Source organism: Lentzea alba (assembly GCF_011067745.1).
GTDB classification, from domain to species: Bacteria; Actinomycetota; Actinomycetes; order Mycobacteriales; family Pseudonocardiaceae; genus Lentzea; species Lentzea alba.
Window position 1 is genome coordinate 115,344 of sequence record NZ_JAAMPJ010000019.1, and the last position, 82,470, is coordinate 197,813.

At 69.0% G+C, this 82,470-nt stretch carries 80 protein-coding genes (1 of these 80 cut by a window edge); 35 read left to right on the forward strand and 45 right to left on the reverse strand.

Translation table 11 applies throughout. The features are described from left to right. Positions 1-645, forward strand: the 3' portion of a protein-coding gene (locus G7043_RS44800; RefSeq protein ID WP_166055359.1) for an exo-beta-d-1,3/1,6-glucosidase. Its footprint begins 1,590 nt before the window's first position; the window shows 645 of its 2,235 coding nt (coding positions 1,591-2,235); its start codon lies off the left edge, out of view; the stop codon is at positions 643-645. On the opposite strand, the gene G7043_RS44805 is transcribed toward G7043_RS44800, so the two are convergent. The 11 genes from G7043_RS44805 to G7043_RS44855 all read right to left on the reverse strand — a co-directional run bounded on the left by G7043_RS44805 (position 623) and on the right by G7043_RS44855 (position 19,074). Next, a complete protein-coding gene (locus G7043_RS44805; protein ID WP_166055361.1) occupies positions 623-1,399 on the reverse strand; it encodes a hypothetical protein in 777 nt (258 codons plus the stop codon). The two genes, G7043_RS44800 and G7043_RS44805, sit on opposite strands and share 23 nt — an antisense overlap. Next, positions 1,396-3,132, reverse strand: a complete 1,737-nt coding sequence (locus G7043_RS50260; RefSeq protein WP_166055363.1) for a class I SAM-dependent methyltransferase — start codon at positions 3,130-3,132, stop codon at positions 1,396-1,398. The genes G7043_RS44805 and G7043_RS50260 overlap by 4 nt, the downstream gene beginning before the upstream one ends. Then, positions 3,129-4,256, reverse strand: coding sequence for a glycosyltransferase (locus tag G7043_RS44815; RefSeq protein ID WP_166055365.1), 1,128 nt, complete (start codon positions 4,254-4,256; stop codon positions 3,129-3,131). The genes G7043_RS50260 and G7043_RS44815 overlap by 4 nt, the downstream gene beginning before the upstream one ends. Beyond that, on the reverse strand, positions 4,253-5,020 hold the full coding sequence (locus tag G7043_RS44820) for an alpha/beta fold hydrolase (protein WP_166055367.1): 768 nt from the start codon (positions 5,018-5,020) through the stop codon (positions 4,253-4,255). Before G7043_RS44820 ends, G7043_RS44815 begins: the two co-directional genes overlap by 4 nt. Then, positions 5,013-5,273, reverse strand: a complete 261-nt coding sequence (locus G7043_RS44825) for an acyl carrier protein (protein ID WP_045315192.1) — start codon at positions 5,271-5,273, stop codon at positions 5,013-5,015. The genes G7043_RS44820 and G7043_RS44825 overlap by 8 nt, the downstream gene beginning before the upstream one ends. Next, positions 5,273-8,938: a beta-ketoacyl synthase N-terminal-like domain-containing protein gene (locus G7043_RS44830; protein WP_166055369.1), complete on the reverse strand. Its 3,666-nt coding sequence runs from the start codon at positions 8,936-8,938 to the stop codon at positions 5,273-5,275. Before G7043_RS44830 ends, G7043_RS44825 begins: the two co-directional genes overlap by 1 nt. After that, positions 8,926-15,396, reverse strand: a complete 6,471-nt coding sequence (locus G7043_RS44835; RefSeq protein ID WP_166055371.1) for a type I polyketide synthase — start codon at positions 15,394-15,396, stop codon at positions 8,926-8,928. Before G7043_RS44835 ends, G7043_RS44830 begins: the two co-directional genes overlap by 13 nt. A gap of 210 nt (positions 15,397-15,606) precedes the next feature. Beyond that, positions 15,607-16,692: an NAD(P)-dependent alcohol dehydrogenase gene (locus G7043_RS44840; protein WP_166055373.1), complete on the reverse strand. Its 1,086-nt coding sequence runs from the start codon at positions 16,690-16,692 to the stop codon at positions 15,607-15,609. Beyond that, entirely contained in the window at positions 16,689-17,471 is a 783-nt protein-coding gene (locus G7043_RS44845) for an NAD-dependent protein deacetylase of SIR2 family (protein ID WP_166055375.1), read from the reverse strand. The genes G7043_RS44840 and G7043_RS44845 overlap by 4 nt, the downstream gene beginning before the upstream one ends. Then, the gene (locus G7043_RS44850; RefSeq protein ID WP_166055377.1) at positions 17,468-18,319 is read right to left on the reverse strand and encodes a protein-ADP-ribose hydrolase; all 852 of its coding nucleotides are present in this window, start codon (positions 18,317-18,319) and stop codon (positions 17,468-17,470) included. The genes G7043_RS44845 and G7043_RS44850 overlap by 4 nt, the downstream gene beginning before the upstream one ends. Positions 18,320-18,321: 2 nt before the next feature. Continuing rightward, positions 18,322-19,074: a nuclear transport factor 2 family protein gene (locus G7043_RS44855; RefSeq protein ID WP_166055379.1), complete on the reverse strand. Its 753-nt coding sequence runs from the start codon at positions 19,072-19,074 to the stop codon at positions 18,322-18,324. Here G7043_RS44855 and G7043_RS44860 point away from each other — a divergent pair. Next, positions 19,073-19,969 carry an AraC family transcriptional regulator gene (locus tag G7043_RS44860; protein WP_166055381.1) on the forward strand — a complete coding sequence of 299 codons (897 nt, stop codon included), beginning with the start codon at positions 19,073-19,075 and terminating at the stop codon, positions 19,967-19,969. The two genes, G7043_RS44855 and G7043_RS44860, sit on opposite strands and share 2 nt — an antisense overlap. On the opposite strand, the gene G7043_RS44865 is transcribed toward G7043_RS44860, so the two are convergent. From G7043_RS44865 to G7043_RS44875, 3 genes are all read right to left on the reverse strand, one after another. Further along, complete coding sequence (locus tag G7043_RS44865) at positions 19,946-20,800, reverse strand: aminoglycoside phosphotransferase family protein (protein ID WP_166055383.1); 855 nt, start codon at positions 20,798-20,800, stop codon at positions 19,946-19,948. The genes G7043_RS44860 and G7043_RS44865 overlap by 24 nt on opposite strands. After that, the gene (locus tag G7043_RS44870; protein WP_166055385.1) at positions 20,800-21,675 is read right to left on the reverse strand and encodes an aminoglycoside phosphotransferase family protein; all 876 of its coding nucleotides are present in this window, start codon (positions 21,673-21,675) and stop codon (positions 20,800-20,802) included. The genes G7043_RS44865 and G7043_RS44870 overlap by 1 nt, the downstream gene beginning before the upstream one ends. Positions 21,676-21,796: 121 nt before the next feature. Further along, positions 21,797-22,249 (reverse strand): winged helix-turn-helix domain-containing protein, encoded by a 453-nt coding sequence (locus G7043_RS44875; RefSeq protein ID WP_166055387.1) that lies wholly within the window; start codon positions 22,247-22,249, stop codon positions 21,797-21,799. Between the two features lie 349 nt (positions 22,250-22,598). Here G7043_RS44875 and G7043_RS44880 point away from each other — a divergent pair, with 349 nt between their 5' ends. The 5 genes from G7043_RS44880 to G7043_RS44900 all read left to right on the forward strand — a co-directional run bounded on the left by G7043_RS44880 (position 22,599) and on the right by G7043_RS44900 (position 26,733). Then, the gene (locus G7043_RS44880; protein WP_166055389.1) at positions 22,599-22,985 is read left to right on the forward strand and encodes a MerR family transcriptional regulator; all 387 of its coding nucleotides are present in this window, start codon (positions 22,599-22,601) and stop codon (positions 22,983-22,985) included. After that, the gene (gene trxA, locus G7043_RS44885; protein WP_166055391.1) at positions 22,976-23,284 is read left to right on the forward strand and encodes a thioredoxin; all 309 of its coding nucleotides are present in this window, start codon (positions 22,976-22,978) and stop codon (positions 23,282-23,284) included. The genes G7043_RS44880 and trxA overlap by 10 nt, the downstream gene beginning before the upstream one ends. 18 nt (positions 23,285-23,302) lie before the next feature. Continuing rightward, positions 23,303-24,886, forward strand: a complete 1,584-nt coding sequence (locus G7043_RS44890; protein ID WP_166055393.1) for a Na+/H+ antiporter — start codon at positions 23,303-23,305, stop codon at positions 24,884-24,886. A 103-nt stretch (positions 24,887-24,989) separates the two neighbouring features. Further along, a complete protein-coding gene (locus G7043_RS44895) occupies positions 24,990-25,997 on the forward strand; it encodes a gamma-glutamylcyclotransferase (protein WP_166055395.1) in 1,008 nt (335 codons plus the stop codon). 7 nt (positions 25,998-26,004) lie between these two features. Next, positions 26,005-26,733, forward strand: coding sequence for a phosphotransferase (locus tag G7043_RS44900; protein ID WP_166055397.1), 729 nt, complete (start codon positions 26,005-26,007; stop codon positions 26,731-26,733). On the opposite strand, the gene G7043_RS44905 is transcribed toward G7043_RS44900, so the two are convergent. Then, positions 26,724-28,661, reverse strand: coding sequence for a VWA domain-containing protein (locus G7043_RS44905; protein ID WP_166055399.1), 1,938 nt, complete (start codon positions 28,659-28,661; stop codon positions 26,724-26,726). The genes G7043_RS44900 and G7043_RS44905 overlap by 10 nt on opposite strands. A gap of 121 nt (positions 28,662-28,782) precedes the next feature. Here G7043_RS44905 and G7043_RS44910 point away from each other — a divergent pair, with 121 nt between their 5' ends. Then, a complete protein-coding gene (locus G7043_RS44910; RefSeq protein ID WP_313888403.1) occupies positions 28,783-29,637 on the forward strand; it encodes a GlxA family transcriptional regulator in 855 nt (284 codons plus the stop codon). Between the two features lie 349 nt (positions 29,638-29,986). Here G7043_RS44910 and G7043_RS44915 read toward each other — a convergent pair whose 3' ends face one another. The 3 genes from G7043_RS44915 to G7043_RS44925 are packed head-to-tail and all read right to left on the reverse strand — an operon-like array spanning position 29,987 to position 32,616. Continuing rightward, positions 29,987-31,561, reverse strand: a complete 1,575-nt coding sequence (locus G7043_RS44915; protein ID WP_166055403.1) for an FHA domain-containing protein — start codon at positions 31,559-31,561, stop codon at positions 29,987-29,989. Between the two features lie 58 nt (positions 31,562-31,619). Beyond that, positions 31,620-31,793 carry a DUF397 domain-containing protein gene (locus G7043_RS44920; RefSeq protein ID WP_166055405.1) on the reverse strand — a complete coding sequence of 58 codons (174 nt, stop codon included), beginning with the start codon at positions 31,791-31,793 and terminating at the stop codon, positions 31,620-31,622. Next, complete coding sequence (locus G7043_RS44925) at positions 31,768-32,616, reverse strand: helix-turn-helix domain-containing protein (RefSeq protein WP_166055407.1); 849 nt, start codon at positions 32,614-32,616, stop codon at positions 31,768-31,770. Before G7043_RS44925 ends, G7043_RS44920 begins: the two co-directional genes overlap by 26 nt. Positions 32,617-32,747: 131 nt before the next feature. On the opposite strand from G7043_RS44925, the gene G7043_RS44930 reads away from it, so the two are divergent. From G7043_RS44930 to G7043_RS44955, 6 genes are read left to right on the forward strand one after another with little or no spacing between them, the layout of a single operon-like run. Beyond that, positions 32,748-33,878 carry an efflux RND transporter periplasmic adaptor subunit gene (locus G7043_RS44930; RefSeq protein ID WP_166055409.1) on the forward strand — a complete coding sequence of 377 codons (1,131 nt, stop codon included), beginning with the start codon at positions 32,748-32,750 and terminating at the stop codon, positions 33,876-33,878. After that, positions 33,875-34,570, forward strand: a complete 696-nt coding sequence (locus G7043_RS44935; protein WP_166055411.1) for an ABC transporter ATP-binding protein — start codon at positions 33,875-33,877, stop codon at positions 34,568-34,570. Before G7043_RS44930 ends, G7043_RS44935 begins: the two co-directional genes overlap by 4 nt. Then, complete coding sequence (locus G7043_RS44940) at positions 34,567-35,757, forward strand: ABC transporter permease (protein ID WP_166055413.1); 1,191 nt, start codon at positions 34,567-34,569, stop codon at positions 35,755-35,757. The genes G7043_RS44935 and G7043_RS44940 overlap by 4 nt, the downstream gene beginning before the upstream one ends. 8 nt (positions 35,758-35,765) lie before the next feature. Then, entirely contained in the window at positions 35,766-36,245 is a 480-nt protein-coding gene (locus tag G7043_RS44945; RefSeq protein WP_313888404.1) for a hypothetical protein, read from the forward strand. Continuing rightward, complete coding sequence (locus G7043_RS44950) at positions 36,245-36,937, forward strand: response regulator transcription factor (RefSeq protein ID WP_166055415.1); 693 nt, start codon at positions 36,245-36,247, stop codon at positions 36,935-36,937. The genes G7043_RS44945 and G7043_RS44950 overlap by 1 nt, the downstream gene beginning before the upstream one ends. Further along, the gene (locus tag G7043_RS44955; RefSeq protein WP_166055418.1) at positions 36,934-38,184 is read left to right on the forward strand and encodes a sensor histidine kinase; all 1,251 of its coding nucleotides are present in this window, start codon (positions 36,934-36,936) and stop codon (positions 38,182-38,184) included. Before G7043_RS44950 ends, G7043_RS44955 begins: the two co-directional genes overlap by 4 nt. A 5-nt stretch (positions 38,185-38,189) precedes the next feature. On the opposite strand, the gene G7043_RS44960 is transcribed toward G7043_RS44955, so the two are convergent. The 3 genes from G7043_RS44960 to G7043_RS50515 all read right to left on the reverse strand — a co-directional run bounded on the left by G7043_RS44960 (position 38,190) and on the right by G7043_RS50515 (position 40,678). After that, positions 38,190-38,906 carry a class I SAM-dependent methyltransferase gene (locus G7043_RS44960; RefSeq protein ID WP_166055420.1) on the reverse strand — a complete coding sequence of 239 codons (717 nt, stop codon included), beginning with the start codon at positions 38,904-38,906 and terminating at the stop codon, positions 38,190-38,192. 292 nt (positions 38,907-39,198) lie between these two features. Beyond that, positions 39,199-40,290, reverse strand: a complete 1,092-nt coding sequence (locus G7043_RS44970; RefSeq protein WP_166055422.1) for an FAD-dependent oxidoreductase — start codon at positions 40,288-40,290, stop codon at positions 39,199-39,201. Between the two features lie 103 nt (positions 40,291-40,393). Continuing rightward, a complete protein-coding gene (locus tag G7043_RS50515; RefSeq protein ID WP_166055424.1) occupies positions 40,394-40,678 on the reverse strand; it encodes a hypothetical protein in 285 nt (94 codons plus the stop codon). 72 nt (positions 40,679-40,750) lie between these two features. Here G7043_RS50515 and G7043_RS44980 point away from each other — a divergent pair, with 72 nt between their 5' ends. From G7043_RS44980 to sph, 3 genes are all read left to right on the forward strand, one after another. Further along, positions 40,751-41,347, forward strand: coding sequence for a bifunctional 4-hydroxy-2-oxoglutarate aldolase/2-dehydro-3-deoxy-phosphogluconate aldolase (locus G7043_RS44980; protein WP_166055426.1), 597 nt, complete (start codon positions 40,751-40,753; stop codon positions 41,345-41,347). A gap of 27 nt (positions 41,348-41,374) precedes the next feature. Further along, the gene (locus tag G7043_RS44985; RefSeq protein WP_166055428.1) at positions 41,375-42,061 is read left to right on the forward strand and encodes a FadR/GntR family transcriptional regulator; all 687 of its coding nucleotides are present in this window, start codon (positions 41,375-41,377) and stop codon (positions 42,059-42,061) included. Between the two features lie 76 nt (positions 42,062-42,137). Then, the gene (gene sph / locus G7043_RS44990) at positions 42,138-43,061 is read left to right on the forward strand and encodes a sphingomyelin phosphodiesterase (protein ID WP_166055430.1); all 924 of its coding nucleotides are present in this window, start codon (positions 42,138-42,140) and stop codon (positions 43,059-43,061) included. Here sph and G7043_RS44995 read toward each other — a convergent pair. The 5 genes from G7043_RS44995 to G7043_RS45015 form a co-directional block, all read right to left on the reverse strand. Next, positions 43,054-43,365 (reverse strand): DUF6968 family protein, encoded by a 312-nt coding sequence (locus G7043_RS44995; RefSeq protein ID WP_166055432.1) that lies wholly within the window; start codon positions 43,363-43,365, stop codon positions 43,054-43,056. The genes sph and G7043_RS44995 overlap by 8 nt on opposite strands. A 4-nt stretch (positions 43,366-43,369) precedes the next feature. Next, on the reverse strand, positions 43,370-45,856 hold the full coding sequence (locus G7043_RS45000) for a DUF7824 domain-containing protein (RefSeq protein WP_166055434.1): 2,487 nt from the start codon (positions 45,854-45,856) through the stop codon (positions 43,370-43,372). Continuing rightward, positions 45,853-47,145 (reverse strand): SWIM zinc finger family protein, encoded by a 1,293-nt coding sequence (locus G7043_RS45005; RefSeq protein WP_166055436.1) that lies wholly within the window; start codon positions 47,143-47,145, stop codon positions 45,853-45,855. The genes G7043_RS45000 and G7043_RS45005 overlap by 4 nt, the downstream gene beginning before the upstream one ends. Positions 47,146-47,188: 43 nt before the next feature. Then, positions 47,189-48,499 carry a diaminopimelate decarboxylase gene (gene lysA, locus G7043_RS45010; protein ID WP_166055438.1) on the reverse strand — a complete coding sequence of 437 codons (1,311 nt, stop codon included), beginning with the start codon at positions 48,497-48,499 and terminating at the stop codon, positions 47,189-47,191. A gap of 105 nt (positions 48,500-48,604) precedes the next feature. Then, on the reverse strand, positions 48,605-49,519 hold the full coding sequence (locus G7043_RS45015; protein WP_313888406.1) for a glycoside hydrolase family 16 protein: 915 nt from the start codon (positions 49,517-49,519) through the stop codon (positions 48,605-48,607). Between the two features lie 103 nt (positions 49,520-49,622). On the opposite strand from G7043_RS45015, the gene G7043_RS45020 reads away from it, so the two are divergent. The 3 genes from G7043_RS45020 (at position 49,623) to G7043_RS45030 (ending at position 52,513) form a co-directional block, all read left to right on the forward strand. Next, the gene (locus tag G7043_RS45020; protein ID WP_207312576.1) at positions 49,623-50,252 is read left to right on the forward strand and encodes a uridine kinase; all 630 of its coding nucleotides are present in this window, start codon (positions 49,623-49,625) and stop codon (positions 50,250-50,252) included. A gap of 67 nt (positions 50,253-50,319) precedes the next feature. Continuing rightward, positions 50,320-51,021 carry a hypothetical protein gene (locus G7043_RS45025; protein WP_166055440.1) on the forward strand — a complete coding sequence of 234 codons (702 nt, stop codon included), beginning with the start codon at positions 50,320-50,322 and terminating at the stop codon, positions 51,019-51,021. A 13-nt stretch (positions 51,022-51,034) separates the two neighbouring features. After that, entirely contained in the window at positions 51,035-52,513 is a 1,479-nt protein-coding gene (locus G7043_RS45030; RefSeq protein ID WP_166055442.1) for a tetratricopeptide repeat protein, read from the forward strand. A gap of 14 nt (positions 52,514-52,527) precedes the next feature. Here the strand turns inward: G7043_RS45030 and G7043_RS45035 are convergent, their stop codons facing one another. The 3 genes from G7043_RS45035 to G7043_RS45045 form a co-directional block, all read right to left on the reverse strand. After that, positions 52,528-53,496, reverse strand: a complete 969-nt coding sequence (locus G7043_RS45035) for a zinc metalloprotease (protein ID WP_166055444.1) — start codon at positions 53,494-53,496, stop codon at positions 52,528-52,530. Positions 53,497-53,566: 70 nt separating this feature from the next. Continuing rightward, the gene (locus G7043_RS45040) at positions 53,567-54,670 is read right to left on the reverse strand and encodes a winged helix DNA-binding domain-containing protein (RefSeq protein ID WP_166055446.1); all 1,104 of its coding nucleotides are present in this window, start codon (positions 54,668-54,670) and stop codon (positions 53,567-53,569) included. A 15-nt stretch (positions 54,671-54,685) separates the two neighbouring features. Beyond that, positions 54,686-56,662 carry an MMPL family transporter gene (locus G7043_RS45045; RefSeq protein ID WP_166055448.1) on the reverse strand — a complete coding sequence of 659 codons (1,977 nt, stop codon included), beginning with the start codon at positions 56,660-56,662 and terminating at the stop codon, positions 54,686-54,688. 74 nt (positions 56,663-56,736) lie between these two features. Between G7043_RS45045 and G7043_RS45050 the strand changes: the two genes are divergently transcribed. Continuing rightward, the gene (locus G7043_RS45050) at positions 56,737-57,204 is read left to right on the forward strand and encodes a MarR family winged helix-turn-helix transcriptional regulator (RefSeq protein WP_313888407.1); all 468 of its coding nucleotides are present in this window, start codon (positions 56,737-56,739) and stop codon (positions 57,202-57,204) included. Here the strand turns inward: G7043_RS45050 and G7043_RS45055 are convergent. After that, entirely contained in the window at positions 57,197-57,790 is a 594-nt protein-coding gene (locus G7043_RS45055) for a maleylpyruvate isomerase family mycothiol-dependent enzyme (RefSeq protein ID WP_166055450.1), read from the reverse strand. The genes G7043_RS45050 and G7043_RS45055 overlap by 8 nt on opposite strands. Before the next feature lie 56 nt (positions 57,791-57,846). Between G7043_RS45055 and G7043_RS45060 the strand changes: the two genes are divergently transcribed. Both G7043_RS45060 and G7043_RS45065 read left to right on the forward strand, forming a co-directional pair. Further along, positions 57,847-58,773 carry a sigma-70 family RNA polymerase sigma factor gene (locus tag G7043_RS45060; RefSeq protein ID WP_166055452.1) on the forward strand — a complete coding sequence of 309 codons (927 nt, stop codon included), beginning with the start codon at positions 57,847-57,849 and terminating at the stop codon, positions 58,771-58,773. Further along, positions 58,774-59,625, forward strand: a complete 852-nt coding sequence (locus G7043_RS45065) for an alpha/beta fold hydrolase (RefSeq protein ID WP_166055454.1) — start codon at positions 58,774-58,776, stop codon at positions 59,623-59,625. It abuts the gene before it with no gap. On the opposite strand, the gene G7043_RS45070 is transcribed toward G7043_RS45065, so the two are convergent. Beyond that, a complete protein-coding gene (locus tag G7043_RS45070) occupies positions 59,575-60,120 on the reverse strand; it encodes a hypothetical protein (RefSeq protein WP_166055456.1) in 546 nt (181 codons plus the stop codon). The genes G7043_RS45065 and G7043_RS45070 overlap by 51 nt on opposite strands. A gap of 212 nt (positions 60,121-60,332) precedes the next feature. On the opposite strand from G7043_RS45070, the gene G7043_RS45075 reads away from it, so the two are divergent. From G7043_RS45075 to G7043_RS45085, 3 genes are read left to right on the forward strand one after another with little or no spacing between them, the layout of a single operon-like run. Beyond that, positions 60,333-61,088: an SDR family oxidoreductase gene (locus G7043_RS45075; protein ID WP_166055458.1), complete on the forward strand. Its 756-nt coding sequence runs from the start codon at positions 60,333-60,335 to the stop codon at positions 61,086-61,088. A gap of 18 nt (positions 61,089-61,106) precedes the next feature. Continuing rightward, positions 61,107-61,832 carry a TetR/AcrR family transcriptional regulator gene (locus G7043_RS45080; RefSeq protein WP_166055460.1) on the forward strand — a complete coding sequence of 242 codons (726 nt, stop codon included), beginning with the start codon at positions 61,107-61,109 and terminating at the stop codon, positions 61,830-61,832. Continuing rightward, complete coding sequence (locus tag G7043_RS45085; RefSeq protein WP_166055462.1) at positions 61,829-62,230, forward strand: nuclear transport factor 2 family protein; 402 nt, start codon at positions 61,829-61,831, stop codon at positions 62,228-62,230. Before G7043_RS45080 ends, G7043_RS45085 begins: the two co-directional genes overlap by 4 nt. Here G7043_RS45085 and G7043_RS50485 read toward each other — a convergent pair. From G7043_RS50485 to G7043_RS45100, 4 genes are all read right to left on the reverse strand, one after another. Continuing rightward, positions 62,202-62,636, reverse strand: coding sequence for a transposase (locus G7043_RS50485; RefSeq protein ID WP_390829689.1), 435 nt, complete (start codon positions 62,634-62,636; stop codon positions 62,202-62,204). The genes G7043_RS45085 and G7043_RS50485 overlap by 29 nt on opposite strands. A 302-nt stretch (positions 62,637-62,938) precedes the next feature. Beyond that, the gene (locus G7043_RS45090; RefSeq protein WP_166055464.1) at positions 62,939-64,099 is read right to left on the reverse strand and encodes an HNH endonuclease signature motif containing protein; all 1,161 of its coding nucleotides are present in this window, start codon (positions 64,097-64,099) and stop codon (positions 62,939-62,941) included. Between the two features lie 248 nt (positions 64,100-64,347). Next, the gene (locus tag G7043_RS45095; RefSeq protein WP_166055466.1) at positions 64,348-64,995 is read right to left on the reverse strand and encodes a response regulator; all 648 of its coding nucleotides are present in this window, start codon (positions 64,993-64,995) and stop codon (positions 64,348-64,350) included. Beyond that, positions 64,992-66,251 carry a sensor histidine kinase gene (locus G7043_RS45100; RefSeq protein ID WP_313888408.1) on the reverse strand — a complete coding sequence of 420 codons (1,260 nt, stop codon included), beginning with the start codon at positions 66,249-66,251 and terminating at the stop codon, positions 64,992-64,994. Before G7043_RS45100 ends, G7043_RS45095 begins: the two co-directional genes overlap by 4 nt. A 150-nt stretch (positions 66,252-66,401) precedes the next feature. Here G7043_RS45100 and G7043_RS45105 point away from each other — a divergent pair, with 150 nt between their 5' ends. Together G7043_RS45105 and G7043_RS45110 are read left to right on the forward strand one after the other, a co-directional pair. Continuing rightward, positions 66,402-67,637, forward strand: coding sequence for an ABC transporter substrate-binding protein (locus tag G7043_RS45105; protein ID WP_166055468.1), 1,236 nt, complete (start codon positions 66,402-66,404; stop codon positions 67,635-67,637). 35 nt (positions 67,638-67,672) lie between these two features. Further along, on the forward strand, positions 67,673-68,422 hold the full coding sequence (locus tag G7043_RS45110; RefSeq protein ID WP_166055470.1) for an MBL fold metallo-hydrolase: 750 nt from the start codon (positions 67,673-67,675) through the stop codon (positions 68,420-68,422). Here the strand turns inward: G7043_RS45110 and G7043_RS45115 are convergent. Together G7043_RS45115 and G7043_RS45120 are read right to left on the reverse strand one after the other, a co-directional pair. Then, positions 68,409-68,831, reverse strand: coding sequence for a VOC family protein (locus tag G7043_RS45115; RefSeq protein ID WP_166055472.1), 423 nt, complete (start codon positions 68,829-68,831; stop codon positions 68,409-68,411). The two genes, G7043_RS45110 and G7043_RS45115, sit on opposite strands and share 14 nt — an antisense overlap. Before the next feature lie 10 nt (positions 68,832-68,841). Beyond that, the gene (locus G7043_RS45120; protein WP_390829694.1) at positions 68,842-69,276 is read right to left on the reverse strand and encodes a helix-turn-helix transcriptional regulator; all 435 of its coding nucleotides are present in this window, start codon (positions 69,274-69,276) and stop codon (positions 68,842-68,844) included. A gap of 300 nt (positions 69,277-69,576) precedes the next feature. On the opposite strand from G7043_RS45120, the gene G7043_RS45125 reads away from it, so the two are divergent. After that, positions 69,577-70,275, forward strand: a complete 699-nt coding sequence (locus tag G7043_RS45125; RefSeq protein ID WP_242643377.1) for an NPP1 family protein — start codon at positions 69,577-69,579, stop codon at positions 70,273-70,275. 64 nt (positions 70,276-70,339) lie between these two features. On the opposite strand, the gene G7043_RS45130 is transcribed toward G7043_RS45125, so the two are convergent. Continuing rightward, positions 70,340-72,595, reverse strand: coding sequence for a glycosyl hydrolase family 18 protein (locus tag G7043_RS45130; RefSeq protein ID WP_313888409.1), 2,256 nt, complete (start codon positions 72,593-72,595; stop codon positions 70,340-70,342). A 181-nt stretch (positions 72,596-72,776) separates the two neighbouring features. Between G7043_RS45130 and G7043_RS45135 the strand changes: the two genes are divergently transcribed. Next, positions 72,777-73,223: a hypothetical protein gene (locus G7043_RS45135; protein ID WP_166055476.1), complete on the forward strand. Its 447-nt coding sequence runs from the start codon at positions 72,777-72,779 to the stop codon at positions 73,221-73,223. 4 nt (positions 73,224-73,227) lie between these two features. On the opposite strand, the gene G7043_RS45140 is transcribed toward G7043_RS45135, so the two are convergent. After that, complete coding sequence (locus G7043_RS45140; protein ID WP_166055478.1) at positions 73,228-73,683, reverse strand: DUF4396 domain-containing protein; 456 nt, start codon at positions 73,681-73,683, stop codon at positions 73,228-73,230. A gap of 78 nt (positions 73,684-73,761) precedes the next feature. Here G7043_RS45140 and G7043_RS45145 point away from each other — a divergent pair, with 78 nt between their 5' ends. From G7043_RS45145 to G7043_RS45155, 3 genes are read left to right on the forward strand one after another with little or no spacing between them, the layout of a single operon-like run. Next, complete coding sequence (locus G7043_RS45145) at positions 73,762-74,088, forward strand: hypothetical protein (RefSeq protein WP_166055480.1); 327 nt, start codon at positions 73,762-73,764, stop codon at positions 74,086-74,088. 52 nt (positions 74,089-74,140) lie between these two features. Beyond that, the gene (locus tag G7043_RS45150; protein ID WP_242643378.1) at positions 74,141-74,671 is read left to right on the forward strand and encodes a DUF305 domain-containing protein; all 531 of its coding nucleotides are present in this window, start codon (positions 74,141-74,143) and stop codon (positions 74,669-74,671) included. A 47-nt stretch (positions 74,672-74,718) separates the two neighbouring features. Then, positions 74,719-75,384, forward strand: coding sequence for a glycosyltransferase family 2 protein (locus tag G7043_RS45155; protein ID WP_166055482.1), 666 nt, complete (start codon positions 74,719-74,721; stop codon positions 75,382-75,384). Here the strand turns inward: G7043_RS45155 and G7043_RS45160 are convergent. The 5 genes from G7043_RS45160 to G7043_RS45180 are packed head-to-tail and all read right to left on the reverse strand — an operon-like array spanning position 75,381 to position 79,924. Next, positions 75,381-76,376: a YdcF family protein gene (locus G7043_RS45160; RefSeq protein ID WP_166055484.1), complete on the reverse strand. Its 996-nt coding sequence runs from the start codon at positions 76,374-76,376 to the stop codon at positions 75,381-75,383. The two genes, G7043_RS45155 and G7043_RS45160, sit on opposite strands and share 4 nt — an antisense overlap. A 22-nt stretch (positions 76,377-76,398) precedes the next feature. Beyond that, positions 76,399-76,590: a hypothetical protein gene (locus tag G7043_RS45165; protein WP_166055485.1), complete on the reverse strand. Its 192-nt coding sequence runs from the start codon at positions 76,588-76,590 to the stop codon at positions 76,399-76,401. Positions 76,591-76,606: 16 nt separating this feature from the next. Continuing rightward, a complete protein-coding gene (locus tag G7043_RS45170; RefSeq protein ID WP_166055488.1) occupies positions 76,607-76,759 on the reverse strand; it encodes a hypothetical protein in 153 nt (50 codons plus the stop codon). A gap of 34 nt (positions 76,760-76,793) precedes the next feature. Then, positions 76,794-77,528: a phosphotransferase gene (locus G7043_RS45175; protein WP_166055490.1), complete on the reverse strand. Its 735-nt coding sequence runs from the start codon at positions 77,526-77,528 to the stop codon at positions 76,794-76,796. Further along, positions 77,525-79,924 (reverse strand): ATP-binding protein, encoded by a 2,400-nt coding sequence (locus tag G7043_RS45180; RefSeq protein WP_166055492.1) that lies wholly within the window; start codon positions 79,922-79,924, stop codon positions 77,525-77,527. The genes G7043_RS45175 and G7043_RS45180 overlap by 4 nt, the downstream gene beginning before the upstream one ends. A 61-nt stretch (positions 79,925-79,985) precedes the next feature. On the opposite strand from G7043_RS45180, the gene G7043_RS45185 reads away from it, so the two are divergent. Both G7043_RS45185 and G7043_RS45190 read left to right on the forward strand, forming a co-directional pair. Then, entirely contained in the window at positions 79,986-80,747 is a 762-nt protein-coding gene (locus G7043_RS45185; protein ID WP_166055494.1) for an IclR family transcriptional regulator, read from the forward strand. Between the two features lie 29 nt (positions 80,748-80,776). Beyond that, positions 80,777-82,222, forward strand: a complete 1,446-nt coding sequence (locus G7043_RS45190; protein WP_313888410.1) for an aldehyde dehydrogenase family protein — start codon at positions 80,777-80,779, stop codon at positions 82,220-82,222. Between the two features lie 81 nt (positions 82,223-82,303). On the opposite strand, the gene G7043_RS45195 is transcribed toward G7043_RS45190, so the two are convergent. Continuing rightward, positions 82,304-82,470: transposase family protein (locus G7043_RS45195; RefSeq protein ID WP_166052433.1), on the reverse strand; the 167-nt coding region annotated here is incomplete at its 5' end.

Here is an 82,470-nt window from a genome sequence, read left to right on the forward strand (position 1 = left end):
TTGATCGTCGTGTTGATGGCCTCGAAGCCGCTGGTGCTGCCGGACTCGGCCCGCGACGCCGCCGCGCTGCTGTGGGTCGCGAACCCCGGCATGCAGGGCGGTCGCGCGATCGCCGAGGTGCTGCACGGGCTGGTCGAGCCGAGCGGTCGTCTGCCGATCTCGTTCGCGGCGCACGCCGGGCAGCAGCCGACCTACTACAACCAGATCCGCGGCCAGCACGGCACGCGGTACGCCGACCTCACGCAGGAGCCGGCGTTCGCGTTCGGCGAGGGCCTGTCGTACACCACGGTCGAGTACGGCGACCTGCACGTGGAGACGACGGTGCTGCGACCCGACGAGGTCGTCAAGGCATCGATCACGCTGACCAACACCGGATCCCGACCGTCGCGCGAGACCGTGCAGGTCTACGTCAGCGACGCCGTCACGTCGGTGAGCTGGGCGGACAAGGAGCTCAAGACGTTCACGCAGGTCGACCTGGAGCCCGGCGAGACCGCGAAGGTCGACCTCGAGCTCCCGGTCGCCGCCTGCACGATCGTCGACCAGCACGGCACGCGCGTGGTCGAGCCCGGCGAGTTCGTCCTCCTGGTGGGTCCGAGCTCGAAGGATCTTCGCCGGGCCGAGTTCACCGTAAAGCCGCAGTTCTGAAGGCCGCGGGGGCGATCGTGAGGTAGCGGGGAGGCAACTCCACCGCCTTCGTGATCGCCCTCTTCACCGCCGGGACCAGGTCCGCGTCGACCAGCACGACCGCGGGCCTGCCCGGTGGATCGACCAGCATGCTGGCGCCCCGCGCGCCGGCAGCCAGAGCGGCGAACACCACCGCGTCCTGTTCCGGGTCCGGATCTTGAGCGCGGTGATACGCCGTCAGAGCCGCCCCGAGATCATCGATGCTTCCCGTGTACGGCAGCTCCTCCTGCGGTTCCTCACGCCGTACCCGCGTGTCGACGACGAGGAGTCGCTGACCAGGCAGGTCCAGCTCAACGGCCGGTGGCTCCTCATAGGTCGTTCCCGCCAGGTCTCGCAGCGCCAACCCAACGGCCGTGCGCAGCACTTCACCCGCGGACAGGCCACTCCCCTGCGGCAGGTCGACGCTGCACATCAACGTCGCGCCACCGACACATCCGGCCACCGGAGCCGCCCACGCCGGGATCTCGTCGGACGGCAGCAGAGCCCGCTCGGTCGGCCGGTTCACCGACACCAGTTCGAGCCTGCCGTCGTCACGCCGATCCCCCGCGACGATCGCACCCCACTTGGCGTGCACCTTCACCTTGCCGCCCAACAGGTTCAGCACACCGGGCGCATACCAAACGCCTTCAGCGGGCCGTCCGAACGTGCGCCGGAACGCGTGCGGCACCAGCCTGAGCTCCGGCGCGATCTCAGGCCGATCCGCGATGTCCATCATCCGGTCTTCTGCGCCAGCAGGCGGTACGCGTTGCCCTGGCCGGTGCGGGCCGCCAGGAACCGGTTCACCGTCTGGTCCAACGCCATCGCGACGAAGAACGCCGGAATGCCCAGCGACCACACCACGAAGCTGCGAATCCGGCGCAGCCTGACCCGTTCCGGACGCCACGGCGCGGGCGTGCGCGGCGCGACGTTGCCGAGGAACAGCAACAGCGCGAGCATGAAGTCGTTGCAGAGGTGGGCTTTCGCGCGTTCGGTGGCCACGGTGGTCAGACCGCGGTCGGCGAGCGCGTGCTCCAGGTTGCCGATCGGCATCATGTGCTGGTGCTGCGGCTGGAACCACGGCATCCAGTACTTGCCGAACAACCGCCCGAGCCGCCACTCCGGGTCCGGCAGCTCGATCAACAGGTAGCCGCCGTCGGGCAGCACGTCCGCGACGATGTCGAGCTCCTCCCACGGATCGCGCACGTGCTCCAGGTAGTGGTGCATGCTGATCACGTCGTAACGGCCCTTGAGCTCGCCCGCGAACTCCTTGAAGCTGCCCCGGTAGGACTGCTCGATCCGGCCGAGCTTCGCCGCCTCCTCGATGGCCGCGCCCTGGTCCAGCCCGTCGAACCTCGTCTGCGGCAGCACTTCCTTGGCGCCCAGGCAGAAGTGCGCGTGCCCGGAACCGACGTCGAGCCACCGTTCGGGCTTCGTGAACGGCTCGACCATGCGCGCCCGGCCGTAGTACGGCTCGGTCTTGCCGGAGAACACCGCCTCGGCGGACGTCGCGCCGAGACCGTCGTAGAAGTCGCGGTAGTAGAAGCCGAGCCCTTCCTCGGACAGCCGCGGGTTCTGCCAGACGTGTCCACATCGGACACAGCGGTCCATCGTGAACGTGCCGGGCTTGCGCTGCACGAGATCCGTGGCGGTGACCCACCGGCGCAGGTCGGTGCTCCCGCACGCCGGGCAGTTGTCGCGCCGGGCCTCGTGGAAGTTCTTGTCGCGGTTCTGCTCGTACCAGGGCGTTGCCTGCTCCAGCCGCTCGGCCTGGCGGAGCTCGGCGGTGGACTTCTTGCCTCCGGCCGTCCTGAACCACAGGTAGGGCGTGCGCACGAAGCGCGGCACCCACAGGTCACGCGGCCGCAGCGGCGTTCCGGCGAACACCAGGACCGGGTGCGCCCAGTAGGCGGCGAGCGCGACGAGTCCCCACTGCCAGTTCGTGATCAGCGCCGCCGCGACCGCCGCATACCCGATGACCGAACCCGCGATCCACAGCGACGGCCGCTTGCCGAGCTGCCGCAACGTCGCCGCGCGATACCCGAGGTCGTACGGCCCTGCCTTGAGCCCTGGCGCGACCGCGATGTCGACCCGCGCCCGCACGTGGTCCTTCACCCGCCGGACGAACGCAACGAACTCGGTCGGGTCGTCGGGATCGACGTCGTCCTTGTACTCGTCGCGCACCAGCACCGCCTGCGACGCGCTGACTCCCCGCGCCCACTGGTCGTCGCGGTACTTGGCCGGGTCAACCGCGCCGAGCAGGTCCAGCGCGGCGACCGTCGGCAGGTCGCGCGGCACCAGGTCGACCAGGTCGGCGTCGCTCTCCCACGAGCCCTCGGGACGGACCCCGGTCGCGGTGAGAAGCGAGTGCTCGCCCGCGCCCTGGGAGAGCACTCGCAGCTTGGACGCGCGGGACCGCAGGCGCAGCACGTCCAACAGGACGACCAGCACCACCAACACGCTGAGAATCACCCGGCCACCACCTTCTCCAGTCGGTCGGCCGCGGCTGCCGCGCCGCCCGCCGCCAAGAACGACTCCCGCACCAGCGACGCTGCGGCCGCGTACTCCGGCTCGTCCAGCACGGACTCCAGCGCGCTGCGAATGTCCGCGGACCGCGCCCGCGAGTAGGTCAGCCGCACCCCGGCCCCGGCCGCCACGACCTGGGCGGCGACGGTCGGCTGGTCGTCCCGGATCGGGGCCACGACCAGCGGCAACCCGTGCGCCAGCGCCTCGCACACCGTGTTGTGCCCGCCGTGCGTGATCACCGCGTCCAGGTGCGGCATCAGCGCGAGCTGGGGCACGGACGGCAGCATCAGCACGTTCGGCGGGGCGGGCCGCGGTTCGGCGACCATGATCACCTGGAGGTCCAGGTCCGCGACGGCGTCCAGGGCCTGGCCGAGGAAACGCTCACCGGCCGGGCCGTTGAGGGTGCCGAGCGAGATGAGGGCCCGCCGTTGTCCGGTCAGCCGCTGCCACGGGAAGTCCACGCGTTCCACGCGATGGCTCAGCGCGGGCCCCACGAACGCCACGTGCTCGCCGAACTCCCCCGCCACCAACGCCTTCGAGCTGTACACCAGCACCAGCCGGTCGGAGAACCTGATGTCGCCGCCCGCGAAGTCGTGCAGCAGGTCGCGCACCCAGGCGTCGACCTTCGGCATCGTCCTCAGTGGATTGATCAGCTCGGCGGAGGTGCTCGCCGAGGTCGCCCACGGCAGGTACGCGTGCTGGGCCACCAACGGCCCGGCGAGCGCCTGCTGGTCCGCGACGATCATGTCCGGCTCGAACGCCGTGACCGCGGCCGAGACACCGGGCACCATCGCGTGCCCGAGCGGGATCAGGAACTCCTCCCAGAAGAACTTGAGCACCGCCATCCCGCGCAACGCGAGCCAGCGCTCCCGCTTGGCCCGGATGTCGGACTCCAGGTCGTCGTCGATCGCCGGGAACACCACCGCGTTGTCCGGCAACAACGGCGCGAGCGTGCCCGGATGCCCGACCCACGCGACCTCGTGCCCGCGCGCCAGCAACTCGCCGCCCACCGAGGCGGTCGGGTTGACGTGGCCGGTCAGCGGCGGCACCACGAACAGGAACCGGCTCATAACGGCAACCAGTCCAGCAGCACGTCGAGCAGTTCGGCCGTGGCTTCGCGCAACACCGTGTGCCCCAGGCCGGAAACGATGTGCAACCGGCAGGACGGGATCCGTTCCTGCAGCTCGGCGGCCGCTCCGATCAGTTCGGACTCGGCGCCGTAGACCCCCAGCACCGGGCACCGCACCTGGGTCAGGTCGAGTTTCGCGCCGGAGCCGAGGTCGTCGATCAGCGTGGTGCCGTTGAGCAACGCGTTGGCGTTGACCGCCAGCTTCGCGATCTTGCGTTGTCCCAGCGCCATCAGCTGGTCCTGCGTGCGGTCGAACTCCAGGCCCAGGGCCGCGACCGTCAGCGTGTTCGTGATGTCCTCGAACCACGCGTCGCCAACCACTCCCCCGCACGCCGACTCGACGAGCACGACCCCGCCGACCCGTTCGGGAGCCTGCACGGCCGCGTGCATCGCGACCACCCCGCCGTAGCTGTTGCCCAGCAGGAAGACCGGCTCGGTCACGCCGATCTCGTCCAGCACGGCGACGAGGTCCTCCGCGCTCTCCTCCGGCGTGTAACCGGACGGCGGCCGCTCGGACAGGCCGTGGCCACGCAGGTCGAACAGCACGGTGCCGAACCCGGCCTGGGCCAGCGGTGCGGCGAGCGTGTAGTAGAAGCTCGACAGGTTGTCCATCACCAGGCCGTGCACGAACACGATCGTGGGAGCATCCGTCGGCCCGAGCCGTTGCACGTGGAAGCGCAACCCTCGGGCGTGAACCTCAGACACGAGCCGTGATGTGGTCGACGAGCCGGCCGACGGACATCGCCATGATCTCGTCGATGTCCATGTCCGCGAGGAACGCCACGAGATCGACGCCGTAGTGGGCGTTGAGCTTGTCCGCGAGCGCGACGAACTCGATCGACTCCAGGCCCAGGTCGTCGCTGAACGTGGTGTCACGGGTGATCTCCACGCCCAGCAGGAAGTCAGGCCCGACCACCTCGGTGATCATCTTGGCGACCTGCTCCAGCACCTCGTCCATCAGTTCTCCGTCCTGACCCGGGCGGCGGCTCGTCCGTGTTCCGCGATGACTTCGATGCCGGGCACGGCGAAGGCTCCGCGCACCCGGCCGTTGGCGCCGACGGTCAGTTCCGCCGGGTAGACCGGCCCGGCCCCGCGGTTCCACAGCCACGCGCGCACGGCGTCCTTCACGGCGATCACGCGCAGCAGCCAGTCCCGTTGGGCGGGCACGTCCAGTCCTCCGTAGTGCTGTCTCTCGGCGGAGTTCAGGTAGCGGCGCATGATCAGGTCCCTGGTCGCGCTGTCCGACCAGTTCTCGGTGACCCGCAGCCATTCGTCGTCCTGAGTGGACAGCATCTCGGTGCCGGGCCGGAGCTTGACCTGCCAGATCCGGTCGTCCGTGGTGAACCTTCTGGTGGTCCAGCCGGTGATCCGGCACCACAGCTCGCCGTTCACCCTCAGCTCGGCGTCGGCGACCATCTCCTGGGCGGTCACCGAACGGATCCAGGCCGTGCACTGGACGTCGCCGGCGGGCACCGGCCCGTGGAACGACACCTGTTCGATCCCGGTCGGCAGCACGGTCTGGTCGACCGTGTGCGTGACCTGCATCCAGTGCCCGATCAGCTGTCCGGCGCTGTCCAGCAACGCTCCGGGCGCGGGCAACGGCGTCAGCACACCGGCGATCCCGTTGTCCGCCAGGCAGCCGATCTTCGTCACGCCCGCGAACGCCGGCCCGTGGAACATCCAGCCGTCCCGATACAGCTCGGCCGCGCTGACCGGCGCCTCGCGGACGCCTTCGAGTTCCTTGCCCACCAGCTGTTTCGCGACCGGCGCCATCAGCACGACGCCCTCGGCGTAGTCGCCGACCTTCACGACGACGCGTTCCCGGCCTTCCGCGCGGGCGGAGATCTTCACCGTGGACGCGGGCAGGGCGGTCAGCCAGCGCTTGGCCTTGACCTGCGCGAACCCGTGCACCGTGCCGCCGGTGAGCCTGCGCGCGGCCTCCGCGAACACCTCCAGCAGACCGGTCGCGGGCACGATCGGGAACCCGTCGGCGAGGTCCGGCCAGCCGGGCGCCTGCGGGAACACCGAGTGGTCCACGAGTTCCGGCATGGTCCTGAGCGAGAACTCGCGGGTGAACCCTGCCTCGTTCGGCCGCAGCGCGCCGACGACCTCGCGCGCCACCGCGTTGGTGTGGGCCAGCAGTTTGTTCACCGCGGCCGACATCGGGCTGTCGTCGGACACCGGCACGGGTTCGGCGCCGAGCGGGTCGACCTTGATCCTGGGCGTGCCGAGCCGGAGCTTGACCTTGTGCGCGGTGCCGCGCTTGAGCCCGAACGCCCAGAGCGCCTCGGGCGCGATGTCGGCGTTCACGGCGAGGTGCGGGCGGTCGTGGAGCGTGTCACTGACGAACCCCTGCACGCTGCCCTGTCCGATTTGGACGAACGCCCGGAAACCGGCCTGGTGCAGGCGTTCCAGCAGCGGCCGGAACTTGACTGGTTCGACCAGGTGCCGCAGGACCAGCTCGCGGACCTCGTCGACGCGCATGGGTTCCAGCGAGTTCGCCGACCACACCGGGATGTCCGAGGCACGGACCGGCAGCTCGTCGAGCGTCTCCCTGGCCTGCCCGAGGTACGGGGCGAGCGCCGGGGTGTGGAAGCCGGTGCGGAACGGCATGAGCTGGGCCATCACGCCATTGGCCTTGAGCGTGGTGAGGACCTGTTCGAGACGGTCGATCGGACCGCAGATCACGGACTGGTGGGGGCAGTTGTCGTGGCTGATCGTCACGCCCTCGATGAGGTGCTGCTCGGCGGTGTCGGCGGAGCAACCCAGTGCGGCGTAAGCGATGTCGACGACCGCCACCGCACCGGGTTTGAGCGCCGAGACGAACTCGTCGATCGTCGGGTAGATGCCGCCGACGACCATCGCGGTCCACTCGCCCATGCTGTGCCCGGCGAGCGCGCCGGGCGTGATGCCGAGCGCCATGAGTTCGCGGGCTTCGCGGCGGCCGTCCTGCAGCAGCCGGACGGCGTGGTCGACGACCTCGCCGCTGAACTCGCGCTCGAAGCCCGGGAACAGGAACGCGACCTGGTCCGTGCTGGTCAGCAACGGTTGCGGGGCGAACCAGATGTCGTGGCGGCCAGGCCACGCCTTGCCCTGGGCGAGCACGCGTTCGGCGAGCTTGAGCTTGCGGTCGTCCGGGTTGCCGACGGCGAGCCGGAACGCCCTGTCAGCACTGGACGTGCGGCGTTCCTTGAGCGCCTTGGCCAGTTCTTCCGCGGTGTCGGCGGCGAACGTCATGACCGGCTTGCGCGGCTTGGCGACGGTGTGACCGTCGAGGACGGCGTGCGCGTTGATCCCGCCGAACCCGAACGCGTTCACGACCGCGCGGTGCGGTCCGCTCCACTCACGGGCGGTGGCGACCGGCGTGAACCTGGTGCCGTGCAGCGCCGAGTGCGGGTTCTCGACGTTCAGGGTCGGTGGCAACGTGTTGTGGTGCAACGCGAGGGCGGCCTTGATCAGGCCGGCCATGCCGGCCGCGGGCATCGCGTGGCCGATCATCGACTTGACCGTGCCGATGCCGATCTCGTCGCCGTCCGCGCCGAACGCGTTGATCATGGTCGACAGCTCGGCGGCGTCACCGGCGGGCGTCGCGGTGCCGTGCGCCTCGATCAGGCCAGGAGCATCGCGGTGAGGATCGAGCTCGGCGTTGGCCCATGCCCGTTGCACGGCGAGGAGCTGGCCCTCGGGGTTGGGCGTCATCATGCTGGTCGCGCGGCCGTCGCTGGCGGAGCCGATGCCGCGGATCACCGCGTAGACGCGTTCGTCGCCAACGTCTTCCAGTCGTTTCAACAAGACCATGCCGACGCCCTCGGACAGCAGCGTGCCGTCCGCGCTCGCGTCGAACGGCCGGATGCGCTCACTCGGGCTCAACGCCCTGAGCTGCGTGAAGACGCTCCACAACGTCGGGTGGTGGCAGACGTGCACCGCGCCGGCGAGCATGGCGTCCGCGCGGCCCTCCTGGAGTTCGCGGACGGCGTGCTCGACGGCGACCAGGCCGGACGCGCAGGCCGCGTCGACCGTGTAGGCGGTGCCCTTGAGGTCGAACCGGTTGGCGATCCGCGACGCCGCGAGGTTCGGCACCAGGCCGATCGACGACTCGGGCTGTTCCGGGCCCAGACGGTCCTTGATGGCCTGGCGGACGTTGTTCAGCTCCGCGCCGGCCAGGTTCGGGAAGAGGTCGCGGACCACCGACACGACCTCGTCGGCGAGCCGGACCCGCTGGTCGAGACGTGCGCAGCCGGGCGTGAGGTAGCCGCCTCGGCCGACGATCACGCCGACCCGGTCACGTGACGGCAGGACCGCTTCGCCGCCCGCGTCCGCGATGGCTTCCGCCGCCGTGGCCAGGGCGAGCAGCTGATCGGGTTCCGCACCGTCCACTGTGGACGGCATGATGCCGAACCGGGTCGGGTCGAACTCCGCCAGGTCGTCGACGAACCCGCCCTTGCGGCAGTAGAACCTGTCGCCGGTGGTGCTGTCCTGGTCGTAGTAGGTGGCCGGGTCCCAGCGGCCGGGCGGGATCTGCCCGATGGCGTCCACGCCGCTGACGATGTTGCGCCAGAACGTCGTGGCATCGGGGGCGCCGGGGAAGACGGCACCGATCCCGACGATCGCTATGCCTCCCATCGGTAGACCACCTGCACGTCCTCACCGTTTCCGATCTCGTTCAGCACCGCGTCGACACCTTGCCGCGGCTCGATCAGCGGGATGCCGCGGCGCGCGTACTCGTCGGCGAGCCCGACCGCCATGCCCGCGCCGGCCCAGGGACCCCAGTCGACGGCGACGACTTTCCGTTGGGTGCCCCAGAACCTCGCCATCCGGTCCAGGGCGTCGTTCGCGGCCGAGTAGTCGGCCTGGCCGCGGTTGCCGAACACCCCGCTGACGCTGCCGAACAACACCAGGAATCCCTCGTTGAACGCCTTCGCGCCGTTGACCTTCGTGGCCCACACGCGGTCGAACGACTCCTGGGTCTTGGCTTCGATCAGCTTGTCGTCCAGCACGCCCGCGCCGTGGATCACGCCGTCGATCCGGCCGAACCTGGCCTTGACGTCGTCGAGCACGGCTTGCACGGCCTGCGCGTCGGTGACGTCGCACTCGTGATAGCGCACGCTCGACGCCTTGGCGCGCAACCGTTCCATGGTCTGGCGGACCTCGCGCTCGGCGAGCACCCTGCGCGCCTTGGCCGGCACGTTCTCCTTCTCGCCCAGTTCGAACAACGCCTTCACGAGTTCCGGCTCGGTCGTGGCGTGGGTGAGCCGGTGGTCTTCCGGCGCGATCGGGGTGCGGCCGATCAGCTCGACGTGGCAGCCGGTGCGTTCGGCGAGTTCGGTCGCGACCAGGGCAGTGATGCCGCGGGCGCCACCGGTCAGCAGCACCACGCTGTCGGCGTTCAGGTCGAGGTTTCCGGCGGCGAGCTCCGTCGGCACCGCCTCGATGACCTGCCGTTTGCCCGCCTGATAACCGACGACCGCGGGTCCGGGGCCGATCTCGGCGAGCAACGCGGTGGCGATGTCGCGGTGGCTCTCCTTGGAGTTCACGTCGACCGCGCGCACCACGAGGTCCGGGTACTCGAGCGCGGCCGTGCGGATCAGGCCGTGCAGGCCGATGTCCGCGGGCAGTTCGTCCGGGGTGTGGTCGAAGCCGAACGTGCCACCGCCCGTGGTGACCACCAGCAGGTTCACGCCGTTCGTCACGCACGCCTTGACGTCGCTGAACGCCTCGGGCAACCGTGCGCCGAGCCTGACCACGACGTCGATGCCGCTCAGGTCGTCCGGGAGCACCTGCTCGATGCGCGGGCGGACGGCGTGCCGTTCGATGAGGTCCGCGAGCTCCAGGCCGATGCCGTTGTCGTCGATGATCAGCACGGTCTTGCCGGTCAGGTCGACCGGTGCCGCCGGCTCGGCGGCGACGACCTGTGGCACGAGCCGGACCAGACGACCGGTCGTGGTGGGCGGCGTGGCAGGTGCTCCGAACCAGCCGACGATCCCGTCGATCGTCTTCAGCTGGGCCAGCTCGTCGATCGCGCCCGTGGCACCGAGCTCCTGAGCCAGTTCACCCACGATCTCGGCGCGCTTGATGGAGTCGATCGACAGGTCCGCTTCCAGGTCCAGACCCGGCTGCAACATCTGCACCGGATAACCCGTGCGCGTGCTGATCGTCTGGAGCACGATCGCCCGCACGTCCTTCTCGACCGGCGCGGCAGCTGGTGTGGCCGTTGGTGCACCGAACCAGCCGACGATGCCCTCGATCGTCTTGAGCTGCGCCAGCTCGTCCACCGATCCGGACGCGCCCAGCTCGGCCACCAGCTCGCCGACGATCTCGGTCCGCTTGATCGAGTCGATCGACAGGTCCGCTTCCAGGTCCAGGCCCGGCTGGAGCATCTCGGTCGGGTAGCCCGTGCGCGTGCTGATCGTCCGCAACACGACCGCGCCCACGTCCTCCTGCGGCTTCACCTCAGCGACCGGGACCGGGACGGCCTGTTCGATCACCGGCATCGGCGCCGGTGCCGCGGGTGCGGTGCCGAGGTAGCTGAGCAGGACGTCGCGCTGGGCGCTGACCGCGTCCCGCATGCCGTCCAGGAACTTCTCGATGATCTCGTCACGCCCCAACCCCGACCCCACGCGGAGCGTCGGGAACTCCGTCGCGGGCCGCAGCCCGCCGGGCAGTGCGTCGCCGTTCGCGTCCCGCACGAGACCTCCATCCACGTACCAGCCCGGCCGCGGCGGCACGACCGTGGCGGGTTCGGCCCTGTCCTCGAACAGCGGCGCGGCGTCGACCTCGACACCGGCGACCGCGAGTTCCGCGAGCGTGCGCAGGAACGTCACGTGGTCGTCGCACCGCAACGCCTGGTGCGGCCGGTCGCCGAGCGTCTTGCCGACCAACGACGTCAGCACCCCTCCCGGTCCGGCCTCGACGAAGATCCGCGCGCCGGCCGCGTACATCGACTCGATCTGGTCCACGAACCGCACCCGGCCCGCGAGCTGAGCGGACAACCCGTCACGCACATCCATGTGCGGGGAGGCGGACACGTTCGACCACACCGGGAAACGCGTCTCACCAAGGGAAACTGCTGCGAGCCGGTCCGCGAACCGGTCACGGGCACCCGCCATCAGCGGGCTGTGGAACGCGGCCGCGACCGGGATGCTCTTCACGCTCAGCCCGGCAGCCCGCAACACCTCGACGGCGTTCGACACCGCGGCCGTCGCACCGGAGATCACGACCTGGTCGGGCGCGTTGTGGTTGGCCACCACGACATCCGCCGGCAGCAACGCCTCGACCTCGGCCAGCGGCGCTGACACCGCCGCCATCGTGCCCGGATCCTCGCCGACGGCCTCCAGCATCGCCTCGGCCCGTGCCGCACTCAGTTCCAGCAGCTCGGCAGGCCCGAACGCACCGGCCGCCGCCAACGCGACCAGCTCGCCGTAGCTGTGGCCACCGGCCAGGTCCGGTCGCACCCCGACGGAGTCCAGCAGCGCGGTGACCATGAGCCCGGCGATGCCGAGCGTCGGCTGGGCGTTGCGGGTGTCGGTGATCTCCGCACGTTGCCGCGACACGTCCTCGGCGGTCAGCGCGGCCGGCGGGTACATGACCCGCTCGTACCGGGCGTCCACGAAGTCCTGCAGCCGCGGGAAGGCCGTGACCAGGTCGAGCAGCATGCCCGGCCGCTGGCTGCCCTGACCGGGGTACAGGAACGCAACCTTCGGCCGTTCTCCCGAACGCAACCTGACAACCTCGGACGACCGCCAAGCCTCGACGTCCGCGAGCGCCGTCCGCAAGCCGTCGTGGTCGCTCACCACGAACGCCGCCTGAACCGTGCCATCACCGCACGCCGCAGCCAGCGAACGCAACGGCGTGCGCGCATCGACGAGTGCGCTCAACCGTGCCGCTTCTCGTTGCGCCGCAGCCTGATCATCGCCGCGGATCAGGAACAGCTCGGCCGGCCACTGAGTCAGCCCGTGGCGCGGTTCGTCGGCGCCGGTGTAGCCCGCGAGCACGGTGTGGAAGTTGGTGCCGCCGAACCCGAACGCGCTCACGCCCGCCACGCGGTTCTTGCTCGTCCACGTGCGGTGGCCGAACGCGAACGGGCTGGTCTGCGCGTCCCAGAAGGCGTTGGGCTGCTTGACGTGCAACGTGCCGGGCCGCAACCCGGTGTGCACGGCCAGCGCGGCCTTGATCACGCCCGCGAGGCCCGCCGCGCACTTGGTGTGCCCGATCTGCGACTTCACCGAGCCGATCGTGCAGGTGCCGGCTTCGACACCGGAGAACATCTCGGTCAACGAAGCAAGCTCGGTCCGGTCGCCCACCACGGTTCCGGTGCCATGCGCCTCAACCAGTCCGACCGACGTCACCGGCAAACCCGCTGAGGCGTACGCGCGACGCAGCGCCCGTTGCTGACCTTCCGGGCGCGGCGCGGTGAGGCCCATCGACCGGCCGTCGCTCGACGCACCGATGCCCTTGATGACCGCGTAAACCCGGTCGCCGTCGCGTTCGGCGTCAGCAAGCCGCTTCAGGACCACCGCCGCGACGCCTTCACCGAGCGCGATGCCGTCCGCCGCCGAGTCGAACGTGGCGCAACGACCCTTGGCGGACAACGCCTTCACCGAGGCGAACATCTGGTAGTCGTGGGCGCTGTTGTGCAGGTCGACCGCGCCGCACAACACCATGTCGCTGGTGCCGCCGACGAGTTCCTTGCAGGCCACGTCGAGCGCGGCGAGGCTGGACGCGCAGGCCGCGTCGACGGTGTAGTTCGCGCCGCCGAGGTCGAGCCGGTTCGCGACCCGGCCGGCGATCACGTTGCCGAGCACACCGGGGAACGAGTCCTCGGTCAGCGCGGGCAGGTGGTCGTCCAGGCCCCGGACGCCCAGGGCGGGCAACGCGGTGCGGACCGTGTAGGCGTTCGCGAGGTCGGCGCCGGCTTCGGCGCCGAAGATCACCGACGTGCGTTCGCGGTCGAACACCCGCGTCGCGTACCCGGCGTCCTTCAACGCCTGCGCCGAGACTTCGAGCGCCAGCAGCTGCGCGGGTTCGATCGAGGTCAGCGACGCGGGCGGGATGCCGTAGGCGAGCGGGTCGAAGGCCGTGCGCGGGAGGAACCCGCCCCACTTGAACGGGCTGCCGTAACGTTCGGGCGACCAGCGGTCCGGTGGGATCTCGGTGATGGAGTCGGTGCCCGCCAGCACGTTCGCCCAGAACTCGGCCACGTCCCGGGCACCCGGCATGATCGCCGCCATGCCGACGATGGCGATGTCCAACGGCTCCCGCTCACCGTCCTCGGAACTGGTCTCGGGCAGCAGCCCGGAGACGATGTCCTCGTGCAACTGAGCGATCGTGGTGCGCTCGGACCGCAGGGTCGCGACCTGGCCGATCATGAACATGCCCTCGCGGCGCTGTTCGTCCTCGCCGACCTCTTTCAGGCCCTCGTCGTCGCGGACGAGACCACGGCTGGCGAGCCGGAGCCGGCCGAGGTTGAGCTGTTCGAGCTGCTCCCAGCTCTCCTGCTTCGGCAGCCCGGCGAGTTCGGCCCGCGCCTGCTCGAACGTGTCCACATAGGACGTCTGCGCGCACCGAACCGCGTGGCCGGGCGAGGTCTCCAGCAGTGCGGTGTCCTCGCACTCGATCGCGACCTGCTGGAACACCGGCTGGATCGCGCCGTGCGTGACGGCTTCCTCGGTGAACAGGTAGGCCGTGCCGACGAGCACGCCGACCGCCGCACCTCGTGCCGCGATCGGCGCGGTCATTGCGGAGATCATCGCGGCCGAGCGGGCGTCGTGGATGCCACCGGCGAACAACGCGACAACGTCCTTCTCACGTCCGCGCAGCACGTCGATCTGCTGCTGCCACAACGTGAAGCTGGACCGGGGACCGGTGTGCCCGCCGCATTCCGAGCCCTCGAAGACGAACTTGCGGGCGCCCTCGTCGAGGAACCGGCGCAGCAGCGCGGGCGACGGCACGTGCAGGAACGCCTCGATCCCGGCGTCCTCCAGCTCACGTGCCTGCGCGGGCGTGCCGCCGGCGACGATCGCGTACCGGGGCCGGACCGCCAGCACGGCCGCCATCTGCCTCGCCCGCAACTCGGGCGGCGCGAACCCCAGGAGCCCGACACCCCACGGCCGGTCGCCGAGCTTCGCGGCGGTGGTCTCGAGGAGTTCGCGGACCGCAGCGCCCTCCATCAACGCGAGCGCGAGGAACGGCAGCGCGCCCCCTTCGGCGACGGCCGCGGCGAACGCGGGCTGGTCGCTGACGCGGGTCATCGGGCCCTGCGCGATCGGGTAGCGCAGGCCCGGCACGCGGCCGCAGAACGGCCCGGCGGCCCGGATCGAGCGGTGCTCACCCGCCAGGGTGAGATTGTCTTGAATCCCTCGCGCAATCGCGCCTACCACGCCTCCAACGGTCCCGAACGAGACGCGGTTGAATTCGGCGAACGCGCCTTCCTGGCCTATTTCCAGCGTGTTCTGACGAACATGTACACGCAACCCGGCGTTCACAACGGTGTCGGCGCCGTCCATCAGGCGGACAGCGTTGACAATTTCTCCGGAAATCTGTTTTCGGGCTTCCGCGAGTAGGGTGAGCTGGCCTTCCAGCACCACTCCGCGCGCACCGCCGGTGATCGCGGCGGCAGCCGTGTCAGGACCGATCGACCCCGCCACCCAGACCGGCAGATCGGTCAGCGCGAGCACTTGCTGGAGCAGGACGAACGCGGGCGAACCGCCCACCCGGCCGCCGGCTTCGGCACCCTTCGCGATCAACCCGCCTGCCCCGAACTCGATCGCCGCAACGGCTTCGGCCACTGACGTGACCACCGCGAGAACGCGCCGTTCGCCCAGCTCAGCCAGGTTCGGGAGATAGCGAACGAGATCCACTACGACCGTGTCGACCGCGTCCGGAAGAGGGACCGTCAACGGCCCGTGGAGCCGCACCCCGAACGCGCGTGGATGACGCGCTGTGACGCGGCCGAGGTCAGCGGCGGCGTTCGGCCCGAGGTCGAGCACGCCGAGGCCGCCCGCTCGTTCGGCCGCGACCACGAGGGCCGGGTTGGGGGTGCTGAACGGGCTGAAACACAGCACCCGTTCTCGATCCGACGGCATGTCACTGCGCTCACTTCCTCACCCTGCAGGGGTGTGGGGAGAAAGGAATTCAGCTAGGTTCCTACTGGCCGGTAAAGTAGTGCGCGCTCACCGTACGCACAACCCGCAGCCGCCGTCGAGAGGGGTGGTGAAACTTTCTCACTTACGTAACCTGACGAATGGCCCCAGATGGCGGGGCGCATTACGCCAGTTCGCGGATGGCCAGGTGTGCTATGGCATCCGCAGCACCGGTTTGATCACCTCACCGCTCTCCGCGGCCTTGATCGCCTCGGCGATCCGGGCGAACGGGAAGTGCGTGACCAGTTCGTCGAACGGAAACCTGCCCTGCCGGTGCAGGTCGAGCAGCGTCGTGATCAACGTGGTGCTGCGACCCTCACCGCCGTGCACTCCGACCACCCGCTTGCCCGACAACGTGCTGGAGTGGTCGAGCTCGATCTGCGCCCCGGCGGGCGCCACGCCGATGAGAACGCAGACGCCGCGCATCCCCACCGAGTCCACGGCTTGCCGGCACACCGCCACGACTCCGGTGCACTCCAGGCTGAAGTCCGCCGGCCCCGCGCAGATCTCGTGCACCGCCGCGACAGGATCGTCCGCGCTCGCGTTGACCACGTCGGTGGCGCCCCACCTTTGAGCGGCCACCAGCCGCGACTCGTGCCGGTCGACCGCGATGATCCGGGTCGCGCCGCTGTTGCGCGCGGCCATGACCGCGGCCAGCCCGACCGCGCCGACGCCGTAGACGACGATCGACGAACCAGCGTCCGGGCGCAGGACGTTCAACACCGCACCCGCACCCGTCGACAGCCCGCACGCCAACGGCCCCAGCAGGTCCAACGGCAACGAGGCTTCCACCCGCACCAGCCCCCGGTACGGCACGACCGCGTGCGTCGCGAACGACGACTGCCCGAAGAAGTGGCTGGCGAGCTGCGATCCGTCGAGCGCGTGCAACGCCCGGCCACCACCGAACAGGAGTTCGCCCAACCGCAGGCAGTAGCGCGGCTGGCCGTCCAGGCAGTTGCCGCATTCGCCGCACCACGGCCAGCCCAGCACCACGTGGTCGCCCTCCCCCAGCCCGGACACGCCAGGCCCGACCGCTTCCACCACCCCGGCACCTTCGTGCCCCAGCACTCCGGGCAACGGGAACGGCAGGTCACCGTGGCTCGTGACGATGTCGGTGTGGCAGATGCCGGTCGCGACGACGCGCACCAGCACCTCGCCTTCACGTGGCTCGTCCAGCAGCACGTCCTGGAGCTCGAACGGTCCGTGCCGTTCACCCACAACAGCGGCAGTGATCTTCATGCCAGCACCTCGGCCACGTCGGCGCGCACCGCCAGAGCGTCCAGATCCGCGGGAACCTCGGCATCGTCCCGGTTGATCCGTACGAGCCGTGCGCCAGGCATGCTACGCACCAACGACTCCACCGGCCAACGGATCACCGACGGCGTGTTGAACCCCGCCCCGATCTCGACGACCAGCAGCCGGCCCGCACCGCCCAGCCACTCCCGCAACCGCCGCCCGTCCGGCGCGTGGTGGTCGGGAACGTACTCAGGACCCTTGTGCACGTTGAGGAACACCGGTCCACCGCACCGCGGGCACGACGGAATCGCCGTCGCCTCACCGGTCGATGGGTCGTAGGTCGCCAGCGCGGCCTCGACGATCAGCCTGCTCTCCCACGTCTCACGGGTGCACGGCGTCTCGCACTGGTAGCGCCCGTAGTCCCCTTGCGGCGACCACACGTCCGCGAAACCGTTGCGTGCGAACAACCCGTCGACATTCGATGTGAGCGCGAAGTTGTCGCGCTGCCCGATCACCGAACGCAACCGTTGGTACAGCGGGTTCGGCGCCGGGTCGAACCGGATGTCGTTGACGTGCACGGACCAGTAGCCCCACAGCAGCCGCGGCGGCAGCGGCAGGCCGATCAGCTGATGACGAGCTCGCAGCCCGTTTCGGTGCAGCGCCGGGAACAGCTCCGCGAACCGTTCGGTGTCCGTGTAGTCGTACCCGGCGGCGGCCGACAGTCCCGCGCCCGCCGCGACGAGCACCCGGTCGGACCCGTCCAGCCATCGTTCGAACGTCACAGCAGCTCCCGGTAGGCGTCGTCGTCCTCGTCGCTGAAGGTCGTGAACACGATCCGGTCGAACCGGCCGGGACGCGCGGCGAGCCAGTCCCCGACGGTGTCGACGGCGATCCGCGCGGCGGGGAGCTTCGGGAACCCGAAGATCCCGGTGCTGATCCCGCAGAACGCGATGGTGCGGATCGAGGAGACCTGGGCGGCGAGGTCGAGGCAGGCCCGGTACGAGTCGGCCAGCGCGGACTCGTGTGCCGGCAACACCTTTCCGCGCACGATCGGCCCGACGGTGTGCAGCACGAACGACGCGGGCAGGTGGTAGCCGCGCGTGATCTTCGCGGTGCCCGTGGGCTCCGGGGTGCCCTGAGCCGCCATGATCCGGTGGCAGTCCTCGCGCAGCCTCGGCCCGGCCGCGGCGTGGATCGCGTTGTCCACACAGGGATGCATCGGCTGGAAGCAGCCCAGCAGCGCGTCGTTCGCGGCGTTCACGATCGCGTCGGCCATCAGCCGGGTGATGTCACCGCGCCACACCGCGATCGGCGCCGGCAGCGACCGCGCGTCGACCAGCGGCGCCTGCTGCCGTTCACCCCCGAGCACCGCGTCGAGCACGGCCAGCAGCTCGGGGTCGAACGGAGCCGGTTCCCGCACGGTCAGCACGTTGCGCAGCAGCCGGCGTTGTTCGGCGAGGCCGCGCGGCAGGGCGAACCGCCCCACCCGCGGGTCCTCACCGAGAAACCGCAACGCCAGCTCCGTCAGCACGCCGAGGCTGCGCGCCGGTGCGGGCGGGCTGAGGGGGTGGAACGGTTCGTCCAGCGCGACCGCGTCCCGGTAGTCGCGCAACGGCAGCGCGGTGATCACGGTTAGAAGATGCCGTTGGTGTGCGGCAGTTCGGCCGGGATCGGCGCGACCACGTCCCAGTGCTCGACGATCTTGCCGTCCGCGACCCGGAACAGGTCCCAGTACGCCACCGGCTCGCCGAACTCGCCCTCGGACTGCAGCAGCACGAGATCTCCTTCGGCCACCACCTTGTGGACCGTCTTGTAAACGAGGTTCTTGCCCTGCCCGGCCCACGTCGCGGCGGCGGCACCGAACCCGTCGAGCCCGTCGGCGGCCTCGGGGTTGTGCTGCAGGTAGGTCTCGGTCGAGATGTAGTCGGTCAGCACCGAGTAGTCGGCGTCCTGGAGCACGCGCTGGGCGAACTCCCGGACGAGCGCGCGGGACTGCTCGGTGTCGGCGTTCGCGGGCTCGGCCTGACCGTCCGTCTGGGACCGTCCGCTGGCGGTCGCGGTGACCACGGGCGTGAGTCCGTCCCAGTGCTCGGCGAGCTTGCCGTCCGCCACCCGGAACAGGTCGAACGCGACCAGCGGCTCCGGCCCGAAGCCGTGGTAGACGCCGTGCAGCGCAACGAGATCACCATCGGCGATCACGCGGGCCGGCTCGTAGCGGAACCCTTCCGGCAGGTTCGCGACGAGGCCGCGCAACGCCTCGGGGCCGTCCGGGGCGAGCGAGCTGTGCTGGCGGTAGTCCGGTGCGACCCAACGGTCCACAGCGGACGGATCCTGGTCGCCGAAGAGTTCGCCGGTGGCCTTGAGCACGAGTTCCTTGTTGTCCATGGCGACAAAGATGTCCCAGCGGTGCGCCGCGGACGAGGTAGGATCACGCCTCACCATGGTCAAAAGTGGACAGCTCGCCAGCTTCGGCTTCAGCAACCCAGACCGCGGCGCGCTCGGTGTAGAGGTGGTCGACCTCGCCGTGCTGCGACGCAGGCAGACCGCCGACACCCTCACGAAGGTGCACCGAACCGACTTCCACCAGCTGTTTCTGGTCACCTCGGGCCGCGCCACCACCATGGTCGACTTCGTGGACCACTCCTGCGAACCCGGCACGCTGCTGCACGCGACCCCAGGCCGCGTACTCCGCCTGCCCGTCGGCGACGCGGAGGCGTTCATGGTGCTTTTCACCCCTGCGTTCCCGCCGCCGCTGGACGGCGTCCGCCCGTTGCTCAGCCCGTTCGCACCGGTGCGGCGAACCGTGCCCAAGGCGGAGCAGGCGGTCGTCACGCGTGCCGTGCAGGACCTCAAGCAGGAGTACCGCCGCAACGTGCTGACGAACGAGCCGGTCGAGCTGCTCCGCCAGTTGCTGGGCGCCTTGCTGCTGCGCGTCGCTCGGCTGCCATCGGACACGGACCCCGCACAGGTGGACAGCCGTTTCGAACGGTTCCAGCAGGAGCTGGAGCACTCGTTCGCCGTGACGCGCAACGCCGCCGAGTACGCGGCCCGCATCGGTTACTCGTTGCGCAGCCTCAACCGCATCTGCCTCGCCGCGGCCGGTCAGTCGGCGAAGGCGTTGATCGACGCCAGGGTCGCGCTCGAAGCCAAACGCCTGCTGGTGCACACCGACCTGTCGTCGGCGGCGATCGGGCACCGACTGGGGTTCAGCGAGGCCACCAACTTCACCAAGTTCTTCACCCGCGAGACCGGCGAGTCACCCGGCTCGTTCCGCCAGTAGCTGGTCGAGCGCGTGGCGGGCGAACTCGGCGACGAACGAGTTGGTGTCCGGACGCGCCAGCGCGAGCACCGAGATCTCCAGCGCCCAGCCCCGAGCATGGGCCCAGGCGGCGTCGTCGAACTCGGTGAGCTCACGGCGGAACAGCTTGCGGCCGCGGGCGTCGAGGAACAGCCACGCGGTCATGAGATCACCCGCCGGATCTCCTGCGGCCGCACAACCCCAGTCGATCACACCGGTCAGCTCGCCACCGGTGAAGAGCAGGTTGCCCCGGTGGAGGTCGGCGTGCACCCAGCGGAGCGGCTGGTCCCAGCGCGGTGCGCTGATCGTCTCCTCCCACAGGGCGGTGAGCCTCGGGTCGCCGCCGAGCCGCGCGATCGACCAGCGGACGCCTTCGTCGCTGATGGAGATGTCGTGGCGGCCGCGGTAGGTGGTCCACGGTTCGCCGGTGGTGTCGATCTTGTGCAGGGCCTGGAGCACCTCGGCGAGGCGAGCTCCCGTGTCCGGGCTGACCGCGTCGATCGTGGAGATGTCGCCTTCGAGCCACCGCACGACCGACCACTGGTACGGGTAGTGCTCGGTCGGTTCACCCAGTTCCAGCGGTTCCGGCACCGCGACGGGCAGGTGCGGCGCGAGCCGGGGCAGCACGGCGAAGTCCAGCGCGGGCTGGTCCTTGGCCCAGTCGATGAGCGGGAGGCGGACCGCGAGCTCGTCGCCGAGCCGGTAGATGGCGTGGTCGGTGCCGCCGTGGTCGAGCTTCGTGAGAGGCAGGCCGTGCCAGCGCGGGAACTGCGTGCGGATCAGTTCGTCCACAACGGACACATCGGTGTGCACTAACGCTCCCATCCGGGACACAGCTGGTCGAGCGTGTGGCGGCAGATGTCGGCGAACTCCGGGTTGGTGTCGCGGTAGTACGGCAGGCCAGCCACCGCGAGGTGCAGCGCCCAGCCGCGGGCCCGCGCCCAGGCGGCGTCGTCGAACTGGCTCAGCTCGCGCCGGTAGAGCCGCCGGCCCGGTTCGTCGAGGAACAGCCAGGCGGCCATCAGGTCTCCCGCCGGATCGCCGACGCCCGCACAACCCCAGTCGATCACGCCGGTCAGCTCGCCGCCGGTGAACAGCAGGTTGCCTCCGTGCAGGTCGGCGTGCAGCCAGCGGCCGGGCCGATCCCAGCGCGGCGCGTCGAGCGCGTCCTGCCACAGTCCGACGAGCCGCGGATCGCCGCCGAGCACGGCGATCCCCTCGCGGACCTGGTCGTCGTACTCCGCCTGGCGGGAGTTCCCACGATGAGGTGTGGGCTGGTCCCCGGTCACCTCGACGGCCTGCAGCGCGTGGACCAGCTCGGCCAGCCGGATCGCGGTGTCCGGCCGCACAGCGTCCACCGTGGCGGTCGCGCCGGTCAGCCAGCGCACGACCGACCAGCGACGCGGAAAGCCGGAGCCGGGTTCGCCGAGGGCGAGCGGTTCCGGCACGGCGACCGGCAGATGGCGGGCGAGCAGCGACAGCACGGCCGCGTCGCGTTCGGCCTGGCCGTCCGACCAGCCGCGGTTCGGCAGCCGGACCGCGAGGTCGTCGCCGAGGCGGTAGATCGCGTGGCTGGTGCCGGAGTGCTCGACGTGGGTGATCGGCAGGCCGTGCCAAGCCGGGAACTGCGTGCGGATCAGGTCGTCCACGAGGGACACGTCCGTCGCGATCAGCTCAGCACCCTGCACTCGATCACTCCCCCATCAGGCCCGATGCGTCGATGCAACACCGGGCCTGCTGGGCGGAGCAACTGCTTTTGGTGATCTGCCCGGTCACAGCGTGGCGAGACGGTCCTGTGGACCTCTTAGGTCATCCGGCCCGTCGTTCGGCGAGCTGAACGATGTTCGGCGTGTTCTCGACCCGCACCCGGCTGGAAGAAGCCACCAGATAGCCGACGCCGCGCACGGTCTGGATCACCTCCGCGGCATCGCCGAGCTTCTGCCGCACACGCCGTACGTGTACGTCGACCGTGCGCGCGCCGCTGTAGTTGTCGTCGACACCCCACACCGCTGCCAGGAGATCGCGGCGACGGTGCACGCGGTCGGGGTTCGAGCACAGGTGCCACAGCAGCTCGAACTCCAGCCTGGTGAGCCCCACGGGGGCGTCCCGGAGCAGCACCTGCCGTGTGTGCGGCAGGATCCGGACGTCCACGTCCTCGACTACGGCCTCGGTGGCGTCCACCAGGCCCACGTCCTTCAACGCGCCGAGGAGCCGCACCGCGGTTTCCTCGTCGTCGGTGTCGATGGTGATGCTGAACCGCATGACGGGCTCCCTCAGGCGGACGGGTTTGTCTGGGAGGTGGGCGCGGCCTCGGTCTGCCCGGACGTCACCGCGTGGTGAGCGAGATCCCGGATCTGTCCTTTGAGGACACGACGGTGAGCGCGGCGCTGAAGACGCGGACGTGGTCGACGTACCTGCGGGAGGGCAGGAACAGCGCGAAGACCATTCCTGCCCTCCCTTCCCCGCGCTCCGATGAGAGCACTTGCCCGAACGCGGCTCACGTTAGGGAGGGCTCTGCGGCCCGGGCAAGGACGTCCACGTGCTGAACAACCGTCGGACATCGAGATGAATGTTTGCCTTGACGTGCGCGTCAAGGTTTAGCGTTCGCGGCATGAGGATCGGCGAACTGGCCAAGCGAGCCGGCACCACCACACGTGCGTTGCGCTTCTACGAGTCGCAGGGACTGTTGGAAGCGCAACGCACGTCCAACGGCTACCGCGAGTACGGCGAGCACGACCTGAGGCTGGTCCGGGAGATCCAGTCGCTGCAGGCGGTCGGCATGTCACTCGAGGACACCAGGCCGTTCGTGGCGTGCCTGCGCGCGGGGCACGAGTCCGGTGACTCGTGCCCGGACTCACGGGAGGTCTACCAGCGCAAACTCGCTGAGGTGGACGAATGTCTGGAGCGACTCCAGGCAGTCCGGGAGTTCCTGCTGGCCAAGCTCGCCTTCCAGGACCCGTGCCTAGTAGCTGAACCCAAGGAGTTCCAGTGCAGCTGACCGACGCCACCTTCGCGGAGAGCACGAAGACCGGCACCGTGCTCGTCGAGTTCTGGGCGCAGTGGTGCGGGCCGTGCCACATGCTCTCGCCCGTGCTCGACGAGATCGACCGCGAACGTGACGACCTGACCGTGCTCAAGATCAACGCCGACGAGAACACCGCCACCGCGCGCGACTACCAGGTCATGTCGCTGCCCACGATGTTGTTGTTCCGCGACGGCGTGCCGATCCGGCAGATCGTGGGGGCGCGCCCCAAGTCGCGCTTGCTTGCGGAGTTGGATGACGCGCTGAGCGCGTGAGCCGCTTATCTTGGGCGCATGCTCGGTCTTGAACTCGTAGTGGTGCTGGGCGTGTGCATCCTGGCGAGCAGTGTCGTGTCCGGACGCTTGCGCCTCGCCGCCCCGGTGCTGCTCGTCGTCTGCGGCGCGGTGCTGGGTTTCGTGCCGGCTCTGGAGTCGGTCAGCCTGCCGCCCGAGGCGATGCTGCTGATCTTCCTGCCCGCCTTGCTGTACTGGGAGAGCCTCAACACCTCGTTGCGGGAGATCCGCAGCAACCTGCGCCCGATCGTGCTGCTCAGCACGTTGCTCGTGCTCGCGACGGCCGGGGCCGTGGCGAGTGTCGCCCACGCGCTGGGCCTCGACTGGGGCCCGGCGTGGGTGCTCGGCGCGGCACTCGCGCCCACCGACGCGACCGCCGTTTCGGCCATCGCCCGAGGCATGCCGCGCCGGGTCACGACCATCCTGCGCGCGGAGTCGCTGATCAACGACGGCACGGCGCTGGTGATCTACGCGATCGCGGTCGCCATCACGACCGGTGAGCAGCAGTTCAGCACCGGACGGGTCGGCCTGCAGCTGCTGCTGTCCTACGCGGGCGGCGCCGTCGCCGGCCTCGCGATCGCCTGGCTCGCCGTGCAGGTGCGCAAGCGGCTCGACAACCCGATCCACGAGACGCTCGTCAGCATCCTCACGCCGTTCGCCGCGTTCCTGCTCGCCGAGACCGTCCACGGTTCCGGCGTGATCGCCGTGGTGACGTGCGGGCTGACGCTGGCCCGCGTCGGCCCGCGCATCGTGCCCGCCGACACCCGCCAGGTCAGCTCCGCGTTCTGGGGCATCGCGACGTTCGTGCTCAACGGCTCCCTGTTCGTCCTGATCGGACTCCAGGCCAACAGCGCCATCCGGTCGTTGGACGGCTCCGAGATCCTCGCGGCGTTCGGCGGGATCGGGCTCGTGGCGTTGACCGTGGCCGGAACTCGGCTGCTGTGGGGCTACACGACCCCGTACATCATCCGCGCGATCGATCGCCGTCCCCAGCAACGACTTCGGCGCGTCGGCGCCCGGCAACGGCTGGTGTCGTCGGCCGCCGGGTTCCGCGGCGCGGTGTCGCTGGCGGCTGCCCTGGCGGTACCCGAGACCGTGGTCGGCGGCGGGCCTTTCCCGTTCCGCGAGGAGATCATCCTCATCACGTCCGGCGTGGTGGTGCTGACGCTCGTCGTGCAGTCGCTGATGCTTCCGTCGATCATCCGGTTCTCGCGCCTGCCCGAGGACACGGCGGTGGACGAGGAGCTCCGCCTGGCCCAGTCGACGGCGTCCGAGGAGGCGTACGAGGCACTGCCGGGCCTGGCCGACAAGGTGGGCGTCAGCGACGTCGTCTACAAACGGGTGCTCGCCGAGTACGAACACCACCTGGAGGTCCGGCGCGCCAAGGAAGCCGGCGACGAGGAGGTGGCGCAGTCCGAGCTCGAGTACACGGCGTTGCGGCTGGAGCTGATCGGGCACAAGCGGGCGACGGTGGTGCGGCTGCGCGATGAAGCCGCCATCGACGACATCGTGCTGCGGACCATTCAACGGCGGCTGGACATCGAGGAGGTGCGGCTGGCTCGCCGGGAGATCGAGGAGGACTGACCGCCCGAGAGCTGGCCATGAACGGCGCTTTCGTGGACCTGAGGTCCACGAAAGCGCCGTTCATGGCAGAGGGCTGGCAGAGGGCTGGCATAGGGTCGGTCCCATGATCACTCCGCGGGACCGCGTGTTGGGCCGGGTCGCCGATCACCTCGTGGCGCTCGGGCGTCCGTTGCGGGTGGCCGTCGACGGGATCACGGCGTCGGGCAAGACAACGCTGGCCCGCGAGCTCACCGCGGCGGTGGCGGCGCGCGGACGTTCGGCGGCGCACCTGTCGATGGACGGGTTCCACAACCCGCGGGCGATCCGTCATCGACAGGGACGGGACTCGGCGGACGGCTACTACGCCGATGCCTACGACTTCCAGGCTTTCGAACGGCTGGTGCTGGAACCGCTCGGGCCCGGTGGCGACCGGAAGTACCGGGAGCGGATCATCGACCTCGGCTCGGACACTCCGATCGACGAGCCGCCAGTGGTTGCCGCGGAAGACCTCGTGCTGGTCGTCGACGGCAGCTTCCTGCAGCGCGACCTGGAGTGGGACGAGGTGGTCTTCGTCGACACGCCGTTCGAGATCGCGCGGGACCGCGGGACGCGCCGGGACACCGAGTTGCTCGGCGGCCTGGAGCAGGCCGAACGCGCCTTCGACCAGCGGTATCACGCCGCGAGCCGGCGGTATCTCGACGAGGTCGGGCCGGCTGCCGGCGCGTCCGTCGTGGTGGGCAACGCCGACGTGGCGAACCCGGTGCTGCGCCGCATCGGAGGCCCTGCGGACGCGGTGGTCAACCTCTTCTCGTACGGGACGCTGCAGACGCCGTCGGTCCAGCGCGAGCACTTCGGCAGGGAGCTCACGGGCGCGCAGGACGTGCTGCCGGGCTATCGGCAGGACTGGGTGACGATCACCGACCCGGCCGTGATCGCGGCCAGCGGTACGGACCGGCACCCGATCGTCCGGCACACCGGCGATCCCGCCGACACGACCGCGGGCACCGTCCTCGAGGTGACGACGGAGGAGTTGGCGGCGGCCGACCTCTACGAGGTGGACGACTACCGGCGGGCGCTCGTCCGGCTCGGGTCTGGCACGGACGCCTGGGTGTACCTCGCTCAACGGCCATGATGGACAGGTGTCGAACACTCTGCCGGGCGGCTGGATCAACGCCGTCGTCCGGATCGGCGACACCGTTCGCCGGTCCCAGCACCCGCGTTCGCCCTACGTGCACAGGCTGCTGGCACACCTCGGTGCCCGGCAGTGGCCTGGTGCACCCAGATTCCTCGGTGTGGACGAGGACGAGCGCGAGATCCTGAGCTTCCTGGACGGGCGAGCGGCGTGGCGCCAGGAGGACCAGGTGCACGTGCGCGCCGAGGCGAGCCTGACGAAGGTGGCCGCGCTCGCACGTCAGCTGCACGACCTGACCGAGGGCACCGAACTCGCCGAGGGCGGCACCGTGGTGTGCCACAACGACCTGTCGCCGAAGAACACCGTGTACCGCCGCGGGGAACCGGTGGCGTTCGTGGACTGGGATCTCGCGGGCCCCGGTGATCGCGTGCACGACGTCGCCCACATCTGCTGGCAGTACCTGGACCTCGGGCACGCCACGGTCGACGTGACCGAGGCGGCCAGGCTGGTCGGGGTGATCTGCGACGGCTACGGGCTGGTCGACCGCGGCGAGGTCGTCGGCACCGTCCTCTGGTGGCAGGACCGTTGCCGCAGCGGCATCGAGGCGGGCGCCGCCGCGGGTGATCCGGCGATGATCAGGTTGCGGGACCACGGCGCGCTCGCCGCTGTCGGCACCGCGCACGACTGGGTCCGCGAACACCAGCTGGAACTGGAACAGCGGATCCGTCAGAGGTAGCGGTTGCGGACGAAGCCCGACCTGCTCTGCCCGAACCTGTTCATGGCGAAGATCGTGTAGGCCGCGTCTCCCCCGTCGGTCCACGCCTGCACCAGACCGAGGTTGCCCGCCAGGCTGATCAGCTTCCGGAACGTCGTCTGGTCGTCGCGGAACTGCGGCGCCGGCACGTGGGCGTGGGCCGCGTTGAGGATCTCGACGTGCTCGGCCAACCGGCGCCCGGCCGACGCGCGGTCGTTCTGGTAGAGGTCGTCGAGCGCGTAGAAGGTGATCTCGCTCGTCCACAGCCCGACCGCGTGCGCGAACACGGTTTCGGCGGCGATCGTGGTGCTGGCACCGAGATCGACGACGTGCCGGCGGTTGTCCCTGGCGACGGCGTCGACGTACTGGACCGTCGCCGTGCCGAAAGCGGTCCGGCCCGGCGGCGCCTGCACTTCCAGGACCACCCAGTACGTCTCGTCGAACGCCAGGTCCGGCGCGAAGATGCGGATGCCGTCGTCCTCGGTCACGAGGTCGGGCAGCGACTCGACGCCCACCTCCTCGCGCGCCCGGTCTTTCGCGGCCGACACCTCGCGTTCGACGCGGGCGCGGGTGGACGGGTCGGTGATCAGGTCGTGGCCGTAGAGGTGCCAGGCGGTGATCTCCGCGTCGAGCTGGATTTGCAGCTGGATGTTGATCGCGGCCAGGTGCTCGCGGCGGGCCAGGTCCTCGGCGAGGTTCAGGCGCACGTCGTCGGGATTGGTCACCAGGAGGCAGGAGCCGCCGGTGAGGCCGGCCAGCGCTTCCAGTTCGCGCATGCGGGCGTCCTCGCCGAAACCGAAGCAGGACAACGTGAGGTCGCCGCGGATGCGGTCGGCGATGTTGCGGCGGATGGTGATCCAGTTGCGCTCGCCGGAGTTCGGATCGCCGTCGGAGAACAGGTAGAGGCAGTTCACCACGTCCGGCTGGGAGTGCCGCGCGATCTCGTCGATGCCGTAGAGGACGCCGAGGTTGAGGTCCGTGGCACCGTCCGCCTCCAGGCCCGTCACGATCTCGTCGAGGCGGGCCGCGGGGATGTCCCGCTTGGGAGTGGCCTTGAGCAACGTGCGGACGCGCGTGTCGAACGCGACGATTCCCAGGACGTCGGTGTCGCGCAGCTGGGAGTGGAGTTCGCGAATCGCCGACTTGACGGTGTCTAGCTTCTCCCCTTCCATCGACAGGCTCGTGTCGACGACGAACACGAAGTTCACCGGCAGGATTTCCCGGTTCGGCGACGTGGCTCGGCCGCCCTCGCCGGCTCGCAGTGCCAGTTCGACGAAATGCGTGGTGTTCGCGTTCGCGCGGAAGTTTTCCCGCGTCTCGCACCTGCCGTAGCTGACGGCGAGAGCCTCCCCCGATGACGGTGTGGGAATTCCCGAGGGATTCGACGCCACGAAATCGTCGAACCGGATCTGAGCCTGGTCGATCAGCACGCCGTGGTCGACCAGGTCCGCGATGCCGAGGGTCGCCTTGGTGCCGAACGCGTTGTTGCGCCGGACGAACAGGCCGCTGCGGGGAAGCGGGCCCTGCCTCCCGTCCAGCGGTAGGTCGAGGGACGGCCAGCCGGGTGCCTGGGCGTCCAGATGCACACTGACGTCGCCACCGATGTTGACGCCTTGGACGTTGCGCAGGAGCACCAGATCGTCGACATCGTCCACGCACGCGTCGACATCGTCGTCGAAGGCGCCGCCCACCTGGCCGGCACCCTGCGGGTAGCCCTGGTCGTAACCCTGCTGTCCGTAACCGTGCTGGTCGCGCTCCTGCTCGTCCGAGCTGGGCCGAGTGCCGACATGGCTCGGCCTCGAATCCCACCAATCGTCGTGACGACGCGATGAACGGCGACGGATCACCACAACGATTGCGACAACCAATGCCGCGACGCCGAGGGAAGCCAGGATCCAGGCGAAGCTCATGACACCGTATTATCAGCTTCGCCCGGCTCCGACGCTGGTGGAAACCCGAAAACGACGAGAACACATTCGTTCTGACCCGGAATTGTCCGCTTGGCCTCGATCCACCATCGACGGTCACCCGGTGCGCACCAGCGAGGACTTCTCCATCACCGTCGAGCATGGCCCGGAGGTGTTGCGCACCGCCGACACCGTCATCGTCCCACCGTTCCGCACCAGCAACCCCCGCCGTCAAACGCTGGTCGACCTGGCGCAAGTCCTCGCGTACGTGGCCCCCGGCACCCGGATCGTGTCGACCTGCACCGGCGCCTTCGTGCTGGCCGCGGCGGGGCTGCTCGACGGGCGCCGGGCCACCACGCACTGGCACGCCACGGGCCTCTTCCGGGAGTGGTACCCGCAGGTGGAACTCGACCCGAACGTCCTGTTCGTCGACGAAGGCGACGTGCTGACCTCGGCCGGTGCCGTTGCCGGCATCGATGTCTGCCTGCACCTTGTCCGCAAGGACCACGGCAGCGAGATCGCCAACCATGTGGCCCGCAGCTGCGTCGTCCCCCCGTGGCGCGAGGGGGGCCAGGCGCAGTACGTCAAACACCCGGTCCCCGATGCAACGGCGAACGACACTTCCGCCGCCCGGCAGTGGGCGCTGCAGAACTTGCACAAGCCGCTGGCCCTGAGCGACCTTGCCGAGCACTCGAACATGAGCCTGCGCACCTTCGCCCGCCGCTTCAACGAAGAAGTCGGCTTGAGCCCCGGACGCTGGCTCATCCAGCAACGCGTCGACCGTGCCCGGGAGTTGCTGGAATCCACCGACCTGCCGGTCGACGACATCGCCGGCCAGGTCGGCTTCGCCGGCGGCACCTCGCTACGCGAACACCTGCACGCCGCTATCGGGGTCACACCACTGGCCTACCGGCGCACCTTCCGAGGCGCACCGGCAACGAGCCGTGCCACCGCGGCGGGTGCTCGGCGGGATGATTAAGCACGTCGCCCTCGACCGTAAATTGTGTACGCCTGAGACCACCTACACCGCGTTCGCCGGCACACCCGGCACGCCGTCACCGCCCGGCTGATCGTGCGCCGGATCCGCCGCGACGAGCCCAGCCAAGCCGCGGGCCAGGAGAAACTGCTCCCGGCCTGCCGGTATCACGCGGTGTTCACCGACAGCCCGTTCACCGGGCCCGCGCCGTCCACCTGCACCTACCGCAGCACTGGCCCTGGCAAGCCGGATTCGACAACCTGTTCACCGCCGCCCACCCTGCACCCGACTGACCAGGGCATACCGACCGAAACCACGTCAGTGGATCGAGGCTTAGTGGCCACGAATTTCGTTAGGAGACCAGCGAAAGCCCGCGGCGCACCGGCTCCCGGACGGCAGCGGGCTCAGCGGCCGGAACGACGACCTCTTCGCCGCCGATCTCCCGCGTGATCCACGCCCCGGACTCCACCATGACCTTCAACGTCCGCGTGTCCATCGCGTTGACGCGGCCGTAGTACCACTCGTCGGTGGCCAGCGAGCCCATCCGGTCGCCGAGGCGCTTCTTGATCTCCAGGACGCGCTGGAACAAGGTCGTGACCAGTGCGGCGCGGTCGAACGGGCCGTCCAGGCCGGTGCGGATGCGGTCCTCGATGCCGCGCGGCACGCCCTCGGAGTCCGGCATGAGCATGGTGGTCCACGCGCGCGACTTCTCGCGGTACTGCAACTGCTGCATGACGCCTTCGTGCGCCGCGAAGTCGGCGGCGCGGAAAGCCGAGCCGCGCCAACGCTTCTGCAGGTTCACGGCCAGCGACAGGGCACTCTTCAGGCCCGTGTTCAGGCCGCGGCCGGGCCAGAAGTGCAGGGAGTTGGCGGCGTCACCCAGCAGGAAGCCGAAGGTCGACGGCGCCAGCTGGGCGGTGAACTTCGACATCTGCTGCATACCGAGCGTGAACGAGTTGATGCCCACGACGTCCGCCGCGCCGACGCCGAAGAAGCGCAGGCCGTCCAGGATTCGGGGCCATAGGTAGGAAAGCTTGTCGACGGACGGCTTGAACACGGCGCGGTGCCGGTCGCAGACGAAGCGGGTGCCGGACGGACGCATGGTGCAGCCGAACTTGCCGATGCACGACACCGGGCCGTTCTCGCCGAGCGCCACGATCTCGGACGCCTCCTCGGCGGTCAGGCGCATGTTGATGAAGCCGCCACCGAGCGAGTTGAAGAGGAACCTGTTCTGCGCCACGGTCAACGGCACGGTGTGCTCGTCGGGCACCTTCGCGGTGACCCGGATGCCGAGCACGCGCTCGTCCAGCGGCGAACCGTCCACTGAGAACAGTTCTCGGCTCGGTGTGCCGAAGTGCGACGACAGCGCGTCGCGGGTGGCGGACTTGGCGCCGTCGGCGATGGCGAGGACGTGCAGGCCGTCCCAGCGGGCGGGCGCGGTGTAGGCGGCAGGAACCAGTTCGATGCCGTGGACGTCCTGCGCCATGTCCAGGAGGGCGTCCTCGATCCAGCGGATCTTGATGTTGCGCGGACGGCCCTTGGACTCGGGTGAGTCCGGGCCGAGGGGCCACATCTCGGAGAACCTGCCGGGCACGAAAAGGCGTTGGCGCACCTCGGCAGGCAGGGCCGCCCAGACGTTGCTCTGCAGCGTCACCACTTGCTCACGGCGATTGTTGCCGTCGGCCGCGCCGCGCCAGGTCACGCGGTTGCCTGCACGCTTCCAGCGGCGGTCGAACACGCGCAGCGCGACCTGGTCCCCCAGCAACGACTTCAGCGTGCAGGCGAACGCCAGACCGACGGGGCCGCCGCCCGCGACGTCGACCCGCAGCGGTGCCTTCTGGCGCAGCGGCACCACCTGGCCGCCCTGCTTCGGCAGCAACACCGTCGGGCCACACCGGCCGATCAGCACCGTCTTCTCGTCTGCCATGACCCGTCCCCCTCGATCCCGTTCGACGGCGGGAACACGTGCTGAGACGGGAGAAGGTTCAACGATTTTCGAGGAAGTTCTGCCACGCGGTGAAACTGAAGGTCAGAGCACCTCCGGACGGGTTCTTGGAGTCGCGGACGAGTGCGTCGCAGGCCAGCGACACCTCGACGCAGTCCCCGTCCTCCGCACCACCGCTGTAGCTGCTCTTACGCCAGGTCCTGTCCTGAGTCATCGAGTTCCTCTCGCGGTCGGCCGACGTACGCCGCCAGCTTGCTCCGCGATTGTTCCTCATCCAAGGCGACCTCAGCCAAACGGTCGAACAGCAGCCGAGACCTCACGATGGCACCAGGGTCCTGCACGAACACGTTCGCCAGGTCGGTCTCGACGAACGCCACCGACATCGCCTTCTCGTACTCGAACAACGTGCAGCTGGATGCGATCACCGCGGTGTCGGCCGGGATGATCCGGATCATGTGCACGTTGAACAGCAGTTTGAGGTACTGATCCTCCATGATCCGGTCATCACCGATGCGGGTCTGCAGGGCGTGCTCGTGGACGTAGAACAGGCAGGTCGGCCGATCGTGTCGCCGCAACAGCGCTTGTCGCTCCGTCCGCCACTGCACCAGCGCCGGAATTCGCTCCTCCGTCACCAAACCTGCGACCCGGTAGACGCCATCGGCGTACTCAGGCGTCTGCACGAGGCCCGGCACTGCCTGCGCGTCGTAACGAGTGATCTTCTTCGCGGTGGACTCCGCCATCGCCATCGTGCGCAGGTTGTCCGGTACCTGAACGATGTACTCGTCGAACGCGTTGCGGTACTTCCGCTTGAAGTCTTCGTAGAAGTCGATGTCCTTGTCGCACTTGGACAGGTACTGCACGAGGTCGATCTCGCTGGCGCGGTACTTGCCGGTCTCGATGGTCGAGAGCTTGCTCGGGTCCCAGCCGAGACGGACGGCGAGCGCCGCGCCGGTCAGTCCGGTGCAGGTTTCCCGCAACCGGCGCAGTTCATCGCCTAGATCCCGGCTGTACGCAGTGGACGGAGTGGTCGTGGCCATGGGTCGACGTTAGGGCTTGCTCCAAGAGCAATTAAGGCGCTCATTCGGGTGAAAACGGCTCACCTGATCTTCAGCACGTTGCCAGGAAACTCGCAGCCCTGCCACAGCTTGGCGGACGACCATCCCTGCCCATGACTCGACGTCGCAGATCCTTGTTGATCAACGGGCTGCTGGTGGTGGTGCTCCTCGGCGCCGGTGTGGCCGGCTACCTGGTGTTCTTCGGTTCCTCCGGCAGTGCCCAGCCCACCACCACGCGCACCGCCGCAGCCGCGAACCGCGACGTCAGCGAGACGGTGACGGCGTCCGGGACGGTGCAGAGCTCGTTCAGCGCCGCCGCGTCGTTCGGCGCGAGCGGCACGGTCACCGAGATCAACGTCAAGGTCGGCGACGTCGTCACGAAGGGCCAGCAGCTCGCGAAGCTCGATCCGACGCAGGCCCAGCTGCAGGTGGACATCGCGCAGGGCAACCTGAACGCGGCGCTCGCGAAGGGCACCGGCACGACCGCGTTGCTCACGGCATACCGGCAGACGCAGCTCGCGCTCCAGCAGGCGCAGGACAACCTGGCGGCCACCACGCTGACCGCACCGGGCGACGGCACGATCACGTCGGTCACCGGGTCCGTCGGGCAGAAGGTGGGCAACGGCAACACCTCCAGCAGCTCGACCACGAGCAGCAGCACCACGTCCACGACGTCGTCCGGGTTCGTCGTGGTCACCGACCTGAAGAACCTCGTGCTGCACGCGAACGTCTCCGAGTCCGACGTCAGCAAGCTCAAGGCCGACCAGGCCGCGACCGTCACGGTCAACGCCATGCAGACGCAGCCGATCCAGGCCAAGGTCACGCAGGTCGATCTCACGCCCACGACCTCGAACAACGTCGTCCAGTACGGCGTCACGCTGACGCTGACCGAACCACCGGCCGGGCTGCGTCCAGGTCAGTCCGCGAGCGTCGAGGTCACCGTCAACTCGGCCACCAACGTCCTCGCCGTCCCCGCGGCGGCGGTGCAGACCGTCAACGGCGCCAGCTCGGTCCAGGTGATGGAGAACGGCGCGGAGACCCGCAAGACCGTCGAGATCGGGGTGCGCGGCGACCAGTACGTGGAGATCAAGTCCGGCCTGAGCGCGGGCGAGGAAGTCGTGCTGCCGCAGGTGACGACGTCGACCAACCAGAACCGCACCGGCCAGCAGCAGGGCACCGGCCAGTTCCCCGGTACTGGCGGCGGCAACCGCAACGGCGGCGGCTTCACCGGGACTGGTCGATGAGCCCGGTCATCGAGGTCAGGAACCTCCGCAAGACCTACGGCGCGGGCGACACGGCCGTGCACGCGCTCCGAGGCCTCGACCTGACCGTCGAGAAGGGCGAGTACATCGCGATCATGGGTGCGTCCGGGTCGGGCAAGTCGACGCTGCTGAACATCCTGGGCTGCCTCGACGTGCCGTCGTCCGGCAAGTACCTGCTCGACGGGATCGACACCGGCGAGTTCGACGAGGAACAGCTTTCGTTGCTGCGCAACAGGAAGATCGGGTTCGTCTTCCAGTCGTTCAACTTGGTGCCGCGCACCACGGCACTCGCGAACGTCGAGCTCCCGCTGGTGTACGCGGGAGTTCGGCGTGCCCAACGCCGGGAACGCGCGCTGGCCGCGCTCGATCTGGTTGGCCTCAAGGAACGCACGCACCACCGTCCCAACGAACTGTCCGGGGGCCAGCAGCAGCGCGTCGCCATCGCCCGTGCACTCGTCACGTCGCCCGCGATCGTGCTCGCCGACGAACCGACCGGAAACCTCGACACCGAGTCCAGCCGCGAGGTCCTGGGCATCCTCGACCGCCTCAACGCGAGCGGGCGCACGGTCGTGTTGATCACGCACGAGGACGAGGTGGCGGCCCACGCCATGCGCACAGTCCGCGTGGTGGACGGCAGTGTTCAAACAGGCGGGGTCGCGGGGGTGCTGGTGTGAGACTGTTCGAAATCGCCGCGTTCGCGGTGCGCGGCCTGACCGCGAACAAGATGAGATCCGGGCTCACGACGCTGGGCATCCTGATCGGTGTCGCGTCGGTGATCCTGCTGATCGCGGTCGGCAACGGCGCGTCGAGCGCGGTGCAGCAGAGCATCGCGGGGCTCGGCACGAACATCCTGACGATCAGCCCGCAGCGTGCCCAGCCCGGCAGCACCGTGAAGCCGCTGACCACGGCGGACGCGGCGGCGCTGGTCGGCCCGGACTCCCCCGACGTCAAGTACGCGTCGCCGGTGGTCTCAGCACAAGCGACGGCGGGTTATGGCACGACGAGCTACGCGATCAGCCAGTTCATCGGCTCGGATCCGCGCTACTTCGACACCACGAACAGCGCGGTCGCGCAGGGGAACCTGTTCTCCGACAACGACGTGCAGCAGGCGCGCAAGGTCGTCGTGATCGGCGCGACCGTCGCCACGCAGCTCTTCCCCGGTACCGATCCGGTCGGGAAGTCCATGCTGGTCAACAACATCCCGTTCACCGTCATCGGGGTGCTGGCGGCCAAGGGGTCCAGCGGGTTGCAGGACGCCGACGACATGGCCGTGGCGCCGCTGACGACCACGCAGAACGCGTTGACCGGCTACGGCAGCCTCAGCCAGATCGTCGTGCAGGCGCGGTCGGCCGACGCGTTGCCGAACGCACAGGCCCAGGTGACCACGATCCTCAACGGCCGGCACAAGGTCACCCAGACCGCCGACTACCGGATCCTCAGCCAGGACCAGCTGCTCACCGCGCGCACCGCGACGACGGAGACGTTCACCGTGCTGCTCGCGTCGGTGGCCGCGATCTCGTTGCTGGTGGGCGGAATCGGCATTACGAACATCATGCTGGTGACCGTCACCGAGCGGATCCGGGAGATCGGCATCCGCAAGGCCGTGGGCGCGCCCCGGTCGTCGATCCTCGGGCAGTTCCTGATCGAGGCGACGCTGCTGAGCCTGTTCGGCGGGTTCCTGGGCGTCGCGGCGGGGGTGATCGGCAGCCGGTTCACCATCGCCGGCATCCAGCCCGTGCTGGTGCCGTCGTCGGTACTGCTGGCGTTCGCGGTGTCGGCGTTGATCGGCCTGTTCTTCGGCAGCTACCCGGCGTCGCGCGCCGCGAAGCTCCGTCCCATCGAAGCGCTCAGGCACGAATAGGAGTTCTTGTGACCAACCCACTCGATCAGCCGCTGGAGAACGACATCTCGGCGCAGCTGAAGGAACGCAAGTCCGGCGTCGGCAAGACCACGATGATCCTCAGTGTCGCGGTGCTGGCCATCGTCGCGTTCGTCGGCGGGGTGTTCGTGCAGAAGTCCTTCGGCGCCACGCAGACCCCGACCCGCCAGAACGCCGGCCGCCAGTTCAACGGCACGCCGCCGTCTGGCGCTCAGCAGCGGCCCAACGGCGGGTTCGGCCGGGGCACGACGGGCACGATCGACCACGTCGACGGCACCACGGTGTACGTGAAGACCCCGAACGGCGAGATCGTCAAGGTGTCCACTTCGGACACGACGAAGGTGCAGATCACGTCCGAGGGCAAGCTGACCGACCTCAAGGCGGGCCAGCAGGTCGTCGTGCAGGGTCAGGCGGGCTCGGACGGCACGGTGACCGGGCAGACCATCACGCAGCGGCCGACCACCGGGTGATGCAGGATCAACGCGTGGAACGTGGCCGGTTGCTCGTCGTCGAGGACGAACCCAGCATCCGCGAACTGCTGTGCGCCAGCCTGCGGTTCGCCGGGTTCACCGTGTCCAGCGCGGCGACCGGCGGCGAAGCGTTGCAGGCGGCCCGTTCCGAGGCGCCGGACCTGGTGCTGCTGGACGTGATGCTGCCCGACCGGGACGGGTTCGAGGTGGTGCGGCGGCTGCGTTCTTCCGGTGTGCAGGTGCCGGTGCTGTACCTGACCGCGCGCGACAGCACGGACGACCGCATCACCGGCCTCACGATCGGCGGTGACGGGTACATCACCAAGCCGTTCAGCCTGGAGGAGGTCATCGCGCGGGTGACCGCCGTGCTGCGCCGCACCCGGCCCGGCTCCGAGAGCGAGCAGTTGACCTGCGGTGATCTGTCGCTGGACGTGGAGAGCCACATCGTGCGGCGCGGGTCGCGGGTGGTGGAGCTGTCGCCGACAGAGTTCCGGCTGCTGCACTACCTGATGCGCAACAGCGGCCGGGTGTTGTCGAAGGCGCAGATCCTCGATCAGGTGTGGTCGCACGACTTCGACGGCGATTTCGGCGTGGTCGAGTCGTACATCTCGTACCTGCGGCGCAAAGTGGACGTGTCCGAGCCCCGGCTGATCCACACGGTGCGCGGCCTCGGGTACATGATCCGCCCATGACGTTGCGCGTGCGGCTGGTGGTCGTGCTCGTCGCCCTGGTGGCCGCGGGCCTGTTCGGCACGTGGCTGATCGGCTCCCAGGTGATGGAGCGCTACCTGCTCGGCCAGCTCGACACGCGGATCGACCGGATCGCGTCGTTGCCGCGGCCGTTCCCGGGGCGGGAGAACGTGATCGTGCGGTCTCCCACCGAGGTGCTGTCCGGAACGCCGTTCGCCGGCCTGCCCGGGTACGGGTCGTTGACGCCGGGTGAGCACGTTTCGGTGGGCTCGCACCGGTTGGTGATGCGGCAGCTCGACGGGGCCGAGCTGATCGTGACGACCGACCAGTCGGAGGTCGACAAGGCGGTCGACGACCTGCGGCTGGCGTTCCTGTTGATCAGCCTCGGCGCATTGATCCTGGTCGGAATGGCCGGGTATGCGCTGGTCAGGGCGTCCACGCGGGCGTTGGAGGAGGTCGAACAGGTGGCCGGCGAGATCGCGGCCGGTGACCTGTCGCGGCGGGTGCCGGTGCGGCGGCCGGGGTCCGAGGTGGGACGGCTGGCGTCGGCGTTGAACACGATGCTCGGGCAGATCGAGCAGGCGTTCGCGGTGCGGGTGTCGTCGGAGAACCGGATGCGGCAGTTCGTCGCCGATGCCTCGCACGAGCTGCGGACGCCGTTGACGTCGATTCGGGGCTACGCCGAGCTTTACCGCCAAGGCGCGGCCTCTGATCCCGCCGAGGTGTTGCGCCGCATCGAGGACCACGCCGAGCGGATGGGAGTGCTGGTCGAGGACCTGCTGCAGCTGGCGCGGCTCGACTCGGAGCAGCCTCTGGTCTTGTCCACTGTGGACCTGGTCGTGCTGGTCACCGACGCCGTGGTGGAGGCACGGGTGCGCGCCGCGGACCGGACCATCTCGCTGGAGCTGCTCGCTGGGCCGGTGTTGGTGCAGGCCGATGAGGCGCGCGTGAGGCAGGTGCTGACGAACCTGCTCGACAACGCGTTGATCCACACGCCGGCGGGGTCGCCGGTCGAGGTGCGGCTGGGGTCGAGCTCCTTCGAGGTGGCTGATCACGGGCCGGGGATGTCGGACGAGCAGGCAACGCGGGCGTTCGAACGGTTCTACCGCGTGGACGCCGCGCGTGGACCGGGCGGAACCGGGCTGGGGCTGGCGATCGTGGCGGCGTTGGTCGCCGCGCACGGGTGGCGGATCGAGCTGGACACCGCGCCGGGTGAGGGCGCGGTGTTCCGGGTGCTGTTCGGGGCGTGAGTGGCTTACTTCCGCGCTGCCCACACGGTGCGTTCGGCGCGCAGGGCGAGGTCGTCGCGGCGCAGGGCCCGTTCGACGGCTTCGGGGTCCAGCTTCCGGCGAAGAACGATGTGTGCGTAGCGTTCGACGGCCGCGGATCGTTCGATGTGGACGGTGACCGTGCGTTCGCCCTCCACGGTGAAGCCGGCGGCGGTCAGCTTGGGACCCCAGTCGGCGCCGCGGTGCGGGACGCGTTCGTCGTGGTGGTGATACTCCACGTCGCTTTCCGGGGCGTGGTCCGGCAGGAACTTCGGCATACCGGCCATTTCGATCACCGCCAGCAGGCCGCCGGGGGCCAGCGTGCGGTGGATCTGCCGCAGGGTGCGGTCGGGGTCGGCCATGTGGTGCAGGGAACCCGACGCCCACACGAGGTCGGGGGTGCCGAGGTCCGGCCAGTCCGCGTCGAGGTCGGCCTGCACCGGGTGGACCGTCAGGCCTTGTTCGCACGCCTTGTCGTGGAGGCGTTTCAGGTGCTCGACCGACGTGTCCACGGCGGTGACGCGGGCTTCGGGAAAGCGGCGCAGCAGGGCGAACGTGCCCGCGCCGGGGCCGCTGCCGAGGTCGACGACGTGGCGCGGGGCGGTGATGGGAAGCCAGTCGATGATGGACGCGGTGTGCTCGGCGAGGAGTTCCGCGTCCAGTTCGAGGACTTCCGCCTGGTCGCCGTGTCCGTGGTTGCTCATGACCCCCAAGCTAGGGCCGTCATGCGCCAGATGCACGATCACTTGCGCATGAAGCAAGACGGTCGGTCCGCCCCGTGCGGTCCGCGCAAGATCGGGCCTCGGCTTTGTGGCCGCGGCGGGCCTCGCGGTCGAAGATGCCGAGGATCTCGCACGGACCGCCGGCGGTACCGATCTCGGCCTGGCGCGGGCCGCGAGCTCGTCCAGCGCGACCCGCAGGGCCCCCTGGAGGTTGATGAGGGGAGCTTTCATAAACCTGAGGTTTATGAAAGCTCCCCTCATCAACCTCCGATCGTCAGTGCTGGTCGGCCGCGATCAGGTCGAGGACCTTCTGCGGGGCGTCGTCGCCGAACAGGCTCTGCACCACCACGTCGGCATCGGCGGTGGTCTCCGCCGCACGCACGAACATGGCCTGCTCGTACTCGTGCAGCGCGACCTCCACCTCCGAGTGAGCGGCGAGGGCCTTGCCGAGCTCGGCGCCGTCGAGCATCGCGAGGTTGGCGCCCTCACCGTTGGGCGCGGCGAGGTGCGCGGCGTCACCGATCAGGGTCACGCCCGGCACGCGGTCCCACCGGTGGCCGGTGGGCAGGGCGTAGTGCGGCCGGAGCAGCGGCACGGTGTCGGACTCGGTGATCAGCGCGGTCAGCTCCGGCGCCCACCCCTCGAACTCGCGCGCGACCCGCGCGCGGTCCGTGACGTCGATGTCGTCGAACCAGTCCAGCGGCCGGCTGAACTCGACATAGGCGTGCAGGACGCCGCCTGCCTCCCGGTGCGCGAAGATCCCCTTGCCCTCGCCGGGGACGAACATCGAGCCACCACCCACGACCTCCGCCACGGCAGGGTGCTCAGCGTCGGCGTTGTAGAGGTAGGTCTCGACGAACGACATGCCCGTGTACTCCGGCGTGGCGTCGGTGAGCAACGGCCGGACGCGCGACCACGCGCCGTCCGCGCCGACCAGCAGTTCCGCGGTGATGGTCGTGCCGTTGGCGAACGTCACCTCTTTGCCGTGGACCGCGGCCACCTTGTGGCCCCAACGGACCGTGCCGGCCGGAAGCGAGTCGAGCAGCATCTGCCGCAGGTCGGCGCGCTGGGCCTCGGGGCGGCCGCCGGTGCCGTCGTCGGCCTTGTCGAACAGGACCGTGCCGTCGCTGTCGAGGAAGCGCATGGCCTCGCGGCCTTCGAGCACGATGGCGCGGAACTCGTCCATCAAGCCGGCTGCCTCGACGGCGATTTGGCCGTTGTAGTCGTGGATGTCGAGCATGCCGCCCTGCGCACGTGACGTCGGCGAGCCCTCCGCCTCGTAGACGGTGGACGGGATGCCGTTGACGTGCAGCACGCGGGCGAGCGTGAGTCCGCCGAGGCCGGCACCGATGATCGTGACGTGCATTGGAGCTCCTACGAGGTCGTGATCTGGGAACACGACCAGCCTCACCGCAGGCGCTGGCACCTCCCGCACACGCGACTGACAGCCCTCTGGCAGCCACTGTCAGTCACCACTCGGCGAAGCTGCCGTCGTCGTACCGCCAGATCGGCGACCGCCACGAGTGCCCGATCTCCGCGGCCCGGCGCACCGCCTCCTCGTCCACCTCGACCCCCACGCCGCCGTCGCACAGTTCGACCGCGCGATGCCAGGTCCCCGGATCGCTGACGTCCCCCTGCGCGGCCACGTCACCGTGCAGGTCGATCCCGACGACCCGATAGCCGTTGCCGGCCAGGTGCTTCGCCGTGGCGGCACCGATTCCGGCTGCCGCACCCGACACCACCGCGCACTTCATGCGGTGAGCCTCCCCTTGCGCGTCTTGGGCGTCAAGAATAATTCCTAATTTATGTGCAGTAGGCTGACCTGCGTGAGCTACCGCTACGAGATCATCCAGGCAGTCGTGCGGCAGGGCATCATCGCGATCATCCGCACCGGTGACACCGAGTCAGCCCTCGAGGCCGCCGTTCCGTTGCTGGACGCGGGCCTCACCTCGCTCGAACTCCCACTGACCAACCCCGGCGCGCTGGACGCGATCCGCCGCCTGCGCGCAGGCTTCCCGTCCGCCGTCATCGGCGCGGGCTCGGTGCTGGACGAGGCTTCGGCGGTCGCCGCGGTGCGCGCCGGAGCGCAGTTCCTGGTGGCGCCGAACCTCGAACCGTCGGTGATCCGCGCCGGTCACCGGTACGGGGCGGCGGTGCTTCCGGGCGCCGCGACGGTCACCGAGGTGATCCAGGCGATGGAGATGGGCGCGGACGCCGTGAAGGTGTTCCCCGCGCCGACTCCGCAGTGGGTCAAGGACGTGCTCGCCGTGCTGCCGCACGCGCCGCTGGTGCCGACCGGCGGGGTGGCGCCGGCCGACGTTCCCGCGTGGCTGGAGGCGGGCGCGGTGGCGTGCGGGGTCGGGTCGGCCCTCGCCCGCACGCCGCTCGACGAGGTCAAGGCCCTCATTCGGGTTAATCCATAATTTATGAGCGTCGTATGATCTGGCCCCATGAACGACAAGCGGCTGCGGGGCGTGCACGGCCAAACCGTCGAGGCGCTGGCGGGCCGGATCCTCGCCGGCGAGATCGCCGAGGGCGACACCCTCGACCTCCCGGCGCTGCGCGAAGAACTGGACGTGTCGCTGACCGCGCTGCGCGAGGCGCTGAAGGTGTTGTCCGCCAAGGGCATCATCGACGCCCGGCAGAAGCGCGGCACCTTCGTGCAGCCGCGCTCGTCGTGGAACCTGCTCGACACCGACGTGATGCGCTGGCAGACCCAGGCGGACGCGGACCACAGCCTGTTCGACGAGCTGACCGAGATGCGGGTGATCGTCGAACCCGCCGCCGCTCGCCTCGCGGCCGAACGTGCTTCGGACGCCGACATCGAGGCTTTGTCCGACGCGCTCGACCGGATGGCCGCCGCCCAGGATCTTGCGGCGACCGTCCGGGCGGACCTGGAGTTCCACCGGCTGCTGATGGCCGCCACGCACAACGCGTTCCTCACTCAGGTCGAGCGGATCATCGCGATCGGACTGGCCGAGCGGGACAAGCTGGTGCACGGCAACGTGGACGACGACCCGGTTCCGTCACACCGCGCGGTGGTGGACGCGATCGCGGCGCGCGACCCGGAGGCGGCCTACGACGCGATGCGCGCGCTGGTCGACAAGTCGGGCGCGGACCTCGAGCGGCTGCGCTGAAAGTTCATCAACGCTTGATCGATACGACCCGCCCGGCCGGTTGTGAAGGATTCTCACGTCCTTCACCATCGGCCCCATGCGCCTGATCACGCTCGCCGCCGCCCTCGCGCTCACGATCTCCGCCGCACCCGCGATCGCGGCCCCCGCCGCTCCGAGAATCGCCACCTACAACGTGTTCATGCTGTCGCGGAACCTCTACCCGAACTGGGGTCAGGTGACGCGGGCGGACCTGATCGACAGCACCGGCGTGCTGAACGGACAGGACGTCGTGGTGCTGCAGGAGGCGTTCGACAACGCCGCCTCCGACCGGGTGCTGGCCAACCTCCGCGACACCTACCCGCACCAGACCCCGGTGCTGGGCCGCAGCAGGTCCGGGTGGGACGTCACCGGCGGCGCGTACCGCGACTCGACGCCCGAGGACGGCGGGGTCGCGGTGCTCAGCCGGTGGCCGATCACCACGCGCGTGCAGTACGTCTACCGCGACGCGTGCGGCGCGGACTGGTTCTCCAACAAGGGTTTCGCGTACGTGCGGATCGAAGCACCGTCCGGACCGATGCACGTGATCGGCACGCACATGCAGGCCGAGGACTCCACCTGCACGAGCGCGCCGGCAGTCTACCGGGCGTCGCAGCGAGCCGAGATCACAGCGTTCCTGACCTCGCGGAACATTCCCGCAACCGAGCCCGTGTACGTGGCGGGCGACCTGAACGTGGTCAAGGCGAGCGACGAGTTCCCGCGGATGGTCGCCGAACTGGGCGCCTCGACGCCGGAGGTGGTCGGGCACCCGTTCTCGTGGGACTGCGCGGACAACAGCGTCTGCCGCGACCAGTACGGCCCCGAGTACGCGTCCGAACACCTCGACTACGTGCTGACGGTCCAGGGACCGGTGCTGCGCAACGAAACCCGGCGTGTGAAGAGTCCTGAGTGGTCGATCTGGTCGTGGGGCCGCAAGTACACCTACACGGATCTGTCCGACCACTACCCCGTCTTCGCTAGCTGACCAGCGGAGCGACCGTCAGGCCGAGTTCGGGCATTCCCAGCCAGTTCACGGTGATGTCCGACTCGGCCAGCTTGATCCGCACCGCGTAGACGCTGAGCAGCAACGCCTGCAACGAGTCCACGCCGAACGCGGCTCCCACCGAGTCGTCGCCGAGACCGACGATCTGATGTGGACACTCCCAGTCACCGTTGCCGCTCAACGGATCGGGGCGCGGGGCACCGAACCTGATCACCACGTCGAACCGTGATCCGTCCGGCGCCACGCCTTCGAGCTGCCGTTGCGCGACGATCTTTCCCAGGTCCATGTGCTCAGCCTAGTGCGGCCACCAGTCGCTTCGCCTGCACGACCGCCTTGCTGGAGCCCTTGCGCGCGGCGACCTCGGCGAGTCCGTCGATCTCACCGCCGGGCTTGAGCTGCTGCGCCAGTTCGACCGCGAGCTCGACGACGTCCGCGACCCGGTTGTGCGCCCACAGCTTGGGCAACGCGGTCACCACGACGTCCCAGACCTGAACAGCCGCGCCGGAGCGAGCCACATCGCGCAGGCCGGGCACGATTCGGTTCAGCGGGACGTAACCGCCTTCGAGCAACCGGCCGAGCACTGAACCCAGCGCCTGGCCGTCGAACTGGTCGCGGGCCGCGAGGATGAGCAGGGCGTCGACGGCGTGGGCGCGGTTCACCGTGAGTTCCGCGGCGAGCCCGTACCCGAGCGCCAGGTTCATGGCCACGCCGATCGGGCCGTCCGCCTCGGCGAGCGACGGCAGCAGCGGACCGTCTCCGCCCTTCGAGCTCATCCGGTGTGCGAGGTGCGGCACGAGGTGAGCGGCCACGATCTCGCGCTGTGCAGGCAGGATCGAGGGCCACCACTCGTACATCGAGCTCCACTCGCCGTGGCCGAACCAGTGCTGCTCCGGCGTGGCCAGGCCGGGTTCGACGGTCACGAACAGCCGTCGCTCCGGCAGCGTCTGCCGGTAGTAGCTGTCGTTGCCGCCGCGCACCCGTTCGACCAGCTCGACAACTGGATCGCTGCGGAAGCCGAGCAACTCGCGCAGCCGCTGCCCCGCGGCGCCCTGCAGCGACGCGAAGGTCTCGGGGTCCACGTCGCGCGGCAACCGGTGGCAGGCCTGGGTCAGGTCGCGCGGCCACGGTTCCCAGCCGTCCGCCTCGGCCTTGGCCAGCCGGTCCAGCAACGTCGCCGGATCAAGCAGCCCGGACGTCTCCGTCGGGGTCGAGACCAGGGCCGGCCGCGGTGACCTCAGCAGGCCCTGCTGGATGTCGTGCAGCCGCAGGGTGAGCTGCTCGCCCACCGCGCCGGCCCGTGCGCGTTCGAACTGCGCCTGCCACGCGGGAGCCGCCTCCGGATCGGGTTCGGTCGTCTGCACCGGCTTGGACACGACAGCGATGATCGCGATCAGCTCGGTCCAGGCGTTGCGCCTGGCGTGGTCCGCATAGGTCTCGTACGCGTACTCGTTCAGGAGCCACGGGTACTTCTCGTACATCGGCTGGAACGCCTGCGCGACCGCTTCCCGGTCCTGCCAGGCGAACCGGACGATCGCCTCGACGACCCGTTCCGCGTTGATCGGGTCGACGTATCGGGCGTTGCGGCCGAACAGCGACAGCACCTCGCCCGTCAGCTCGTCGATCGTCGCGATCGGTTCGGGGAACGGTGTCGGCACGAACGGGGCGAGTGCGGCGGTTTCGTCCGGTGTAGTGGTGCTGCCGAGCTGCTCCGCCATGTCGGCGGGGAGTTGTTCGGCCAGCGTCAGCAGTTCGGTCCTGGTGGCGTCGCTGATCTTCGTCAGGTCCTTCGCCACCAGCTTGACCGCCTGCCCGCGCAGGTCGTCCGACGGGTGCGCGAACAGCTCGGCGACGGTCAGCACCACGGCGTCCGGAGTGGACTTCGCGTGCTTGGCGAGCCAGGTGAGCTGGGTGCGGACGAGCTTCTTCTCGGTGCGGCCGAACACCCATCGGCTCGCGTCGGTCAGCAGGTCGAGGTCGAGCTTCCCGGCTTCGTCCGCCGACTTCAGCCGCTCCTGCGCGAGCCCGGCGACAGTCGAGCGCGAGTCCGGCAGCATCGCGACGTAGTCACGCGCGTGTTCGGCCGTCTCGTCCAGCGTGACCTGCAGAACTTCGTGCAGGGCCAGGAAACCTTCCATCTCCTTGGCGCCGCCGCCCTGCTGCAGCCGGGCGAGGCAGCCGTCCAGGAGGATCTTCCGGTCCGCCCGATCGCGCAGGAAGGGCGGCCACTGGCGGGTGGTCGCGAAGACCACGCCCGTGCCGACGACCTCGAGCATGCGCGGGATCAGCGCGTCGAAGCCGGGCTGCCACCTGGTGTGGCCGCCCAGGGTCATGAAGTGCCGCAGGAAACCGTCCGAGTCCGGCGGGTTCTCCCCGCAGAACTCCAGGATCACCCGCATCAGGTCGAACCGGTTGAGTTCCCTGGTCGGCATCTTGGCGCCCAGCCGGGCGACCAGGTCCGGCATCCAGGCGAGGTCGCGCTGCCGCAACACGTCGATCAAGTCGGTGATTCCGCCGTCCGGCCTCATGCGGTGGTGCCAGATCTGATACCGCATGAGCCACGGCGTGAGCGCGGAGGCGTTCGGCATCAGCCCGGCTCCCGCGATGGCGAGCGTCGCCTGGTGGTGCCAGCTCCGATCGCCCGCTCGATGTTTCTTCTCGTACGCGATCAGGTCCTTCGCGAACTCCTTGCGCTGGTCGGGAGTGAGGGCGTTGAGCGCTTCGCGCAGCGGCACGGGCTCGTCCGCCTCGATCAGCCCGCGGATCTCGTCGAACGTCACGCCTTCTCCCTGATCTTTTCCGCGACCATGTCCGCCGCCAGCACGTGCTTGCACTTGCCTCGCCCGCCCCGGTATTCGGCCCACCACTGGCAGGTGCACGTCTCGCCGTTGACCCGGTAGTCACCGACCAGCGCGGTGTCGCCGTCCCACGTGACCGCACCCTGCTCGACCAGCGCCTTCGCGTTGCGCAGCCGGGGGTTCATGGCCTGGACGTCCGCGCCCTCGTAGGGCAGTTCGCGGTGGAAGTACGAGGCTTCGGCCAGGTCGTAGCCCACCCGCCCGGCCGTGCCGAGCTGCGCGAGCGCGTCCCTGACCCGCCCGACGGCGAGCCCGGACCGGTCCGCGAGGTCCGCGACGTCCACTCGGGGCTCGAAGTCCAGCAGCGCGCCGATCAGTTCGGCGTCGGTGTCCGCGTCTCCAGCGGCCAGTCCGTCCAAAACCGCGCCCTCACCGGACAGGCCGCGGTTGACCTCGGGTGAGAGGACGAGCGTGAGCCGCTGCGAGCCCAGATCGACCTCCCAGCCGCTCGCGACGGGTTTGCCGTCCGCCGGCGGGCCGTACAACCGCACGGCCTTGGCGAAGCGCAGCAACGGGATCAGCGTCTCGAGGCGGTTCGGGCCAGCCAGGCACACCGCGTTGGCCGACGCGGTTCCGCTGAGCCGCAACGACTTCCCGGACGGCACCGCCCACACCGCCGCGCGCCCCTTGGGCAGCGTCTTGAGAAACCGCTGGGCGTCCACCGAGGACAGCTCGGCCTTCAGGTCGAACCGCGAGGTCAGCACCTGGGTCTCGGCGAACCCGCGCAGCCAGCGCGGCGGCAGCGGAACCTTCTTCTCCACCACCGCGCCGTCGAGCGTGCCGAACTCGACCTGGTCCGGCCCGACGGTCAGGTGCAGCGGATCACCCTTGGTGACACGGGCCAGCGCACGCCTGAGAGGCTCGTTGACGTCGACGTTCGTGGTCCCGCGGTCGTGCACCTCGCCGTCGAGCGCACCGGAGAGCACGTCGAGTCGCGCGTAGACACCGCAGCAGCCGGAGAACGACTCGAAGCGCAGCCGGTCGCCGTTGCAGGTGACGACGGGGTCGCGCAGCCGTTCGGTCGTGGGCTGGAAGTACCGGGTGCCCGCGACTTTCGCGATGGCGAGCAACGCGGTCGCGGACTGCTGCGAGTCGCCCAGGAACCCGGTGAAGAAGCGCGGGTGGGGGCCGCGTCCGCCAGAGGTCTGCAGTCCGAGGGCGCGACGCGTCTCGTCGAGCCGGGAGTCGGCGACGTAGGCGTACGAGTGCATCGCGCCACTCTAAAGAACACACGTTCGAGGTGCAGCGAAACCGTTAAACGTAACGGCGCAGCAGGTCCTCCTCGGTCTCCCGGCGCATGATCGGCCGCGCGAAACCGTCCCGCACGGCGACGACCGGCGGCCTGCACACCTGGTTGTAGTTCGAGGCCAACGCGTGGTGGTACGCACCCGTGACCGGCATCGCGAGCAAGTCTCCCGCGTGCACGTCCGCGGGCAACAGGCCGTCTGCCAGCACGTCACCGGCCTCGCAGTGCCGTCCCACCACGGTCACCGGCCGCAGGGCACCACCGCGTCCGATCAGCCTGACCGCGTACTTGGCGCCGTACAGGGCGGGCCGCGGGTTGTCGCTCATACCGCCGTCGACAGCCACGAACGTGCGTGTGACACCGCGCTTCACCGCGCAGACGCGGTACAGCGTCACCCCGGCGTTCGCGACGATCGACCGTCCGGGCTCGATCAGCAGCCGCGGCACGGGCACGCGGTGCAGTGCGCACTCGTAGTTCAGCGTGCCGCGGACCCGTTGCGCGAAGCCGAAGAGGTCGAACGACGACTCCCCCGGCAGGTACGGCGCGCAGAACCCGCCACCGAGGTCGAGTTGCTCGATGCGGACACCACAAGAGGCGATCAGGCCGACCATGCGCCGCACGGTTTCCTCGTACGACGCGACGTGCCGGACCTGCGAACCGATGTGGCAGTGCAGGCCGACAAGACGCAACGAAGGCTGCTCGACCACGCGCAGGATCGCCTCCAGGGCGGCGCCGGAAGCCAGCGAGAAGCCGAACTTCTGGTCCTCCACACCGGTCGCGATCGCGGCATGCGTCACCGCGTCCACACCGGGCGTCACGCGGATCATGACCTGCTGGCCGTGCCGGGCGAGAGCGCCGAGCTGGGCGATCTCGTCGAACGAGTCGACGACGATCCGCGAGACGCCGTGCTCCAGCGCGGCTTTGAGGTCTTCGCTGGTCTTCACGTTGCCGTGCAGGACGATTCGCTCACCCGGGACGCCGGCGGCACGGGCGAGCGCGAGCTCACCGGCGGACGAGACGTCCAGCGAGAGCCCTTCGGCGGCCATCCAGCGGTAGACCTCGGGACAGGGCAACGACTTGCCCGCGAACACGACCTCGCCGTCCGGGAGCGTGGCCGCGAAGGTCCTGGCACGAGAACGGACCGTTGCCTCGTCCAGCACCTGGCAGGGCGTGCCGAACCGGGCCGCGAGCCGGGTGGCGGAGACTCCACCGATGACGAGGTCCGAGCCGGACAGCACGGTGCCGTCCGGCCACAGACCCTCTTCCAGCACCGGCTCGGTGGAGCATCCGATGCTGGGCAGCAACTCCGCGAGTGTCATGCCTCGATTGCACGCCCAGGCGAACCGCGTTCCCAGGCCACGGACGAGAACCTGACACCCCGGAGGCCTACCTTGACGCGATCCTGACGGACGCCGTAATCCAGGTCACGGCCGCGTCCACACCGCCACGTAGTCGACGGCCATCGAACGGCCCGGCGTCGTCTGCGGCACCGGGGTACCGCGGCCTGCCACGCCGTTGGGGAACGCGCCGCCCATCGCCACGTTCAGCAGGATGAAGTAGCCCTGGTGGGACGTCATGTTGTTCCAGGACGTCGCGTCCATCTGGTTCTGCCGCACGGTGTGGAACTGCTGGCCGTCGACGTACCAGCGCAGCTGGTTGGGGCTGACCGAGCGGTCCCACTCGAAGCGGTAGGTGTGGAACGCGCCCTGGCACGCGCTGCCGGGACAGGCGCGGGAGGCGCCGAGGCCGTTCGTCTCGTTGCACGGGCCGCCGGGGTTCACGCCGCAGTGCAGCACGCCCCAGACGCTGTTGATGCCGTTGACGTTCTCCATGATGTCGAACTCGCCGATGCTCGGCCAGTTCCAGTAGTTGCCGCGGTACGGCGCGCCCAACGCCCAGAACGCGGGCCAGTAGCCCAGCGCGGCGGTACCGGTGACGTTCGGCATCTGGATGCGGCCCTCGATGCGCAACACGCCGCCGGCCGGTGCCTTGAAGTTCGACCGGCGGGACTCGATGCGTGCGGACGTCCACTCACCGTTGGCCGCGCGCAACGGGACGATGCGCAGGTTGCCGGTGCCGTCGAGACGCAGGTTGGCGCGATCGTTGGTGTAGCGCTGGATCTCGCCGGTGCCCCAGTTGCCGGGGCCGCCGGGGTAACCGTGGCCGGTGTCGACGATCCAGTTGTTCGAGTTCGGCGCGGTGTTGTTCGGGCCGGTGAAGTCGTCGGACCAGGCCAGCGTCCAACCGGGCGGGGTGGGCGGGACCGCTGCCTGCGCGGCACCGGACAGCGGGATCGCCAGGAGAAGTGCCAAGAGCGCATACCGAAGTTTTCGAGCCACGATGATGACCTCTCTGTCACTATCGCACGGCAGCGGAGTTCCATGGAAGCGCTCTCACGCCTCTCCCGTCAAGCTGGTGGCGATCTGTGGGATCGTCGATCAGGTGACACGAACCGACGCGCTGGACGAGATCGCCGACCTGCTGCCCCCGCAGGGCCTGGTCGCGGTGGACGGGGTCGACGGCGCGGGCAAGACGACGTTCTGCGACGACCTGGCCGCGGTGCTCCGCGAGCGAGGCCGTGAGGTCGTGCGGGCGTCCGTGGACGACTTTCACCATCCGCAGTCGGTGCGATGGCGGCGCGGCAAGTCGTCGCCCGAGGGTTTCTTCCTGGACAGCTTCGACTACGAGCGGTTCATCGACCGCCTGCTCACGCCGTTCGCTCAGGGACTGCCGTTCCAGCGCGCGAGCCACGACCTGGAAACCGACGAGTACGTCGATCCGCCGGCTGAAGTGGCGCCGCCGTCCGCGCTCCTGCTGGTGGACGGGATCTTCCTGCACCGCGACGAGCTCGCGGGCCGCTGGGACTTCTCGGTGTTCCTGGACGTCGACTTCGCGGTCTCCGTCGCGCGGATGGCCGTGCGGGACGGCAGCCCGTCCGATCCGGACGATCCCCGCAACCGCCGATACGTCGAAGGCCAGCGCCTGTACCTGACCCGGTGCGATCCGGCCGCGCGGGCGAGCCTGGTGATCGACCACAACGCCCACCGACCCCCAAATCGTTACCCGGCGTGATAACGCCTGGTGGCCTCGCGACGACGTAGGAGCCACAGCGTCCGAACGGCGTAGCGAGGAGGCCGCCATGGCGACCACGTTCTGGGCTTGGATCGTGTCCGCTCTCGTCATCGTGCTGCTCGCGGTGGTGGTCCCCAACCGGCTCGGCGCGCAGAACGTCCTGCGGGACGCGCGCGGACGGTACAGCCTGTCCCGCTTCCAGGTCATGGTGTGGACGGTCGTGCTGCTGTCGCTGATCACCGGCATGGCGTTCGGGCGGTTCGCGGCCGGGCAGGTCGACGTCGCCGGGTTCCAGATCCCCAGCCAGGTGCTGTGGTTGCTCGGCATCGCGGTCGGGTCCGGGGTCGTCGCGGGGGCCATCAAGGTCACCAAGAGCACGACCCGGCCGGACTCGGTGGCGGCCTACCCGATCGGCTCCGAACGCGGCACGCTCTGGGAGATGCTGACCGTCGAGGAAGGCGCGTCGGCGGGCCGGTCGGTCGACCTGGCGAAGTTCCAGAACTTCGTCATCACGATCCTGTTGGTGCTGCTCTACGTCGCGCAGGCGGTCTCGGCGCTCAAGGCCGTGAGCAACCCCGCGGGCATCGCCGGGCTGCCCGCGTTCTCCGACGCGTTCCTGGTGCTGCTCGGCGTGAGCCACGCCGGGTACCTGCTGGGCAAGATCCCGTCACCGGCCGGTGTGCCCGAGGGCGGCACGATGAGCGCGCGGCTCGCGTCCGAACCCGAACCGGAAGTGGCGAAGACCGTCCCCGAGGTGCGCACCGCGTGATATCTACTCGCGCGTGATCGAGCGCGTGCGCCGCGAGGAAACGCGGCACCGGGAAGCCGAGGACTGCTACCCGGACCCCTACAAGATCATCCGCATCCAGTTCCCGGTCGTCGAAGCGCTGCGGGACACTCCTCGGGAGACGTGGCCGCAGCGCGACGCGCTGCCGGCGGCCCTGGGTTTCCTGTCCGAGACGTTCGAGGACGCCGGCTGGGACGACCTGGCTCGGCGCCTGCACTACGAGGAGCTCGAACTCCGGCGCGCGACGGGCCGGACGATCGGCGTGCGGCGGGTTCTGAGTTCGTTGCGCGCCAACCTGTTCCGGCAGGAGCTGTACGACGAGGCGTTGCCGATCGCGCAGGAGGAGCACGCGCTCGCGAAGGAGCTCGGCGAGCACGAGGTCTCCTTCACAGCGCAGTACTGGATCACCGAACTCCTCGGCGAACTGGGCAGGCACGAGGAAGCGGCCCGCAACGCCGGCGAGTGCGTGGCCGCGAGGCGCGCGTACCAACCGGCCAAGAAGGACCGTTCGGCACCGTTCCAGCTCGCCCACGCCCAGTCGGAGCACGCCCACCGGCTCACCACGATCGGCGAGTACGAGCAGGCGGCGGACGTGCTGGAGGAAGCCGCGGCGTTCTGGCGGCAGCAGCCGGACGAGGACGGCGTGCGCCTCTACACCGTCCTCGACGAACTGAGCGCCCTCCAGCTGCGCCTGGGCCGGTTCGACGAGGCCAGGCAGTCCCACGTGGACGCTGTCGACGCGTTCCGCAGGCGCGGTGATGCCAATCTCGCCTCGGCGCTCACCAACCACGCCAACCGGTTGCACGACCTGGGCCTCGACCAGGAGGCACTGCGGGCGTCGCAGGAGTCGGTCGAGCGGTACCGGGTGCTCGCCGCGCAGGCCGAGGGCCGGGCGATGGTGATGAAGCTGGACCTGCGGCTCGCGCTCGTGCTCATCAGTCTCGCCAGCCGGCTGCACGACGTCGGCAGGCTCGACGAGTCGTGCGCGGCCAGCGACGAGGCCATCGCACTGGCCACCAAACACGCCGATCGCGCCGTCGGACGGACCGAGCTCGCGCGGGCGTGGGCCAACAAGGCCAGCGTCCTGATCTCCCGTCGTGCCTACGCCGAGGCTGCGCAGGCCGCCGCGAAGGGCGTCGAACTGTACGAGACGCCGAGAGGGAAAGCCATGGCGCGCAACACCTTCGCCGTTGCCTCGGCGCGTCTGCGTCAGTACGACGTCGCGCTGGAGGCATCGCTGCGCTCGGTTGCCGAGTATCGCGAGTGGCACGCGGACGACCCGTACGCGTACGCCCATCTGCTGGCCGATGCGCTCACCGACCACGCGCTGATTCGGGTGCTCCGAGCTGAACGCGCCGAGGCCGAGGCCGCGATCGCCGAATCCCTGGTCATGCATCAGGAACTCGTCGTCCGCAACCCCGGCCGTTACCAGCGGGAGCTCGACCGGGCGCGCGCGGTGGCCGCCCAGCTTTGAGCATCAGTGCCAGATCACTTGCCGCTGCGGTACGCCGTCCAGGCGCTCTGCATGCGGGTGTTCTGACCAGGGGTGAACTGGTTGTAGCAGTTGTCGTACGAGTAATCCATGTAGTTGTGGATCGGGTCCAGGCCCGGCAGCGCACAGGTGTCGGCACCGGTCGGGCAGCCCGAGGTGGGGTCGGTCTGCGCCGGGGTGTCCGCGACCGAGTCGTTGGTCGTGGTGCAACCACCCTGGAAGGTGTGGTACAGACCCATCCAGTGGCCGACCTCGTGCGTGACGGTCTTGCCGAGGTTGAAGTTCGTCGCGGCACCACCGGGAACGCTCTGGTAGTTGATGACCACGCCGTCCAGCTTCGGCTGGCTCCGGTACGAGTTCGGGAACGTCGCGTAGCCGAGACCGTCGGGCATGTCGACCGACCAGATGTTGAGCGTCGACGCCGTGCCGACGCGGGTCTGCGTCTTCATCGAACGCTCGGCGGCACTGCCGTCGTTGCCGGCACCGTTGAACCACGTGTTGTTGGTGTGGCGCTTGGTCTGCTGCAGCACGAACGTGAAGCCGGTCTTCGCCGCGGCGCTCGACTCGACGCCCGCGAAACCGTCGTTCAGCACCTTGATCTGCTTCGCGACGGTGGCATCGGTCATCGTGCCCGTGCCGGACGTGTTGCTCACGATGTGGAACACCACGGGGATCGTGCCACCGGCCGCCGCTGCGGCGACTCGGCTGCGCTGGTTGGCCTCCAGCACCTTCTTGGCCAGGTCAGCGTTCATCTCCGCCACCTGGGCGGCGGAGAGCTCGTTGCTGTCGTGACCCTTGACGCCGGGCTTGCCGCGAGCTGCCGCGGAGTGCCCGTGATCGTCAACGCACTCGGTGGACGCCGTGTTCACGGCGGTGGCAGGAGCACCGCCGAGCAGGGTGATCGCACCCGCGGCCAGCAGACCGGCCGTGAGGGCCGCGTGGACGCGCTTTCTTGCTTGGAACATTGAGATTTTCCTCCATGCAGGGACGGAGGAATAGTGACTCACGCATAGGTCCTTTGTGGATCTTGACGTTTCACAGATTTCGAACGTGTTCGACCGGCAGACCGGTCCACCAGCGGTGGTAACGCCGGTAGACCTGCGGTTCTCGGTCGCCGAGGAGCTTGCGCAGCGCCTTGGCCTCGTCCGCCAATCCCACCCACTGGTCATCGCTGAGGGCGTGGAAGGCGGTCGCCTCGATGTCGCCGTCCTCAGTGGAACGCCAGACCCCTGCCACCTGACCGTCGACGAGAAGTGTCGGCAGCGTGTCGCCGTTGTTGCGGATCACGAGCTTGCGGTAGGCGTCCGGGATGATCCGGCTGCGGTCGGCGTAGGCGAGCAACGTGCTGTCCCACATGGCCATCAGCCGAGGCGGCGTCGGAGTGTCTTCCTCCGGGATTGTCCGATTCGGAACGTCGTAGTAGTCGCCCTCGCGCACCAGGTCCAGCAACTCCAGGGCCTCGCGGATCGTGGTGCGCGGCAACATGGTGAACTGGTTCATGTCCAGGACGGTCGCGGGCCCGAACCCGGTGAGGTAGCGGCGCAGCATCTCGGCCAGCGCCACCATCCGTTCGCGCGGCTCGATCACCGTCGTCTGGAACGACAGTTTCGGTCCGTACGCCCAGGGCCCGCCGGTCGGCCTTCGCACGAGCGGCGCGTACGAGGCCAGCGCCCACCAGATGCCCGGCTCTCCCACGTCACCGACGTGCGAGTGCAGCAGCGCCTCCAGTTCCGGCTTGGTCCGCGGTTCGGCGGCGAACTCCAGCATGTGCGCGAGCACCTCGTCGGCCCGCTCGATCGTCAGTCCCATGGCCCGGAACCGCTTGTCGTTCAACCGGGACGCTCGCAGCGCCGGCAGCATCGCGTGGTGGAACACCTCGTGGTCGGCGACCGTGACGGCGTGCAGCGTGATCCGCATGAGCGTGGCTTTGCGGATCACGCCACTGGCGAAGGCCTCGTCGAGGTCCGCCGGGTCGAAGCCGCGCATCCGGTTCCACAGCGCGATGTACGGCGACGCGGGTTCCTGCGCCTGGATCGCGACGACCCTGTCCACGGCGGTCAGCAGGTCGACCGGCTCACGCCTCAACAGCATCTGCCGGTCGAGCGTGGCGCGGTTCAGCTGACGTGCCGTGAAGGTCATGTCCGAGATCCTGACTCACCTGAGCTTCGACGGCCACCAGATTCGGCCACCGATGTCCACGGACAACGCCGGCACGAGCAACGACCGCACCAGCAACGTGTCCAGCAGGACGCCGAACGTCACGATGAACGCGATCTGCGTGAGGAACAGGATCGGCAGCACGGCGAGCGCGGCGAACGTGGCCGCCAGCACCACACCGGCCGACGTGATCACGCCACCGGTCAGGCTGAGACCGCGCAACGTGCCCTCGACCGTGCCCAGGCGCTGGGTCTCCTCGCGGACGCGGGTCATCAGGAAGATGTTGTAGTCGATGCCCAGCGCCACCAGGAAGACGAACCCGAACAGCGGCACCACCGGGTCCGAGCCGGGGAAGTCGAAGACGTGGTTGAACACCAGCGCGGACACACCCATCGTGGCCGCGAACGACAGCACCACGGTCGCCATCAGCAGGACCGGTGCCAGCAACGACCTCAGCAACAGCGCCAGCACCAGGAAGATCACCACCAGCACGATCGGGATGATCAGCAACCTGTCGCGCTCCGACGTCGTCCTGGTGTCGAGCAACGTCGCCGTCTGCCCGCCGACCTTCGCGTCGTCGATCCCGTGCACCGCCGCACGAATCCGTTGCACCGTCTCGACCGCCGCGTCCGAGTCGGGCGCGTCCTTCAGCGTGGCCTCGATGCGGACCAGGCCTTCGGCGGTGCCGGCGGACCGCACGTCCGCGACACCGTCCACCTTGGACTTCTCCAGTACCTCAGCGGTCTTGCTCTCGGCGGCGACGATGACCGTCGGCGATCCGGCGCCGCCCGGGAAGTGCTTGGACAGCACCTCTTGTCCTACCACGGATTCGACCTCGGTGAGGAACACGTCGGACTGCGCCGTGCCCGAGGCCTTGAGCTGCGGCAGGAACGCGGCACCGACGAGCAGCACCAGCGTCGTGACGATCCAGATCGCGCGAGGCTTGTGCCGCACCAGGTTCGCCACCCGCCCCCACAGCCCGCTCGTTTCCGGGTGCGGTGAGCCGAGCTTCGGTGAGAACGGCCAGAACGCGGCGCGCCCGAACAACGCCAGCGTCGCCGGCAGGAACGTCATCGTGGTCAGCAGCGCGGCGCCGATGCCGATGGCGGCGACCGGTCCGAGGCCCTTGTTCGAGTCGAGGTCGCTGAACAGCAGGCACAGCACGCCGAGGATGACCGTGCCGGCGGAGGCGGCGATGGGTTCGACCGTGCCGCGCCAGGCCGTGCGGATGGCCGTGTACTTGTCCTGGGTGTCGCGCAGTTCTTCGCGGAATCTCGACACCAGCAGCAACGCGTAGTCCGTTGCCGCGCCGAACACGAGGATCGAGAGGATGCCCTGGCTTTGGCCGTTCAACGCCAGCACGTCGTTCTTGGCCAGCAGGTACACGACGAAGCTGGCGAGTCCGAGCGCGAACACCGCCGACACCAGCACGACGACCGGCAGCAGCGGACTCCGGTAGACGACGAGCAGGATCAACGCGACCACCGCGCCCGCGACGACCAGCAGCAACCCGTCGATCCCGCCGAACGCCTTGACGAGGTCCGCCACCTGCGCCGCCGGTCCCGTGACCAGCACTTTCAGGCCTTCCGGGGCGCTGCGGGCGCCGTCACGCAGCTCCAGGACCGAGTCGCGGACCTCCTTCGCCGGGTCGAGCAGCACGACGAGCTGAGCGGCCTCCTTGTCGTTCGGCGCGGGAATCACCGGCGACGCCTGGAAACCCTTGCCGCGCTCGGCGAGGAACTTGTTGTCCTCCTCGGTCAGCCCGCCGGCCCGTTCGACGACGATGATCGCCGGGATCGCGTTGGCGCGCTGGAACTTCTTCTGCAGCTCAGCGACCTGGGTGGACTCGGCGGAGTTCGGCAGGAACGCGCTGCTGTCGTTCTCCGAGACCTCCGAGAGCTTGCCCGCGTACGGCCCGGTGAACCCACCCAGTGCAAGCCAGACGACGAGCAGCACTCCCGCGAGGACGCGCATCAGAATTCCTTCGATCGTCGAATCTTTCGATCGTCGAACTGTATGCTTGAGTCGTGAGCGAAGCAAGTGATGCAGTGAGTGAAGCAAGTGACTACGACCTGAGCATGCTGCTGCGCGCGTTGGTGGTGGAGTCGAACCGGTTCCTGGAGATCTTCAGCGCTGCCCACGACTTGCATCCGACCGACATGACGGCGTTGAACCTGATCATGACGGCCCGCTCCCCCATGACACCGGGCACGCTCGCGAAGGCGCTGAACCTGAGCGCGTCGGCCACCACGTCCGTCCTGGATCGGCTGGCGAGGGCCGGCCACGTCGTCCGAGACCGCGACCCGGACGACCGTCGCCGCGTCGAACTCCGGGTGCTCGCCGCGGCGACGGCACTGACCTCGACGTTCTTCCAGCCCCTCGCCCGCGAGTACTCCGCCGCGTGGGAGAAGCTCAGTCCGGAGGATCGTCAGGTCGTGGCCAGGTTCCTCGCCGGCACGACCGACGCGACGGCGCGGGTGCGCGACGCCGTGATCTCCTCGGACGCCGTCAACTGAGCCTGTCCGGCGGCAGCGTTCGTCCGCACACGAGGAGCAACAGGTCCTGAGCCTGGCCGCGGACGGGCTCGCCCTCGCCGAACGTCCAGTCCAGGTCCGTGGCCTCCAACCGTCTGCCGTCGAGGTCCGCGCCGAAGTACTTGACGTTGCTCGGTTTCATGCCGTCGAGCACGAACTTCAGGCGGTCGTGGGGCACCACGCGGTCGAGGCCGAGCGCGACGGTGATGTCGAGGCCGTGGATGACGTCGTGCGAGAGCGCTCCCGCCACACCGCCGCCGGGTGGGGTCCAGGGATGGTCGATGTTGTCCTTCAGCGTCTTGACCAGGTCGTTCGTCGACAGCTGCGCGGCGTCGGTCTTGGCCATGCGGTCGGCGGCGTGGTTGAACCGGCCCGCGGACTTGAGGATCTCCTTGAGCACGCGCCCTGCCGAGCTGCGGTACGGCAACGTCGTGTGGGCGACGACCTCCTTCACACGCCAGCCCGCGCAGAGGCTTGGCGCGTGCCACTGCTCCTCGGTGAGCCCGGCAAGGAGTTCGGCCTGGTCACGTCGTTCGGCCGCCACCGCTCGTCTGATGTCTTCGGTCATGTTCGTTCTTACGGACCGTCCGACGAAAACTAATCGGTCCGCGTAGGGTCCGTTGCGTGATCGAGACGCTGGAGCCGTTCCGGATCGAGCTGACCGGCTACTGCTACCGCATGCTCGGCTCCGGTTTCGAGGCCGAGGACGCCGTGCAGGAAACCCTCGTGCGCGCGTGGAAGGCCTACGACAGCTTCGACCCGTCGCGTGCTTCGGTGCGGACCTGGCTCTACCGCATCGCCACGAACATCTGCATCGACATGCTGCGGTCGGCCCAGCGCCGCGCTCTGGCCGTGGACCTCCAGCCGCCCGGTGGGGAGTTCGGCGAACCGTTGCCCGAACGCGTCTTCGTGCAGCCCGTGCCCGACTCCCGGGTTTTGCCCGAGGACCAGGCGATCCGCAAGGAGACCGTGCGGCTGGCGTTCGTCGCCGCTCTGCAACACCTGCCGCCTCGCCAACGTGCCGTGCTGATCCTGCGCGATGTGCTGGCGTGGAAGGCTTCCGAGGTCGCCACGCTGCTGGACATCTCGGTCGCCTCTGGCAACTCGGCGCTGCAACGGGCACGGTCGACCTTGCAGACCGTCGATCCCGGCGAGCCGTTGGACGTTGATGATCCTGTGCAGAAGTCGCTGCTCAGCCGGTACTGCGAGGCGTTCGAACGGCACGACGTGGGGACTCTCGTGGCGTTGCTGCACGAGGACGCGACGATGTCGATGCCGCCGTTCAGCTGGTGGTTGCGGGGACGTGACGCTCTTGCCGCGGCTCTGAGTGACCCCAACGCCTCCTGCAAGGGTGCTTGGCTGGTGCCGGTTCAGGCCAACGCCTCGCCCGCGTACTGGCAGCTGCGGCCGGGGATGGACCAGCCGTTCGGCCTGGTGTTCATCGATGTGCGCGATGGCCTTGTCACGGGCAGCACGACGTTCCTGAACGTCAACGAGCTGCTGCCGATCTTCGGTTCGCCGAACCAGACCGGGATGCGAGTGGACTTCTGAATGAACTTCGACGAGATCGTCATCCGCACCGACCGCCTGGACTTCCCCGCACTGGCCGCGGGTGACGGGCCGACAGTCGTGTGCTGGCACGGCTTTCCGGACCATCCGGCGTCGTTCGGCCCACTCGCCGAACGGCTGGTCGCTGCCGGCCGCCGGGTTGTCGTGCCGTTCCTGCGCGGGCATCACCCGTCGACGTTCGACCAGCTGCCGTTCGGTGACGGCCTCACGCTGGCGGCCGACGCCGCCGCCGTCAACGCGGCGTTGTCCGACGAACCGCTGGACGTGATCGGCCACGACATCGGTGCCGGAGTGGCCGGGCGGCTCGCGGCGATCCGGCCGGACCTGGTGCGCCGGGTCGTGACGATGTCCGTGCCGCCGCCCGCGGCGTTGCGCCGGATCTTCGACGATCCCGCACAGCAGCAACGGTTCTTCTACCTGTTCATGTTCCAAGTGCCCGGCGTCGCCGAGAGCCTGTTGAACGACAGGTTGATCGACTACCTGTGGCGCACCTGGTCGCCCGGCCTTCTCGGGATGCCGGAGTACGTCCGGGAGATGTACGCGGATCCGATGCTGCGAGCCAACGCGTTGAAGCTGTACCGGGCGAACTTCGACCGGTCGCTGCACGATCCCGCGCTGGCTGAGCTGGCGAAGCTCTCCGAGCAGCCGGCGCAGGTCCCGATGCTGGTGCTGGCCGGTGCCGAGGACGGGTGTGTCACGCCGGACAACTACGCCGACGCCGCCACGGGTCTCGCCCCTGGTTCGCGGGTCGAGATCGTGGCGGGCGCCGGGCACTTCCTGCAGCTAGACCGCCCCGACGAGGTCGCGGCGCTCGCGCTTGACTGGCTGGGCTGACTTGCGAATCCGGCCCCACGGCTTGAACACGGACAGGATGTAGGCGAACAGCAACAACGTCGGCGCGACCACGACCGGATGCATGATGTCGGACGGGATCACCGCTGTCGGGTCACCTGCCAGCATCCGCTCGCCGATCCGCGCCACCTCGGCCACGCCGGGCCGCAGCGAGAACGCGATCAGCAGTGACATGCCGATGTTCATGAACAGCTTGATGGCGACCCACCAGTACTTCACGAGCCCGTACTTGCTGCCGACGCCGAGCACGACGCCGGAGATCATGCAGACGATGCTGGCCCAGAACATCGGCCAGATCGCGAACAGGTCGATCGCCTGGATCGCGACGCCCGCGGTGTGGACGTCCGAAGTGGACAGTGCGACCACGACCAGGATCCCCAGTGCGAGGTCGATGCCGAGCCACGCCGCCGCCGACAGGACGTGCACGAGCAGCACGGCCTTGCGGGCGCGGCCGCTGAGCTTGCGGGTGGTAGTCATCGCGGTGCACTCCTTCTCTCGTGGTGTCGCGTCTTACTCTCGCGACCCCGAGCGCCCGCATCGTCCGCTCACACTCTGATCTCGCGTACGTCAGATTGCGTACGCACTCCCCGCGAGAGGTAAGTGCACCGACTTGCCTCTCGCGGCGGGAGGGGCTACGTTCGAATGGTGAGTCGATCGACTCACCATGGCTCAGAGGGAATCAGGCAGCGATGAATCGTCTTGCGGGCAAGCGTGCCCTCATCACCGGCGGCACGAGTGGAATCGGTCTGGAGACCGCGCGGCGTTTCGTCGCGGAGGGCGCTCGTGTGCTGGTCACGGGGGTCACTCCGGGCAGCATCGAGAACGCGCGGCAGATCTTGGGCGCGGACGTGCCGGTGGTGCGGGCGGACGCACGCGATCTTGCGGCGCAGCGTGCTCTGGCGGACCAGGTGCGTGATCACTTCGGACAGTTGGACGTGGCGTTCCTCAACGCCGGCGTCTCGGACTGGCGGCCTTTCGAGGACCACACGGAGGAGAGCTTCGACCGTCTCTTCGACATCAACGTCAAGAGCGTCTTCTTCCTCACCCAGGCCCTCCTGCCAATCCTGGCCAAGCCGTCGTCGGTGATCCTGAACGCCTCCAACAGCGCGCACGGCGGCTACGGATATTCGAACGCCTACGCCGCCACGAAGGCGGCCGTCAGTTCGCTGATGCGGTCGTGGAACGCGGACTTGTTGGCCTCGCACGGCATCCGTTTCAACGCGATCAGTCCGGGACCGGTGGACACGCCGCTCTACTCCAAGCTCGGGATCGAGGATCCGGCGCAGCAGGCCGCGGTGCTGGACGGGATCAGTTCCGGCATTCCGCTGGGACGCATGGGCAAGGCCGAGGAGATCGCGGAAGCCGTGGTCTACCTCGCGTCCGACAGCTCCGCGTTCACCGTCGGCCAGGACCTGGTGCTGGACGGAGGTCAGACGATTCTCTGACGTGGAAAAATCCCGGGCATGACCGGGGACGTGAAGGGAGCAGGGGTGGAGACCGACGCCGCTCTCTGTGCTGAGAAGGGGAAGGCCGGCTACCACGAGCGGGTCAAGGCCGAGAACCTCGAGCGCATCATGTGCGCTGCGCGGGATCTGTTCCTGGAGCAGGGCTATGACCGGACCTCGCTCGCGCAGATCGCCAAGAAGGCGGGCGTCTCCACCGGCACCCTGTTCAAGCGGTACCCGTCCAAATCGGCCCTGTTCCAGGCTGTAGCGGCCCAGCAGTGGCAGCTGGACGTGCAGTACGAGGAACCGCCCGGGCCGGGTGATCCCCAGGACGGGCTCACCCGGATCGGCCGGGACTACGCCTGCCTGATCGGGCGGCCGGGCACCGCGGCCCTGTGCCGTCTGGTCATCACCGAACTCCCGCGCCTGCCGGAACTGGCGGACAGCGTCGGCACCGGCTTCGCCATCGACCGCGGCCCGTTCTTCGAGCGGCTTCGCACCTATCTGGACGCCGAGGCCGAGGCCGGCACGCTGCAGTTCCACTCGGCTGACGGCCAGGACCTGACGGCGGCGGAGGTGGCCCAGCAGTTCCTGGGCATGATCGGCGGCCAGCTCCTGTGGCCACAACTGGTGCAGCCCGACTTCATCCCGCCCGGTCCCATGGACACCACCGTCGTGGACGAAGCCGTCACCCTCATGGTCACCCGCTACGGACAGCACCAACAGGGGCAGGAGCAGGTATGACCGACGACGTGGCCAGCCAAGTGATCAAGGCTGAGCAGAATCGGATCCGATGTCTCCTCGACGTGGATCGCGGCACCTTCGACCGCTTGCACGCCGCGGAGTACCGGTTGTGCAACCCGACCGGCACCGTGTGGACGAAGACCGAATACCTGGATCTCCTCACCACCGGGCGGCTCACCTACCGGGAACTGGCGCTGACCGGCGACGTGGACGCCATCGTCGGCACCGACGTCGTCGTTCTGCGCTACCGGTGCGTCATCGAACTCACCGTTCACGGCGCGGACATCCCGCGGCACGAGGCCTGGCACACCGACGTCTACACCAATGCGGACGGCACGTGGCGTTGTGTCTGGTCGCAAGCCACCGGCATCATGGACCTTCCGTTGGCCGCGCCCTGACGCAGGCCGGTTGTTTCTGGACGCAATGCCTGCATGCCCCAGGCGGTTGGGCTCGGCTCGGGCGTTGTGCCAGCGGATGTAGGCGCCGATGGCGGCGTTCTGCTCGGCGTGGGCTGCGGTGATCGGTACCGCCCAGGGAGAAGTGGCGCAGAGCGACGAACTCGGCCTCGATCCAGTTCAGCCAGGAGCCGCAAGTCGGTAGGTAGATCAGCTCGATCTGGTTGTCCGCGCACCACGTGCGGACGTCGGCGTTGCGGTGATACGTCGCTCGCAGGCGTTTCGGCTTGGCCTGTGGACGCCAGGCTTTTCCTTTGCGGGGTAACAGGTTCAGTGGTCCGAACTCGTCCACGCAGATCACCCGTCCGTCAGCGGGCGGGTGATCGTAGAGATCGAGTATCCGCTGCATTTCGGGGATGAAGTCCGGGTCAGGCGAGGCTTTCCAGGTGGTGGTCTGCCAGGAGATGCCGGCTTCGCGCAGGATGCGGCGGATGGTCTCGCGGTGATGCCCCAGTCGGCGGGCGACGTCCTGGCGATCAGGCAGATCCGCTGGCGGATCTGCTCACACGTAGTCCTCGCTGATCTGCATCAACGAGGTGACGAACACGCTCGGCCGACGAGCCACAACCACCTCCCGCACTCGACCTGCGGGACCAGCCTGCCGGTCAGCCTGGAAGATCGATTACCGGGTCAACGATCTGCGACGAGCCATTAGAACGGTGGCGGGTCACCGAGCACTGGTTCCGGGTCTCGTTGGTAGGTCTTTCCGGCCGGGCTGCGGAAGCAGAACCGGCCCGGCTTCGGCTGACTGACCTGCCAGGCCGTGCGGTGCTTCACGCGATGATGCCTGCGGCAGAACGCACCCAGGTTGTCGGCCGAGGTCGACCCCAGCGGAAACGGCACCGTATGGTCGAGATCCGACTGGTGCGACGGGCGCATGCAACCGGGAAACCGGCAGGTCCGATCCCGCATCCACACGAACCGGCGCAGCGCGGCGGGCGGCCGGTACGTGCTGGTACCGAACTCCAGCGCCTCCCCCGTCACCGGATCGGTGAGCAGACGGCGCCAGGTGGAGTCCCCAGCCAGCTCACGAGCCAGGTCAGCGGTGATCGGCCCATACCCGGCCAGCTCGCCGGGCTGCTCGGACAACCCCATCAACGTGGCCGCGGACACCGCGACGTACAGCTCCACCTTGACCGCACTCGTCTTGTCCGGCGTGGCCAGGATCAGATCGGCGACCACGTCGGCACGCACCTGGTCGAGGGTCCGGGAATCGGTCGGCGTCTTGCTCTGGCGGGCAATGGCATCGACACGCGCGTAGCACGCGGTCGCGAGATGCGCGGGCAGATAAGCCCAGAACCGCGCCATGTCCTCCTCCAGGGCGTCAATCCCGGTACACCGCTGCTTCTTGCGCTCCTCCGCCCGCTCCTTGTGCCCCTCCGGATCCACCCGCATCACCACACGATTGGTGAACTGCCGCATCTGCGCACCGGTCTGCTCCGACGCCCTGCCCAGCACCCGCTCCTCCACCTCGGCCGCGAGATCGGCCGACAGCGGCACCGTCTTGTCATGCAGGACCCGGGCCTTGTACAGATCGATCTCGCCCTTCTCCAAAGCGTCCAACGTGTTCGGCAGCTTGGAGGCAAGATCAAGAGCCAGGGCGACCTGATCGGTGGTCCACCGAGACGTCCACCGCATGGCCGCCGCGATCTCGGCGTCGAAGAACTCCTCCCCCTCACACGCGATCGCATAGTCGGCAAGCACACGCAACGACTGCGCCTGATGATAGGCAATTTCTCTCTCGTGATAAGCCAGAGCATCGAGAACCTCGACCGCTTCCATACCCCCAATTCTATTCTTGATCCAAAACAAAAATGACCAAAACCAGCCACCCGATAAGGTGAACCCGCAGCTCAGACATGCCACCGTATAGCTCGTACGTCTTTTCTCTCTCTACGACACGCAACCACTAGAAACCACCTACGCACCCGCACGCGTAAACGCAAATAGACCACGCCCCGCAACCACCTACGAAACAACACCACAGAAATTCGTTCCGACACACGCCCGACGAAGGAGGGCATGTGTCGGGTCGCGGCAAGGCGTGCCCTCAAGCCAACTCATCCCCCAGGCGTAACAATCCCCTGCTCATAAGCAAACACCACAGCATGAGTCCGATCCCGCAACCCGAGCTTCGCCAACACCCGAGAAACATGCGTCTTAACAGTCGTCTCCCCCAAGAACAACACCGCAGCGATCTCCGCGTTGGAAGCCCCCTTGGCCAACTCGACCAGCACCTCGAACTCCCGATCGGTCAACGAGGCCGGCCGAGTCCGTTCCTTCCCGGCAGTGCTGAACCGAGCGATCACCCGCCGAGTCACCTCAGGCGACAACAAAGCGTCCCCCCGCGCCACCACCCGCACGGACTCGACGAGGTCCTCCGGCGACGCGTTCTTCAACAGGAACCCACTCGCACCCGCCTGCAGCGCCTCGAACAGGTAGTCCTCGCGGTCGAAGGTCGTCAGGATGACCACTCGGGTGCCGTTACCGGCGGAAAGGATCCGCCGGGTGGCTTCGAGGCCGTCCATGCGCGGCATCTGGACGTCCATCAACACGACGTCCGGCCGCAGCGACGCCACCAACTCGACGGCCTGGGCGCCGTCACCCGCCTCGCCGACCACCTCGATGCCGGGTTCGGTACCGAGGATGACGCGGAAGCCTGCGCGAACCAGGTCCTGGTCGTCGGCCAGCACGACTCGCAAACTCACGCCTTCTCCTCCGAAGCCGTAGGCAACGACACACGGACCAGATAGCCCGCGTCACGCCGTGGTCCCGCCTCCAGCGAACCGCCGTGCACCGCCACGCGTTCGCGCATGCCCACGAGACCGAACCCGGCACCGGGCGCGCCTCGGCCGCGGCCGTCGTCGGAGATCTCCACTTCGAGAGCGCTGTCCAGGAAACGCATTCGGACGTCGACGTGTTGCGCGTCCGCGTGCTTGACCACGTTCGTCAGCGCTTCCTGCACGACGCGATACGCGGACAACGCCACGCCGGACGACACCTCTCGAGGCGAGCCGTACACGCCGTGTGAGACCTCCAGGCCCGCGGCGCGTGCGTTGTCGAAGAGTTCCGGCAGATCATCGAGACCGGGTGCCGAACGCAGGTCCTCCTGAGTACCCGCGCGCAGCACCCCGAGCAGGCCGCGCAGTTCGTTGATCGCGGTGCGCGCGGTCTGCTCCACGGTTTGCAGCACGTCGCGCGCCATCGCGGGATCGGAGTCCAGGACCCGGCGCGCGGCACCTGCCTGGATGCCCATCACGGACACGTGATGCGCCACCACGTCGTGCAGGTCGCGGGCGATGCGCAGGCGTTCGGCGGCGATGGCGCCGGCGGTGTTCCGTTCCTGCGAGAGCCGCAGTTCCTCGGCCCGGAACTCCAGCTGCGCCTGACGCCGGGCGCTCGACCACGCCATCTCCCCCACCACGTAGGCGAACAGGAAGAAGAAGATGTTGAACTCCAGTCCGTAGAGGACGGAGGCGAGCACCGGGTCCAGCGGCCCGGCGGCCTTCTCGAAATCCCCCTTCGGACCGAGCAGCGCCCGCACGAGGCTGAAGCCGAGCCACAGGAACATCGCGACGATGACGCCGATGCGGGACCAGCGGGCGACGACGCGGTTCTGCTCCCAGGCGCCGGCCGTGAAGATCGCGAGGAAGAGGATGCCGGACGGCACCAGCGTGTCGGCGGACCTGTTCGCTTGCGCCGCGATGAAAAGCGCGGACACCACCAGCATGACGGCCAGCGGGTAGCGGCGGCGCACGACCAGGGGCGCGCACAACGCGACCGTCCACGCCAGTTGCACGGGCAGTGTCGGCGGGTCCTTGAAGACGTAACCGCCGATGCTGTTGACCAGGACGGTGACCTCGACCGCGCAGAGCAGCACGATCACCGCGATGCCGATGTCGCGCCGCCGTTGCGCGGACGTCGGGCCGGGCCGCCGCCACTCGGTCCACTCGGGCTCTTCCACCTGATCACGGTACCCGGCAGGCCTTTTCCATCGGTAATCGAAGTTATTCGCCTCGAAGGGTGTTTCCGGCCACAAAGTTGGACTGACCAGCACCTGTTCCCCAATACTTTTGGCTACCAGCGAGTAACTTCCCCGCGACAAGGTCGTGAAATGTCCATTCGTCACCTATTTCTGTCCGCCGCCGTGCTGACCGGCGCGCTCACCGCCTGCGGGTCAGGTGACGAGTCGACCTCGACTGTTCGCACCGGACCCGGCGTCGCCCCCGATTCGATTTCGCTCGGCGTGCTGACCGACTTGACGGGCCCGTTCAAAGGGAGTGCGGTTTCCCGCATCCGCGGCTACGAGCTCTATCTGGACGACGTCAACAAACGCGGCGGAGTGTGCGGCCGCCGCGTCGAGTTGAAGCAGAAGGACCACGCCTACGACGTGCAGAAGGCCCTCGACGGCTATTTCGAGCTCGAACCCCAGGTGATGGGTTTCATCGAGGTGCTCGGCCAGCCGATGACCGCGGCCATCGAGCCCGACCTGATGCAGACCCGCGCGCTGACCGTGCCCGTGTCGTGGGCCGCCTCCCTGCTCGGCAACCCGCACATGATGATCGTCGGCACCACCTACGACCTCGACATCCTCAACGGCCTCGACTTCTACAAGCGCAAGGGCCTCCTCGCGGAGGGCGACACCGTCGGCCATCTGCACCTGCGTGGCAGCTTCGGCGACAACGCCCTGGAGGGCAGCCGGTTCGCCGCGGAGAGCTGGGGCCTGAACATCTCCGAGCAGGCCGTCACCGAGACGACGGCGAACCTCCTCACCCAGATCACCGCCCTGAAGGCCGCCAACGCCAAGGTGCTGGTCCTGAGCCTGACCCCGCCGCAGACCGCGGCCGCGGTGGGCATCGCCGCCCAGCTCGGCTGGACCGTGCCGATCCTGTCCAGCGCCGTGAGCTACGACCCGGCGATCATGCAGTCCCCGGTCGCCCCGGTGTTCGCCAAGCAGGTCCTGCTCACCTCGCCGGTCGCGCCGTGGAGTGCCGACGCGGAGGGCGTCCGCGAGCTGCGCGACGTCTACCACCAGCGCTACCCCGGCGAGGAAGGCACGCTGAACACCGTGCACGGCTACACGGTCGCGATGGCGTTCGTGGCGGTGCTGGAAAAGGCCTGTGCCAAGAACGACCTGTCCCGCGACGGCGTGCTGCGCGCGTTCCACGACACCAACGCGATCAAGGCCAAGAGCCTCACCGGTGAGCTGCGGTTCTCGCTGGTGGGCCGGCCGTCCGCGACCGAGTCGTACATGAGCCGTCCGGACGCGGGGGTGCCCGGCACGCTGAAGGTCGAGGAGAACCTCCACGAGTCGGAGCTCGTGAAGCTCAAGGGCACCCGCGCCCGTTGATCTAGTGGTGCGATCCACACCACTAGAGTCGGCGAATGGGACTGAGCCTGACCGTGCTCGGCTGCGCGACGCCGTACCCGAGCACGGACAACCCCTGTTCGGGCTACCTGGTGTCGCACAACGACACACGGGTGTGGATGGACGCGGGCACCGGCACGCTCGGTCCGCTCCAGCGCCACACCCGGCTCGAGGACCTGGACGCGATCTGGATCTCGCACCTGCACGCCGACCACAGCGCGGACCTGCTCACCGCCTACTACGCCCTGCTGTACGCGGACATCGAGCGCGATCCGGTCCCGCTGTACGGTCCTCCGGGCATCGCCGACCGGCTCGCGGGCTTCCTCACCAACGGCCCGCAGCGCAGCCCGGTCGAGTCGGCGTTCGCGATCACCGAACTCCACGACGGCCACGAGGCGGAGGTCGGCTCGCTGCGGCTGACGACGCGAGCCGTCGAGCACGGCATCCCCGCGTTCGCCGTGCGGGTCGACGCGGGCACGTCGCTGACGTACTCCGGCGACACCACCCCGTGCCGGAGCCTCACCGAACTGGCCAGCGGCACCGACGTGCTGCTGTGCGAGGCAGAGAGCGCGGTGAAGACGCCGGACATGGCGCACCACACGCCGGAGGACGCGGGCGACACCGCGACATCGGCGGGCGCGGGCAGGTTGATCATCACGCACGTGGGCCGCTTCCTGACCCCTCAGGAAGCGGTCACCCGCGCCTCGGCCCGGTACGGGGGCGAGGTCGACTACGCGACGCCGGGCACCACGTTCACCGTTGGTTGATGCGGACCAGGTTGCCGGCCGGGTCGCGGAACGAGCAGTCGCGCACACCCCACGGCTGGTCCTCGGGCTCCTGCAACACCTCACCCGCGCCCGTTTCCTCGACCCACGCCCGCGCACGGTCGAACGTGCCCTGCAAGTCCTTGGAGGCGAGCGAAAGGGCCGTGTAGACGCCCTTCGCCATCAGGACGGCGATCGTGCGGCGTTCCTCGTCGCTCACGCCGGGGTCGGCGGCGGGCGGGTGCAGCACGATGCCGGTCTCCGGCTGATCGGGCGGGCCCACGGTGATCCAGCGCATGGTGCCCTGACCGACGTCCTGGCGAACCTCGAAGCCGAGCGCGTCGCGGAAGAAGCCGAGGGACTTCTCTGGGTCGTCTGCGGGCAGGAACGCCGCGGCGATGATGACTGACATGGCGATCAACCTAATCGGACGGACCGGTCGCCGCTTCTCGATTCCTGATCGGCCGCATCACGGCTTTGGCCAGGCAGTTCGGAATGCCCTGGCCGTCGGTGGCGGCGACCTTCCTGTACTGGCTCGGCGACATGCCGACCAGCTCGGAGAAACGGGTGCTGAACGTGCCGAGCGAGGTGCAGCCGACCTCGAAGCAGACGTCGGTGACGGACATGTCGCCGCGCCGCAGCAGGGTCATGGCCCGCTCGATGCGGCGGGTCATCAGGTAGCTGTAGGGCGACTCGCCGAACGCCGCCCGGAAAGCGCGGCTCAGGTGACCGGCTGATAGGTGCACGCCACGAGCCAGCGCCGCGACGTCGAGCGGTTCGCGGTACTCGCGGTCGATCCTGTCGCGCACCTTGCGGAGCAGGAGCAGTTCCTGCAGGCGCGGGTCCTGGGCGTTCACGTCGTACAGCCTAAGCCCCGCACCTGCCGAACCGGTACACGATCGCCACGCGCAACGTCCAGCACAATCTCGAAAAGACCGGTGGAGTTCACGCGCAAATTGTCTTTGATTGGCGATTTCGACTTCGAACACAGGGGTGCCCGAAACGTTTTCGCTCACTAGGCTCCGACCTACCCTGCCGGAAACTTTTGCGGACCCGAACGACCGGAGAGCACAAGCATGCCCCCTGCGAAAACACTCACTTCCCGCCTGGCCAAATCATTTTTCGTCGGCAGCACGGCATTCGTGGTGGTAGCCGGAATGACGAACAGCGCTTCAGCCGCCGTCCTGACCCCGCTGCCCGCGAACGCGACTTCGTTCCAGCGTACTTTCCAGCCGTTGTTCGACTACGACAGCGACGGCTGCCTGCCCGTCGCGGCCATCGACAGCAGCGGAAGGCTCAACGGCGGCCTCGACGACAGCGGGGCGGTCACCGGTCAGTGCCGCAGCGGCCACCTCGGCAATGCCAACACCTACTCGCGAGCCAAGTGCAACAACGGCTGGTGCGCCATTTCCTACGCCCTGTACTTCGAGAAGGACATGAGCTGCGACAACTGCACGCCCACGTCGCACCGCCACGACTGGGAAGGCGTCGTGGTGTGGGTTCCGGAGAATCAGCCGACCCCCGGTTACGTGTCGGTGTCCCGGCACGGCCAGTACGAGACCAGGGCGTGGGGCAATGTTCCGGCGAAGACCGGCGTCCGGCCCGGGGTCGTTTACCACAAGGACGGCGCCAGCACGCACGTCATGCGTTTCGCGGACGCCGGCGAACGGCCGGAGGCGTGGCCGGACGGCGGCTGGGACGAGCCCGCCCTGCTCAGCTGGGAGAACCTCGCACCGTCGCTGCGGGACACGCTGAACAGTTCCTCGTGGGGTGACGCCAACTTCCCGCTGCAGGACAGCAGGTGGCCGACCGAGCTGTCCAGGGCCAAGCCTTCCGGCATTCCGTTCCAGCCCTGATTTCGCGCGCGAGGAAACAGTCGTGAGTGGTTTCCGCACGACGGAAACCACTCACGACGTCACCTCAGCAAGCGCCCTGGTCGCGCCAGACGCCCCACTCACCCGTGGTGCCGGGTTCCTCGTTCTGCGTCCACCACTGGGCCTTCCACTTGCGCCCCTTGTGCGACACCTCGTTGCCACCGGTGTAGACCTTGCCGCTCTCCCACGCGGGCAGCGAACAAGCCGGCGGGTTCGACGTGGTCGTCGTGGTGGTGGAGGTGGTCGTCGGCGGGGTATCGCCGCCGATGCGCGGGTAGTCGGCCGAGATGGCGTAGGACTGACCGCCGAACGTGAACACGAAGTTCGACGGCGTCGAGATCGGCAGCTGGTAGCTGACCGTCAGCTCGATCGACGCGCCCGGAGCGAGCGACTGCCACGACGGCAGCGTGAGCTCCGCCTTCTGGAAGTCGCCCTTCAGGCCGCCCACGTTGGCACCGCTGTGGCCCTTCGTCACGACCTTGAGCCCGAACCCGGACTGGTCGGCCATGCTGCCGGGCGCGCTGGTGCCGTAGTCGAACGCGATCTTCGTGCCACCGGGGACGGTGACGGTGGAACGGTTGGTGAACTTGATCTTCGGCGTGATCGGGTAGTTGTTGTCACCCAGCGCGAAGCCGTGCACGTCCACGTCGACCGCCAGCGACTGGGTCTGCTGGGTGGCGGCCTTCGCGGCACCGTAGGGCGCGGCGCCGTTGAGGCCGGTGTTGATGGTCGACAGCAGCGTGTCGCCGATGAAGTACTCCTTCTTGACGGAGTCGTACCTGTAGTCGCCGGCGAGCTCCCAGATCATGATGCCGCCGAGCCCCTTGTCCCGCACGTACTTGGCCTTCTCCGCGATCGACTGCTCGGTCTCGGTGGAGAGGAACACCTTCTTGTCGTTGTTCCACAGCCACGGCGACTTCAGCGTCGAGTCGTAGTACGGCGTGTACGTGCCGGTCAGGCGGTCCGTCGGGTCGTTGACCGGGTCGAGGCCGTACTGCGCGGAGTACGAACCGGTGACCTTGGCTTCGAGGTTCTTCGTGTGCCACAACGGGTTCACGCCGGACGGCACCTCGGCGCCACCGGCGGTGACGTCGTGCCAGATGTTGTCGATGCCGGTCGCGCCGTTGCCGCACGGCGTGGTCGAGCCGACCGACGAACCGGTGCCGGGCGGACACTTCGACTGGTCCGGCAGCGCCGCCTTGCCCCACAACCCGTTCGTGCCACCGGTGACGCCCTGCCAGCCGCGCGAGTAGAACGGCACCCCGATGTTGATGCGGCCGGCCTGCATGGCACCGCGGTAGTAGTGGTACGCCCAGTCGGTGTTGAGGTACCCCATGCCCTCGTACTGCGGCGCCGTGTACACGCCACCGGCGGACAGCTCACCGTCCTTGCCGTCGTCGTAGAGAGCCGCGTTCGGGCCGACGAAGTGGTTCCACGAACCGTGCAGGTCGTAGCTCATGACGTTCAGGTAGTCGAGGTACTTGACGACCTGGTACGCCTCCTGACCGCGCAACAGCCAGCCCGAGGCGGGCACGGCGGCGGTCAGCAGGTAGTGCTTGCCGTCAGCGGCACCGGCGCGGTCGAGCTTCTCCCGCAGCGTCTTCATGATCGCCTGGTAGCCGGCCCACAGCGTGCCGCGGTTGGCGTTGGAGATCCAGAAGTCGTCGGGGTTGCCCGCGTGGTTGTTCGACGTCGCGTACTCGTAGTCGATGTCCGCGCCGTTGAAGCCGTACTGGCGCAGGAACGCGACGACGCTGTCCGCGAACGTGTCGATCGCGGCCTGGTTCTGCCCCAGCTTGTAGAAGCCGCCGGACGCGTTGCGCGTGCCGTCGGCGTTGAAGAAGCCACCGGTCTCCGCCCAGCCGCCGACCGAGATCAGCGTCTTGACGTTCGGGTACTGCTTCTTGAACTTCGTCAGCTGGTTGAAGTGTCCCTTGTAGGGCAGCGACGGGTCCATCTCGGCACCCGCGACGCCCGGCCACTCCATGCCGATCGACGAGTTGTTCGCGTTGTTGGCACCGACGGAGATCCTGTTCTGAGCGTCGATGTGCGCGAACGCGTAGTTCAGGTGCGTGACCTTGGTCCAGGGGACGTCCTTGGCGAGGTAGCCCGGCTGGTTGTTCTTGCCGGTGCGCCAGCTGGTGAAGTACCCGATCACGCGGCGGGACTTGGCCGAACCGAGGTTCTCGCGGCCCGCGGTGTCGTACACGGTGCAGTAGGGCGACTCGACGCCCGGCGTCTTGTACAGCCCGTCCGGCCGGCAGTCCTCGTGGGCCGCGGCGGCGGTCGGTGCGTTGGTCACGGCTATCAGGGTCCCGGCTAGCAGGGCTAACACCGGGACCACTCTGGCGAGCAGGCGCAAGACAAGGACCTCCTGGCTAGGGCGGCGGCCACTGCCGGGAACGGTAAAATGGTCCAGACCTTTAGGTCAATAGTCGATCACTGACATTCCCTGTCAGTGATGCCGGTTTAGCGTCCGTTCCATGAGTGAGAACGATTTCGACTTCTTCCACGGACACTGGCGCGTGCTCAACCGCAAGATCACCGACATCCCCGGACGGGGCACGGAGTGGGTCGAGTTCGAGGCGGAGACCGAAGCCAGGCCGGCGCTGGGCGGCGGAGCGAACATCGAGCTGCTCCGCGCCGCCGACTGGGAGGGCATGACCCTGCGGCAGTACGACCCCGCCGACGACGTCTGGCGCATCTGGTGGGCGTCGAGCCGCGCTCCCGGCAAGCTCGACCCACCGCTGGAGGGCCGGTTCACCGACGGGCACGGGGTGTTCTTCGGTGACGACGTGGTCGGCGGGCAGGCGGTGAAGGTGCGGTTCGACTGGATCGCCGGCGACGACCCCGTCTGGGAACAGCAGTTCTCCTACGACGGCGGCGACACGTGGGAGAAGAACTGGGTGATGCGGTTCGTCCGGGCCTGACCGGTCAGTGGTGGTGGTGCTGGTGGACGACCGCGTGGCCCTTGCCGCGCCCGATCATCCAGCGGTTCACCGGCACCGTCACCACGAACGCCACGGCCAGCGAGAACGCCAGCGCCACCCAGAACAGCCAGCTCGCGAGGCCCGCCTCCATGGCACCCGGCACCAGCAGCATCACGGCGTTGTCGACGACCTCCATCACCGCGATCGACACCGTGTCCGCGGCCAGCGCCACGCCCACGGCCGCCTTGAACGCGAGACCCGACTTGAGCACCGGGCGAATGGTGAGCGAGTAGCCGAACACGAACGCGAGCACCACGGCCAGCACGATCGTGGCGAGGTTTCCCCAGCCCAGCGCCGTACCGATGACCATGCCGAGCACCTCGCCGATCGCGCAGCCGGTGAGGCAGTGCAGCGTCGCGGAGATCGCCTGCCTGGTCAGGCTTGCGGGAGCGTGGTCCATCTCGTCCTCCTTCAAGGTTCGACCAGACCATACCCCTAGGGGGTATGAGTATCAAGCGAGCCGGGTATCGTGGGTCGCGTGACGAAGCGCCGGTTCACCCAGTGGGTGTTGCTGTGCGCGCTCGTCTTCGCCGTCGTCGGGATGCACCACGTCGCGGCAGCGGAAACTCCGCACACCGGGCACACGATGAGCCAGGAACAACAGGACCCGCACGAACACGACCTGCTGCACCTGTGCCTCGCGGTGCTGGCCGCGGTCGCCGTGGCGGTCACGGCGTGGTTCCTCGTCCGGACGGCACTCCCCCAGCTCGTGGCGCACCTGAGCGAAACGCCGCTGAGCACTCCGCAACGTCCGCCACCGGGCGGAAGAGCACTCCTCACGACTCTCTGCGTGCTGCGGAACTGAGTTCGTCAGTCCACTCAGCACTGTCCACAAACGCAGAGAGAAGAAGAAACCCTTGAAGAAGTCCCTCATCGGGGCTGTCGTCGGCATGCTCATCTTGAGTGCCTGCGGCAGCACCGAGACTCCGGCGACCCCTGATCTCAAAGCAGACGTCGCGTTCGCGCAGCAGATGATCCCGCACCACGAACAGGCGCTGGAGATGGCGAAGCTCGTGCCGTCCCGCAGCAGCACCGACCAGGTCCGCGGCATCGCCGAGCGCATCGAGAAGGCGCAGGCCCCGGAGATCACGCAGATGAACGAGTGGCTCAAGCAGTGGGGTGCCGCTCCGAAGAACGACCACGAGGGCCACGACATGTCCGGGATGATGAGCCAGGACGAGATGGCGAAGCTGGAGAAGTCCAGCGGCACCGAGTTCGACCGCCTCTGGCTCGACCTGATGATCAAGCACCACGAGGGTGCCGTGGCGATGGCGAAGACCGAGCTTGAACAGGGCAAGGACGACAACGCCAAGAAGCTCGCGCAAGCCGTCATCGACGGTCAGCAAAAGGAGATCACCGAGATGAAGGACCTCCTGCGCACCATGTGACGAAGCACGGGGCCGGGCTCGCCCGGCCCCGTGCCATCATGGCGACCATGAAGCTCACGTTCGCGGTCATCCCCACCCACGACCGCCCGGCCGAGCTGCGGCAGACCATTTCGAGCCTCGATCTCCCGCCCGAGCGGATCCTGGTCATCGACAACGCGAGCACCCCGCCGGTGGCCGGCGTCGCCGCCCAGGTCGTCCGGGACGAGGAGCAGCCGCCGAACATCAGCCGGTTGTGGAACATCGGCCTGGACTGGGCGCACGAGCAGGCCGCCGGTGAGAAGTACGCGGTAGCCGTCCTGAACGACGACCTGGTGCTGCCACCGGGTTTCCTGGACGCGATGACCGACGCGCTGGACCGGTACGGTGCCGCGATCGCCTATCCGGACCGGTCCGGCGACAACCCCGACTGGCACAACACCGAGCAGGGCCCGGTGCTGAAACCCCACCGGATGACCGGGTACGCGTTCGTGGTCGACGGACAGGCGAACCTGCGCGCGGACGAACGGTTCCGCTGGTGGTACGGCGACGACGACCTGGAGTGGCGGGCCCAGGCGGCCGGCGGCACGGTCAGGGTCGGTGGCGTCACCGTGGAACACCTGTACAGCAACGCATCCACGTACGGGAGCCCGGTGCTCAACGCACAGACCGAAGTGGACGCACAGTCGTTCATCGCGAAGTGGGGCCGGCCGTCCTGGATCTTCCCGACCGACTAACCGATCTGGGTCAACGCCAGTCCGCCCGCCATCAGCAGCGCGCACGCCAGGCCGTGCACGACCGGGTTGCGGACCAGCAGCGCCACGAACTCCCGCAGGAACGCGCTCGGCACGAAGTACCAGGCCGTCGGCGCGCCGATGACCTGCAGCCGTAGACCTGTCTTGCGCGACAGCACGGCGGTGCGGAACACGTGGTAGTTGTTGGTCACCGCGACGACCCGGCCGGTGTGCCCGCGTTCGGCCAGCAAAGCCTTGCTGTAGCGGAGGTTCTCCTCGGTCGTGGTGGCCTGGTCCTCCAGCACCACGTCCGCGTCCGGCACGTCGCGTTCGAGCAGGTACTGCCGCATCGCGAACGCCTCGGAGACGTCCTCGTCAGCACCTCGTCCACCCGACACGACGATCACGGGTGACCGTCCCGCCGCCTGGTCGCGCCGGTACAGCCGCAGCGCGCGGTCGAGGCGCGACGCGAGCAGCGGCGGCACCCGCGAGCCGATCAACCCCGCGCCGAGCACGACGATGCCGTCGAACCCGTGCCGGCGCCCGGTGCGGCCGTAGATCACCGAGTACAGCAACAGGCTCACGAACAGGAAGGCGATGTAGGCCGACATCAGGAACAGGCCGATCGCGGTGCCGCGGATCCAGTCGTTGGGCTGGCTGATCCCCCACGCGAAGTAGACCATCTCGCCGAGCAACGCCAGACCGGCGAGCAACGACACCAGGTTGCCCAGCGACCGGCCCTCGCGGCGAACCATCACCAAACCGTTGGCCAGCAACGCGAGCGGGAGCAGCAGCAGGCCCACCACGGCCAGCACGAACGCCAGCAGGAGCGGCAGGCTCAGCACCGGGTTGTCCCGGCCGGCCTCCGCCAGCAACAGCAGCAGCATCACCAGTGCGATGCCGAGCCAGATCGCGTTGCTCAGCCTGCGCCGGTCGCGCAGCATCCCGTAGACGAAGAACGTGGCGGGGATCAGGAACAACAGGGCGGCGAACACCGGCCAAGGGTAGTACCGGTGATCACTCCGTGCTGCCGGGTTCGGGAACTGGTTCGGCAGCGGGTTCCGGGGCCGGTTTCGGACGCGGCCTCAACCGCACCGCGCCGGCGGTGAGGTCGAGGGGTCCGGTCTCCTCGTAGTCCTCACCGGTGCCGGAATCCGTCGCCTCGGTGCGGAGTTTGCGGCCGGGGAACAACTCGCCCAACTGTCCCATGCCCCCGACACTACCCTCAGAACAACGCGATGAGCAGCACGATGACCGCGACGGCGACCAGGATCGGGATCAGGAACCCACCGGCCGGCCTGCGGTAGTGGCTGCGGACCGTGGTGGTGCGGAACCAGCTGTACGGAGCGCTGCGGCGGTGCCGGCGAACCCAGGGCATTTCTCCTCCTGACAGGAGCTGACACGAGTGGCTTTCACATCGGGATTACCCCGATTCCGAGCCGCTCACGCACTCCGTTCAGCCCTTCCTCCACCACCGCCTGATCACCGATGTCATTGCCGTACAGCACTTCGTGCCACGGCCCGAGCTGGTGCCAGGTCAACGCCCGCTCGCGCAGCGCGTCCGTCACGCCGTATGCGTCCACGAACGCGGTGGTGAACTCGGGCGGTGTGGAGTGCAGCGCCCACGCCAGGTCGATCGCCGCGTCGCCGACGTGCAGGTCACCGAAGTCGATCACGCCGGTCAGCACGCCGTCGTGGCCCAGCACGTGTTCCGGGCCGAGGTCGCCGTGCACGAGCGTGTCGGCCGGCAACCCGTCGAGCTTGGCCAGCAGCTCCTCGGCGCCGGGCACCCGCACCTCGGCGCGGAAGCGGTCGACCGGCAACGGCCTCCGCCCGACGCCTCGCCGCAGTGCCTCCGCGACCGGCACCGCGTGCAACGCTAGCAGGAACTCCCCCAGCTGCCGGCCCTGCACCGCGTTCAACGTCCGCGATTCCGCTCCGGGCACCAGTTCGTGCCGCACCACGACCGGTTCCTGTGACACGACAACGGGAACCGGCACGGGCAACGGCAGCAGCGGTGCGAGCCAGGGCATCACCACCGACTCGCGCAGCAGCTGCGGACCGATCTCCGGACGGCGCGGCCGCCGTTCCACCCATCCGTCGACCAGCTCCGCCGTGCTGTCCCAGCCTTCACCGAGGTACGTCACGCGCCCAGTGTTACCAGGAACGATCGTGCGTCCGAAGCGACTTTCGCCTGGCTGCGCTGCTCCGCCGACGCCAGCGCTTCTCGTGCCGTGTCAATGGAACGGGTGATGCGCGCGCGAACCAGCAACGCGCGGGAGTGGTCCATCATGCTGTCGGTCTCGTGGATCGTGGTGAGCACTTCGTCGATCAGCTCCACCGACGCCGTGGCCTGGGCGAGCAGGATCGACGCGGTGATCACGCCGGGCCCGTAGCCGATCTTGCGACCGAGCTCGACGGCGTCCCCCGCGTGGTCCGCCGCCTTCTCCGGTTCCAGGACGGCCATGGCGACCAGGCAGTCGATGCGCGCCTTGGGGTGCTCTGCCTCGCGGGCGACCTCGAAGCACTTGTGCGCGGCCGCCAGCCCTTCCGCGATCTCACCGCGTTCGGCGTGGATGCGCGCGAGGCTGGCCAGGGCGTTGGCCAGCGCTCGTTGCTGGTCCTGGCTGGTGTGCATCTGGACCGATTCGAGGCTCGTGGCCAGGGCCTTGTCCAGCTCGCCCAGCTCGAAGTAGGCCACCGAGAGGTTGTCGAGGGCGATCGCGGCCTGGTTGTACAGCCCGAGCCGGATGCTCCTGTCCTTGCCCTCGGCCATGTACTCGGCCGCCCTGCGCAGGTCACCGCGGGTACCGCTGGAGATGCCGAGGTTCATCAACACGCTGCCGATCCCGCGCTCGTCGCCGATCTCCCGGCGGATCCGCAGGGACTCCTCGAAGCACTCGTCGGCCTGCCTGGTCTCGCCCATCTCCGCGTACACGATCCCGCACGCGTTCCTCAGCGACGCCACCGCGAACGGCGTCGGCGCGAACTTCAGCGCTTCGGCGTAGTGGTCGAGCGCGTCGCGGTACTCGCCGCGGGTCCACGCGGACATGCCCAGGCCGTACAGCGCGGCACCCTGCCCGGCCAGGTCGCCCGCCGCCCGCGCGGTCCGCAGTCCGGCGCGGAACACGACCGCCTTGTCGATCTCGAACCGCCCGATGTGCAGGTAGATCCGCAGCGCGTCGGCGAGCTGCTGCGCGTACGGCGACGGTGCGGCGACCACGGCCGCGACCAGGTTGGAGTGCTCCTCCTCCAGCCAGGCCCCCGCCTCGTCCCGGTCCGCGAACGCGAGGCTGGGCCCGTCCAGGTCGGGTTCGGTCACCAGGCTGGTCTCGGGCACGATCTGCAACACCGCGTTGTGCGCGGTCCTCAGGTACCACGCGTACATGGCGAGCAACCCGGCCTGATCGTCGTCGTCCGCGGCGTCGGCGGCGAACAGCCTGATGAGGTCGTGCAGCTGATAGCGAACGCCGACGTGGTCCACGAGCCCGGCCGTGACCAGCTCGTCCAGCTGGGGTTCAGGGTCACGCCCGGCGAGCGCCGTGGCCGCCTCCAGCCCGATGTCCGCGCCCGGCGGCAGGCCGAGCAGCCGGAACACGCGTTTCGCCTCGCTGGTCAGCGCCCGGTAGGACAGCTCGAACGTGGCCCGCACAGCCGTGTCACCGTCGATCTCCAGCACGTCCAGCCGGTCGCCGCGCAACTCGTCGAGGTAGTCCTCGATGTGCCCGTGCACCGCGTTGGCCCCCGCGATGCGCAACGCGAGCGGTAGATGCGCGCACAGCCGTACGAGCTCCTTGCGTTCGTCAGCCGTGCCTCCGACACGCATGCTGGTCAGCAGTTCGTGCGCGGCGTCGTCCCCGAGCACGTCGAGCCGCAGCTGACCGGGCAGGTCGTGCCGGCTGGTGAGGATCGCGAGGCACCCCTCCTGGTTCGGCAACAGCGGCTCGATCACGTCCTCGACGGCGTTGTCGAGCACGACCAGCACCCGTTTGCCGTCGAGCTTCTTCTTGTACAGCTCGACCTGCGCGTCGAGAGTCGCCGGAATCGCCGCCTGCGGCACGCCCAACGCCTTGAGGAACCCGCTCAACGCCTGTTCCGGGGTGACCGGCGGTCCAGACGCGAACGCGCGCAGGTTCACGTACAGCTGCCCGTCGAAGTACCGCTCCCGCAGCCGATGCGCGAGCCGCACGGCCAGCGCCGTCTTGCCCACGCCCGGCGGACCGGTGATCGCGATGACGCCCTCTTGCCGTTCGAGGCGTTCCAGCTCCTGCTCGCGGCCCACGAAGTCCGGCAGGTCCGCGGGTAGCTGACACGGTCCAGGGGTGCGGACCTTGAGACGGTAGCCGGACGCGTCGGTGACGATCTCGTCCGGAACGGAGCGGCGGAGGCGCTTGATCAGCGTGCGCAACGCCGGGAGCGGGCCGGCGGGTGGCTGATCGCCCCAGACCTCCCTGATCAGGTCGGCGAACAGCACCGGCTGATTGGGGTGCGCGGCGAGTGCCCGGTGCAGCGCACGAAGTTTTCCCTCTTGTGTTCCGGCCACCGTCCCGATACTAGATCCCAATAGGACTGGCCCGCCGAGCCACAACGGGCAGAATTCGGGGATGGCCGCCACCGTCTCCTCGAAGCTGCTGTCACTGCTCGGCACCTTCGACGCCCGCCACCGCCGCCAGACGCTCAGCGGCATCGCGCGGCGCAGCGGGCTGCCGGTCAGCACCGCGCACCGGTTGCTGGCCGAGCTCACGGCGTGGGGCGCGGTGCGGCGGCTGGAGTCCGGGGAGTACGTCATCGGGCGGCGGATCTGGCGACTCGGGCTGCTCGCGGCGGGCGAGGTGGACCTGAGCCGGGTCGCGGAGCCGTTCCTGCACGACATCCACGCCGCGACGCGGGCGGTGGTGCACCTGGCCGTGCGCGAGGGAACCGAGGTGTTGTACCTCGACCGCGTGTCGGGGCATGCGTCGGTGCCGATCGTGAGTTCCACGGGCAGCAGGTTGCCGTTGCACTCGACCGGGGTGGGCAAGGTGTTGCTCGCGCACGCGCCGGCGGAGGTGCAGGAGGAGGTGCTGCAACACGGGCTGACGCGCATCACGGCCTACACGGTCACCGAGCCGGGACGGATGCGGGCGCAGCTGCACCGGATCAGGCGGGACGGGTACGCGCAGACGTTCGAGGAGATGACGCTCGGGGCGTGCAGCGTGGGAGTGCCGGTCGAGGTGGACGGGCAGGTGGTGGCGGCGCTGGGGATCGTGGTGCCGGACCTGCGCAACGTGCGGGCGCGGCTGGTGGCGGCGTTGCAGGTGGCGGCGCGGGGCATCGGCCGGACGTTGGAGCCGGGTTTCCACCCACCGGAAGCCGGACTTGGATGATTCCGGTCACGAAGCTTGAATCTTCAACCGTGGCAACAGAAAAGCGTCAGCTATTCATCGGCGGCGAAAGCGTATCCGCGCTGGACGGCCGCACCACCGATGACCTCAACCCGTACACGGGTGAGGTCTACGCCGTTGTCGCCGCCGCCGGCGTCGCGGACGTCACGCGCGCCGTCGACGCGGCGCAGGAGGCCTTCGCGAGCTGGTCGGCGACGTCGCCGTCGCAGCGCCGCGGAATTCTGCTCAAGGCGGCGGACGCCCTGGAGGCGAGGACGCCCGAGGTCATCAGCCTGATGGCTGGTGAGGTCGGCGGCGTCGGCGGCTGGGCCGGGTTCAACGTCATGCTGGCGGCGAACATGCTGCGCGAGGCGGCCGCAGCGGTCACCCAGCCCGTCGGCGAGGTGCTGACCACGGAGACGCCGGGCCAGCTGTCGCTCGCGGTGCGGGAACCACTGGGCGTCATCGCGGCGTTCGCGCCGTGGAACGCCCCGGTCATCCTCAGCACGCGGGCCGTCGCCGCGCCGCTCGCCGCCGGCAACACGGTGGTGCTCAAGCCGAGCGAGGACGCGCCGATCGCCGCCGGGCTGCTCATCGCCGACGTGCTGCACGAGGCCGGGTTGCCGGCGGGCGTGCTCAACGTCGTGACGAACGCCCCCGAGGACGCCGCCGAGATCGCGCGGGCGTTGATCACCGACACCCGCGTGCAGGCGGTGAACTTCACCGGCTCGACCGAGGTCGGTCGGATCGTCGGAACCCTTGCCGCGCAACACCTCAAGCCCGCCGTGCTGGAGCTCGGCGGCAAGAACTCGCTGCTGGTCCTCGACGACGCCGACCTCGACCACGCGGTGAGCGCGGCGACGTTCAGCGCGTTCTTCAACGCGGGCCAGATCTGCATGTCGGCCGACCGCATCCTGGTGCACCAGTCGGTGGCCGAGGAGTTCACCGCCAAGTTCGCCGCCAAGGTCGGTTCGCTGCCGCACGGCGACCCCGCCGACCCCGGCACCGCCATCGGCCCGGTCATCAGCCAGCGCGCCGCCGACCGCGTGGCGGCACTCGTCGCCGAGGCGGTCAGCGAGGGCGCCCAGGTCCGGGCGGGCGGCGACGGGAAAGCGACCGTCCTGGACGGCGTCACCCCGCGGATGCGGATCTTCCAGGAGGAGATCTTCGGCCCGGCCGTCGTCATCGTCACCGTCGCCGACGACGACGAGGCCGTGGCCATCGCGAACGACACCGACCACGGGCTCACCGCGGGCATCCTCACCGAGGACTCCCGCCGCGGCTTCGCCCTCGCGCAACGCATCCGCACCGGCATCGTCCACGTCGGCAACCAGACCGTCGACGACGAGCCGCAGGCACCGTTCGGTGGCGTGAAGGCCAGCGGCTACGGCCGCTTCGGCGGCCGCTGGGGCCTGGAAGCCTTCTCCGCGACCCGCTGGGTCACCGTGGCAGGAGGCCACGGCCACTTCCCGCTCTAGGAACCGGACGCTCCCCCGAACCCGGTGGCCGTGGCAGCGCCGCCACGGCCACCTCCCCTCTAGGGCGTGTCCTGCGGATCTTCACCTGAGGTGGAGGACGATGCAGGCGAGGACGATCTCGGCGCGATGGTAGGCGGCTCGTTTCGCGAACCTGGTGGCCAGGCCACGAAACTGCTTGAGGCGGCTGAAACAGCGCTCGACCACGTTGCGCAGCTTGTAGAGGTCGGGGTCGAAGGCCGGTGGCCTGC

What these genes read in the sequence shown, in the direction of transcription:
- G7043_RS44805 (WP_166055361.1), bottom strand. Translation starts at nt 1,399, where the DNA reads ATGATGGACATCGCGGATCGGCCTGAGATCGCGCCGGAGCTCAGGCTG.
- G7043_RS44815 (WP_166055365.1), bottom strand. Translation starts at nt 4,256, where the DNA reads ATGAGCCGGTTCCTGTTCGTGGTGCCGCCGCTGACCGGCCACGTCAAC.
- G7043_RS44825 (WP_045315192.1), bottom strand. Translation starts at nt 5,273, where the DNA reads ATGGACGAGGTGCTGGAGCAGGTCGCCAAGATGATCACCGAGGTGGTC.
- G7043_RS44830 (WP_166055369.1), bottom strand. Translation starts at nt 8,938, where the DNA reads ATGGGAGGCATAGCGATCGTCGGGATCGGTGCCGTCTTCCCCGGCGCC.
- G7043_RS44835 (WP_166055371.1), bottom strand. Translation starts at nt 15,396, where the DNA reads ATGCCGTCGGATCGAGAACGGGTGCTGTGTTTCAGCCCGTTCAGCACC.
- G7043_RS44840 (WP_166055373.1), bottom strand. Translation starts at nt 16,692, where the DNA reads ATGAAGATCACTGCCGCTGTTGTGGGTGAACGGCACGGACCGTTCGAG.
- G7043_RS44860 (WP_166055381.1), top strand. Translation starts at nt 19,073, where the DNA reads ATGGCGACAAAGATGTCCCAGCGGTGCGCCGCGGACGAGGTAGGATCA.
- G7043_RS44855 (WP_166055379.1), bottom strand. Translation starts at nt 19,074, where the DNA reads ATGGACAACAAGGAACTCGTGCTCAAGGCCACCGGCGAACTCTTCGGC.
- G7043_RS44875 (WP_166055387.1), bottom strand. Translation starts at nt 22,249, where the DNA reads ATGCGGTTCAGCATCACCATCGACACCGACGACGAGGAAACCGCGGTG.
- G7043_RS44880 (WP_166055389.1), top strand. Translation starts at nt 22,599, where the DNA reads ATGAGGATCGGCGAACTGGCCAAGCGAGCCGGCACCACCACACGTGCG.
- G7043_RS44890 (WP_166055393.1), top strand. Translation starts at nt 23,303, where the DNA reads ATGCTCGGTCTTGAACTCGTAGTGGTGCTGGGCGTGTGCATCCTGGCG.
- G7043_RS44895 (WP_166055395.1), top strand. Translation starts at nt 24,990, where the DNA reads ATGATCACTCCGCGGGACCGCGTGTTGGGCCGGGTCGCCGATCACCTC.
- G7043_RS44905 (WP_166055399.1), bottom strand. Translation starts at nt 28,661, where the DNA reads ATGAGCTTCGCCTGGATCCTGGCTTCCCTCGGCGTCGCGGCATTGGTT.
- G7043_RS44915 (WP_166055403.1), bottom strand. Translation starts at nt 31,561, where the DNA reads ATGGCAGACGAGAAGACGGTGCTGATCGGCCGGTGTGGCCCGACGGTG.
- G7043_RS44920 (WP_166055405.1), bottom strand. Translation starts at nt 31,793, where the DNA reads ATGACTCAGGACAGGACCTGGCGTAAGAGCAGCTACAGCGGTGGTGCG.
- G7043_RS44925 (WP_166055407.1), bottom strand. Translation starts at nt 32,616, where the DNA reads ATGGCCACGACCACTCCGTCCACTGCGTACAGCCGGGATCTAGGCGAT.
- G7043_RS44930 (WP_166055409.1), top strand. Translation starts at nt 32,748, where the DNA reads ATGACTCGACGTCGCAGATCCTTGTTGATCAACGGGCTGCTGGTGGTG.
- G7043_RS44935 (WP_166055411.1), top strand. Translation starts at nt 33,875, where the DNA reads ATGAGCCCGGTCATCGAGGTCAGGAACCTCCGCAAGACCTACGGCGCG.
- G7043_RS44950 (WP_166055415.1), top strand. Translation starts at nt 36,245, where the DNA reads ATGCAGGATCAACGCGTGGAACGTGGCCGGTTGCTCGTCGTCGAGGAC.
- G7043_RS44955 (WP_166055418.1), top strand. Translation starts at nt 36,934, where the DNA reads ATGACGTTGCGCGTGCGGCTGGTGGTCGTGCTCGTCGCCCTGGTGGCC.
- G7043_RS44960 (WP_166055420.1), bottom strand. Translation starts at nt 38,906, where the DNA reads ATGAGCAACCACGGACACGGCGACCAGGCGGAAGTCCTCGAACTGGAC.
- G7043_RS44970 (WP_166055422.1), bottom strand. Translation starts at nt 40,290, where the DNA reads ATGCACGTCACGATCATCGGTGCCGGCCTCGGCGGACTCACGCTCGCC.
- G7043_RS50515 (WP_166055424.1), bottom strand. Translation starts at nt 40,678, where the DNA reads ATGAAGTGCGCGGTGGTGTCGGGTGCGGCAGCCGGAATCGGTGCCGCC.
- G7043_RS44985 (WP_166055428.1), top strand. Translation starts at nt 41,375, where the DNA reads ATGAACGACAAGCGGCTGCGGGGCGTGCACGGCCAAACCGTCGAGGCG.
- sph (WP_166055430.1), top strand. Translation starts at nt 42,138, where the DNA reads ATGCGCCTGATCACGCTCGCCGCCGCCCTCGCGCTCACGATCTCCGCC.
- G7043_RS44995 (WP_166055432.1), bottom strand. Translation starts at nt 43,365, where the DNA reads ATGGACCTGGGAAAGATCGTCGCGCAACGGCAGCTCGAAGGCGTGGCG.
- G7043_RS45005 (WP_166055436.1), bottom strand. Translation starts at nt 47,145, where the DNA reads ATGCACTCGTACGCCTACGTCGCCGACTCCCGGCTCGACGAGACGCGT.
- lysA (WP_166055438.1), bottom strand. Translation starts at nt 48,499, where the DNA reads ATGACACTCGCGGAGTTGCTGCCCAGCATCGGATGCTCCACCGAGCCG.
- G7043_RS45025 (WP_166055440.1), top strand. Translation starts at nt 50,320, where the DNA reads ATGGCGACCACGTTCTGGGCTTGGATCGTGTCCGCTCTCGTCATCGTG.
- G7043_RS45035 (WP_166055444.1), bottom strand. Translation starts at nt 53,496, where the DNA reads ATGTTCCAAGCAAGAAAGCGCGTCCACGCGGCCCTCACGGCCGGTCTG.
- G7043_RS45040 (WP_166055446.1), bottom strand. Translation starts at nt 54,670, where the DNA reads ATGACCTTCACGGCACGTCAGCTGAACCGCGCCACGCTCGACCGGCAG.
- G7043_RS45045 (WP_166055448.1), bottom strand. Translation starts at nt 56,662, where the DNA reads ATGCGCGTCCTCGCGGGAGTGCTGCTCGTCGTCTGGCTTGCACTGGGT.
- G7043_RS45055 (WP_166055450.1), bottom strand. Translation starts at nt 57,790, where the DNA reads ATGACCGAAGACATCAGACGAGCGGTGGCGGCCGAACGACGTGACCAG.
- G7043_RS45065 (WP_166055454.1), top strand. Translation starts at nt 58,774, where the DNA reads ATGAACTTCGACGAGATCGTCATCCGCACCGACCGCCTGGACTTCCCC.
- G7043_RS45070 (WP_166055456.1), bottom strand. Translation starts at nt 60,120, where the DNA reads ATGACTACCACCCGCAAGCTCAGCGGCCGCGCCCGCAAGGCCGTGCTG.
- G7043_RS45075 (WP_166055458.1), top strand. Translation starts at nt 60,333, where the DNA reads ATGAATCGTCTTGCGGGCAAGCGTGCCCTCATCACCGGCGGCACGAGT.
- G7043_RS45080 (WP_166055460.1), top strand. Translation starts at nt 61,107, where the DNA reads ATGACCGGGGACGTGAAGGGAGCAGGGGTGGAGACCGACGCCGCTCTC.
- G7043_RS45085 (WP_166055462.1), top strand. Translation starts at nt 61,829, where the DNA reads ATGACCGACGACGTGGCCAGCCAAGTGATCAAGGCTGAGCAGAATCGG.
- G7043_RS50485 (WP_390829689.1), bottom strand. Translation starts at nt 62,636, where the DNA reads ATGCAGCGGATACTCGATCTCTACGATCACCCGCCCGCTGACGGACGG.
- G7043_RS45105 (WP_166055468.1), top strand. Translation starts at nt 66,402, where the DNA reads ATGTCCATTCGTCACCTATTTCTGTCCGCCGCCGTGCTGACCGGCGCG.
- G7043_RS45110 (WP_166055470.1), top strand. Translation starts at nt 67,673, where the DNA reads ATGGGACTGAGCCTGACCGTGCTCGGCTGCGCGACGCCGTACCCGAGC.
- G7043_RS45115 (WP_166055472.1), bottom strand. Translation starts at nt 68,831, where the DNA reads ATGTCAGTCATCATCGCCGCGGCGTTCCTGCCCGCAGACGACCCAGAG.
- G7043_RS45125 (WP_242643377.1), top strand. Translation starts at nt 69,577, where the DNA reads ATGACGAACAGCGCTTCAGCCGCCGTCCTGACCCCGCTGCCCGCGAAC.
- G7043_RS45135 (WP_166055476.1), top strand. Translation starts at nt 72,777, where the DNA reads ATGAGTGAGAACGATTTCGACTTCTTCCACGGACACTGGCGCGTGCTC.
- G7043_RS45140 (WP_166055478.1), bottom strand. Translation starts at nt 73,683, where the DNA reads ATGGACCACGCTCCCGCAAGCCTGACCAGGCAGGCGATCTCCGCGACG.
- G7043_RS45155 (WP_166055482.1), top strand. Translation starts at nt 74,719, where the DNA reads ATGAAGCTCACGTTCGCGGTCATCCCCACCCACGACCGCCCGGCCGAG.
- G7043_RS45165 (WP_166055485.1), bottom strand. Translation starts at nt 76,590, where the DNA reads ATGGGACAGTTGGGCGAGTTGTTCCCCGGCCGCAAACTCCGCACCGAG.
- G7043_RS45170 (WP_166055488.1), bottom strand. Translation starts at nt 76,759, where the DNA reads ATGCCCTGGGTTCGCCGGCACCGCCGCAGCGCTCCGTACAGCTGGTTC.
- G7043_RS45185 (WP_166055494.1), top strand. Translation starts at nt 79,986, where the DNA reads ATGGCCGCCACCGTCTCCTCGAAGCTGCTGTCACTGCTCGGCACCTTC.